Genomic DNA, 113,970 nt, shown 5'->3' with positions numbered 1-113,970 from the left:
TTCCGGCTCCGCCGGTCACGGCCAGTCCGTGGCCGCCGCTGCCGCCACCGCCTGCGTAGGTAAAGCCGCCGATCGCAGCACCACCAGCGCCGCCGGCTCCACCGGTCGCCGTCACGCCGGTCGAGCCGAGCGCTCCCGCGCCGGTGATCACGGCGCCCCAGCCGCCGGCACCGCCGCCCCCGCCGCCGCCCATGCCCAGGCCCTCGCCGCCGGCGCCACCAGCACCGCCGGTCCTGATTCCGCTCGGCACCGTCGCGCTAACGCTGCCATGCGCACCACCGCCACCGCCGGCGCCGGCCGCGCCGGTGGAGCCAGGGTTGCCGGAATCTCCCGGGTTCAACCCGCCCGAACCGCCGGCACCGGCGCTGGAACCGCCAGCGCCGCCGCTCAGGCCGGCACCGCCGCCGGCGCCGCCGATGAGGCTGCTGCCGTTACCGCCCGCATTGCCGGCGGTATCGGGATTGTCGAGACCACCGACGGAGCCGCCGCCACCGCCGCCAGCGCCGCCATTGGCCAACGCCGGACTCGCGAGCACCGCGCACAAGAGCACGAGCGCCGTCCCCGCGCACAGGCGCGGACGGAGCCGCACGACAGACGGCTTCCCAGCCTCGGCGACGAGCACGGATGTCACGAAGTCCCCCAACCAATCGCAATTATACCGTGCAACACTCTCGCGAGCTATGAACGGCCATTCACATCCATCGTCAGTAGCGCTCTGTTGCAGAGTTGTCGCAACGTTCGCGTCCGTCGCCTCGGCCATGGCGATTGCAGGCCAGGGGACGTTTCTCTTTGTCCGCGAGGACGGCACCGAATCGACGGTGATTCCAGTAGGATTTCCTGACCATTCCCCCATCCGACAACACAGATATATTGCCGCAACGTCAAGCGAACCTGCCAGCCGGCGCCAGCGTGACGGGGATAACGCGGCCATCAATCCCCGCCTCGGAAACCTGGCGTATTCTCCCCCGTCCCGTCCGACCAAGGGGGCTGTCGCGAGGCATCGTGCGGCCGGGCGGGGAGAGCGGTGTCCGCCTTGAACAGCCGTCGCGGGCTGGAATGGCGGAGGGGCCTCGTCCGGACGAAGCCGGGTCTTGCCCGACCTGAAGGCGCGGCGAGGCACCTTAAAGAGAACCGCGCGCGGGGTTCGGGAGCGGCGAGCATCAGCCGCTTCGACATCTCGACATCGACATTCGACACAGCGGCGGAAAGCGGCCGCAACCGGACCCCGCGCACCCCTTGGGCTTGCGCTTGCGATCAAACCCTCGCGGTGAACGTCGGCGGGGATTTCGGCGCGGGCATCAGGCTCTCGCCGTAACCAGACGGCCTTCACAACTGCCTGGTATTTAGAGCGAATTCAATCGCCCCTGAAAGATGCGCGACAATAGCCGCCACGTTCCGAGGCTTGTCGATCGATCGGACACGGCCTCGCCCAGCCAAATCCACTCCCAAAATGCCCATTGCCGCGCACAATCGGTTGGAAGGCCGGCGCGAATCATCTGTATTGGTGGCAAGGTACTCGGCCGATGCGCTCCCCAGACGGCCTGCGCACGGGAGTAACGACTCGTTAACCAATGTTAATCGATGGTCAATGCATGACGGCGCGCAACAATCGCTTCCGGCGACAATGACGATTCATCGGCGAGTGACGATCGCGGGTCTCGCGATCCCGTCAGCGCACAAGGCAGCACTCCTGTGGGTCGCCGCCACGGCACTGTTCGTGGCGGGCTGCGGCGAGCAGCGGCTGTCTGACGCCGAACTGACCTTCTCGACCCGCGCCATCGCAGTCGATCCCAGCCGGGCGCTGATCGCCTTGCCGCCCGGCAGCCCGCCCGCGATCAGTGTCACGCAGCGCAGCTACGACAACGCGATTTCGCAGACGATCTCGCTGGCGACGCGCGGCCGGACCCCCGGCGAGAACACGATCCAGGTCGCCTTCTTCACCGCGGCCGACCTGCCGGACAGCGCCGGTGTCGAGGGCAACCTGCTCAAGCTGCCGGGGATCGACGATTTTTCCGTCGCGCAGGACATGGAGGAGCGCCTGCCGGGCGTCGCCATGGCGCCCTCGGCCGTCTTCGTCCAGAACAGATACGGCCCGTTCGGCTATGCCTTCGGCCGCGGCGCCGGTGGCGAGGCCTGTCTCTACGCCTGGCAGCGCATTGCCGATGGAGACAGCGTCTTCCGGCCCAAATCAGGCGCAGTCTCTGTCCGTCTGCGAATCTGCGATCCCAAGGCGACCGAGGCCGCGCTGCTACGCCTCGCCTATGACTACTCGCTCAACGCCTCGCTGCGACGCAGCGGTTGGGGACCGATCGGGGACGCTCCGGCGCCAGCGCCGGAACTCGGCAAGGCCGGGGCGCCGATCTATCCGCTGCCGCAGGTTTCAGATCCGGAGCCAGCGGCGCCCCGACGCGTTGTGCGACCGCGGCCGGCGCGAGCTTCGCAAACCGAAGCCGACCGAGCCCATGATTCTCAGCCGATCCCGGACAGGCCGCTGGAGGGATACCCAACCGTTCCGCCACCACCTGCGCCCTGAGGCAACGAAGCGTCAGACGAATCGATGCGAACTGCGAGCTACGTCATCTTCTGGGCCATCGCGACCGCCGTGGTCGTGGCGCTCATCACGCTGCCGATCAGCCTGCAGGCGCATCTGATCGCCGGGACGATCGTCGTCGGGGCGATGATCCTGCTCAAATTCCTGCGCCCTTACGGGGTCTGGCGCCTGATCGCGCTTGGCCTCGGGACGGCGATGGTGCTGCGCTACGTCTACTGGCGCACGACCAGCACGCTGCCGCCGGTCAACCAGCTCGAGGACTTCATTCCCGGCCTGATCCTCTATCTGGCCGAGCTCTACAATATCGGCATGCTGTTCCTCAGCCTGTTCGTCGTGGCGATGCCGCTGCCGCGGCGCAAGACGCCGCCGCCGCTTCCTGCAGACGCCCCCCGCCGTCGACGTCTTCGTACCCACCTATAACGAGGAGCCGGAGCTGCTGGCGACGACGCTTTCGGCGGCGCTCGCCATGGACTATCCGGCCGGCCGCCTGACGGTCTATCTGCTCGACGACGGCGGCACCGATGAGAAATGCAACGCCGACAACTTCGTCGCCGCCAGCGCGGCCCGGGAGCGTCGCACGGCGCTGCAGGCGCTTTGCGAGGGGCTCGGCGTCACCTATCTGACGCGCGAGCGCAATGTCAGCGCCAAGGCCGGCAACCTCAACAACGGCCTCGCCAACTCCTCCGGCGAGCTCATCGTCGTCTTCGACGCCGACCACGCGCCGGCACGCAGCTTCCTGACCGAGACGATCGGCTATTTCGCCGAGGATCCGAAGCTTTTCCTGGTCCAGACGCCGCACTTCTTCATCAATCCCGACCCGCTGGAGCGCAACCTCAAGACCTTCAAGGCGATGCCGTCCGAGAACGAGATGTTCTACGGCATCATCCAGCGCGGCCTCGACAAGTGGAACGCCTCGTTCTTCTGCGGCTCGGCCGCGGTGCTGCGCCGCACGGCGCTGCAGACGACGAACGGCTTCTCCGGCCGCAGCATCACGGAAGACGCCGAGACCGCGATCACGCTGCACGCCACCGGCTGGAACAGCGTCTATGTCGACAAGCCGCTGATCGCCGGCCTCCAGCCGGCGACCTTCACCAGCTTCATCGGCCAGCGCTCGCGCTGGGCGCAGGGCATGATGCAGATCCTGATCTACCACCGCCCGATGCTCAAGAGCGGCCTCTCCCTGCCGCAGCGCCTGTGCTACTCGTCCTCGGCCCTGTTCTGGCTGTTCCCGTTCGTGCGCCTGACCTTCTTGGTCGCGCCGCTCTGCTATCTCTTCTTCGGACTGGAGATCTTCACAGCCTCCGGCGCCGAGTTCATCGCCTATGTGTTCAGCTACATGGCGGTGAACCTGATGATGCAGAACTACCTCTATGGCCGCTATCGCTGGCCCTGGATCTCCGAGCTCTACGAATTCATCCAGTCGGTCTATCTGCTGCCGGCGGTGATCTCGGTCCTGATCAATCCCGGCAAGCCGACCTTCAAGGTCACCGCCAAGAGCGAAGAGCTCGGGACGCGGCGTGTATCCGAGCTCGGCCTGCCCTTCTTCATCATCTTCGCCGTGCTGGCGCTCGGTGTCGTCGCCACCTATTGGCGCACCATCGCCCAGCCGTACAATGCCGACACCACACTCGTGGTCGGACTGTGGAACATCCTCAACCTGCTGATGGCGGGCTGCGCCCTCGGCGTGGTTTCGGAGCGGCCGGAAGGTCGTGGTGCCCGGCGTTTTCCGGTGAAGCGCCGCGGAGAGATCAGCATCGACGGCCGGACGGCACCGATCGTCACCGAGAACGTCTCCGTCGACGGCGTCGCCATCCGGGTCCTGTCCAAAGGCTTCGACAGACTGGCGGTGGGAAGCAAGGGCGAGATCTCCTTCGAGACCTCGATCGCGATGCCATCAGGCGGGCTGCCCGTCCGCATCGCCCGCCTCGCATCGGATCAGAAGGGGCTGGTATTGGGCTGCCAATATGAGCCCAGCGAGCCGCTGCACAGCCGCATCATCGCCGACCTCGCCTTTTCCGATGCCGCGATCTGGAGCGACTTCCAGAAGGCGCGTCGCCAGAACATGGGCGTCGTCTACGGGACCTTGCGCTTCCTGCGCCTCGCCGTGTTCCAGACCAGCCGCGGCCTCTCCTACCTCTTCGGCCTGTACCGCTTTTCCCGTTCGACCAAGCCGCGGAGCGCGGCGGAATGAGAATGCGTCTCCTGCCCATCCTCGCCGCGGCAGCGATCCTCCCGATCGGAGGGGCGGCACTGCGGGCACAGGAAGCCCAGACGCCGCCGAAGGAGCCGGCGCCGTTCATGATCGTGCCGCCGGCCCAGCAGCCGGCCGCGCCACGCCCACCGGAGCCGCCGCGAGTTGCCGTGCCCGCGCCGGCCATTCCGGCCAGCTTCGCCTTCAAGCCCTTGCTGCCGGCGGCCCGCGTTACGCTCGAAGGCGAAAGCGACACGCGCAGCTGGGCCTTCTACCTGACCCAGGACGAAGCGAGCGCCGATCTCAATCTCGACATCGCCTTCCAGAACGCGCTGGTCGTGATGCCCGAGGCCTCGCGGCTGACGGTCCGCATCAATGGCGAGCGCATCATGGAGGCGCCGATCGCCTCCTCCGATCGCCTGAAGCGAACCTCCACCGCGATCCGCAAGGGGCTGCTCAGGCCCGGTCAGAACACGATCCGTTTCGAGGCTGTGCAGCGCCACCGCACCGACTGCACGATCACCTCCACCTATGAATTGTGGACGCGCATCGATGGTGCGGGCACCAGGCTGTCCTTCAGGAATCCGGCGACTCAGCAATCACGGCTGCGCAGCATCGACGACCTTCCGGCCGTCGGCGCCGACGAAAGCGGGCAGACGACGATTCACATCGTTGCGCCAGGTGCCACGCGCGCCATTGCTGCGGGCAGCATCCTCGCCGTCGCGCAGGGAGTCGCCTTGCGTGGCCGCTACAGCCAGGCCGCGGTGCGGGTCTCCGAGCGGCTGCCGGAGCGTATCCGCCCCGGCGTGCTGACCGTTCTGCTCGGCACCAGCAAGGAATTGCGCGACCTCATCGGCGCGCTTCCGCCCGAGGCGGGGGCCGGCAGCTTCCTCGGCTTCGTCGCCAATCCGAAGCTCGGCCCTGCCGCCCTGCTCGTTACCGGCGAGACCTGGCCGGATCTCGAGGCGATCATCGCCAGGCTCCTGACCGGTCCAGTGTCCAGGCCGACCAACATCAACCGCAAGACGATGGACACGGCGAGCTGGCATGTGCCGGATGCGCCGTTCATCTCGGGCAAGCAGGCGCTGCGCTTCTCCGAGCTCGGCGTTCCCACCCAGGAATCCTCGGGCCGGCGCATGCGCGTACGCGCCGTCGTCGCCATGCCCGGAGATTTCTACGCCAACGCCTATGGCGAGGCGACGCTCTATCTCGACGGCGCCTATTCGGAGGAAGTCCTTCCCGGCTCCGGTCACATCGAGATCTTCGTCAACGGCAACGTCGCGGCGACGGTGCCGCTCAATGCGTCGAATGGCGGGCTCTTCCAGCAAACCCCGATCACCGTGCCGCTCCGGCACTTCCGGCCCGGGATCAACGAGATCTGGTTCGAGGCGGTCATGCCAACGCGGTCCGACCTCGCCTGCGGGCCCGGCGCGACCCTGCCCGGAAAGAACCGCTTCGCGCTGTTCGACACCACGGCGCTGGCGTTCCCGGATTTCGCCAAGATCGGGGTCAGCCCTAATCTCGCCGCCGTGGCGGGCACCGGTTTCCCCTATTCGATCGCCTCGCAGGTGGCGCTGGTCGTCGGCCGGCAGGACCTGCCCAATCTCGGCGCCGCCGCCACGCTGCTCGCCCGGCTGGCCCAACGCGCCGACCGGCCACTGCCGATCGACATCCTCGGCAGCGCCGCGACCGTCGGCAACCGCCCCGCTTTGATCGTCGGCGCCGCCGGCCAGTTGCCGGCCGGACTGCTGCCGCGCGTCGGCATCGCCGACAATGTCCGCAACACCTGGCCGCAGCGCGCGGACGCCGTCGTCGTCGTGCCGGAATCCGAAGGCGCTGCCGTGTTCGAGGCGGTGATCAACCGCTTCCAGGGTCGGCAGACGACACCGGAGGATTCGGGCGGCATCGCGCCGACGACGGAAGGGGTCCGCGACCGCTGGCGCGGCTCGCTCGGCGGCCCCCTCGCCCGCTACTTCATCAGCTTCGACCAGTGGCTGCAGCGGACCTTCGACCTCTCCTTCGCGCAGCTGCGCACGCCTTCGCGCGCGCCTTCGCTCTACGAGCCGGCGGAAGGGGCCGAATTGATCGCCGCGCAGGCGACCGATCCCGACACAAGGCAGGTCTGGACCGCCTTCGTGGTGCGCCAAGAGGACGCGCTGGAGCGGGCGGCTGACAGGCTCGTCACCCCAGGCAACTGGGCCGGCATGGCCGGAAAGGTCACGGCCTTCCGGAACGGCCAGGACAATCACGTCATTTCGGCGGACAGCACCTCCTTCGTCATGACGCGACCGTTCAGCCTGGCCAATATGCGCCTGGTCTTCGCCAACTGGATGTCGAGCAATATCGGCATCTACGCGCTGGCATTGCTCGCAGCCTGCATCGGCCTCGGCATCGGAACCTTCCTGATGCTCGGCCGGTTGGGGAGGCGTTCATGAGACGGCTTCGCGCAGCCTTGACCGCGACCCTGCTCTGTCTCACCTCCGGCGCACAGGCCGCCCTGCCGGCCGGCGCCTGGGAGCTCTATCGCCAGAAGTTCGTCACCGCCGAGGGCCGTGTCGTCGACGACGCCAATGGCGGCATCAGCCATAGCGAGAGCCAGGGTTACGGCCTGCTTCTGGCCTGCCTCGCCGGCGATCGCGGCAGCTTCGCCAGCATCCTCTCCTTCACCCGGACCGAACTCCTGATCCGCGATGACGGCCTCGCCGCCTGGCGCTGGGACCCGAAGGCTACGCCCCGCGTCACCGACATCAACAATGCCAGCGACGGCGACCTCCTGATCGTCGAGGCCCTCGCCTGCGCCGGCACACGCTGGTCGATGCCGGCCTACACCACCGCGGCCCGCCAGATCGCCCGTTCGCTGGCCAAGGTCGCGCTCCTGAAGCGCGGCGGCGAAACCTGGCTGATGCCGGCGGCGAAGGGTTTTTCGGAACAGGAACGGGCGGACGGCCCAGTGATCAACCCGTCCTATTGGGTGTTCGAGACCTTTCCCATGCTTACCAAGCTCACCGGCGACCAGAGCTGGATGCAGGTACAGGCCAGCGGGCTGAAGCTGCTCGACGAGCTTGCCAAGCGGAAGGTACCGGCTGCCGACTGGCTCTCGCTCAAGGGCGAGCCGAAGCCGGCGGACGGCTTCCCGCCGCAATTCGGCTACAACGCGCTGCGCATCCCGCTCTATTTGCTGCGGGCGGGCCTTGCCGACAAGCAGCGCCTCGAACCGTTCCGCCAGGCCTGGGCCAATGGCACCGCCGTGATCGACGTGCCGACCGGCAAACCCGCCGAACCGTTGCCGGATGTCGGTTATCGCATCCTGGCCGCGGCGATCGCCTGCGCGCTCGACCGCACCCCTGTTCCAGCCGAGCTGAAGACCTTCCTGCCGACGGCCTACTATCCGTCGACGCTGCATCTGCTCGCCCTCTCGATGCTGAGCGAGAGGTATCCGCAATGCATGTGAAATCCGTGCTGATCACGGTCGCGGCCTCGAGCGCCGTCTTCTACGGGCTGGGCCGCTATGGCCATGAGCTGACATGGCGGGACGCACCGTCGCCGGCCGTCCAGCAGGCACTGGCCCAGACAGAGACGCAGCCCGATTCCACCCAAGCCACCGGACCTGCAGCCGGGCAGACCGAGACCGAATTGGCCCAGGCCCCGGCTGGACGGCCAGGCTCGCCGGCCGCGCCGCAGGCGCAGAAGGTCGACGAGACAGCCCTGCGCTATTTCGCGACGCAGGGCGACACCCGCCGCTACGAGGCGGAGCTCGCCCGGCTGCGCGCCCTCTATCCCGAGTGGAAGCCGCCAACCGACCTGACCTCGCCCCAGCCGACCGGCGATCCCGAGCTCGAACGGATCTGGCGGCTGTTCGCCGAAGGCAAATATGGCGAGGCGCGCGCCGCGATCGGACAGCGCAACAGCGCCGATCCGAGCTGGCAGGCGCCGGCCGATCTGATCGCCCAACTCGACCGGGCTGAAGCCGGCCAGCGCCTGGCCAATGCCTCCAATGCCAAGCAGTGGGAACAGGTCATCCGCATCGGCACCGAGACGCCGGCGCTCCTGACCTGCGCCAATGTCGACGCGCTCTGGCGCGTGGCCGAGGCCTTCGCCCAGACCGGCGCGCCGGAGCGGGCCCGCGACGCCTATGCCTATGTGCTGACCAACTGCACCAACCCGGCCGAGCGGGTCGGCACCCTGCAGAAGGCGCTCGCCAGCCTGCCCGAGGCGCTGGTCAGCCCGTTGCTGGCGCAGGAGCGGCAGACCGAATTCTCCGGCATCCGCGACGAGATCGCGCGACGGCATGTCGGCAAGGCCGCCGAAGACCCGACCCTGACCGCAACGCCCGAGGAGATCCGCCGCATCGAGGCGCTCGCCAATGCGGCGACGACGCCGGATGACCCGATCCTGCTCGGCTTCTACAGCTTCCGCCATAACGAGCCGGCCAAGGCCGTAAGCTGGTTCCAGATGGCGCTGGCGCGCAATGGCGGTGCCAAGGCGGCGGAAGGGGCCGTGCTCGCTCTGGGCGCGCTGCAGAAATACCAGGAGGCAGAGACGCTCGGCGCACAATGGCTCGAAGCCGGCCCGGCCAACCGAAAAGCCTATCTCGACGTCGCGACCGCGCTGATAGCGCAGGAGCCGGCGCCGCGGCTCGAACGCGCCGTGATCGAGCGCATCGCCAAGACGGTCGGCGTCGACCGCTATGCGCCCGGCGGCGCCGCGCTCGGCTGGTACGCCTATAATTCCGGGCAGGTCGCGCCGGCCGAGACCTGGTTCGAAACCGCCCTGTCCTGGGATCGCAACTACGAGCCGGCCGCTTACGGCCTGGCGCTCGTGCATCAGCGCCTGCGCGACCAGGGCGCCTTACGCGCCATCATCGCCGAATGGCGTAGCCGTTCAGCGCGCATCGCGGACCTGCTGAACCCGGCGCGCGGGCGCGCCCCAACCGCAGTGCGGGAAGTCCGGCCTCTGCCCGAGACGAGCCCGACGGCCCGGATGGTTCCGGCGCCAGAGCCCGTCGAGCGGGCTCCACGTCGCGTCACCCGAATAGAGGCTGCACCGCCATCCCGCTACGAAGACGATAGTCCCGCCGTGGTTGTGGCGCGCCGCCCAGCGCCCGAGCGCCCGCGCAGCGGTTCCTGCGGCGCCGGCACAAGCGGAGCAGCTGCGCTCCAGCGCGGCTGGTGCCTGCTCAACCTCAAGCGGCCGGCCGCAGCGGCGGAGGCGTTCGACGCGGCCCAGCGCGGCGGCAACGCCCAGATCGCAGCCGATGCCGCTGCGGGCAAGGCCTATGCGAAAATCCAGCAGGGGTTGACGGGGGAAGCGAGCGCCGCGGCTGCCAGTGCCACCCTGCCCCCGGCGCGCCGCAAGGAGTTGCAGACCCTGCTCCTGTCCGAGCGCTTCTACGCGCAATACGAGGCCAAGGACTTCAATGGCGCGCTGATCACGCTGGGCGAGCGGGCGCGCTACGCCTCCGAAAGCACCGACCTGATGCAGATGCGCGGCTGGTCCTATTTCAATCTCGGCCGCTTCGACGACGCCGCGCAGGTCTTCCAGGCGCTTTACCGGGCCAATGGCTCGCCGCAGGCGATGTCCGGCTTGACGGCGATCCGGGACATCACCCAACGCAACCGATATTAGCGCCTAATCGGCGAAGACGGCGGAAACCGGCACAAGCCGGCTTTATCGATCCTGTCCGAGAGTGACGTGAATGCGCCTTGCCATCCTTGCCGCCATCATCGCCGCCATGACCACGGTCGCAACCGCGGCGGAGCACTGCCCTCCTTCCCGAAGGGCACGAGCTATCACGACGCGCGGCAGAGCCTGATCGGCCTCGGCTACGAGCCGGTGACGCTGCCTCGCGCCGACAAGTGCTACGAAGGGGATGAACGCTGTCAGGGCCGCCCCGAAATGTCGTCCTGCTCCGGGACCGGCCTCGCCTATTGCAACTTCACCTGGCGCTCCAAGCGCGACATGCTGATCGAGATCACCACGATCGGCGAAGGGATCAACAAGGTTCACGCCATCCGCTGCCGCGCGAACTGCAACTAGAGCCAGCCGAATAATCACTCCCTGTGGGAGCGCGGGCCGACACGGCGATGTCCGGAAAGGTCAGTGGTGCCGCAAGAGGGATTCGAACCCCCGACCCCCTCATTACGAATGAGGTGCTCTACCAGCTGAGCTATTGCGGCGACGGGTGGGGCTGTATCAGCCCGACCCCATTTTGACAAGGCAGGCGGGCGTCAGAAGGCGCACGGAATTCACACCCGGCCGAGGAATCCTGCGGGGCTGTGAAAGCCCTCCCCCCTCACCCCTTCTTCAGCTTCTCCGTCTCGGCCTTCTCCTGGCCGAGCGCGACGATGCCGCGGCGGATGGTGCGGGTGCGGGTGAAATGCTTGTGCAGGGTCTCGCCGTCGCCATAGCGGATGGCGCGGGTGAGCAGAGCCAAATCCTCGTTGAAGCGGCCGAGCATCTCCAGCACCGCCTCCTTGTTGGCGAGGAAGACGTCGCGCCACATGGTCGGGTCGCTTGCGGCGATGCGGGTGAAGTCGCGGAAGCCGCCGGCGGAGAACTGGATCACCTCCGACTGCGTCACCGCCGCCAGATCCTCGGCCGTGCCGACGATGTTGTAGGCGATCAAATGCGGCAGATGGCTGGTGATGGCGAGGACGAGGTCGTGATGCTGCGAGCCCATCACCTCGACGATCGCCGCCATGCCCTCCCAGAACTGGCGGGTGCGGGCGATCGCGGCGTCGTTCGTGCCCGGCGGCGGCGTCAGGATGCACCAGCGATTGAGGAAGAGGCTGGGGAAGCCGGCATCGGGGCCGGAATTCTCGGTGCCGGCGACCGGATGAGCCGGGACGAAATGCACGCCCTCGGGCAGATGCGGCATCACCGCCTCGACCACCGCATGCTTGACCGAGCCGACATCGGAGAGAATCGCACCCGGCTTCAGCGCCGCGGCGATCTCGGCGGCGACCGCGCCACAGGCGCCGACCGGCACGCAGAGCACGACATGGTCGGCGTCGCGCGCGGCCTCGACGGCGGTCTCGGCGATCTCATGGCCGAGATCGAGCTCGCGGGCCCGGCGGCGGACATCGCCGTCAGCGTCGCTCAGCACGATATGGCCGGCGAGATTGAGCTCCCTGGCCGCATGCGCGATCGAGGAGCCGATCAGGCCGATGCCGATGATGGCGAGCCGCCCGAACAGCGGCTCGTCGCGGCGCGGCGCGAAGCTTTCCGGAGCGCTCACGCGGCCTTGCCCAGGAACTCGGCCAGCGCGGCGACCACAAGGCGGTTGGCCTCCTCGCTGCCGATGGTCATGCGCAGCGCGTCCGGCAGGCCATAGGACGCGACCGAACGCAGGATCAGCCCACGCTGGCTCAGGAAGTCGTCGGCCTCCTTTGCCGTCTTCCCGGCATTCGTCGGGAAATGGATCAGGATGAAGTTGCCGACCGAGGGCGTCACGGTGAGACCGAGCTTCTCCAGCTCGGCCGTGGTCCAGGCCAGCCATGTGTCGTTGTGCTCGATCGCGGCGGCGATGTGCGCCTCGTCGGCGATCGCGGCGACACCGGCCTCGATCGCGGCGCCGTTGACGTTGAAGGGACCGCGGGTGCGGTTCAATGCGTCGATGATGTGGGCGGGACCATAGGCCCAGCCGAGGCGCAGATTGGCGAGGCCATAGATCTTCGAGAAGGTGCGCGTCATCACGACGTTCTCGCTGGTCGCGACCAGTTCGAGACCGGAGGCGTAATCGTTGCGGCGGACATATTCGGCATAGGCCGCGTCGAGCACCAGCAGGACATGCGGCGGCAGTCCGGCCTGCAGGCGCTTGACCTCGTCGAAGGGCAGATAGGTGCCGGTCGGGTTGTTGGGGTTGGCGAGGAAGACGATCTTGGTGCGCGGCGTCACCGCCGCGAGGATCGCGTCGATATCGGCGGTGAGATTCTTCTCGGGCACGACCACCGGCTTGCCGCCGGCGGCGAGGATGGCGATCTTGTAGACGAGGAAGCCGTGCTGCGTGAACACGCCCTCGTCACCGTCGCCGAGATAGACCTTGGTGATCAGTTGCAGCAATTCGTCCGAGCCGGTGCCGCAGACAAGGCGGTTGGCGTCGAGCCCGTAACGGCCGGCGATCGCCTCGCGCAGCTTCGTCGCCGAGCCATCCGGATAAAGTTCGAGCTTGCCGGAAAGGCCGCCATAGGCCGCGACCGCCTTCGGGCTCGGGCCGAGCGGGGTCTCGTTCGAGGAGAGCTTGTGCAGCTTGACGCCGGCCGGAGCCGAGGACTTGCCGGGGACATAGGCCTCGATGTCGAGGACACCAGGACGCGGGACGGGGCGGGGAGCGGGCAGAGCCATGGGGCTGGACCTTGAGAGCAGCGTGAATTGATCAGCGAGCGGATTTGAAGGCGAAGCGGGCGGCGTGGCTGCCGATCTCGGTCAGCTCCTTGAGGCCGGCCGGTTCGAGCGCGCCGCGAATGGCCTCGACCGGTGTCTCGCCGGAGGCCGCGACCAGCAGCGCCAGATGCGAGCCGTCGGCGGCGCTGGCCGAGACCTCGGCGAGATGATGGGCGAGGCCGTGGCGAAGCTGCTCCGACCAGCGCTCGACGCGGGCGGCATAAAGCACGATCTCGCGCACGGCCGCGTCGGTCAGCGGCTTGGCGATGCAATAGACCGGCGTGCCGGCCGGATGGTCGGGCCGCTCGATGAAGGGCAGGCGCGCGATGATCTTGGGCTGGGCGGGGCCGATCAGGTCGCGCCACCAGACGCCGGCGCTGGCCCCGAGATCCATGCGGAAGATGCCGAGATCGCCGGCCGATTCCGCCACGGCGGCGATCACGGCGCGGGCGTCCTCATGCGGGACGTAAGGCACGGTGAAGCCGAAATGGAAGCGGGCGCTGTCGCGCATCGGCGCGTCGCCGCCGGAGACGTCGGCATGGACAGAGTAGTTCGCCTGCACATAGGTGAAGGTCGCGATGATGATGCGCCAGATGCTCTCGACCGTGTCGAGCGGCAGCAGGCCCTGATGGCGCAGGGCCAGGCGCTTCATCATGTCGGCCTCGCGGCCGGGGCGGAAGGCCGAGCCGGAAACTTGCGTCTTCTTGATCGCGATCAGCGTCTCGATGATCTGCGAGCGCTCCATCAGGAGGCCGTGCATCGCTGAATCGATGCGGTCGATCTCGCTGCGCAGATCGGCAAGCGTGGTCGGAGCGGCTTCGGTCATGGGGCTTGACCAACCTCTAGAAAGAACAGCCTCCAGCCCTCATCCTGAGGAGCCGCAGAGCGGCGTCTCGAAGGATGCTCCAGAGTGCGCTGGAACATCCTTCGAGACGCGATCCTTGCGGATCGCTCCTCAGGATGAGGGCTGAGGTTCGAAAGCCTCTTACGCGCGCCAGGCCGCCTTGGCAAAGCGCTCGCCACGCATCGCTGCGTTGACAGGCGGGAAGAGCCGCGCCATCGGTAATGTCCGCTATTACGAACGGACCGGGCGACAAGACAAATCCGAATGCCGAACCGGACGCAAGTTCCCGAACTCCTCGCTGACCCGCTGGCCGAAGCCAACCAGCCGTCGAGCCTGCTCGCCCGGTTCGGGCCGGACAAGGCGCTGCAGCTCGATTCCGGCGCGACGCTGGAGCACTGGCAGATCGCCTATCAGACTTATGGCTCTTTGAACGCGTCTCGGTCCAACGCCGTGCTGGTCTGCCACGCCCTGACCGGCGACCAGTATGTCGCGAGCCGCAATCCCGTCACCGGCAAGGGCGGCTGGTGGACCGCGATGATCGGGCCGGGCAAGCCTGTGGACACCGACCGCTTCTTCGTGATCTGCGCCAATGTGCTCGGCGGCTGCATGGGCACGACGGGTCCGGCCTCGACCGATCCTGCGACTGGCAAGCCCTGGGGCCTGTCCTTCCCGATGGTGACGATCCGCGACATGGTGCGGGCGCAGGCGCATCTGATCGACTCGCTAGGGATCGACAGCCTGTTCTGCGTCGCCGGCGGCTCGATGGGCGGCATGCAGGTGCTGCAATGGGCGGCGACCTATCCGACGCGGGTGTTCTCGGCGCTTCCGCTCGCCACCGCCGCCAAGCACTCGGCCCAGAACATCGCCTTCCACGAGGTCGGCCGGCAGGCGGTGATGGCCGATCCGGACTGGCGCCAGGGCCGCTATCTCGACGAGGGCACGCGGCCTTCGAAAGGGCTTTCGGTGGCGCGCATGGGCGCGCACATCACCTATCTCTCGGAGCCGGCGCTGCACCGCAAGTTCGGCCGCAAGCTGCAGGAGCGCAGCGCGCCGACCTTCACCTTCGACGCGGATTTCCAGGTCGAGAGTTACCTGCGCTACCAGGGCATCAGCTTCGTCGAGCGCTTCGACGCCAATTCCTATCTCTATGTGACGCGGGCGATGGACTATTTCGACCTCGCCGCCGACCATGACGGCGTGCTGGCCAAGGCCTTCGCCGGGACGCGGACGCGTTTCTGCGTCGCCTCCTTCACCTCGGACTGGCTGTTCCCGACCACCGACTCGCGCGCCATCGTGCATGCGCTGAATGCTGCCGGCGCGTCGGTCTCCTTCGTCGAGCTCGAAAGCGACAAGGGTCACGACGCCTTCCTGCTGGAGGAGCCCAACCTGTTCGCGACGACACGCGGTTTCATCGGCGCCGCGGCGCGGGCCAGGGGGATCTGAGCATGGCGCTGGCCGATACCCAGACCAACCGGATCGACCTGCGCCTCGTCGCTGAGATGGTGACGCCGGGTTCGCGCGTGCTCGATGTCGGCTGCGGCGACGGCGAGTTGCTGTCGCTGCTCGCCGAGACGCGCGGCGTCGACGGACGCGGCATCGAGCTCTCACGCGAGGGCGTCGCCGGCTGCGTGGCGCGCGGGCTCTCGGTGATCCAGGGCGATGCCGACACCGATCTCGCCGACTACCCGGATGACTCGTTCGACTACGTCATCCTCTCGCAGACCATCCAGGCGACGCGCAATCCGCGCCTTGTGCTGGAGCACATGCTGCGCATCGGCCGGCGCGCCATCGTCTCCTTCCCGAATTTCGGGCATTGGCGCATGCGCACCCAGGTCTTCTTCCTCGGCCGCATGCCGGTGACCGATTCCCTGCCCTATGCCTGGTGGGACACGCCCAACATCCACTTCTGCACGATCCGCGACTTCGTCGCGCTCTGCGATACGGTGGGCGCGGAAAAGGAGCGTGCTGTCGCGCTCGACGTCGCCGGCGGCAGGGTCGGCGTCAGCGCGCCCTGGTGGTTCTGGAACCTCTTCGGCGCACAGGCGGTGTTTTTGCTGAAGCGGGGGTAGAGCACGTCATGCTCGGGCTTGACCCGAGCATCTCAGGCCGGAAGAGGCTCCGATGGCGTCTTCGCGTCATGAGATTCTCGGGTCTGCGCTTCGCTCCGCCCGAGAATGACGTCCTTTTGCTTCAGAACGCCTCTTCCCAATTCCTGCTCAGCCGCATCGCCGAGTTGATCAGCCCGACCATCGAATAGGTCTGCGGGAAATTGCCCCAGAGTTCGCCGGTCTCGAAATCGGCGTCTTCCGAGAGCAGGCCGAAGCTGTTGCGCCGCGTCAGGATGCGGCCGAACAGCTCCTTGGCCTCGTCCTTGCGGCCGATCGCATGCAACGCATCGACATACCAGAAGGCGCAGATCAGGAAGCCGGTGTGCATGAAGCCGAAATCGTCTTCGGTGCCGTAGCGCAGGATGAAATCGCCGCGGCCGAGATCGCGGCCGATCGCCTCCACCGTCGCGATGTAGCGGGGATCCTCGGGCTTGACGAAGCCGAGCTCGGCGATGAGCAACAGGGTCGCGTCGAGATCCGCCCCGTCGAAGGTCGAGACGAAATGGCCTTTCTCCTGGTTCCAGATCCGGTCGGAGATGATGCCCTTCAGGCGCTTGGCCTCGCCGCGCCAAAACTCCTTGCGATCGGCGCGACCGAGCGTTCCGGCGATGCGGGCGAGCCGGTCGCAGGCCGCCCAGCACATCACGCTGGAGAAGGAATGCACGACCTGCTTTTCGCGCAACTCCCAAGGGCCGGCATCGGGCTTGTCGAACAGTTCGACGGCGCGCTCGCCCATGCGCTCGAGCTGGGCGAAGAGCGCCTCCTTGCCGGGCTGGATCAGGCGGCGATCGAAGAAGGACTGGGTTGCGGCGAGCACGACCGCACCATAGCCGTCGTTCTGGATCTGCGTCGCCGCGCCATTGCCGACGCGTACCGGCGTGTGGCCGCGATAGCCGGCAAGGTTCGGCACCTCGAACTCGCGCAACTCGCCGCCACGGGTAATCGGATAGAGCGGCGGCAGATGCTCGGCGCCACTCTCCGAATAGGTGTCGACGATATTGGTGATGAAGCCGAGATAGTCCTCCATCGTCCGCGTCGTGCCGAGGCGGTTGAGGGCGTGGACGACGAAATAGGCGTCGCGGAGCCAGCAGAAGCGATAATCCCAGTTGCGCTGCGTGCCCGGCGCCTCCGGGATCGAGGTGGTCAGCGCCGCGACGATGGCGCCGCTCTCCTCGAAAGAGCAGAGCTTCAGCGTGATCGCGGCGCGGATGACCTCGCGCTGCCACTCGAACGGGATCGAGAGCGAACGGACCCAGTCGCGCCAATAGTCGGTGGTCTTGTCGAGGAATTCGCGCGAGGTCGTCTCGATCTCGGCGCGCAGCGCCTCGTCCGAGCCGATGAAGAACGAGAACGGCTTCTCGACCGCGAAGGGAATGCTCTCGAGCACATAGGAGATCGGCGCGTCGGTGGTCAGGCGGATCGTCTGATCGGCGCCGACGAAGCGGACGTGATTGGAACCGCGCGTGATCTCGTCCGGCTCCTCGCCGAGGCCGAGGCAGGGCTTGACCACGACGCGGATGCGCGGCCGGCCGGAGATGCGGCGGACGCGGCGCACCAGCTGCGGCGGCCGGAAGAAGCGCTCGAAGCGGACGAAGCGCGGCGCGAAGTCGAGGATCTCGAGCGCATTGCCCTGGTCGTCGGAGAGTACCGAGGAGAGGATCGCCGTGTTGTCGAGATAGCTCTGCTCGCAGCGGGTCATGCCGACCATCTCGATGGCGAAGACACCCTTCTTCGGCATTGCATCGCCGTCTTCGATCTGGTTGTCGATCAAGGAGCAAAAGACCGGGTCGCGGTCGAAGCGCGGAAAGCAGCCCCAGACGATGCGGGCGCGCCGGTCGATCAGCGCCGCGATCGAGCAATTGCCGATGACGCCGAGATCGAGCGAAGCGACGCGCGGCGAGGCGGTGGTCGTCACAGTCATGCCTGTTCCTGAAGTCAGTTCTGGAGAAATGTTTCGAGTGTCAGGTCGCCGCCGTCTGCGGCCGCCAGAAGTACATGGTGCAGCGCCGTCGGCGAAGCTAGACGATGGCGGGCACAGGTCTCTCCCCCGCCGATCCGGATGGACAGTCCTTCCACCGCATTCACCGTGGCGAAGCCGTCCTCGTCAGTGATGTCGTCGCCGATAAAGACCGGCGTGCGGCCGGTATAGGCTTCCTGCTGCATCAGCCAGGTGATGGCGCCGCCCTTGCTCGCCCCCCGCCGGAACCAGCTCGGCAACCGCCTTGCCGCGCTGCAGGCGCATGGACGGACCGATTTCGGCGGCGATGCCTTCCATCAGCGCCAGCGCCTCGTCGGCAAGCGCCGGCGCAAGCCGCCAATGCAGCGCGATCGATTGGCGTTTGTCCTCGATGATGACGCCGACATGGGCGTTGGCAAAGCGGACCATGGCGCGGAGCGCGGCATGAAGCGATCCGGCAGGGGCCGCGACCGGCGCATCCACGCTGCCCAGGCGAACCTGGGCGCCGTGCAGGCCGGCGGCGTCGAAGCGATAGGGCGCCATCATCTCGTCGAGCAGCGCCACGGGGCGCCCAGAGACCAGCGCCAGCGCACCGCCGAGCCGCTGGCGCAAGACATCCAGCGCGCCCGGCAGGCGCCGGTCGATCCGGACATCCTCCGGCGAGGGCGCGATCTCGACCAGGGTTCCGTCGAAATCCAGAAAGAGCGCGATCTGCCCGGTCTGGGCAGCGGCTTTCGCGGGGGGCTCGGCGATCTCGGGACTCAGCATCTGGGACATGACGGCCTGATTAGAAGGCGAAACGGGCGAAAGGACGACAATCGGGAGATGGTCCCCTCATCGCCACATTCGCGGTTCAGTTTGGCACCTGCCCGCCATGATCCGGTCACGGCGGCGACGCGAATCCGGCCGGGAGGCCGGGTGTGCACACGAAACATTACGCCTGCCCGCGCGTTCTGTTCCCGCGCCCCGGTGGCAAGCGTCAGCAAAAGTGAGGCAATATGCGTCTTGTCGTCGTGTCCAACCGCGTCACCATGCCAGAACGTGGCGAAAAGGTGGCGGCAGGTGGCTTGGCGGTCGCCTTGCGTTCGGCGCTCGAACAACATGGCGGCCTCTGGTTCGGCTGGAGCGGAGCGACCAGCGCCGAGCCTCCAACCAGCGTCGAGCCCGTCACGCACGGCAAGGTCAGCTATGCCGTGACCGATCTGACCGAGGCCGAGCGCCAGGGCTACTATCTCGGCTTCGCCAACCGGGCGCTGTGGCCGCTGATGCATTATCGGCTCGGCCTGACCGAGTTCACCCGCAACGACTATGCCGGCTATCTCGGCGTCAACCGTCGCTTCGCACGGCTGCTGCTCCCGCTGCTCAAGCCTGACGACATCATCTGGATCCACGACTACCACCTGATTCCACTAGCGGCCGAGCTACGCCGGCGCGGCGTCACCAATCGGATCGGTTATTTCCATCATATTCCCTGGCCGCCGGCCGAAGTGTTCGGCGCCCTGCCCTTCTCCTCGACGCTGATCAGCACGATGGCGGCCTATGACCTGATCGGCATGCAGACCCAGAACGACGTGGCGAACCTGATCGGCGGGATGGTGGCGCTCTGCGGCGCGCAGCGCGACGGCAACCGGGTCAAGGCCGGCCAGCGCGAGGCGGTGGTGCAGGCCTTCCCGATCGGCATCGATGTCGAGGCCTTCCGCAAGCTCGCCGTCGCGTCGATGCGAGCGGTGACACAGCCGGTACGGGCGACGACCGCACCGCTCGGCGACCGCAAGCTGGTGATCGGCGTCGACCGGCTCGACTATTCCAAGGGCATCGTCCAGCGGTTAGAGGCCTTCGGCACCTTTCTGCGCAACCACCCGGAACATCGCAGCAAGGTCGGCCTGCTGCAGATCGCGCCGCCCTCGCGCAGCGACGTGCCCGAATATGCCGAGCTCGACCGCATGTCGGACGAGGTCGCGGGCCGGCTCAACGCCGCGCTCGGCGAATTCGACTGGACGCCGATCCGCGTGGTCAAGAAGGCCTATTCGCGCAGCGCCCTCGCCGGCCTCTACCGGCGTGCCCAGGTCGGGCTGGTGACGCCGATGCGCGACGGCATGAACCTCGTCGCCAAGGAATATGTCGCCGCGCAAAACCCCGAGGATCCAGGGGTGCTGATCCTCTCGCGCTTCGCCGGTGCGGCGCACCAGCTCGGCGAAGCGCTGATCGTCAACCCGTTCGACACGCATGAGGTGGCCGAAGCGATCCGGACCGCGCTCGCCATGCCGAAGTCGGAGCGCTTGCGTCGCTTCGAGCGACTCTATGCGACGATCTCCTCGACCGACATCGAATGGTGGACGTCGCGCTATCTCGCCGCCCTCTCCGGCCTCGATATCCCGAGCGGCGACATCGTGCCACCGGGACGGCCGAAACCGCTGCGCAGCACACGCAAATCGGGCAGCCCCACCAAGCCCGCCCGTGGCAGTATGCACTCCCACGCCCACCGGCCACCACATGGCAAGTTCGACCCTGTGCGTGCGCGGGCCTTGCCCAACGCTCCCTCGGCTGGCTAGAAGCTCCTCGCCGGAGCCCGTTACGAACAGCGTGCGCCACAAGCCGATCGGAAACCGGGTCTCGATCTCAAAGTGAGAGACGGAACCCGGCTTGTGCTTGCGACTCAGCGGTTGCGGTGTCAGGTCTGCTGGGGGTATTCGGCTGACATGGCCGAGGAGGCGGGCGGAGGGCTTTCTTGATGCGAGGCGCACTCGGGGGATCGGGCGTGCTGCTGCGCCGTCTCCGCGAGGTGATGGCGGCGCCGGTCAGTCCGCAAGAGCGGCTCGACCGACTCGTCGTCGTGATCGCCGGAAACCTCGTGGCCGAGGTCTGCTCGGTTTATGTCCTGCGCGAAGACAGCTCGCTCGAGCTCTACGCCACCGAAGGCCTCAATCGCGAAGCGGTCCACCTCACCACCATGCGCGCCGGCGAGGGCCTGGTCGGCCTGATCGCCAGCGACGCCGAACCGCTCGCGCTCTCGGACGCGCAGGCGCACCCGGCCTTCTCCTACCGGCCGGAGACAGGCGAAGAAATCTATCGCTCCTTCCTCGGCGTGCCGATCCTGCGCGGCGGCGCGGTGATGGGCGTGCTCGTGGTGCAGAACCGCGCTTCGCGCCTCTACAGCGAGGACGAAGTCGAGTCGCTGCAGACCACGGCCATGATCATGGCCGAGATGATCGCGGCCGGCGGCCTGAAGGCGCTGTCGAAGCCCGGCGCGACCATCGGTCTCGACCGGCCGATCCACAGCATCGGCACCACGCTCGCAGACGGCGTCGGCCTCGGCCATGCCGTGCTGCACGAGCCACGCGTCGCGATCACCAATCTGATCGCCGAGGATCCGGGTCGCGAGGTGCAGCGGCTGGAAGCCGCGATCGCGACGATGCGGCTCGCCATCGACGAACTGATCGAGCGCGGCGACGTCGCCCATACCGGCGAGCACCGCGACGTACTCGAGACCTTCCGCATGTTCGCGCACGACCAGGGCTGGCTCCGGCGCATGCGCGAGGTGGTGATGACCGGCCTCACCGCCGAGGCTGCGGTCGAGCGCGTGCAGTCGGACACCCGCGCCAAGATGCTGCGCCAGACCGATCCTTATCTGCGCGAGCGCCTGCACGACCTCGACGACCTCGCCAATCGGCTGCTGCGTACCTTGGTCGGCAAGTCCAATGGCGTCACCCGCGAGGACCTGCCCGAGAACGCGATCCTGATCGCGCGCTCGATGGGGCCGGCAGCCCTGCTCGACTATGATCGCAGGCATCTGCGCGGCGTCGTACTCGAGGAAGGTGGCCCGACAAGCCACATCGCGATCGTGGCACGGGCGCTCGGCATTCCGGCCGTCGGCGAGATCGCCAATGCGACCGCGCTGATCCAGGCCGGCGACGCCGTCATCGTCGACGGCCAGGCTGGCGAGGTCCAGATCCGGCCGCAGCCGGATGTCGAGAACGCCTACAAGGACAAGGCGCGCCTGCGCGCCCGCAAACAGGAGCAGTACCGCAAGCTCAAGACGCAGGCTGCGGTGACCAAGGACGGCGTCGAGATCCAGCTGCAGATCAATGCCGGCCTCCTCGTCGACATGGCCAATCTCGACGAGACCAACGCCTCGGGCGTCGGTCTCTTCCGCACCGAGCTGCAGTTCATGGTGGCGCAGCACATGCCGACCACGGCCGAGCAGCAGGCGCTCTACGGCGCCGTGCTCAAGGTGGCGAACGGCCGCCCGATCACTTTCCGGACGCTCGACATCGGCGGCGACAAGGTGCTGCCCTATATGGAGCGGATCGACGAGGAGAACCCGGCGCTGGGCTGGCGCGCCATCCGCATCGGCCTCGACCGGCCAAGGCTGCTGCGCGGCCAGGTCCGGGCGCTGCTGCGCGCCGGGGCCGGCTCCGACATGAAGATCATGCTGCCGATGATCGCGACGGTGAACGAGTTCCTGCGGGCGCGCCTTCTGGTTCGGCGCGAAGTCGCCATGCTGGAGCGCGACGGCCGCCAGGGCCCGACCAGCCTCAAGCTCGGCGTCATGGTCGAGGTGCCGTCGCTGCTGTTCGAGCTGCCGGAGATCGCGCGCGAGGCGGATTTCCTGTCGATCGGCACCAACGACCTGATGCAGTTCCTGTTCGCGGCCGATCGCGAGAACAAACGCGTCTCCGACCGCTTCGACCCCTTGAGCGCGGCGGGCCTGCGGGCGCTGCGCAGCATCGTCGATGAGGCCGGGAAGGCGGATTGCCCCGTCACCGTCTGCGGCGAGATGGGCGGAAAGCCGATCGAGACGCTGGCGCTGATCGCGCTCGGCTACCGCTCGTTCTCAATGTCGGCCGCCTCGGTCGGCCCGGTGAAAGCGATGCTGCGCGCGCTCGATGCCAGCAAGGCCCGCCAGCGCCTCGACGCCTGGCTCGGCTCCTCCGACGGCGCCGCCAGCCTGCGCCCCTTGCTCTCAGCCCTCGCCACCGAGATGAAGGTGCCGGTCTAGCGAGGCATCCCTGGCCTGCACCCGCCCCAGTTCCGTTCAGATTGTTCCCGCATCATGTCGCTCCAGCTTCCGCAAGACCGCCTCGACTCGATCGTCGCCCGCCATGCTGCGGCCAGCGACGCCATCAACCATGCGACCGAGGCGGTACGCGTCGTCGAACTGTCGAAGGAGATCGCCGAGCTCGATCCCGTGGTCGCGGCGATCGCAGCCTGGCGCAAGGCTCAAGGCGGGCTCGAAGAGGCGCTCGCGCTGATCGACGATCCGGCGACCGACGCCGAGATGCGTGATCTCGCCTATGAGGAGCGCGATGCCTCCAGAACCGAGATCGAGACGCGCGCGAGAGAGATCCTGATCGCGCTCCTGCCGAAGGACGCCGCCGACGAGCGCGGCGTCATCCTCGAAATCCGGGCCGGCACCGGCGGCGACGAGGCCTCGCTCTTCGCCGGCGACCTGCTGCGCATGTATCAGCGCTATGCTGCCGGCAAGGGCTGGAGCGTCGATATCCTCACGGAGAGCGAGGGTACGATGGGCGGTTTCAAGGAAGTCGTCGCCGAGATCGCCGGCAAAGGTGTCTATGCCAGGCTCAAATACGAATCCGGCGTGCACCGGGTGCAGCGTGTTCCGGACACCGAGGCGAGCGGGCGCATCCACACTTCGGCTGCGACCGTCGCCATGCTGCCGCTCGCCGGCGAGGTCGACGTCACGCTCGACGAGAAGGACCTGCGCATCGACACGATGCGAGCCCAGGGCGCCGGTGGCCAGCACGTCAACAAGACCGAGTCGGCCGTGCGCCTCACTCATATTCCGACCGGCATCGTCGTCCTTGTTCAGGACGAGCGCTCGCAGCACAAGAACAAGGCACGCGCCTACGACCTGATGCGGGCCAAGCTCTACGACATGGAGCGCAGCCGCGCCGACGCCGAACGCTCGGCCGACCGGCGCTCGCAGGTCGGCTCCGGCGACCGCTCGGAGCGCATCCGCACCTACAACTTCCCGCAGGGGCGGATCACTGACCATCGCATCAACCTGACCCTCTACAAGCTCGACGAGATGATGCAGGGGCTCGTCCTCGACGAGGTCATCGACGCGCTGACGGCGCAGCGCCAGGCCGAGCTGCTCGCCGAGCAGGGCCGCGTGTGAAACCTTCGCCACTCTCGCGCGTTCTGGATGCACCGAATGTTTTCATGGGGAGGATAGAGAGATGAAAGTTCTGTTCAGCGCGATCGCCCTTGCCGCCGCCGTCGCCCTTGCGCCGGTTTCCGTAGGCGCTCAGGAACGGACCGCGAAGAAGGTCCTCAGCGGTCAGCCGGCAACGCTTCACAATGCCAAGACGGAATCGCAGGCGCGGCGCGATTGTCAGCGCCAGTTCCGCGGGGCTAAGGAAAGCAAGTCCGCGCTGCGGATCAAGATGAACGCCTGCGTCCAGGAAGGCATGCAGGGCAACTGACCGGCCGCGTGCCGGCCAAGGATAGACTTGACCGGCACGGACGGACCATCCAGCGAGACCGCGCCCGTTGCCTTCCCAGCAGCGGGCGAAACTGTGTCCGCTGCCAGGGCAGCGCTTGCGCTCGTGCTGAAGCGCGCCGGCATCGTCGACTTCACCTTCGAGGCCCGGATTCTGATCGAGGATCTGGCCGGCAGTGGAGACCGGCTCGACGAGATGACAGCTGCGCGGCTGAATGATGCGCTCAGACGACGACTTGCCGGCGAGTCACTGTGGCGCATCCTCGGCGCGCGCGAATTCTGGGGTCTGGACTTCGCGATCTCCGCCGGAACGCTGGAACCGCGGCCGGACAGTGAGACCCTGATCGAGGCAGCGCTTATCCATTTCGCCGCTCGCCGGCACGAGCCGCTGCGGATGCTCGATCTTGGAACCGGCACAGGCTGCCTGCTGATTGCGACGCTGCGCGAGTTTCCGCAGGCGACCGGGCTCGGCATCGACCTCTCGGCCGACGCGGTCGCGACCGCATCGGCGAATGCCGCCCGCAACGGCGTCGCCGAGCGCGCCACTTTCCGTCAGGGCGACTGGACCGACGGGGTGGAGGAGCGCTTCGATCTCATCCTGTCGAATCCGCCCTACATCGCCAGCGACGAGATCGCCGAGCTCGACAGGAACGTGCGCGAGCACGATCCGCATCTTGCCCTCGACGGCGGGCTCGACGGGCTCACCGCCTATCGCGCGCTCGCCGCAGCGCTGCCGGACCATCTCAAGCCCGGCGGCCATGCCATCCTGGAGATCGGCGCCGGACAGGAGTCCGCAGTCGCCGCACTGATGGAGCAGGCCGGCTTGCGTCACCTTCACTCCCACCGCGATCTCGGCGGCCATATTCGTGCCCTCGTCTTCAGGCATAGCCCTTGAACCGTGCACAGCAAGTTGCGCGAATTTGCTTGGAAGCAGCCGCAAAACCAGCTATGCACGCATGGTCTTGAAGACAGTGTCGACAGCACATGACCTTTGGCTGGGCCCTGCAAAGCAGACCAAGCCTTCGGATCACTGCCAGAATCGACGTTACTGACATAGCGAGACCGAAGACTCCGAATGCGCGGGACAGCCGTTCGGAGGGGGAGCCGGTAAGGCTCCATTGGAAAGAGCGCGTGAAGACCCATATCGGCGCAGAGCCCTTTCAGGTCGGATTTCTTACGCACGGCGTTGCAACCCGCCGCGTGTTACGACGCGCATGACGACCTCAGGTTGTTTTGAATGAACGGAACGCGAGACAGACGCGAATGAGACCAGGTCAGAACCGGCGCATGCGCGGCCGTAGCAACAACAGCAATAGCAACAACAACAATAATAATAGCGGAAACCGTAAGTCTCCCAACCCGCTGCAGCGCAGCTACGAGTCGAACGGTCCGGACGTCAAGGTCCGGGGCACGGCACAGAACGTGGCGGAGAAGTATCTCCAGCTCGCTCGCGATGCGCAGTCTTCCAGCGATCCGGTCGCGGCGGAGAATTATTTCCAGCACGCCGAGCACTATTATCGCATCCTGCTCGCTGCCCAGGAGCAGATGACCCAGCAATTCGGCCACAGCTTCCAGCCGAACCGCGCCTTCGTCGAAGACGCTGATGACGGCGAGGAAGAAGGCGACGAAGAGGCCATCTTCCAGGGCGGCCAGCAGCAGGGCGAGCGCCAGTACAACGGCAACGGCGTGAACGGCCAGGGCGGCCAGCGCCAAGAGGGCCAGGGCGGCCAGGGCCAAGGCGGCCAGGGCCAGGGCGGCCAACGCCAAGAGGGCGAGGACGGCGAAAACGGCCAGAACAACGGCCAACGCTTCGACCGGCCCAACCGCCCTGAGCGCAATTTCGACCGCAACGGCCAGCGCCGCTTCGACCGGAACGACCGCCCGGATCGTAGTGACCGTCCGGACCGCGGCGAGCGGCAGGACCGGGGCGAGCGTCGCTTTGATCGGCCCGAAGGCCAGAGCGGTTCTTATGCTCCGCGCCCCGAGGCTCAGCCCGGTGCCGAGCAACCGGACATCGCGCCGGTCCAGAATCAGGGCGAGCACCGCGTCGAGCGTCAGGAGCGCCAAGAGCGCCAGGATCGTCCGCCGCGCGGCGAGCGTCCTTCGCGCCGTGACCGTGACGAGGCCCGGGTCAGCAAGGCCAACGAGGAGCAGGATGTCGCGGCAGCGCTCCCGGCCTTCCTGACCACGCCGACCCGCGTGCCGATCGCGATCGCAGAGGAGCCCAAGGCTCCGGTGGCCGCAGCAGCCGCTCCGGCGGAAGCAGCAGAGGGCGCGCCCGAAGCCGGCGAGAAGCCCAAGCGCCGGGCGCCCCGGCGGCGTTCGCCGCGCGAGGTGATGGATGCGCTCGGCGGCGATGGTGGCGAGCCCCCGGCCGAGTGATCCCGCCCAGAGCCCGTTCCGATCAGGTTGATTCAACCTGATCGGATCCGGCTCTTGGGACATCAGGATCGTGTAGAGGGGGCCCGAAAGGGCCCTCTCTCTTTTCAGGCGACGCCGAGCGCCGCCGGCTCGCTGGCCTCGACCAGGGTCAGGCGCTCGCCCTCGGCCAGCGCGCCGCCGGCGATGATCCGGCAATAGATGCCGCAATCGACGTGGCCATAGCCCTTCATCAGCGCCTTCGGGATCTGCAGGTCGCGAATCCCCGTGGCCGGATCGACATTGGTCGCGGCGCAGCGCTCGATGCGCTTGATTACCGAGAGGCGCAGGCCCGACGGCGCAGTGAGCTCGCGCCCCACCAGATCGAGCTCGGCCCAGGCCGGCAGATCCTCGACCATGATGTTGCCGCGGAAGCGCAGCGGATCGACCGGCAGGCCGAGCCGAGTCTCGAGATCGGCGACGCTGGCGAGGTTGATGATCGAGACGAAGCCAGAGCGTGAATCGGTGAAGCGATACCCCTCCGGCGCCGCGAGCAGGCGCGGCTCGCCGCGCAACTCATCCGGCATAAAGGCTTTGAAGAAGGCGCCGAGTTTTTCCTGGCCCGTCGCCGCGCCGATCGCGATCCGCGTCTCCGCGCCGTCATGGCCGATGACGAGGTCGCCGCTGCCATCGTCATAGCGGGTGTGCAGGCGCGCCAGCGATTCATTGCGCATCAGCATCAGGTATTTGATCTTCGGCTGATGCACCGGCTCGGCCGGATCGAAGCCGGAGGGACCATTCTCGATGGCGAAGAGGCGGTCGCCGGGGAAATAGCCATCGGTCGGCAACTCGGCCAGACTCAGCCGCTCGGGCGACAGACCCTTGACCGGATAGCGATACAGCGAAGCGACACGCATAGACTCGGCCCTTCCGATTGCGAAGGGGCGGAAAGTGCCATGCCGGACACCACGACGCCACCGCCGCAGCCATCACGGTCGATGAAAGGATTGCATCGATCCGATCAATGCGGCTGCTCTGCGCCCTCTTCCACGTCCTCCTCGGCAATCGAGCGCTGGCAGCCCCAGCTCGAGAGCACGTCATCGATCGCGTCGACGACGAAGAAGCGGGCGGCATCGCGCTCATAGCCTTCGGCGAGCAGACTGTCGTAGTCGGTATGGCTGTGCCGGACATGGCTGCCGAGCGCGAGCCAGAGCGCGGTCGACGGCGGCAGTGCCTTCATCTGCACGCGGCCGGCGAGCGCCAGAACCGCCTCGGCATCGAGCAGCGGAATGCCCGGTGCGAGCGCCCGCAGCGCTTTGCGAATCGCCTGTTGCCGCTTGGTGCCGATCATGCAGCAGGCTGGCCGCGCCCCCTGACGAAGGTCAATGCGAAAGCTGCGTGATCCCCCTTCCGTTGCGCGAAAGCAACACTATCTCTTCAGGCGAAGGGCTGCCCGCGGGAGCCGGATCCGATCAGGCTGACTCAGCCTGATCGGTGAATCCGTCTCCCATCTAAAGATCGAGACCGTTTTCCCGATCGACTTGCGAAGCAAGCCGATCGGGACGGGCTCGAGGGGGCCCTATCCCATGAAAGGCAGCCGGCTCCCGTCGCTTCGGGGCGTGACCGGCGGGCGGAGGCAACTGAATGAACATCGAGAAATATACGGATCGGGCGAAGGGTTTCCTGCAGGCCGCGCAGACGATTGCGATGCGCGAGGGCCATCAGCAGTTCACGCCCGAGCATCTGCTGAAAGCACTGCTCGACGATAGCGAAGGCATGGCTTCCGGCCTGATCGACCGGGCCGGCGGACAGTCGCGGCAGGCTAAACAGCTGGTCGACGCAGGCCTTGCCAAGCTCCCCAAGGTGAGCGGCGCGGGCGCCAACAGCTTACACCTGACGCCCGCGCTGGCGCGCGTCTTCGACACGGCTGAGAAGGCTGCCGACAAGGCCGGCGACTCGTTCGTCACGGTCGAGCGGCTATTGCTCGCGCTGGCGATCGAGAAGGACAACGAGGCCGGCAAGATCCTGGCCAAGGCCGGTGTCACGCCGCAGGGTCTCAACGCCGCGATCGAGGCGATCCGCAAGGGCCGCACCGCCGACTCGGCCTCTGCCGAGCAGGGCTATGATGCGCTGAAGAAGTACGCACGCGATCTCACCGCTGCGGCACGCGACGGCAAGCTCGATCCGGTGATCGGCCGCGACGAGGAAATCCGCCGCACCATCCAGGTGCTGAGCCGGCGTACCAAGAACAATCCCGTGCTGATCGGCGAGCCTGGTGTCGGCAAGACCGCCATTGCCGAAGGCCTCGCACTGCGCATCGTCAATGGCGACGTGCCGGAAAGCCTGAAGGACAAGGAATTGCTGGCCCTCGACATGGGCTCGCTGATCGCCGGCGCGAAATATCGCGGCGAGTTCGAGGAGCGGCTGAAGGCCGTGCTCTCCGAGGTCTCTGCCGCGGCCGGCGGCGTCATCCTGTTCATCGACGAGATGCACACCCTGGTCGGCGCCGGCAAGACCGACGGCGCGATGGATGCATCCAACCTGCTGAAGCCCGCTTTGTCCCGCGGCGAGCTGCACTGCGTCGGCGCGACCACGCTCGACGAGTACCGGAAATATGTCGAGAAGGACGCGGCGCTGGCGCGGCGCTTCCAGCCCGTCTTCGTCGACGAGCCCTCGGTCGAGGATACGATCTCGATCCTGCGCGGCCTGAAGGAGAAGTACGAGCAGCACCACCGCGTGCGCATCACCGACTCGGCTTTGGTCTCAGCCGCGACGCTGTCGAACCGCTACATCACCGACCGCTTCCTGCCCGACAAGGCGATCGACCTCGTCGACGAGGCCTCGGCGCGCCTGCGCATGCAGGTCGACTCCAAGCCCGAGGAACTCGACTCGATCGACCGCGAGATCGTCAGGCTGAAGATCGAGCAGGAGGCGCTGAAGAAGGAGAGCGATGCCGGCTCGAAGGAGCGGCTGAGGCGGCTCGAATCCGAGCTCGCCGAGCTCGAGGCCCGCTCGGCCGTGATCACCGCGACCTGGAAGGCCGAGAAGGACAAGCTCGGTCAGGCGGCGGAGATCAAGACCAGGCTCGACAACGCCCGCAACGAGCTCGCACAGGCCCAGCGCAAGGGCGAGTACCAGCGGGCCGGCGAGCTCGCCTATGGCGAAATCCCGCAGCTCGAGAAGCAACTCTCCGAGATCGAGGCCAAGGGCGATGCGCCCGGCATGGTCGAGGAGGCGGTGACGCCGGACCATGTTGCGCAGGTCGTCAGCCGCTGGACCGGCGTGCCGGTCGACAGGATGCTGGAAGGCGAGAAGGAGAAGCTCCTGCACATGGAGCAAAGTCTCGCCAACCGCGTCGTCGGCCAGGCGGAGGCGGTCGAGGCCGTCTCCAAGGCGGTCAGGCGCGCCCGCGCCGGCCTGCAGGATCCGGAACCGGCCGATCGGCTCGTTCATGTTCCTGGGCCCCACTGGCGTTGGCAAGACCGAGCTGACCAAGGCGCTGGCGTCGTTCCTGTTCGACGACGACACCGCGATGGTCCGGCTCGACATGTCGGAATACATGGAGAAGCACTCGGTCAGCCGGCTGATCGGCGCGCCTCCCGGCTATGTCGGCTACGAGGAAGGCGGCGCGCTGACGGAAGCCGTCCGGCGCCGGCCCTATCAGGTCGTGCTGTTCGACGAGGTCGAGAAGGCGCATCCGGACGTGTTCAACGTCCTGCTGCAGGTGCTCGACGACGGGCGCCTGACCGACGGCCAGGGCCGCACGGTCGACTTCCGCAACGTCTTGATCATCATGACCTCGAACCTCGGTTCGGAGTACCTGGTGAACCAGCCGGAAGGCCAGGACAGCGACGCCGTGCGCGACGAGGTGATGGGCGTGGTGCGCCATGCCTTCCGGCCGGAGTTCCTGAACCGGATCGACGACATCATCCTGTTCCATCGCCTGCGGCGCTCGGACATGGGCGCGATCGTCGACATCCAGATGGCGCGGCTCGCCAAGCTCCTGGTCGACCGCAAGATCACGCTCGATCTCTCGGAGGAGGCCCGCGACTGGCTGGCGGAGAAGGGCTACGACCCCGCCTATGGCGCGCGCCCGCTGAAGCGCGTGATCCAGAAGTCGGTGCAGGACCCGCTGGCGGAGCTGCTGCTCTCGGGCGCGATCCGCGACGGCGAGAGCGTGCCGGTCACGGTCGGCCCTGCGGGATTAATGCTGGGCGAGTTCCCGGCGGGACGCGAAAGCCGGCCTGCCGGGGTGGCGCTGAACTGAGCGTCTGCTAGTTCAAAAAACAAGGGCGCCACGCAAGCGGTGCCCTTTTCTTTTACCGCGTCATTCTCGGGCGAAGCGAAGCGCAGACCCGAGAATCTCGTGACGAGATCGCACCGGTCTGCGCCCTCTCCGGCCTGAGATGCTCGGGTCAAGCCCGAGCATGACGTGGTTCCAGCCTCACTCCATCCTGGCCGCGGTCCGCATCACCGCGAGCGCCAGCGTCTGCGCCGCCGGGACGATGCTCTCGACCTCGAGGAACTCGTCGGGCGTATGCGCCATGCCACCGACCGGGCCGACGCTGCACAGGGTCGGGCAGCCCTGCGCCGCGGTGAAACCGGAATCGGCGCAGCCGCCGGTGTATTCCGCCGTCACGGCGATGCCCAAGCCCGCCGCCGCTTCGCGATAGGTATCGTAAAGCAGCAGTGAATCCGGCGTCTGCTCCAGTGGATAGAACTCGCCCTTGATGATCAGCTTAGCCGACGTGCCCTCGACCACCGGCGTCTCGATGATCTCGCGGATCGCCTCGACCAGCTCTTCGCGCTGCGTCGGCGTCTTGTAGCGCAGGTCGATCTCGCACCAGGCCGACGGCGCGACCGTGTTCACGGTCTGACCGCCGCCGATCAGCCCGACATTGACGGTGACGCCGGCTGTAAGGTCTGTCAGCCCCTGCAGACGCGGGAATCTTGTGGCCGAGATCGACGATGGCGGAGACGCCCTTCTCGTAGTTCGCGCCGGAATGGGCCGCCTTGCCGAGGAATTCGGCCCGCATGAAGACGCCGCCCTTGCGGCCTGATGTGATCGACTGCTTGTGGTCGCGGCCGTACTCCGTACCCGTCGGCAGGCGGCTCGGCTCGGCATTGAAGACGCAGCGGGACTCGCGCGCCGCAGCCTCGATCACCGGGCGAGAGGACGGCGAGGCGATCTCCTCGTCGCTGGTCGTCAGCATCAGCAGCGGCGCCTTCAGGCCGCCATTGGCAGCGAAGGCGGCGGCGACGAAGGCCTCGATGACGAGCCCGGCCTTCATGTCGGCGACCCCCGGCCCATAGGCGCGCCCATCCCGGATAGTGAACGGGCGGCGCGTCGGCTCGCCCTCCGGGAAGACGGTGTCGCGATGGCCGAGCAGCAGGACCGGCCGCTGATCGTTGGCGGTCGGGTTGGGCAGGCGCGCCTTGACCGCGTCGCCATAGCGGGCGTCCGGCACGATCTCGACGGAAAGCCCGTTCGCTTCGTGGAAGCGGGCCAGCACCTGCCCGGCCCGATCGACGCCCGCCTTGTCGTAGGAGCCTGAATCGGTGTCGACCATCTCGCGCAGCAGATCGACCATCGCCTGCTTGCGCTCGCCGAGCCAGGCGAGGACGCGGGCTTCTTCCTGTGTCGTATCGGTCATGATCGGGCTTCCGGCTGGGAGGACTGCCGCGAGCTTAGCCAAGCCCTTCCGGCGCCGATAGGACAAGCGCGCAAGCCCGGCAGACCGCCGGCGCGGTCGTGCGTGCGAGGCCGGTTAAGCGAAAATTCAGCGTGAGAAGACAAACTGCCCGAGGGGGATAGGCTTGCCAGCAGCCATCCCCGGATCGCGCGCTCACAGGCTACCGCCCGCATGCACACGGATTCCGCCGAAATCTATCTGACGCAGCTGCGGCTGCGCGTCGGCGGAGCTTTGATTCTGCTGCTCTGGCTTTTCGCACCGGCGACGATGCTGGCCTCGTTCGCAACCGGCGGCGTCGAGCCGCTGCCACCTTTGCTGCTCACGGTCGGGCTGGCCGCGCTCGCGACCCTGGCCTGGCGGCGCGACCCGACCGGCGTGGCGACGCAGATCATCCTGTCACTGAGCGCCGCCGGCAGCGCCCTCGCCTTCACCTTTGCGCTCAAGGGCCCTGGCTGGCATGAGGCCAGCGATGCGGTGCTGCTGATCATGCTGACGCTCTCTGCCGGCTGGTGTGCCTGGCAGCCGCTCGTCGCTACCACGATCCTGGCACTCGGCCATGCCCCTCTGCTCCGAATGCTCCTGTCCGGGACCAATCTTTCGCTGCGCGACGAGGCATTGTTCCTCGCCTGCATGGTCGCCCAATTGGGTTTGCTGCTCTGGATCACGCGGCAGCAGGCCAGGACGCTCGCGGCAGCGGGCGACATGGCTGCACAGGCGCGCGACGACGCCACCGCCCAGGCCGAGGAACTGCATCAGGCACAATTGCGCGACATGGAGCGCGAAGCCGCCCGCCGCAAGGCGACGAAGGACATCGTCGCCGGCTTCAACACACAGTTCCTCGCCACGCTCGACACGGTGCTGGGAAACATCCGCGATCTGAAGGAACGCGCCGCCTCGCTGAACGAGATCGCCAACATCGCCAATGGCGAAGTCACCGCCGTGGCCTCGACCTCGGAGGAATCCTCGCGCAACGTCTCGGAGGTCGCCACCGCGACGGAGCAGCTCTCGACCGCGATCACGGCGATCGACCGCCAGCTCGCCACCACCCAGGCGCTGGTCGCCGACATGAACGGCAGCGCGCGAACGACTGCCGGTTCGGTCGATCTGCTCGATCAGGCGGTCCAGCGCATCGACGGCATCGTCGCCCTGATCCGGGGCATCGCCGAGCAGACCAATCTCCTGGCGCTCAACGCGACGATCGAGGCGGCCCGCGCCGGGGACGCCGGCAAGGGCTTCGCCGTCGTCGCCAACGAGGTGAAGAGCCTGTCGCACCAGACGGCGATCGCGACGCAGGACATTGCCGGGCAGATCAGCGAGATCAAGCAGGCGACGGCAGGCGTGGTCGAGACCATCGCCAAGCTGACCGCCGGCATGGCCGACATGGATGAGCGGACGCTCTCGATCGCAGGAGCGCTGGAAGAGCAGGGGCAGATGACCCATGTCATCAGCCGCAGCATCGCCGAGGTGGCGACCGGCACCGAATATCTGGCGCAGACCACCAACAACATCCGCGGCTCGGCCAACCAGACCCATGAGGTCGCGACCGCTGTACTCGCCTCGACCACGGCGCTGGAAGGCAAGGCCGAGGAACTCGAGACGGCCATGCATCAGTTCCTGCAGCGTGTCTCGGCGGCTTGAGGCGGTACCCGGCGATCTGCCGCGCTATCCCTAGGCGGCCACTTCGCGCGCATGAGCGCCGAGATAGGCGATCGCAGCCGCGACACCGCCGCTGCCATGTGGGATGCCCTTCGCCTGCAGAGCCATCTCGACGGCGCTCAGGCTGCCCAGCACCATCGGCGCGTTGACATGGCCCATATGGGCGATGCGGAAAGCCTTGCCGGAGAGATCACCAATGGCGATGCCGAGCGTCACACCGCAGACTTGTTGCGCGTAGTCGGTGATCGCAGCCGGGTCGCTGTCGACAAGGATCGTGGTGACCGAGGGCGCACGCTGCGACGGCTCGACGATATTGTAGCTCAGTACCTGGCCCTCGGCCCATTTCGACATGGCGGCGTGGGTCGCCGAAGCCAGCAGAGCGTGGCGTAGCCATACAGCCTCGAGGCCTTCGGCGAAGATCATGTCGAGGGCGGCGCGCAGAGCGAACATCAGATGCTCGGGCGGCGTGCCGCAATGCTTCATGTAGAGCAGCGGGTTCAGGCGCGCGGTCCAGTCCCAATAGGGCGTGCGCATCGTCGCGCGCTGATGTGCGTGCAGGGCCTTTCCGTTCGCGGCGACGAAAGCGAGGCCGGGCGGCGTCATCAGGCCCTTCTGCGAGGCCGACATCGCCACGTCGACACCCCAGGCGTCCATCTCGAACGGCATGCAGCCAATCGAGGCGACGCCATCGACCATGTACAGCGCCGGATGGCCGGCCGCATCGATCGCGCGGCGGATCGCCGGGATATCGTTGAGCACGCCCGAAGCAGTGTCGATCTGGACGGTCAGGACCGCCTTGATCTCATGGCCGGTGTCCCGGCGCAGACGCTCCTCGACCGCAGCCGGATCGACCGCAGCCCGCCAGGAGCCGGCGAGCACCTCGACCTCGGCGCCCATGAACCTTGCGGTCTCGCCCCAGCCGACTGCGAAGCGGCCGCTGGCGAGCACCAGGATCTTGTCGCCGCGCGCGAGGACATTGGTGAGCGCCGCCTCCCAGCCGCCATGGCCGTTGGCGGCGTAGAGGAAGGTCTCGCCGGTGGTGCGGAAGATCGCCTTGAGATCGCCCAGCAGGGTTTCGGTCAGGTCGACGATCGTCTTCGAGGAAAGTTCCTCGGCGGGCCGGATCATCGCCTGCAGCACACGATCGGGAACATTGGTCGGGCCCGGCATCGCGAGCAGGGCCCGGCCATTGGCGACACTCATGGAAAGCTCCTGCCTTATGCGCTGCGGCGAGCGCGACGAGCCACCAGCGGCCCGATAGCGTGCACAAACCCTGCTAACGGTGCAGAAATCGTTGCGGGCGGCCTTGTCAACGACGGGCTTCGGCTGCCATGCGCACGGCAAAGCCCGCGAGCATCGTCGCCATCAGCCAGCGCTGCACCAGCGCCCAGAACGGGCGCGTGCGCAGGAAGACGGCGATGCCGCCCGCGGCGAAGGTGATCAGCGTGTTGACGCTGACGGACACGATGATCTGGATGAAGCCGAGGATGATCGACTGCGCCAGCACGCTGCCGGCCGCGGGGTCGATGAACTGCGGCAGCAGCGCCAGGTAGAACATCGCGATCTTCGGATTGAGCAGGCTGGTGAGGAAGCCCATCGCGAAGAGCTTGCGCGGGCCGTCATGCCTGAGCTCGCGGACATGGAAGGGCGAGCTGGCGCCCGGCCGAACCGCCTGCCAGGCGAGCCAGAGCAGATAGGCGGCGCCGGCGAGCCGCAGCACGTCATAGGCGTAAGGCACCGCAAAGAGCAGCGCGGTGATGCCGAAGGCGGCACAGACAACATAGAAGACGAAGCCGAGCGCGATGCCGCCAAGCGAGATCAGTCCGGAGGCCGGCCCCTGCGAGATCGAACGCGAGATCAGGTAGATCATGTTCGGCCCGGGCGTCAGCACCATGCCGAACGCGAGCAGGATGAAGGCGATCAGATTGGTCGTGTCGATCATGGCGCTCTCCGGCGGCTAGAGCAGGATGCGAAAAAGTGGGAACCGGTTTTTCGCAAGAATCCTGCTCTAACTTTTTGATGAGAGACGGATTCAGATTTCAGATGGAAGCGCAAAGCGATTCCATCTGAAATCTTCCGGCTCTAGGTGCAGGACCATGGCATTGCCGGCGAAACGACCGCAAGACACAGCTCATGACGCCGCTGCATCGCTGCCATCTCCGAGTTGGAACGCCCTGACAGGAGCTGGCGGGAACGAGTAGGCGTCTGCCGGGTTTCATGGCTCACGGTCTCCGGGGGAGTTGCACCATGACCTTGTTCAGTCGCCTGCTCTATTCCGCCATCGCCGGCGTCCTGCTGCTCGCCGCGGTCCTGCTGATGGCGGTCGCGGTCGCGCGCGCCTTCACCGGCTTCTGGACCGGGGACGGCGCGCTCGACACCATGCTCGATGGCATCGGCCTGGTGATCATCGCGGTCGCCGTCGCCGATGTCGGCAAGTTCCTGTTCGAGGAGGAGGTCATCGCCGACCGCGAATTGCGCCGCCCGGCCGAGGCGCGGGGGTCGCTGACCAAGTTCATGACGATCATCATCGTCGCACTCAGCCTGGAATCGCTGGTGCTGATCACCAAGGCGGCGCGCGACAAGCCGGCCGACATCCTGTTCCCCGCCTTGCTGATGCTGGTCGCGGTCGCTGCGTTGGTCGGGCTCGGCCTGTTCCAGAAGCTGAGCCAGCATGCGACGGCGGCGATCCCCGACGATGTCGGGGACGACGAGGATGAAGACGAGAAACCCAAGCGCCACAGAGCGAAAGCTGTGGGTGAGTGAAATCCGTCATGCTCGGGCTTGATCCGAGCATCTCAGGCCGCTCCAATCAGTGCCTTGGCGTCATGAGATTCTCAGGTCTGCGCTGCGCTCCGCCCGAGAAGACGTCACCTTTTCTCACCCCGCAACTCCACCAGCACCAGATCAGTATCGTCGGGCTTCATCCCGGCAGCCGTCAGCATGGCATGGACCTGGCCGCGATGATGGGTCTGGTGGTTGAAGAAGTGCATGACGGCCAGGGCCTTGGGCTTGGAGAACTCGCGATGGGAGACGCCCGAAACCCAGGTCAGATCGCCGGCGAGCCAGCCCGGCGGGAGCTTGCCGGCCCAATCCTCGATGAGTGCATCGGTCGTCTGTCGCTCAGCCAGGAGGTCCGGCCACTCCGCGATCATTCGAGAGGATTCACTGCCGGGGACGGGCGGCTTCGGGGTGCCCGCGAAGCGGGAGAGCCAGATCTGGTCGGCCCATAGAATATGGCAGAACGTGCCGTGGATCGAGCCGAAGAAGGCGCCGCGATCCTGCCGCCGCACCTCATCGCTCAAGGCCGCGGCCGCATCGTAAAGGCTGCGGTTCTGCCAGCGATTATAGTGCGCCATGGTCGTGACATAGGCCGTATCGATCATGACGCGCACTCCCTTCAGATGATGTTCGCCTCGCGCAGGGGCTGCCCGGCGACGATGCGCTCATGGCCGAGATCGGACAGGTCGAGCGTCAGATAGCGTCCGGAGACGATGTGCTCGGCGAGGCCGCGGCCGACCGCCGGCGATTGCTGCAAGCCGTGGCCGGAGAAGCCGTTGGCCAGATAGAGGTTCGGCACGCCGACCGCCGGGCCGAGGATGGCATTGCCGTCGAGGCTGTTCATGTCATAGGGGCCGGCCCAGGCGCGGCCGGGCTTGATCGCCTCGAAGACGGGAACCCGATGGGCGAGCGGCGCCCAGACATATTCCTCGAAGAAGGACCAGTCGACGTCCTCGACATCGGCATCGGTCTCGACCCATTCGCGATCGAGCTCGGCCGGCGGCGACGAGCCGCAGATGAACATCTGCCCGTCATTGCCGCGCTTGCCCTCGGGGCGGACATAGGCGCCGGAGGTGTCGATCAGCAGCGGGCAGTTGTCGACCTCGCCCTTGCAGGTGAAGCTGTAGACATAGCGCTTCATCGACCTGACCGGGATGTCGACGCCGGCGGTCGCGGCAAGCCTCGCGCCATGCGTGCCGGAGGCGTTGACCGCGGCGGCGCAGGCGATGCGGCTGCCATCGGCCAATTCCACCCCGGTGACGCGGCTGCCCTCGACCACGTAACCGACAACCTCGCCTTGGCGATATTCGACACCGAGCGAGCGCGCCTTCTTGCGGAAGGCCTGCAGCAGGGCCCAGCCATCGAACCAGCCCTCGCCGCTGACGCCATAGGTGCCGCAGGCGAGATCCGACGTATTTAGCCAGCTGAATTTGCTGCGCAGCATTTCTGCAGCATAAAGCGCGACGTCGGCGCCTTCCTGCTGTTGAAGGCTTTGATTCTGCTCGAGGATCTTATGCCCCTCGTCGCTGGCGACGTAGAGGTAGCCACCCTCGTGCAGATCGATCGACGGCGCCTCACCATCGACTGAAAGGTGCCGGCCGATGTTGCGCAAAAAATCGATGCCGAAGAGCGAGACGCGGATGTTCACCGCGCTGGAGAATTGCTGGCGGATCGAGGCGGCCGACAGCGCCGAGGCCGAGAGTCGGTAGGTCGGATCCTTCTCGACGACGATGACCTTGCCCTTGAAGCCGGGATCGCTGGCGAGGTGGTAAGCGACAGAGGAGCCGATCGCGGCGCCCCCTACGATGACGATGTCGGCCGAGCCTGAAACGGAAGACATGAGTGACCTGCGCAAACGATGGTTCGTGATCTCAGCGCATGAATGCCGACTCGACCAGCGCTTGTCGAGAGCCTAGTTCATCCCTCGCATTCGCCGAGCAGCCAGTCGCGGAAAGCGACCACCGCCGGCAAGCTCGCCTTGGCCTCGGGATAGACGAGGTAATAGCCCTCGGGACCGCGCACCGGCCGATCCACCGGAATGATCAGCGCGCCGGAGCGCAATTCCTCCTCGATCAGGAAGCGCGGCACGATGGCGACGCCGAGTCCCGCCACCGCCGCCTGCGCCACCATGGCGAACTGCTCGAAGCGCGGGCCCATCAGCGCCCGCTCCGGCGGCAGGCCCTGCTGCTCCAGCCAGTTGGCCCAGGCGCGCGGGCGGGTCGATTGCTGCAGCAAGGGCTGGCGCAACAGATCGGCTGCCTCTCGGATGCCAGCGCGGGCGATCAGAGCCGGCGCCGCGACCGGCACGACCTCCTCGCCCATCAAACGATGCAGCCGTGCGCCCGGCCAGACCGGATGGCCGAAATGGATGGCGGCATCGGCCTCGTCATGGGCGAAATCGAAAGGCACCAGCTTGGTCGAGAAATTGATGGTGACGCCGGGATGCGCCTCGGTGAAGCGCGGCAGGCGCGGGATCAGCCAGCGCGTGCCGAAGGTCGGCAGGATGGCGAGATGGAGCAGGCCGGCGCCGCCGCGGAAAGCCATGGCGGAGAGCGTGGCGGCGGCCAGTCGCGAGAGCCCGTCGCGGACCTCGGCCGCATAGGCACCGCCGGCCGGCGTCAAGCTGACGCGCTTCTTCACGCGCTCGAACAGCTTCAGGCCGAGATTCTGCTCGAGCAGCGCAATCTGGCGGCTGACCGCCCCTTGCGTCAGGTTGAGCTCCTCGGCGGCGCGGGTGAAGCTGCCATGGCGCGCCGCCGCCTCGAAGGCGGCGAGCGCCGAGAGCGAGGGCACCGAAAGCCGGCCGGGAACGATCTCCAAGTTCATGATCTGCCCTCATCAAGTCGTGAGAACATATCGATTGCGGAGAGCGGCCGGAAGAGGGCATTGTGCAGCCGAATGCCGGGCTGCAGCTCGCAGTCCAATAAGAGCCCTCATCCTGAGGAGCCGCGCAGCGGCGTCTCGAAGGATGCTCCAGATTGCACCGTTCCGGCGGACTGGAGCATCCTTCGAGACGCGCTTCCGTTGGAAGCGCTCCTCAGGATGAGGGCTGTGGTTCGCTGGCGATCAGGATCAAACGCACCATGACGACCTCCCTTCCGAAAGACGCTCTTGCCCTGCTGAAGCGCCTCGGCGTCTCCGAGAGCGCCTATGCCGGCGCCGGCCTGAGCGCCCGCTCGCCAATCACCGGCGAGACTGTCGCGACGCTGCGCGAGACATCGCCAGCGGAAGCCGAGGCCGCGATCGGCCGGGCCCAGTCGGCGTTTCTGGCCTGGCGCAAGGTGCCGGCGCCGCGGCGCGGCGAGTTCGTCCGCCTGCTCGGCGAGGAACTGCGTACGCACAAGGCCGACCTCGGCCTGCTGGTGACGCTGGAAGCCGGCAAGGTGACCTCCGAGGGCCTCGGCGAGGTCCAGGAGATGATCGACATCTGCGATTTCGCCGTCGGCCTGTCGCGCCAGCTTTACGGGCTCACCATCGCCACCGAGCGGCCGAACCACCGCATGATGGAGACCTGGCACCCGCTCGGCGTCTGCGGCGTGATCTCGGCCTTCAACTTCCCGGTCGCGGTCTGGTCGTGGAACGCGGCGCTCGCCTTCGTCTGCGGCGACAGCGTCGTCTGGAAGCCGTCCGAGAAGACCCCGCTGACGGCGCTCGCCGTGCAGGCGATCACCCTGAAGACGATGAAGCGCTTCGGCCCCGAGGCCCCCGCCGGCCTGTCGGAAATCCTGATCGGCGGTCGCGAGATCGGCGATATCCTGGTGCAGGACCATCGCGTTCCCATTCTCTCCGCCACCGGCTCGACCCGGATGGGCAAGGAGGTCGGCCAGAAGCTCGCCGCCCGCTTCGCCCGCGCCATCCTCGAGCTCGGCGGCAACAATGCCGCGATCGTCGCGCCCTCGGCCGATCTCGACCTCGCGCTGCGCGGCATCGCGTTTGCGGCAATGGGCACGGCCGGCCAGCGCTGCACCACGCTGCGCCGCCTGATCGTGCATGAGAGCGTCTACGACACGCTCGTGCCGAAGCTCGCCAAGGTCTACGGCTCGGTCAAGATCGGCGATCCGCGCGAAGCCGGCGTGCTGGTCGGCCCGCTGGTCGACGAAGCCGCCTATCACGGCATGCAGAAGGCGCTGTCCGAGGCCAAGGCTGAAGGCGGCAAGGTGCATGGCGGCGGACGAGTCGATGTCGGCGCAGGCGGCTTCTATGTCCGCCCGGCCCTGGTCGAGATGCCCCGGCAGTGCGGCCCGGTCGAGCGCGAGACCTTCGCGCCGATCCTCTATGTCATGAAGTACAAGACGCTGGCCGAGGCGATCTCGCTGCAGAACGCGGTCGGCGCCGGCCTGTCCTCCTCGATCTTCACCCTCGACATGCGCGAGGCCGAGACCTTCGTCTCCGGCGAAGGTTCGGATTGCGGCATCGCCAACGTCAATATCGGCCCGTCCGGCGCCGAGATTGGCGGCGCCTTCGGTGGCGAGAAGGAAACCGGCGGCGGCCGCGAGGCCGGCTCGGACGCCTGGAAGGCCTATATGCGCCGCGCCACCAATACGCTGAATTACGGCACCACCCTGCCGCTGGCGCAGGGCGTCAGCTTCGACGTGGATGCGTGATCGATAAGCCGTCATTCTCGGGCGAAGCGAAGCGCAGACCCGAGAATCTCGTGACCAGCTAGCTGGTTTCCGAGATGGTCGGGTCAAGCCCGACCATGACGATCAGACCAAACGGGGAGTTGAGATCATGGCCGAAGCCGCGCGCAAGACCGCCCATAGCCACAAGCTGGCCGAGTTCAACTGGCAGGACCCCTTCCTGCTCGACGAGCAGCTCAACGAGGACGAGCGGCTGATCCGCGACACCGCGCGCGACTACGCGCAGGAGAAGCTGATGCCGCGCGTGGCCGACGCCTATCTCGAGGAGAAGACCGAGCGCGGCATCTTCAACGAGATGGGCGAACTCGGCCTGCTCGGCGTCACCGTGCCCGAAGAATATGGCTGCGCCGGCGCGAACTATGTCTCCTATGGCCTCGTCGCCCGCGAGGTCGAGCGCATCGACTCCGGCTATCGCTCGATGATGTCCGTACAGTCCTCGCTGGTGATGTACCCGATCTACGCCTATGGCGACGAGAACCAGCGCAAGAAGTACCTGCCCAAGCTCGCCTCGGGCGAATGGGTCGGCTGCTTCGGCCTGACCGAGCCGGATGCCGGCTCCGATCCCGGCGGCATGAAGACCCGGGCCGAGAAGGTCGCCGACGGCTACAAGCTGACGGGATCGAAGATGTGGATCTCGAACTCGCCGATCGCCGATGTCTTCGTCATCTGGGCGAAGTCGGCCGCGCATGACAACCAGATCCGCGGCTTCATCCTCGAAAAGGGCATGAAGGGCCTGTCCGCGCCGAAGATCGGCGGCAAGCTCAGCTTGCGCGCCTCGATCACCGGCGAAGTGGTGATGGACGGCGTGATCGTGCCGGAAGAGAACCTGCTGCCGAATGTCTCCGGCCTGAAGGGCCCGTTCGGCTGCCTCAACCGCGCCCGTTACGGCATCTCCTGGGGCGCGATGGGCGCCGCCGAGGATTGCTTCCACCGCGCCCGCCAATACGGGCTCGACCGCAAGCAGTTCAACAAGCCCCTCGCCCAGACGCAGCTCTACCAGAAGAAGCTCGCCGACATGGTGACCGAGATCACGCTCGGCCTGCAGGGCTCGCTGCGCGTCGGCCGCCTGCTCGACGAAGGCAAGATGGCGCCGGAGATGATCTCCCTGGTCAAGCGCAATAATTGCGGCAAGGCGCTCGACATCGCCCGCCAGGCCCGCGACATGCACGGCGGCAACGGCATCTCGATCGAGTACCATGTCATGCGCCACGCCGCGAACCTCGAGACGGTCAACACCTATGAGGGAACGCACGACGTCCACGCGCTGATTTTGGGCAGGGCGGTAACCGGGCTGCAGGCGTTCTTCTGATCCACGCGCTCCACCGTCATCCTGGCCGCAGCGAAGCGAAGCGCCGGGATCCATCGTAGGGCTCCGGAGCTTTACGAGGGATTCCGGGCCGCCCTTCGGGCGCCCAGGATGACGGCATTCAGGATGTTGTCGATGTCGCCTCTCCCTCCCCTCGCCGGCCTGCGCGTCCTCGAACTGGCGCGCATCCTTGCCGGGCCCTGGATCGGCCAGCTCCTCGCCGATCTCGGCGCCGATGTCGTCAAGGTCGAGGCGCCCGAGGGTGACGACACCCGCAAATGGGGGCCGCCCTTCGTCGAGGGCGCGGGCGAGGAGCATCTCTCGGCCGCGTATTTCCATTCGGCCAATCGCGGCAAGCGCTCGATCACGGCCGATTTCCGTACAGCGGAGGGCCAGGCGCTGGTGCATCGCCTCGCCGCTCATGCCGATGTGGTGATCGAGAACTTCAAGGTCGGCGGCCTCGTCAAATACGGGCTCGACGCGGCCTCGATGCGCAAGGCCTATCCGCGGCTGGTCTACTGCTCGGTCACCGGCTTCGGCCAGGACGGCCCCTATGCGCCGCGCGCCGGCTACGACTTCCTGGTGCAGGGCATGGGCGGGCCGATGTCGGTCACCGGCGAGCCCGGTGGTGCGCCGATGAAGGCGGGTTATGCCGTCGCCGACATCTATACCGGCCTCTACGCCACGACCGGCATCCTCGCCGCGTTGCGCCAGCGCGATCAGACCGGCCAAGGCGCGATGCTCGACATGGCGCTGCTCGACGCACAGGTCGCCGTGCTCGGCAACCAGGCGATGAACTATCTCACCTCCGGCAAGGCGCCACAGCGGCTCGGGAATGCCCATCCCAACATCGTGCCTTACGACGTCTTCCCGGTGGCGGACGGGCACATCATCATCGCCACCGGCAATGACGGGCAGTGGCGCAAGCTCTGCGAGGCCGTCGGCGATGCCGGCTTTGCGGCTGAGCCCGATTACATCGACAACCGCTCGCGCGTCGCCAACCGTGTCGCCCTGACGGCGCGGCTCAACGCCCTGACCAGCCGCTTTGCCAAGCTCGATTTGCTGGCGAAGCTGGAGGCGGTCGGCGTGCCGGCCGGCCCGATCAACACGATCGAAGAGGTCTTCGCCGACCCGCAGGTCAAGGCGCGGGGCGTGCGCGTCGACCTCAAGAGCCCGGCGGCCAGGGCCGGCACCATCCCGACCATCGCCTCGCCGATCGTGCTCGACGGTATCAGACAGGTCGCGAGCCGGCCGAGCCCACGCCTCGGCGAGCACGAAGACGAGATCCTGAGCGACCCGGCCTGGGGCGGAGGCGGCTGAATGGCCGGCTTACCAGAGGCGGCGGGCGCCGAGCGCGTCGAAGGCGGTGTCGGGAGTGACGATCGTCAAATCCTCGACGACGGCTTGCCCGGCGAGCATGCGATCGAAGGGATCGCGGTGCTCGCCAGGGATCATACCTCCGACGAGCGCATGCTCGTGGCTGAGCGGCAACAGATCGAAGCCCTCTGCCGTACAATGAGCAGCGAAGCCTTCGACGAGCGGGCGAACCTGCGGCAGCTTGCCGATGCGCAGCTTGGTGGCCAGTTCCATCGCGGTCACCGAGCTGACGACGATGCGCGGCGCGGACCGGATCGCGAGGCCAGACGCAAGGCTCAAGCGCCTGTTGTCCAGCACCCACCAAATCAGCGTCGCGGAGTCGAGGAGAAGTCCCAATCGTCCCTCCCTTCCCAGAGACGCAATTCGTCCTCGGGAAGCGGATCGAAGATTTCCTCCCCGATATCGAACATGCCCTTCATCCGCCCCGGCTTGCGCTCCGGCCGCGCCGTCTCGATCGGCACCAGTCGCGCCACCGGCTTGTCGCGGCGCGAGATCACGACCTCGCCGCCCTTCTCGACTTGCTCGATCAGGCGCGAGAGATTTGTCTTGGCTTCATGGATGGTGACGCGCGTCATCGCCGTCTCCTCATTCAATTTAACCAACTTAGCTAACTAGGGCGGATGTTTCAATGACCGGACCTCGCACCGGCGGGCAGATCCTCGTCGACCAACTCCTCATCCACGGCGCGACCGACGCCTTCTGCGTACCGGGCGAAAGCTATCTCGCCGTGCTCGACGCGCTGCACGACGCCGACATGAAGGTCACCATCTGCCGGGCCGAGGGCGGCGCGGCGATGATGGCGGAGGCCGCCGGCAAGCTGACCGGCAAGCCCGGCATCTGCTTCGTGACCCGCGGCCCCGGCGCGACCAATGCCTCACCGGGCATCCATATCGCCGACCAGGATTCGACGCCGATGATCCTGTTCGTCGGCCAGATCGAGCGCGGCATGCGCGAGCGCGAGGCCTTCCAGGAACTCGACTACCGCGCCGTCTTCGGCACGATGACCAAATGGGCGACCGAGATCGACGATGCCGCCCGCATCCCCGAGATCATCAGCCGCGCCTTCCATGTCGCGACCGCCGGCCGCCCCGGCCCGGTGGTGATCGCGCTGCCGGAGGACGTGCTGACCGACCTCGCCGATGTGCCGGACGCACTGCCCTATCAGGTCACCGAGACGCACCCCTCGCTGCTGCAGACCATCGACCTGCAGAAGCGGCTCTGGGCGGCGAAGGCGCCGATCGCAATCCTCGGCGGCTCGCGCTGGGACCCGCAGGCGATCGCGCGCTTCCAGCGCTTCGCCGAGCGCTTCGACCTTCCCGTTGCGGTCTCGTTCCGCCGGCAGATGGTATTTCCCGCCGATCATCCGAACTTTGCTGGCGATCTCGGCATCGGCCCCAACCCCAAGCTCCTGAAGCGCATCCAGGACAGCGATCTCGTTCTCCTGGTCGGCGGGCGCCTTTCGGAGATGCCGAGCCAGTCCTACACCCTGTTCGGCATTCCCAATCCCGGCCGGCCGCTGGTGCATGTCCATCCCGATCCGGAAGAGCTCGGCCGCGTCTACCGGCCGGAGCTGGCGATCAACGCCTCGCCGACCGCCTTCTGCGCCGCGCTCGAGACGGTGCATCCGCCGCAGGTGATCCCCTGGGCCGGTGCGGCGGCCGAAGCACATGAATCCTATCTCGGCTGGAGCGAGCAGCCGGCGCCGGTGCCAGGCAAGTTCCATCCCGGCGAGATGGTGACCTGGCTGCGCCGCAACCTTCCCGCCGATTCGATCATGTGCAATGGCGCAGGAAACTACGCCACGTGGGTGCATCGCTTCCACCGCTTCACCAAATTCGCGACGCAGCTCGCGCCGACCTCAGGCTCGATGGGCTATGGCGTGCCGGCGGCGATCGGCGCCAAGCGGCTCTATCCGGACAGAACCGTGATCGCCTTTGCCGGCGATGGCTGCTTCCTGATGAACGGCCAGGATTTCGCGACGGCGGTGCAGTACGAACTGCCGGTGATCGTCATCGTCGTCGACAACGGCATGTACGGCACCATCCGCATGCACCAGGAGAAGCACTATCCCGGCCGCGTCTCGGCGACGACGCTGAAGAACCCCGACTTCGCCGCCTATGCCAAGGCCTTCGGCGGCCATGGCGAGCGGGTCGAGACGACCGAGGAGTTTGCGCCGGCCTTCGAGCGGGCGCTGAGCAGCGGCAAGCCGGCGATCATCCACTGCCTGCTCGATCCCGAGGCGATCACCCCGGCAAAGTCGCTTTCGACCATCCGGGCCGAGGCTCTGGCCTCTCAGGGCAAGGCCTGAGGGCCACGACCGAGCCACATCCGGCGCATCAGCCCGTCCCTCATCACGAACTGGTGCAGCAAGGCTGCACCAGCATGGACGGCCGCTAGCACGGCCAGCGTAGCGAACAACACTTCGTGGAAGGCCAGCATCGCCTCGTAGACCGCCTTGCTCGGGCCGATCGGGTGCGGCACGGCAATCCAACCGAACAGCAATGTCGGGAGCTGGATCGGCGCGGCCGAGACCATGAGCAGCCCGGACAGCGGTAGCGCCAGCAGGCAGAGATAGAGTCCGGCCTGGACGGCTCCCGCAGCGAGCCTCTGCCAGCCGGGCATGGCGACGGCCTGCGGCGATGGCAGCACGAGCCGCAGCGCAAGGCGCAGCAGAGTGAGTGCCGCGATGCTCAACCCCAGGGACTTGTGCCATTGGTAGAGCGTGAAACGGCCGATGAGATCGCGCGTCTCGTCGAGCATCAGCCTCGCCAGCCAGAACTGCCCGGTGATCAGCACCAGCGCCAGCCAGTGCAGCGCGATGATCAGGGGATGCCAGCGTCTGGAGCACATCGTGAAAGTCATCGCGTTCAGCGCAGAATCTCGCCCCGGATCGCGAGATCGACCTGGTCGTCCACGACATTGACGTCGCGGCCGATGCCGAAGGCAGTCCGTGAGAATCCCGTTGTCGCGCGGAAGGGCAGTGGTTCGCCGGGCCGGATCGCCGCCGGATCGCGCTCGGCCATCGCGCTGACGCTGACCGGCTGCGTGGTGCCCCGGATCGTCAGCCGGCCGCGGATGACCAGGCTGCGCTCGTCGACGCGGGCGATGTGCTCTGACACGAAGGTCGCCGTGGGATGGTGACCGACATCGAGCATGCTCTCGCCCTTGACGAAGCCATCGACCAGGGCGGCACCGGTGTGGAGCGAGGCCGTTTCGATCGTCACCCTGATCCGGCTGCGCTCGGGATGGTCGAAATCGAGGGCAATGACGCCGTCGACATGGTCGAAGACGCCTGAGCTCGTCGGCACGCCGAAGCGCTTCGCGACGAAGGAGACCTCGCTGGAACCCTGGCGAAGCGAGCCTGTCGGTTCTGCGGAAGCCGCCGTCGCGAAAACGGCGGAGAGGAGCAGCGCGAGGAGGGAACGGGTCGCCATGACAATCCCGGCCTGCTTGGACGAGAGCCCATGTCTAGGCCCATGCCACAGCGGCCGCCAGAGCACACGCGCAATCGTGTACGTCCGGCCGCAAGCACCGGAACGAGACCCGGGCAATGGGCGTGCAACGAGTCGATCGAACTTTCACGCCCGATCGTCGTTTAGACGATGCGGACACCTTGCTTGCTCGATTGCTGCGCTGAACCCCCCAAGCGCCGGCAGAGCGGCAAGCAGGCGAACAGGAGGTTCGGCAATGACGCGACGGATGATCCTGGCGATCGGCATGGCTGGCAGCATCGGCCTCGCCATGGCCCCGCAAGCGCAGGCTGCGGGCTTCTTCGACGATCTGGCGCGGGCTGTGTTCGGCAATCCGACGCCGCCGGCCGCGATCGGCGGTCCGGAGGCGCCGGCGGTCAGGCCAAAGGCCAACCGACCGCGGCAGACCAGCACCAAGCCAGCCGAGCCGGCAGTCAAGCTCGATCCTGCCAGCGATGCCTATTGGTATCTGCGCGATCCGACGCTGCGGAAGGGCGACATCGTCGTCACCCGCAACGGCATCGTCGTCTTCGACGGGCAGAAATCTTCCGAGCACGCGAGCAGCGCGTTCACCGCCCTCGAAGACACCAAGCGGTTGCCGAAGGTGCAGCAGCAGACACTCGAAGCCGCCGCCGCGCGTGGGCGGGCCTATTTCACGCCGTCCACCACCGCACCCGTAGTCCCGGCGCTGGAGACGAAGGCGGAGATCAGCGCCGCGGCGCAGGCTCAGTAGGTCGCCCGGCCGCCAGAGAGATCGGAGACCACGCTGGTCGACAAGCTCAGGCCGCCTTGGCCTCGTCGAGCTTGGCGGCGACGAGCTTGCGCAGGCTGCGCAAATCCTTGACGAAGCCGCGAATGCCCTCGGCGAGCTTCTCGGTCGCCATCGCGTCCTCGTTCATGGCGAAGCGGAAGGCCTTTTCGTCGAGCGTGATCTTCTTTGCGCCCTCGGGCGACGCGATCTGCGGCGTGGAGGCCGGAGACAATTTGCGGGGCAAATCGCCAGTGGCCGCCGCCAGCTCGTCGAGCAGGCCGGGGCCGATCGTCAGCCGGTCGCAGCCGGCCAGCGCCTCGATCTCGCCGGTGTTGCGGAAGGAGGCTCCCATCACCACGGTCTTGATCCCGAACGCCTTGTAATAGGCGTAGATGCTCTTCACCGAGACGACGCCGGGATCGGTTTCCGCCGTGTAGGGGCCGCCACCGGCCTTGACGTGCCAGTCGAGGATGCGGCCGACGAAGGGCGAGATCAGGAAGGCGCCGGCATCGGCCGCCGCAATGGCCTGCGGCATGGCGAAGAGCAGCGTCAGATTGCAGTCGATGCCTTCGCCCTGCAACACGCGGGCGGCCTGCAGACCCTCCCAGGTCGAGGCGAGCTTGATCAGGATGCGCTCACGTCCAACGCCGCGTTCCTTATACGCGGCGATGATGGCACGCGCCTTGTCGATGCTGGCCTGGGTGTCGAACGACAGGTCGGCATCGACCTCGGTCGAGACGCGGCCGGGGACGATCTTGGTCAGCTCCGTGCCGAAGGTGACGGCGAGCCGGTCGCAGACCGCTTCGACCGCGCCGGAGCCGCCCTGGCGCTTGCCCCAGGCGATCGCCTCCTCGACGAGACTGGCATAGGCCGGCGTTTCCACCGCCTTGAGCAGCAGCGTCGGGTTGGTGGTGCAATCGACGGGCTTCAGCCGGCGCACGGCCTCGATGTCGCCGGTGTCGGCGACGACGGTGGTCATGGCGCGGAGCTGGTCGAGCTTGGAGGCGGTCATCACGTCATCCGTAAGGGTTGTTGCGGCATTCGCCACCAATATGCGGCCTGCCGCCGGTCATTGCGAGCTTTTGTGAACCGAACCGCCTCCGTCATTCCGGGGCTTCGCGCAGCGAAGAGCCCGGAACCCATGACCACCGAGCCTTGTCGAAAGAGCGCACTGCTTGCCGCGCCCTTCCTGCCCGACCCGCGGATATGGTTCCAGGCTCGGCCCTTCGGCCGCCCCGGAATGACGGCGTGAGGTACGAGCAATCGCGTCAGCTCTTCACCGCCCCCGAGGTCAGGCCGGCGACCATGTTCTTGCGGAAGCCGTAATAGATCACCGCCGGCGGGATGGCGTAGATCAGGCCGGCCGTCATCAAGAGGTTCCAGGGCGCGTCGTCGGCCGAGAGGAAGAGGCCGAGGCCGACCGCGAGCGGCACCGCCTTCTCGTTGGAGAGGAGCAGGAAGGCGTAGAGGTACTCGTTCCAGGCGAGCAGCAGCGCGTAGATGCCGATCACCACCATGGAAGGCTTCATCAGCGGCAGGTAGACCAGCCGGAAGAGCTGCAGCGAGTTGGCGCCGTCCATGATCGCGGCTTCGTCGAGCTCCTTGGGCAGCTTGTCGGAGGCCTGCTTCAGCACCCAGATCGCATAGGGGGAAGCCAGCGCAACCATGGCGAGGATCAGCGCGATGCGGGTGTTGAGCAGCCCAAAAGTGCCCATCGCCTTGTACATGGGGATGGCGAGGAAGGCGGCCGGAATCAGATAGGTCGCCAGCGCGAAGTTCATGATCGAGCGGCCGCCCGGCGCTTTCAGCCGCGAGATGGCGAAGGCGGCGCAGGTCGCGATGAACAGGGTGAGCAGCCCGGTCGTGATCGCGATCAGGAAGCTGTTGAACAGCTGCAGCCAGAAATTGGTCAGGTAATAGTGCTGCTGGTTGAAGACGATCTGGAAGTTCTGCAGCGTCGGCTTCTCCGGCCAGAGCTTGCCGGCGAGCATCGATTCCTGCGTCGAGATCGACAGCACGAAGAGGTGGTAGATCGGCAGCAGCGTCCAGATCAGGACCGGGATGGCGATCAGGATCAGCTTACCTTCGTCGAGAACCTTTTTCATCATTCGGCTCCCTTCGACAGACGCTTCACCATGAACCAGACCATGGGCAGGATCAGCGGCATCGCGCAGATGATCGAGGCGATGCCAAGGTCGAGATTGTTGTTGCGCATATAGCGGATGCCGAGCGTCGCCAGCACGTGGTTGAGGTCGCCCGGACCGCCACCCGTCAGCAGGTAGACACTGTTGAAGTCGCCCAGCGTCCAGATCATCGAAAGCAGGGTCGAGGTGACATAGAGCGTCGCCAGCGACGGCCAGGTGATGAAGCGGAACTGCTGCCATTTGTTGGCGCCGTCGACGCTGGCGGCCTCATAGAGGTCCTGCGCGATGGCGAGGCGGCCGGTAACGAGGATCAGCGTCCAGAACGGCAGCGACTTCCAGATATGGACGAGGATCGAAGAGGCGAAAGCGAGTGTCGGATCGGTCAGCCAGCCCGGTCCCTCGACGATTCCGGAACCAGTGGAAGAGCTGCTGGTTGATCATGCCGTTCTCGGGGTTGAGCATGACCCGGAACGACAGGATGGTCGGGATCGACGGCACTGCCCAGGGCAGGATGAACAGCACCAGGATGAAGCGCACCCAGGCACGCTGCTGGACGAAGAAGCCCGAGAGGAACAAGGCCATCAGGAACTTCAGGTTCACCGCGATGAAGAGGAAGACGACAGTGTTGACCACAGTGCGGACGAAGATCGGATCGGCGAAGAGCGCCTTGTAGGACTGCCAGTTGAGGCCGAGCCAGAGGCCGTATGCGACGGGGTAAACCACCATCACGGCAAAGACGAGGAGATAGGGGGCGAGCATGAGCACGCCCCAGAACACGCGGTCGCGCGCCTGCCCGGAGGTTGCATCGCCTCGAGCGATTACTGGGGGAGCCATCGCTGCCGTGGTCATTTTGTTGTTCTCCCTCGATACGCGCCCCGTCGCCGAAGACGGGTCGGCATCCCGCAGCGAGGTCGCGCTGCGGGATGCCGTGTTTGTCGGCTCGCCTTATGCCGGTGTCAGCCGGCGATCTGCTTGATGCGGGCGATCATCTCGTCGACAGCCTGCTCCGGCGTGACCTTGTCGACCAGGACGCGGTTGACCGCCTTGGCCCAGACGTTCTCGGCATTCACAGCCGTGAACTTGTAGTTGTAGACGAACTGGAACGGTACCGTGCCGTCTGTGTACTGCTTGTAGACGATGGCGCGGTGCGGATCCTTGCCGTCGTTCCAGAACGGGCTCTTGGCCGCCTCGATCGTGGTCGGGAACCAGCGGCCGACCGAGCCTTCGACGAAGGGACGCAGGTTCTCGTCCTTCATCATGAAGGCCATGAACTCCTTGCCGCGCTTCTTGTTCTTGCCGTCGGCGAAGACGACCGCGGTCTTGACGGCCGCGAGGTTCGGCATGGTGCTGCCATCGGGCTTCTTCGGGAACTCGGCCGTGCGGATGTTGTCGTAATAGTTCTTCTTGGCCTGGTCGCGCTGTTCCTGGGTGAGCGCCGCGTTGTTCATGTCGTCGAGATGCTTGGCCGCGATCGAGATCGTGGCGTTGTGGGTCAGGATCGTCGTGCGGTTATGGAAGGCGACATTGTTGTCCGGGTCGAGCCAGTTGACCGAGGAGGGCGGCGTGCAGCCACGCGAAGAGATGCTGGCATAATCCTTCACCGTCGCGACCATCGCCGCCTTGTTCTTCGGCTCGTCGAGCACGATCTTGCCGTTCTCGTCGACGATCTGCGTATTGTGCGCGTTGGCGAAGGTCAGGAAGCTGTAGAAGGTGTCGGAGGCGGCGACGCCGAGCGGATGGCCGACGGCGTAGATGCGCTTGCCCTTGGCGCGGGCGGCGCTTTGGACCTTGTCGCACCAGAAATCCCAATACCCGTTCCAGGTCTTCGGGATGTCGCTTTCCTTGAAGCCGGCCTCTTCCAGCATGTCCTTCCAGTAGGTGATGTGCATCATCTGCTGCTGGACGGGGAAGGCGTAGTAGGCCTTCTTCTTGGTCTTGTCGTTCATCAGGAAGGTTGTCGCCAGCGCCTGCGGCTGGATTTGCGCCTTGATCGGCTCCAGCACGTCGGTGACGTCCTCGAGCTTGCCCTCGAAGGCCCACTGACCGGTAGTGCGGAAGTCATAGGTGGTGCAGAAGCCGACATCAGGCGGCGTGCCCGCCTGGACGGCGCCGACCGACTTGGTGACGCAGTCTTCGGTCGCATAGAGGGAGAGGTCGACCTTGACGCCCGTCGCCTTCTGGAACTTGTCTACGACGGCAAGCAGCGCATCGTCTTCGCCCTTGTAGAAGCCCTTGGTGAACCAAACCGTCACCGTCTCCTGGGCGAGTGCCGCTCCGGACCAGCCGGCGGTGATGGCGGCCAAGGCTGCGCCGGCAGCCAGAGAGCGCACAAATTTCATGGTAACCTCCCATTTAAAACGTTTAGATCGAGCTTTTTTGCCCGTCTCCTCCTAAACACTAGTCGAAGAGCCCTGCAATAAACAAGCGGCTGGGTTGCACGATTTTCATGCGAAGCTCGACAAGAGGCTTCCCCATCCTCCCCCGCCAGAGCCTTGCGAATCGGCTTTGACGGCGCGCGGCAGCCGCGTCAAAGAAGAGTTGTCACGGATGTGTCATCGAGACGGCTTACCCCCGCCTCACGATCCATATCCAGACCTTCGCGGCCTCATCGGCGTCGCGGCAAATTGACCGGAGTTTCCCATGCGCGCGCTCGCAACCACCGCCGTTCTCGCGCTCGGCCTGGCCCTGCCGGCGATCGACACCGCCGGCGCGGTCGAAGGCAAGCTCGTGCTCTACACCAGCCAGCCCAACACCGACGCCCAGCAGACGATCGATGCCTTCAAGGCGAAGTATCCCAAGGTCGAGGTCAGCTTCGTCCGCGACGGCACGCCGCGCGTGATGGCCAAGCTCCGGGCCGAGATCGAGGCCGGCGCGCCGCAGGCCGACGTGCTGCTCATCGCCGACGCCGTGACCATGGAAGGCCTGAAAAAGGAAGACCGCCTGCTCGCCCACGATAAGGCCGACGTCTCCGCCTTCCCAACCGGCGTGCACGACCCGGCCAAGATGTGGTTCGCGACCAAGCTGATCACCACCGGCATCGTCTACAACACCAAGGCGGCGCTGAAGCCGGAGAGCTGGCTCGACCTCGCCAGGCCCGAGGCCAAGAATCAGCTCGCCATGCCGAGCCCGCTGAACTCCGGCGCCGCGATGATCCATACGATCACGCTGACCGGCAACCTGCCGGGCGGCTGGAGCTTCTATGAGGAACTCAAGAAGAACGGCACGCTCGCGGCCGGCGCCAATGGCGATATCCTGCGCCAGGTCGCGACCGGCGAGAAGCTCTACGGCATGATCGTCGACTTTATGCCGATCCGCGAGAAGGCTAAGGGCGCGCCGGTCGAGTTCGTGTTCCCGAAGGAAGGCGTCTCGGCGGTGAGCGAGCCGGTCGCGATCCTGAAGAGCAGCAAGAATCCGGAGGCCGCCAAGGCCCTGGTCGACTTCCTGATCTCGAAGGACGGGCAGGAACTCGCGCTGAAGCAGGGCTATGTCTCGGCCCATCCGAACGTTGCCCTGCCGGCTGGCTATCCGACGCGCGGCGCGATCAAGCTGATGCCGTTCGACGCTGCCAAGGCGCTGGCCGACGAGCCGGCCGCCCGCAAGCGCTTCAGCGCCATCTTCGAAGGCTGATCCCGGGCAGTTCCGGTCTGGCACCAACGCAATGACGCTCGCTGCTCCCGCGGAATTTCGGCAGACCGGCATCCGCCCGGCGCTGCCGAAGCTCGCGCTGCCATCGGGCCTTGGCCTGCCGGCGCTGGTGCTGCTCTGCGCGACGCTGTTGGGCGCCCTGCCCTTCCTGCGGCTGCTCGCCGCCGCTTTCGCGCCCGGCTGGCAGTTCGCGCCCGAGGGCGCGCTGGCGGAGATCACCAGCCGCGCCGCTGTCAATGCGACCCTGCACACCTTCGAGACGGCCGGGCTGTCGGCCTTCGGCGCCCTCGCGATCGGCGGCACCGCGGCGATCCTGCTCGCAGTCACCGATGTCCGCGGCAAGCGGCCCCTCGCCTTCGCACTGGTCTTCTCGATGATGATCGCGCCGCAGGTGGCGGCGCTCGCCTTCCTCAGCCTGTTCGCACCCAGTTCGGCCTTGCTGGGCGCCATCGGACTTTCGCCGGCGCCGGGCACGCCCAACCCGCTGCTCGGGCGCGGCGGCATCATCCTGGTCATGGCGCTGCATCATGCACCGCTGGTGGCGATCACGCTCTGGACCGGCCTGCGCAGCGTGCCACATGCGCTGGTCGAGGCGGCGCAGATGGAAGGCGCAGCGCCTGCGACCATCGTCGGCCGCATCCTGCTGCCGGTGCTACGGCCGCAGATCATCGCCGCGGCCTTGCTCGCCTTCGTCGCCGGCATCGGCAATTTCGGCATCCCGGCCCTGCTCGGCCTACCGGTGAACTATCTCACCTTGCCGACGCTGATCTATCGCCGGCTCTCAAGCTTCGGCCCAGCGGGCCTGCCCGATGCAGCGGCGCTCTCGCTCCTGGTCGCGCTCGTTGCCGGCCTCGGCATCACCGCCAGCCTGCTCGCGACGCGGCGTGCCGGCGGCAAGGTCGAGATCGAGCGACCGCTGCAGCCGTTCTGGCACCTCGGCGGCGCCCGCCCTGTCGTTGCGGCCGGGCTCTGGCTCCTGATCGCGCTCAAGCTCGGCCTGCCGCTGCTGGCGCTGATCGGCGAGGCGCTGACGCCGGCGCTCGGCGTCGCATTGACCTGGCAGAATCTGACCTTCGACAAGTTCGCCGAGGTCTTGCTGCGGCAGGACGTGACGGTGCGCGCCTTCCGTAACTCCCTTCTCTTCGCCGGCTCGGCCGCAGTCATACTGGCGCTGCTTTCGATCGCCTTCGCCTATGGGCTGGAGCGGCGGATGGGCAAGCTGCGGCGCGTGGTCGAGGTGGTGATCGAGCTACCCTATGCCCTGCCCGGCGTCGTCCTCGCCATCGCCTGCATCCTGATGTTCCTGAAGCCATTGCCGCTCATCGGGGTCAGCATCTACGCGACGCCATTCATCATCCTGTTCGCCTATATCGCCCGCTTCCTGCCACTGGCGCTGAAGGCGCCGGTGGCAGCGATGGCGCAGATCGAGGCGCATCACGAGGAGGCCGCCAAGCTCGACGGCGTGACGCTCTGGCAGATGCTCCGCTTCATCGTCGCGCCGATCCTGGCGCCGGCAGCCGCCGTCAGCGGGCTGATGGTCTTCCTCGTCGCCTTCAACGAACTCACGGTCTCGGCCCTGCTCTGGTCTTCGGGCACCGAGACGCTCGGCGTCGTGCTGTTCAGCCTGAAGGAAGCGGGCCTCGCCGGCGAAGCTGCGGCGGTGGCGATCAGCGCCTGCGCGGTGATCCTCGCCGTGATGCTCGGGCTCGACGCGCTGGGCCGCAAGCTGCCGGCTAACATCCTGCCCTGGCGGATCTGAGCGGCCCCCTCCCGCCGTGCCGATAAGCCCTCCTTATCGGCCGTGGACGGCAGGGGCTTAGTTAAACCCAAATTAACGTTGCGGCAGGATGGTCTGCCGCATGGAGTTCGCCTTTCCATCGCAAAGCAGAGCTCGAAACCTGCCGCATACCCTGCCGGCACCGACCTGGGACTCGTGAGCTCAATGGCCTATCGCGCCACCGGACGCCGTCAGAGCGAACCCATCGCCGAAGAGCTCAAGGTCCTTCTCGTCGAGGATTCGCGGACCTATGCGCTGGCGCTGTCGCGCCGCCTCGAGGCCGAGCTTCAGCTGCCCATCGTCGTCTGCCAGTCGCTTAACGAGCTGCACGAAGTCGTCACCGAGGACCGCGCGGCCTTCACCTTGGCCGTGGTCGATCTCAATCTGCCCGACGCCCCGCGCGGCGAAGCCATCGACTTCACCGTCCAGCGCCGCATCCCCACGATCGTTCACACCGCCAGCTTCGACCTCGAGACGCGCAACCGGATCATGGAGCGCGACGTCCTCGACTATGTCCCGAAGGACAGCGCCTTCACGCTCGAGACCGTGGTCGCGACCGCCAAGCGTGCGCTCTGCAACCGGCAGACCCGCATTCTCGTCGTCGACGACACCGCGGCGACCCGTAAACTTCTCACCCATATGCTGAAGGTGCAGCAATACCAGGTGATCGAGGCGGAGTCCGGGGACGAAGCGCTGTCGCTGATCCAGGACAATCCCGACATCCGGCTGGTCGTGAGCGACTACTACATGCCGGAGATGGACGGCTACGAGCTGACCCGCCGCATCCGCCGCCAATTCGCCTCGGACCGGCTGCGACTAATCGGCGTCTCGTCCTCCAGCGACCGCATGGTATCCGTTGGCTTCCTCAAGGCGGGCGCCAATGACTTCATCTCGATGCCCTTTATTCCCGAAGAGCTGCAATGCCGGATCGCGAGCAATGTCGAGACGCTGGAGCAGATCGAGCAGCTGCATAATCTCGCCTCGCGCGATGCCCTGACCGGCCTGTTCAATCGCCGTTATTTCTTCGAGAGCGCCGAGAAGCTGATTGCGGAAGCGCGCGCGAAGAATCTTCCGAGCGCCATCGCCATCCTCGACATCGACGACTTCAAGCATCTGAATGACAGCCACGGCCATGATTTCGGCGACCAGGCGCTGGCCAAGGTGGCGCGCTACCTCGCCCAATCGGTCGAGGGCGGCGGCCATCTGCTCGCCCGGATCGGCGGCGAGGAGTTCGCCATCCTGTTCCCGGGCCTGAACACCAAGGCGGCGCTACGCCTCAGCGATCACATCCGACTCGACCTCTCGCACGAGACGCTGCTGGTCGACGATCAGCAGATCACGCTGACAGTCTCGATCGGCGTCGCCGAGATCAGTGGGCAGGGCAGCCTGGACCAATTCCTCATCGCGGCCGACCGCGCGCTCTATGCGGCCAAGAACGAGGGGCGCAACTGCGTCCGCGTCGCGGCCTAATCGCAGACCTTCAACCCGCTGCGGCCAGGCGCGGGCCTCCTGCAGCCGCCAGCTCACCCATCAGCAGCGCGCGGTTGGCCTTCGACTCGCGCACGATGAAATCGACGACCGCCCGAACCCGGGCGACGTCCTTGAGATCGGCGTGGACGAGCAGCCAGAAGGAGCGCGTGATCGAGACGCTCTCAGGCAGAACGGGGACGAGCCGGGGCTCGTCGACCGCCATGAAGTGGTGGATCACGCCGATACCGGCGCCGGCCGCCACGGCATTCATCTGCGCCAGCACGCTGGAGCTTTGGATTTGCGCGCGCAGCCCCTTGGCGACCTCGTCGAGATAGTCGAGTTCGGGCGTGAAGATCAGGTCGTCGATATAGCCGACGATGCGGTGGTTGAAGAGGTCTTCAGGCGCCGTGATCGCGGGCGTGGCGTCGAGATAGCCTTGCGAGGCGTAGAGGCCGAGCCGGTAGTCGCAGAGCTTGCGGGCGACGACCTTGCCCTCCTTGGGCGGAGCGAGCGTGATCGCGACATCGGCCTCGCGCTTCGACAGCGAAAGCAGGCGCGGCATGGCAATGAGCTGGAGTTCCAGGCCCGGATAAGCCTTGCCTAAACCGGCGAAGCGCGGTGCCAGGAAGGTCGAGCCGAAACCGTCGGGCGCGCCGATCCGGACTGTGCCGGAGAGCGCCATGTCCGCGCCGCCGATCTCGCTCTGGATCGCCAGCGCCTCGGTTTCCATGCTCTCGGCCTTGGCCAGCAGCTGCTCGCCATGGCCGGTCAGCGCGTAACCTTGCGGCCTCCGCTCGAACAGCTTGGCCTTGAGCGATTCCTCCAGCGAGGTGATGCGGCGCGAGACGGTGGCATGATCCGCGCCGAGACGGCGCGCGGCGGCGGTAAGCCTGCCGGAGCGGGCGACGGCGAGGAAGAAACGCAGGTCGTCCCAGTCGAACCGTTCCATGGCGCTGCTCCCGTATCTGTGTTTTTGCACGACGTTAGCCGATATCTGCCTATAGCCGTGCGTAAACGATAATGATAGGGGTAGCTCAAATCAGCGTCACACGACTTTAGGGGAGGATGCCATGCGTCAGATCGGTCACTTCATCGGCGGCAAGCACGTCGCTGGCACCTCGGGCCGCACGGCCGATGTCTACCAGCCGATGGACGGCTCGGTGATCGGCAAGGTCGCCCTCGCCTCACAGCAGGAATTGCGCGCAGCGGTCGAGAACGCGCTCGAAGCCCAGCCGAAATGGGCGGCGGTCAATCCGCAGCGCCGCGCCCGCGTGCTGATGAAGTTCCTCGACCTGATCGCGCAGAACAATGACGAGCTCGCCGAGCTGCTCGCCCGCGAGCACGGCAAGACCATTCCCGATGCCAAGGGCGACATCCAGCGCGGCGTCGAGGTCGTCGAGTTCTCGCTCGGCGTGCCGAACCTGATGAAGGGCGAGTTCACCGACGGCGCTGGCCCCGGCATCGACATCTATTCGCTGCGCCAGCCGCTCGGCGTCGTCGCCGGCATCACCCCGTTCAACTTCCCGGCGATGATCCCGCTCTGGAAGCTCGGCCCCGCCATCGCCTGCGGCAACGCCTTCATCCTGAAGCCGTCCGAGCGCGATCCCGGCGTACCGATGCGTCTCGCCGAGCTGTTCATCGAAGCGGGCGGGCCTCCCGGCATCCTCAATGTCGTCAACGGCGACAAGGAGGCGGTCGACGCCATCCTCGACGACCATGACATCAAGGCGATCGGCTTCGTCGGCTCGACACCGATCGCCGAATACATCTATGCCCGCGGCTGCGCGAACGGAAAGCGCGTGCAGTGCTTCGGCGGCGCCAAGAACCACATGATCATCATGCCCGACGCCGACATGGACCAGGCGGTCGATGCGCTGATCGGCGCCGGTTACGGCTCGGCCGGCGAGCGCTGCATGGCGATCTCGGTCGCCGTCCCGGTCGGCAAGGCGACCGCCGACGAGTTGGTCAAGCGGCTGATCCCGCGGGTCGAGAGCCTGAAGATCGGCCCCTCGACCGACACCTCAGCCGATTACGGCCCGGTCGTCACCAAGGCGGCGATGGAGAAGATCAAGTCCTATGTCGACATCGGCATCGGCGAAGGCGCCAAGCTCGTCGTCGACGGCCGCGACTTCAAGATGCAGGGCTATGAGAACGGCTTCTATGTCGGTGGCTGCCTGTTCGACAACGTCACCAAGGACATGCGCATCTACAAGGAGGAGATCTTCGGGCCCGTCCTCTCTGTGCTGCGGACCGAGAGCTATGACGAAGCGCTGAAGCTGACCAACGACCACGAATACGGCAACGGCACCGCGATCTACACCCGCGACGGCGATGCGGCCCGCGACTTTGCCTCGAAGGTCCAGGTCGGCATGGTCGGCATCAACGTGCCGATCCCGGTTCCGCTCGCTTACTACACCTTCGGCGGCTGGAAGCGCTCGGTCTTCGGCGATCTCAACCAGCACGGCCCGGACTCGATCCGCTTCTACACCAAGACCAAGACGGTGACGGCGCGCTGGCCGTCCGGCATCAAGGACGGCGCGAGCTTCGTCATCCCGACGATGGGCTGAGGCCGGCGGCGAAGGAGACCAGGGCATGTTCTCCCTCACCGAAGACCAGATCGCCATCCGCGACATGGCCCAGGGTTTCGCAACCGAAACCCTGGCGCCGCATGCCGTGCGCTGGGACGAGGAAAAGCATTTCCCGGTCGAGGAGATGCGCCAGGCGGCCGCGCTCGGCATGGGCGGCATCTACATCCGTGACGATGTCGGCGGCTCCGGCCTGACGCGCCTCGATGCGGCAGTGATCTTCGAGGCGCTGTCGACGGCCTGCCCGACGGTCGCCGCCTATATCTCGATCCACAACATGTGCGCCTGGATGATCGACCGCTACGGCGCGGACGAGCAGCGCCGGAGGTTCCTGCCGAAGCTCTGCAGCATGGAGCATCTGGCGAGCTATTGCCTGACCGAGCCTGGCGCCGGCTCCGATGCCGCCGCGCTGAAGACCAAGGCCGTGCTCGACGGCAACCATTACGTGCTCGACGGCCAGAAGCAGTTCATCTCCGGCGCGGGTGTCGCCGACATCTATGTCGTGATGGTGCGCACCGGCGAGGCCGGCCCGTCCGGCATCTCGACCATCATCGTCGAGAAAGGCACGCCCGGCCTCTCCTTCGGCGCCAACGAGAAGAAGATGGGTTGGAACGCCCAGCCGACGCGGGCAGTGATCTTCGAGAACTGCCGCGTTCCGGTCGCCAACCGGATCGGCCCTGAGGGCATCGGCTTCAAGATCGCCATGGCCGGGCTCGATGGCGGCCGGCTCAATATCGGTGCCTGCTCGATCGGCGGGGCGCAGGGCGCGCTCGACAAGGCGCTCGGCTATGCCCAGGAGCGCAAGGCCTTTGGCGCCCGCATCGCCGATTTCCAGGCGCTGCAGTTCAAGCTCGCCGACATGGCGACCGAGCTCGAGGCGGCCCGCACCTTCCTCTGGCGCGCCGCCGCGGCGCTCGACGAGAAGACGCCGGATGCGACCAAGCTCTGCGCCATGGCCAAAAGGGTCGCGACCGACACCGGCTTCGAGGTCGCCAACCAGGCACTGCAGATCCATGGCGGTTATGGCTATCTCGCCGACTACGGCATCGAGAAGATCGTCCGCGACCTCAGGGTCCACCAGATCCTCGAGGGCACCAACGAGGTGATGCGGATGATCGTGGCGCGCTCGCTGGTCGGGCGGGCGAAGGGAAACTAACAAACACAGGTCATCCCGGGCGGACGCAGTCCGATCCGGGATCCATTCCGGAACGGCTCAGGCATGGATCCCGGCTCTCCGCTTCGCTGCGGCCGGGATGACCACCCGAGAATACAGGCAGGGAGAAAACGACCATGAGCACCATCGCCTTCATCGGGCTCGGCAATATGGGCGGGCCGATGGCCGGCAACCTGGTCAAGGCCGGGCACAAGGTCTCCGCCTTCGACCTCTCGCAGCCTTCCAAGGATGCCGCCGCCGCGCTCGGCGTCGGCATCGCCGCCTCGGCGAAGGAGGCCGTCACCGAGGCCGACATCGTCGTCACCATGCTGCCGGCCGGCAAGCATGTGCTGGGGGTCTGGGCCGACATCCTTCCCGCGGTGAAGCCCGGCACGCTGCTGATCGATTCCTCGACCATCGATGTCGAAAGCGCCCGCAAGGCGCATGCGCTTGCCGCCGATCGCGGTTGCCTCTCGCTCGATGCCCCGGTCTCCGGCGGTGTCGGCGGCGCCCAGGGCGCGACGCTGACCTTCATGGTCGGCGGTAGTGCCGATGCCTTCAAGCGCGGCGAACCGATCCTGTCGGCGATGGGCAAGAAGGTTGTGCATTGCGGCGACGCCGGCAACGGCCAGGCGGCCAAGATCTGCAACAACATGATCCTCGGCATCTCGATGATCGGCGTCTCGGAAGCCTTCGTGCTGGCCGAGAAGCTCGGCCTGTCGCATCAGGCCCTGTTCGACGTCGCCTCGACCTCTTCGGGCCAGTGCTGGTCGCTGACGACCTATTGCCCGGTGCCGGGCCCGGTGCCGACCTCGCCGGCCAACAACGACTACAAGCCCGGCTTCGCCTCGGCGCTGATGCTGAAGGATCTGAAGCTCGCCCAGGAGGCGGCTCAGGCGGCCGGCGCCTCGACCCCGCTCGGAGCCGCCGCAGCGCAGGTCTACGGCCTGCACAATGCCTGGGGCGAAGGCGGCACGGACTTCTCCGGCATCATCCATCTGCTGCGCGGGCGCGGAAACACCTGAGCGGCGGCGAAGCAGCCGGCGAACGTTCGCATACGTATAATTCTGCTTTCGACCCCGTTCCGGTCGGAACGAAAGCGGAGTAGGACGGGAGGCATGAACGACGCCTCCCGCCGCAAAGAACGCTCAGCCCAGACCGGCTTCGCCACCAGCCCGCTCGACCGACGTGCCGACCTGCGCGACCGGCCGGACGAGGTCGCCGAATTGCGGGCGCGCAGCAATGCGCGCTTCACCGTCGTCGCCGGCGAGACACCGATCCTGCTGCGCAGCGGCGCCGAGACCCAGACCGTCTGGTTCGACGAGAGCGGCGCCGACGGGCTCGGCCCGGCGCTGGACGAGGTCTTCCTCGGGCTCGATCCGGACGGAGCGCCGCGTTTTGGCCGGCTGATCGACCGCGAGCTGCTCGAAGGCCTGCGCGAGCAGGCGGTGCTCGTCACCACCGATCTGCGTAGCGTCGCGCTGAAGCGGCTGGTGCCGAAGGAGGAGCTCGGCCCGCTCGGCGAGGCGAAGGCCCTGCTCGACTGGCACGCCCGCCACCGCTGCTGCGCCCAGTGCGGCGCGCCGACGAAGCTCGGCTCGGCCGGCTGGAAGCGGCAATGCGAGGCCTGCGGCGCGCAGCATTTCCCGCGCACCGACCCGGTCGTGATCATGCTGGCGGTGCGCGGTGACAACTGCCTGCTAGCGCGCCAGTCGCGCTTCGCGCCCGGCATGTATTCCTGCATCGCCGGCTTCGTCGAGCCGGGCGAAACCTTCGAGGACGCGGTCCGCCGCGAGACCTGGGAGGAGGCCGGCTTGCGTACCGGCACGGTGCGCTATGTCGCCTCGCAGCCCTGGCCCTTCCCGGGATCGCTGATGATCGGCTGCATCGCCGAGGCGCTGAACGACGACATCGTGCTCGACGGTACCGAGCTCGAGGCCGGCCGCTGGTTCAGCCGCGCCGAGGCGCTGCAGATGCTGGAGGGCAAACATCCCGACGAGCTGTTCTGCCCGCCGCATATGGCGATCGCCAACACGATCCTGAAAGCGTGGGCGGTGGATGGCGAGGAGCCCTGACGCACCCCGCGTCACCCTGACGAACGAACAGTCTTTGCGGAGCCCTGGATGACGGACCCGGTCAACGCCTTCGTGCCCGGGCCGCGCGCCCGTATCGCCGGCCATCCGGGCGGACCGCTCTCGGGGCTGCGCTTCGCGGTCAAGGACCTGTTCGATGTCGCCGGCCTGCCGACCGGCGGCGGCAATCATGACTGGGCCAAGGCGAACCCGATCCCGACGCGCCATGCCTGGACCGTGCAGACCCTGCTGGATGCCGGAGCGGATTGCGTCGGCAAGACCATCACCGACGAGGTTTCGCTCGGTATCCTCGGCGAAAACGCCTTCGACGGCACGCCGATCAACAGCGCCGCGCCCGAGCGCGTGCCCGGCGGCTCCTCCTCGGGTTCGGCGGCAGCCGTCGCTGCCGGCCTCTGCGACATCGCGCTCGGCACCGACACTGGCGGCTCCATGCGCGTGCCAGCGAGCTTCTGCGGGATCTACGGCATCCGGCCGACGCATGGACGGCTCGACCTGACCGGGCTGCTGCCGCAGGCGCCGAGTTCGGACACAGCGGGCTGGTTCGCGCGCGATGCCGCGACCTTCGCGAAGGTCGGCAGCGTGCTGCTCGGCGAAGCATCCGGGCCGCTTCCGACCAAGCTCCTGATCGCGGTCGACGCCTTCGGCTTCGCCGATCCCGAAGTCGCGGACGCCCTGCAGCCGATGGTTCGGAAGCTGGAGCGGATCGCCGGCGCGGCGCGCGAGGAGATCATGGCGCCGCAAGGGCTTTCGGTCTGGGCCCGCGCGCAGCGCAGCCTGCAGCCGGTCGAAGCCTGGCAAACCTTCAGGCCCTGGATCGAGCAGCACAATCCGCGCATGGCCTTCAGCGTCGCCGCCGGGCTGATCGCCGGCTCGCAGGTTCCGGCTGGTGAGCGCAACTGGGCGGCGTTGATGCGCGAGGAGGCACGGGCGCGGCTGCGCTACCTGCTGCCAGCGGGCACGATCCTCTGCCTGCCGACGACGCCCTTCCCGGCGCCGCTGCGCGGCCTGCCGACACCTGAGCTGCAACCCTTGCGCGACCGGATCACCTGCCTCTGCGCCCAGGGCGGCCTCACCCGGATCGCCCCAGCTCAACCTGCCCGGCGCCACGGTGAACGGCGCGCCGGTCGGCCTCTCGATCATCGGTGGGCGGGGCACCGACGCCAGCCTGATCGCCGTCGCCCAAGCCATGGAGGCCCTCTCGTGAGCGACCTGACCCCGAACCTGCCCGATGTCGTCGCCGAGATCAGCGCCCTGTTCGAGCGCTACGAGCAGGCGCTGATCGACAAAGAGGTCGACATCCTCGACGCCTCCTTCTGGAACAGCCCTCACACCATCCGCTACGCGCTGGGCGAGAACGGCTACGGCTTCGACGAGATCCACGCCCACCGCGTCGCGCGTCCGCCGGGGCCGGGCATCAAGGAAAAGCGGATCCGCCTGGAAATCCTGACGCTCGGCCGCGACTTCGCCACGGTGAACCTCGAATTCAAGGTGCGCGGGCGCGAGATCATCGGGCGCCAGAGCCAGACCTGGGTCCGCTTCCCCGACCTCGGCTGGAAGGTGGTCTCGGCCCATGTCTCGACGATGGAGGGCCCGCGCCCCTGGTGAGGGCGCATCGCTGGACATGGCGGGCGCTAACACAATGCTGAAGGTGAGAGCGGTGGACAGAGAGATGCCAATAGCGAACCCTTCAATCTCGCCCAAGCGTCCCTCTACAACCGGCAATTCAGAAAAGCTGAAATCTACTCAAGCTCGATTATTTCTGACTCAACATCGCGAATGTTTAGTTTTATTTTTATCCTTTCGTAGAAAAAAATAACAATATCATCTTCGTTTTCAAACGAGGTTTTGCTATCTGTCAAAATTAAAAATTCATCGTTTCCGTATTCAATGAGTGAAAAATCGCAAAATAAACCATAAGCTCTATAGTATATACCTCCCTTATTCGAAGATTCTCTCTCCTCGTATTTTGCTCGGAAAATATCTCCATAAACCTGATCCGCCAGCTCCTTAAGCGACAGCTTGGACCGGATTAGCAGAGCGCGCATTGGCGAGATTGCCTACTCGCCCGGCTCGGGGAAGCTGTCGCGGAATCCGTGCGCCGGGTAGACGCCGAGGATCTTCATCTCCTTGGAGAAATAGGAGAGCTCGTCGAGCGCGCGACGCAGCGCCGGGTCGTCGGGATGGCCCTCGACATCGCTGTAAAACATCGTCGCCGAGAAATGGCCGTCGACCATGTAGCTTTCCAGCTTGGTCATGTTGACGCCATTGGTGGCGAAGCCGCCGAGCGCCTTGTAGAGCGCCGCCGGCAGGTTGCGGACCTGGAAGATCAGGGTCGTCACCGTCTTGCCGGCGCCCTGGCGGGCGAATTCGGGATATTTCGAGAGCACGACGAAGCGCGTGGTGTTGTGCTTCTCGTCCTCGATGTCTTCCATCAGGATCTTGAGGCCGTAGACCTCGGCGGCGATGTGCGGGGCGATCGCGGCACGCGTCGGATCACCCGCCTCGGCGACCTGACGGGCGGAGCCGGCGGTGTCGGCCGCGACCTCGGCCTTGAGGCCGAGCTTGCGGATGATCTTGCGGCACTGGCCGAGCGCGTGGATGTGACTCTGCACCGTCTGCAGCGTCGCCAGCGTCGCGCCCTCGACTGCCATCAGATGAAAGCGGATCGGCAGGAAATGCTCGCCGATGATGTGCAACCCCGAGCGCGGCAGCAAATGATGGATGTCGGCGACGCGGCCGGCGATCGAGTTGTCGATCGGGATCATGCCATAGCGGGCGGCGCCATCAGAGACCGCGGCGAGCGCGTCCTCGAAGGTGCGGCAAGGCAACAGCTCGCAATCCGGGAAGACCTGAAGGGCGGCCTGCGAGGAGAAGGCTCCGGGCTCGCCCTGGTAGGAAACGACGACTGACATTGGGGTCTTCAGGCTCCGGCGCTGGACTTCAGGAACGTGCGGGCACGCTCCAGATCAGGAGGGGTATCGACGCCTCGCGGGACGTGATCGATGATCATCGCGTCGATGCGCATGCCATCCTCGAGCGCGCGGAGCTGCTCGAGCTTCTCGCGCAATTCGAGCGGCGACTGCGGCAGCGCAACGAAGCGATCGAGCGCGCGGCGGCGATAGGCGTAGAGGCCGACATGGTGATAGAGCGGGCCATCGCCGTAAGGCGCCGTCGCCCTGGTGAAATAGAGCGCCCGCATCCGGCCGGGGGAAACCTCGCTGCCGATCAGCTTGACCACGCTCGGCGCGGTCTTCTCCTCTTCGTCGGTGATCTCGCCGGCAAGGGTCGCGATGTCGACGGCCGGATCGGCGAGCGGCTCCACTGCGGCCGCGATCGCGGCTGGTGCCAAAGTGGGGAAGTCGCCCTGGACGTTGACGATGATGTCGTGCTCGCGTTTCGGATCGATGATGTCGGCGGCCTCCTTGATCCGGTCGGAGCCGGTCTGGTGCGCAGGACTGGTCATCACCGCCCGGCCGCCGGCCTGCTCGATCGCCCCGAGGATGCGCTCGTCATCGGTTGCGACCACCACATCGCCGACACGCGCTTCGATGGCACGGCGCCAGACGCGAACGATCATCGGCTCGCCCAGGATGTCAGCCAGCGGCTTGCCCGGCAGGCGCGTCGCCTGCATGCGGGCCGGGATCAGGATCAACGGATTGGGCATTGGCTGGGGAAAGCTCGCGGGGCGGCAAAAGGTCTCAAAGCGGAGCGTGCTTATACGAGTTGCAATGCAGCGCGCAAAGCGGTTAAGCAGCGCAGACGTGCCGGGTCCCGCAAGGGTCCGGCCGCAGCGCTGTCTTGCTTCGCCGACGGGCGGGCCGGGGGTTGTGAGAGACGATGAATATCGAACTGAACAAGATCGCTGGCGCGGGCCTTTCGACACTGCTCGTCGTGATGGCCTTGAACATGACTGCCGGCATCGTCTTCGCCCCGAAGAAGCCGGCCGTGCCGGGCTTCGACCTGCCGAGCCTGGAGCCGGCTGCCGCTGGCGGCGCCGGCGCTGCCGCAGCTGTTGCCGAGGAGCCGATCGCGGTGCGCCTCGCCAAGGCCGATCCGGCCAAGGGTGAAAAGGCTGTCGGCGCCTGCAAAGCCTGCCACACCTTCGAAAAGGGCGGCGCCAACAAGGTCGGCCCGCATCTCTACGACGTCTATGGCCGCAACGAGGGTTCGGTCGCAGGGTTCGGCTATTCGGCCGCGATGAAGGGCCGTGGCGACAAGAACTGGGACGCCGATGCGCTCGACCACTTCCTGAAGAACCCGAAGGCTTACGTTCCCGGCACCATCATGGCCTTCGCCGGCCTGAGCAAGCCCGAGCAGCGCGCCGACGTCATCGCCTATCTGAATACGCTGGCCGAGGCGCCGAAGCCGTTGCCGAAGCCCTGATCTGGCCGCGCCTTTCGCGCCAGTGTGACGACATGAGCCGGGCTCTGCGCCCGGCTTTTGCTTGTCCGCGCCATGCAATTGCCGTCACCATGACGGGGAATGCGCGCAGCACTGGCTTCGGCCGGGTATGACGACATAATCGGACAACGAATCGCAAGGGGTTTTGCATGGCGATCCGGATCACCCGCCGCAGGCTGCTCGAAGCTGGCGGCACGCTCGCAGGCGCGGCCGCGCTGCCGGCCTCGCTCACGGCAGCTCTGGCGCAGGAGAACGAGGTCCACGGCCTCTCGACTTTCGGCGAGCTGGCGCTGCCACCGGACTTCCCGCATTTCGCTTATGTCAATCCAAAGGCCCCGAAAGGCGGCTCGATCACCATCCAGATCAAGCGTGCCGGCGGCAATCAGAGCTTCGATACCTTCAACACGCTCAACATCTATGTGCTGCAGGGCGACGGCGCCGCCGGCATGGACGCCTGCTTCGACAGCCTGATGGCGGGCTCGGCCAATGAGCCCAACACGGTCTACGGACTGCTGGCGAAGAGCGTCGCGGTCTCGGCCGACAAATTGACCTATCGCTTCCGCATGCGGCCGGAGGCGAAGTTCCATGACGGCTCGCGCGTCACTGCCGGCGATGCCGCCTTCTCGTTCAACCTGCTCAAGAGCAAGGCCCACCCTACTTACCGGCTGATCCTCGCCGAGATGGCATCGGCGGTCGCCGAGAGCGACGACGTCCTCGTGGTCAAGCTCTCGCCCAAGCGCGGCCGCGACATGCATCTCGTCGTCGCCGGCCTGCCGGTGTTTTCCGAGAAATTCTGGTCGACCCGCAATTTCGAGGCCTCGACGCTGGAGCCGCCGCTCGGCTCGGGCGCCTACAAGGTCGGACGTTTCGAGCAGGGCCGCTTCATCGAATTCGACCGGGTGCCGGATTATTGGGCCAAGGATTTGCCGGTGAATATCGGCCAGAACAATTTCGACCGCGTCCGCTGGGAGTATTTCCGCGACCGGCAAGTGGCGTTCGAAGCCTTCAAGAGCGGCATTATCACCTTCCAGGAGGAATACACCTCGCGGATCTGGGTGACTGGTTATGATTTTCCAGCGGTTGCCGAAGGCAAGGTCAAGAAGGAATCTTTGCCGAAGACCGAGCCGATCGGCGGCCAAGGCTGGATCTACAATCTGCGCCGCGAGAAGTTCGCCGATCCACGCATCCGCGAGGCTCTCGGCCTCGCTTACGATTTCGAATGGACCAACAAGAACATCAGCTTCTCGTCCTTCAAGCGATTGACTTCATATTTCGAGAATTCGGATTCGAAGGCGGTCGGCCTGCCCTCCCCGGAAGAGTTGAAACTGCTGGAGCCCTTCCGCGGCAAGGTGCCCGACGAGGTCTTCGGCGAGCCCTATTTGCCACCGGTCAGCGACGGCTCCGGCAGCGATCGCGCCCTGCTGCGCCGGGCCGACGAGATGCTGCGCGCCGCCGGCTGCAAGCGCGACGGCAACATACTCAAGCTGCCGAACGGCCAGCCCTTCGAGATCGAGTTCCTCGATTCGACGCCGGCGCTACAGCCGCATATCCAGCCTTTCCAGGCCAATCTCAAGCGGCTCGGCATCAACGCGACCTCGCGCATCGTCGACGGCGCGCAATATCAGCGCCGGCTCGACGAGTTCGATTTCGACATAATCATCCGCAATATGAGCGGCAGCGCCATACCAAGCGACACGATGCGCGTCCTGTACGGCTCGGAAGCGGCCAAGACGCGCGGCTCGCGGAATGTCGGCGGCATCGCCGATCCGGCGATCGACGCTATGATCGAGGCGATCGGCCAGGCCGACAGCTATGCCAAGGTGGTGGTAGCGGCCAAAAGCCTCGACCGGCTGCTGCGGGCCGGGCGCTACTGGATCCCGATGCTGTGGCAGCCCAATGAGTGGCTGGCCTATTGGGACATGTATGAGCGCCCGCAGACCAAGCCGAAATACGGCTCCGGCGCGCCGGGCACATGGTGGTACGATCCGGAAAAGGCCAAGCGAATCGGGAAGGCATAAGCCGGCATGACGCTTATAGGCCGAAGCGAGTAAGAAGCTGCCATGAAGCCGTCGACCGCACTTGCTCTGAACCGTGAAGCGATACGCCAGGCGATGGGCCGGTTCCGGGCCAGCAATCCCCGTGTCTTCGGCTCCGTCCTGCATGGCACGGATCAACAGGACAGCGATCTGGATATCCTGATCGATCCCCTGCCCGGTGCGACCTTGCTGGATATCGGCGGCCTGCAGATCGCTCTTGAAGAATTGCTCGGCGTCAACGTGGATGTTCTGACAGCGGAGGATCTGCCTCCTAGTTTCCGGGACCGCGTGCTGGCCGAGGCGCGGCCTGTATGAACCATCACCAAAGGCTGGTCGACTATTTGCGGCATATGGTCGACGCGGCGCGCAAGACAGGAATCTATATCGAAGGGATGGAAAAAGCCGATTTCCTGGCCGATGAGCGCACCCAGCAGGCCGTCATCCTCAATCTCGTGATCATTGGTGAAGCCGCAACCAGGCTACTGCAATCCCATGCCGATTTTCTCGGCCGCTACCCGGATGTGCCATGGAAAAGCATGAAAGGGATGCGCAACCGGGTCGCGCACGGCTATTTCGACATCAATCTCAGCATCGTCTGGGAAACCGCGCGGACGGCGCTGCCCGAGTTGCTCGCTCGCCTGCCGGCGATCATTCTGACGGCAGAGGCCGAGTCATGACAGCCATTTACTGCACACTGCGTGTTCCGTCATTTGGACCGCGCTTCTCTGTCCTTCGAGCTGAGCTTTCCCGCTCATGCTGAGTTACATCGCCCGGCGTCTGGCGCTGATGGTGCCGACCCTGTTCGGCATCCTGCTGATCTCCTTCGTCATCGTGCAGTTCGCGCCGGGCGGGCCGGTCGAGCGGGTGATCTCACAACTGCAAAATCCGAACAGCGGCGCGGCCGAACGGGTCGGCGGCGGCGCGGGCGGCGATGCCGGCGCGCAGGCGGTGGATTCAAACTCGGCCTATCGCGGCGCGCAGGGGCTCGACCCCGCCTTCATCAAGGAGCTCGAGAAGCAGTTCGGCTTCGACAAGCCGGCGCATGAGCGCTTCTTCAAGATGCTGAAGGACTACGCGACCTTCGACTTCGGCCGCAGCTATTTCCGCGATGCGCCCGTGCTGCAACTGATCAAGGAGAAGCTGCCGGTCTCGATCACGCTCGGCCTGTGGATGACCCTGCTCTCCTACGCGATCTCGATCCCGCTCGGCATCCGCAAGGCGGTCAAGGACGGCTCGCGCTTCGACACCTGGACCAGCGCGGTCGTCATCGTCGGCTACGCCATCCCCGGCTTCCTGTTCGCGATCCTCTTGATCGTGCTCTTCGCCGGCGGCTCGTTCTGGCAGATCTTCCCGCTAAGAGGGCTGACCTCGGAGAACTGGGCGCAGCTCAGCCTCATCGGCAAGATCGGCGATTATTTCTGGCACATCGCCCTGCCGGTGCTGGCGATGGCGCTGGGCGCCTTCGCGACCTCGACGCTGCTGACCAAGAACTCCTTCCTCGACGAGATCAGGAAGCAATACGTCCTGACCGCGCGGATGAAGGGGCTGTCGGAGCGCGGCGTGCTCTACGGCCACGTCTTCCGCAACGCGATGCTGATCGTCATCGCCGGCTTTCCCGGCGCCTTCGTGCATGCGCTTTTCGCCGGCTCGCTGCTGATCGAGACGATCTTCTCGCTCGACGGGCTCGGCCTCCTGTCCTTCGAGGCGATCGTCAACCGCGACTATCCGGTCGTCTTCGCCAACCTCTTCATCTTCTCGCTGATTGGCCTCGTCGTGCACCTGATCACCGACCTGACCTATGCCTGGGTCGACCCGCGCATCGACTTCGAATCGCGGGAGGCCTGACGGTGAGCGACACATTGCTCGACGCCCCGCCGCCGGCCCTGCGCTCGGCCGAGCCTGCTCGTGCTCCGGCCGAAGCGAAACAGGGCTGGCTCAAGCTCTCACCGATTAACCGGCGCCGGCTCAACAGCTTCAAGGCGAACAAACGCGGCTGGTGGTCGTTCTGGATCTTCCTGACGCTGTTCGTGCTCTCGCTTTTCGCGGAATTCATCGCCAACGACCGCCCGCTGATCGTCCGCTACAAGGGCGAGACGCTGTTCCCGGTCGCGGTGAACTATCCCGAGGAGAAGTTCGGCGGCTTCCTCGCCACCACCGACTACCGCGACCCGACCATCGCCAGGGAGATCGCGGCGAATGGCTGGGCGCTGTGGCCGCTGATCCGCTACTCCTACCGCACCCATAATCTCGACCTGCCGGTGCCCGCCCCGGCCCCGCCGACCTGGCTGCTCAAGGATGAGCAGTGCCGACCGATCGCCGAGCGCACCGGCGGCATGACTTGCCGCGAGCTCGAATGGAACTGGCTCGGCACCGACGACCAGGGCCGCGACGTGGTGGCGCGCCTGATCTACGGCTTCCGTATCTCGATCCTGTTCGGGCTGATCCTGGCCTCGATCTCCTCGGTGATCGGCATCGCGGCGGGCGCGGTCCAGGGCTATTTCGGCGGCTGGACCGACCTGATCTTCCAGCGCGTCATCGAAATCTGGACCTCGATCCCGGCGCTCTATCTGCTGATCATCGTCGCGGCGATCATCACGCCGAGCTTTTTCGTCCTGCTCGGCATCCTCCTTCTGTTCTCCTGGGTCGCACTTGTCGGCGTGGTCCGCGCCGAATTCCTGCGGGCGCGCAATTTCGAGTATGTCCGCGCCGCCCGCGCCCTCGGCCTTTCCAACCGGGCGATCATGGTCAAGCACCTGCTCCCCAACGCCATGGTGGCGACGCTGACCTTCCTGCCCTTCATCCTCAACGGCTCGATCACGACGCTGACCTCGCTCGACTTCCTCGGCTTCGGCCTGCCGCCCGGCTCGCCCTCGCTCGGCGAGTTGCTGGCGCAGGGCAAAGCCAACCTGCAGGCGCCCTGGCTCGGGCTTTCCGGCTTCGTGGTGATCGCGCTTATGCTGTCGCTCCTGATCTTCATCGGCGAAGGGGTCAGGGACGCGTTCGACCCGAGGAAGACGTTCGCATGAGCGCCCCCCTCCTCTCCGTCCAGGACCTTTCCGTCGCCTTCCGCCAGGGCGGGCAGGAGACGCTCGCCGTCGACAAGATCTCCTTCCAGATCGCCAAGGGCGAGACCCTGGCGATCGTCGGCGAATCCGGCTCGGGCAAATCGGTCTCGGCGCTGTCGGTCCTGAAGCTGCTGAACTACCCGGCGGCGTATCATCCGTCCGGCAAGGTGTTGTTCAATGGCCAGGACCTGATCGCCGCCGACGAGGACGCGATGCGCAAGGTTCGCGGCAACGACATCACCATGGTGTTCCAGGAGCCGATGACCTCGCTCAACCCGCTGCACCCAATTGCGCGGCAAATCGGCGAGATCCTCGAACTGCACAAGGGCCTGCGCGGCGAGAAGGCACGGGCCCGCACGCTCGAACTGCTGTCGCTGGTTGGCATCCGCGATGCGGCAAGCCGGCTCGACGCCTATCCGCACCAGCTCTCCGGCGGGCAACGTCAGCGCGTGATGATCGCCATGGCGCTCGCCAACGAGCCCGACCTGCTGATCGCCGACGAGCCGACCACGGCGCTCGACGTCACCGTGCAGGCGCAGATCCTGACGCTGCTGAAGGAGTTGCAGGGCCGGCTCGGCATGGCGATCCTGTTCATCACCCATGATCTCGGCATCGTCCGGCGCATCGCCGACCGGGTCTGCGTGATGCTGAAGGGCAAAATCGTCGAGCAGGGGCCGGTCGCCGAGATCTTCGGCAATCCCCAGCACGCCTATACGCAGCGCCTGCTCGCCGCCGAGCCGAAAGGCAGGCCGGAGCCTGTACCGGACGACGCCCCGATCCTGCTGGAGGCCGGGCCGATGAAGATCTGGTTCCCGATCAAGACCGGCCTGCTGCGGCGAACCACGAGCCATGTGAAGGCCGTCGACGGCATCACGATCAAGGTGCGCGAGGGCGAGACGCTCGGCGTCGTCGGGGAATCCGGCTCGGGCAAGACGACGCTCGGCCTCGCGATCCTGCGGCTGATCTCCTCGGAGGGACCGATCGTCTTCCTCGGCGACCGCATCGACGGATTGAGCAGCGCCGCAGTACGGCCGAAGCGCAAGGATCTGCAAGTCGTCTTCCAGGACCCCTATGGCTCGCTCTCGCCGCGCATGTCGGTCGCCGACATCGTCGCGGAAGGGCTGACCGTCCAGCAGAAGGGGCTGAGCTATCAGCGCCAGCGCGAGATCGTGGCCCAGGCGCTCGCCGATGTCGGGCTCGATCCTTCGACGATGGATCGCTATCCGCACGAATTCTCCGGCGGCCAGCGCCAGCGCATCGCGATCGCCCGCGCCATGGCGCTCGACCCGAAATTCGTCGTGCTCGACGAGCCGACCTCGGCGCTCGACATGTCGGTCCAGGCGCAGATCGTCGAATTGCTGCGCGGACTGCAGGCCAGGCGCAAGCTCGGTTATCTCTTCATCAGCCACGACCTCAAGGTGGTCAGGGCGCTGTCGCACCGGGTGGTGGTGATGCAGAACGGCAAGGTGGTCGAGGAAGGGCCGGCAGAGGAGATCTTCCAGCGCCCGCGAGAGGCCTATACGCAGGCGCTGCTCGCCGCCGCCCTCAACCTCGAGCCGGCGAACAGCGCCGCGGTGCGCGACTGATGACGCGCGCCATCCTGATCGTGCTTGATTCCGTCGGCTGCGGCGGTGCGCAGGACGCGGCCGCCTATGGCGATACCGGCTCCGACACGCTCGGCCATATCGCTGAGGCCTGCGCCGAAGGGCGCGGTGACCGCGAGGGCCTGCGCAGCGGGCCGCTCGATATCCCGAACCTCGCCCGACTGGGCCTGAGCCATGCCTGCGAGGCCTCGACCGGCAAACCGCTCGCCGGCGTGACGCGGCCGGACGTGCCGCAAGGGCAATACGGCTACGGCGTCGAAATCAGCCAAGGCAAGGACACGCCCTCCGGTCATTGGGAGATCGCCGGCTGTCCGGTCCCGTTCAAATGGGGCTATTTCACCGCGCTGGAGAACACGTTTCCGCCAGACCTCGTCGCCGCCATCATTCGCGACGGCGCCCTGCCCGGCATCCTCGGCAACAAGCATGCCTCCGGCACGGCGGTGATCGACGAGCTCGCTGAGGAGCACATCCGGACCGGCAAGCCGATCTGTTACACCTCGGTCGACTCGGTGCTGCAGATCGCGGCGCATGAGGAGCATTTCGGCCTGGAGCGGCTCTACGCGCTCTGCAAGAAGGCCCGCGTCCTAGTCGACCCGCTCAGGATCGGCCGCGTCATCGCCCGGCCTTTCGTCGGAACGACGGAGACCGGCTTCACCCGCACCGGCAACCGCAAGGACTTCGCGATCCCGCCGCCGAACGAGACCATCCTCGACCGGCTTGCGGCCAGGGAACGACCGATCGTGACGGTCGGCAAGATCGGCGACATCTTCGCCCACCGGAACACGGGCGAGGAGATCAAGCCGTTCGGCAACGCCGCCATGTGGGCGGCAGCGCTGGAGGCGTTCGCGCGGCTGCCGGATGGCGGATTCTGTTTCGTCAATCTCGTCGATTTCGATACCGAATACGGCCATCGCCGTGACATCCCGGGCTATGCGGCGGCGCTCGAAGCATTCGATCGCGATTTGCCGAAGTTGGAAGCGCTGCTCCGGCCCGGCGACCTCACCATCGTCACGGCCGACCATGGCAATGATCCGAGCTGGCCCGGCTCCGACCATACGCGCGAGCATGTACCGATCCTGGCCTTCGGCCCGGCAACACCAGGGCGGTCGATCGGCCGCCGCGAAAGCTTCGCCGACATTGCCGCGACGCTCGGCGAATGGCTGGGTGTCGGGACGGTCGGCCCCGGTCGCGCCTGGTAATCAGGCGGCAGCGACGCGCTCGCAGAACTCCGCCACCTCGCGACGGATGCGCTGCGCCTGCGTCGCAAGATCGGCCGACGAGCTCTGCAGGCTGCCAGCGGCGGCGTAGGTTCGCTCGGTCACCGCCTCGAAGCTCTGCAGGGTCTGGGCGCTGCGGTTGGCACCATCCGAGGAGACCTGGACCTCGCGCGCGATCTCGGCGGTGGCGCGGTCCTGCTCGCCGACCGCATAGGCGATCGCGACCGAGACGGTCTCGACCTCGCCGATCGCCGTGACCATCTCGCGGATCGACTTGAGCGAGCGCTGTGAGGCGGTCTGGATCGCTTCGATCGAGCGGGCCACCTCCTCGGTCGCTGTCGCCGTCTGAGCCGAGAGCGTCTTGACCTCGCTGGCGACGACGGCGAAGCCCTTGCCCATCGCTCCGGCACGCGCCGCCTCGATGGTCGCGTTCAGCGCCAGCATGCTGGTCTGGGCCGCGATACCGCGAATGATCTCCGCCACGGCGCCGACACTCTCGCCGGTGCGCGCCAACGCCTCGATCTCGGTGCTGGCAGCCCGCGCGAGCCTGGCCGCCGATTGCGAGCTGCCGGCCGATTGCGTGACGTTGCGGCCGATCTCGGCGATCGAGCTGGCAAGCTCCTGACTGGCTGCTGCTGTCTGCTCGATGCTGGTCGTCACCTCGGTCGAGCTGCGCGAGACGAGCGTGATCTGCTGCCGGGCGCGGTCGGAGGCGCCGGTGAGGCCACGGGCATCGACCTGCATCGCCTCGGACGCCTTGTCGAGCACCGCCATGGCCCCGTCCATCTCGTCGCGAAAATGGTCGACCATGGCATGCAAGCGTTCAGCGCGGGCCCCGGCCTCGTCGGCGAGCTCCCGCTCCCGTTCGCTCGCCAGGCGCTCGCGCTCGGCGATGTCCTCGGCTCGGCGCAGATTGGCCTCGGTCTGCGCGAAGATGCGCGCGGTCACCACCGCGATCACTGCGAGAAAGGCAGTCTCGACAATCACGATGACGGCATGCAGCAGCACCCGCAGCAGACTGCCGCCCTGGTAGAAAACTGCGGCAGGCAGGACGAACTGCAGCACCAGATGGTGCACCGCAGTGAGCGCGGCGCCCAGGACGATCGGCCGCCAGTCGCAGAAACCGGCGAGCAGCGCGAGCACGGCGAAGTAGTACATGTGCATGTCGGGCTGCCAGGGATGCCCGGAGAAGACAGCAACCAGAATCGAGACCTGGCCGATCAAGGCGACAGCGATTGCGCACTGCGCCAGCAACGTCGCACCGACAGCGCGATAGGCCAGCAGCGCCGCGAGCGCGAGCAACAGGGCGCTCAGCCCCGGCACCAGCCCGTCACCGGACTGCAGCAGGGACACCATCGCGAGCAGCGGGACGTGGAGGAAGGCGAGGCCGACGAGGCAGCGCGCGACGAGGTCGCGAAGACCAGGCAAAGTCAACGTCATAGGCGGTTCGCTTCGGCCTCCGATGAGATGATGCAGCCGGCAAGCCCGTCGAGGCGCAGCACCAGCATGGCTCCGGCCGGCCGCGCCACCGGCATTGTCGCCGCTTCTGGTGCAAGGACGACGACGAAGGGCACCGCACCTTGCCGCAAGAGCCTGGCACCAGTCGCGAGGCTGCGCGCCACGGCCTCCTCGCCAGAGACCCAGGGCGGAAAGATCACGGCCAGCGGCACGGCTGGGCCGGCGACAGGACCGGGCAAGCTGGCGAGGGTTACAAGGCCGGAGCAAAGCGCCAAGCCTGCGATCAGACCGACGTCGCGCCACTGTCGGAGCTTCCGAGAGCGGACATTGGTCAGGATCGCGACGGTGCTCATTCCTCGGGTCGATTCTCGGCTTAGCTAACGCAACGTTGCCCTCACTGAAGCTCCTGAGCCGGGCTGCTTAAATTTCGATTAATCAGCCAACTTGGTTTCAATGGCTTCGCCCGCTTCTGAAGGTACCTTTTACTGTTTATAAAGGCGCCATCTATACACTCTATGGTTGTTAATCCCGTGGAGTGGACACGCCATGCGTTCGCTCATTCATCACCTCCGGATTGATCGCTCCGCCGCTACGGCCGTGGAATTCGCCTTCATCGCGCCACTCCTGCTGTTGCTCCTCTTCGGCATCATCGGCTATGGCCACGCCTTTGGCGTGTATCACGGCGTGCAGCAACTGGCGGCGGAGGCGGCCCGTGCTTCCGTCGGCGGGCTCGACGACACCGAGCGCGAGAGGCTGGCGCGCGGCTTCGTCACCCGCAGTATCGGCTCTTACGCCTTCCTCGACCCAAGCAAGCTGACGGTGCGGACGACCGCGACCGGTGCGCCCTCGCCAAGCTTCGAGGTGGCGGTCGTCTACGACTACTCGGACAGCATCTTCAATCGCCTCAATTCCATAGTCGCGCTGCCAACCCCGGTGGTCGAGCGCCGGGCCGTCGTGCAGCGCGGCGGCTACTGAATCCGTCCATCGACGGAAACGGCAAGGGAGGCCGTCATGATCAATCTCTTGCGGAGGCTGTTTGCGGACCGCCGCGGTCTCTCATCGATCGTTTTCGCCGGTAGCTCCATGGTTCTGTTCGGCTTCGGCGCAATTGCGGTCGATGGTGGCAGCTTCTACTACCAGAAGCGCCGCCAGCAGACCGCGACGGATCTCGCCGCGCTCGCCGCTGCGGCTGACCTCGGAAGGGCGGACGCTGCGGCTCGATCAAGCGCCGGGCGCAACGGCTATACCGCAGCCGCAGTCGAAAGAGTGCAGCTGGGCACCTATTCGGCGAACGCGACGCTCGCGCCCGAGATGCGCTTCCAGCCGGGCTCGGCGGCCGGCGCGAACGCTGCCCGGATCGAGATGCGCGCGACCACCCCGATGATCCTTGGCCGAGTGATTGGAGCGGGCGGCTTAGGAAATGACGCCGGAGAGGTTGCGATCCTGACGCGTGCAACCGCCGCGCAGGACATGCAGGCCGCCTTCGCCGTCGGCTCTCGGCTAGCTCGGGTGGAAGGCGGCGCCCTCAATGGCCTGCTCGGCGGCCTGCTCGGGACGAGCCTGTCACTGTCGGTGATGGATTATGAGGGGTTGGCGCGGGCGCGGATCGACCTGTTCGGTTTCGCACGGCAATTGGCGACGCGCGCCTCGATTTCCGCATTGACCTTCGATGAGGTCGTCCGCGCCCAGGTCCGCATCGGGGACGTCATCCTGGCGGCCCAGGATGCAGCGCGCGCCCAAGGCGCGGGCAGCGACGCGATCGCGGCGCTGGGGCGTCTGGCATCGGTGCTCGCCGGCTCGGGCCAGCGCATCAACCTGCAGAGCCTGGTCTCGTTCGGCACCTATGGTAGCCGTCAGCTGAGCGAGGAGTTGCCGATCAAAGCATCGCTGGCGGCACTTGACCTCGTCTCGGCCACGGCGCAGATCGCCAATGGCGCACGCCAGCTCGATCTCGGCCTGGCGGTCAACGTGCCTGGCCTCGCCTCGGTTTCGCTGAAGCTCGGCATCGGCGAGCGACCGGTCGGCACCAGCCTGGTGCGCGTAGGCCGCAACGGCGCTACGGTCCACACTGCCCAGACGCGCCTGTTGCTTACCCTCACCCTCGTCGGCAGCGGCCAGGCCTCGCTGGTCAAGCTGCCGCTCTACCTCGAACTCGCCTCCGCCACGGCCCGCCTGACCTCGATCTCCTGCGGCGCCGGCGACATCACAAGCGCGCGGGTGACGCTGGGCGTGACGCCGGCCGTGGTCGATGCCTGGATCGGGCAGGTCTCCAATGCCGAGTTCAGCAATTTCAGCACGCGGCCGAACCCTCCGGCCGCAACGCTGCTCGATCTGCTCCTCGTCAAAGTGACGGGTCGGGCGCATGTGACGATCAGCAATACCAGCGAGACCCCGGTCAGCTTCAGCTATGCCGAGATCCAGCGGGCCGAGAAGAAGACGACCTCGACGCAGAACTTCGTCGCGAGCCTGCTGTCGCGACTGGTTTCCGATCTCGAGGTACGTGTCGAGCCGCTCGGACTCGGGCTCGGCATCGGCGGCGCCGTGTCCGGCGTCATCGCCGGCGCGGCGGCGCCGCTCGACCAAGTGCTGACGAGCCTGCTCAACACGCTCGGGATCGGGCTTGGTCAGGCGGACAGTTGGGTCACCGGCGTGCGCTGCGGCGGGGCGGTGCTGATCCAATAGCGCTTCAGGGTCGCAGCCGGGCCTTGATCCGCTGCATCAGGCCGTCGCGGACGGCGCGATAGGCTTCGAGGACCTGCTCGCGCGAGCCTTGCACGACAGTGGGATCCGGCGTCGGCCAGTATTCGACATCGGAAGCGACCGTGCGGGTCAGGTCGAGCGCCTTGTGATGCGCCTCGGGGGAGAGCGTGACGATCAGATCGAAGTTGAGCCCCTCCCATTCCTCCAGCTCCTCGAGCGATTTCGGCTTGTGCTTGCGGGCGTCGATGCCGATCTCGTCGAGGACCTGCAGCGCGAAGGGATCGACCTCGCCTTTGCGTGCTCCGGCCGACTGGACATAGACCGACTTGCCGAAGAAGTGCTTGGCGATCGCCTCCGCCATGGGCGAGCGCACTGCGTTATAGGCGCACATGAACAGCACGCTCTGCAGCTTGCGGGAGGCGGAGGGCTCCAAGCGCTCAGCCCTTCCAGTGCAGCGCGTAGATCAGGGTGAAGAGGCGGCGGGCCGTCTCACGGTCGATCTCGACCTTGTTCGCCAGTCGCTCGACCAAGAGAACGGCCGCCTCGTCATGGAGGCCGCGGCGCCCCATGTCGATCGCCTCGATCTGCGACGGCGTCGCCGTGCGGATGGCGGCATAGTAGCTGTCGCAGACCAGCTCGTAGTCCTTGATGATGCGCCTCAACGGCGTCAGCGAGAGGTGGTGCGTGACGACCGGGGCGCCATCGGCATTCCTGACCTCGAAGGCAAGGCGGCGCTCGACCAAGGCAAGATGGACGGCATAGGGCCCGCCGTCGAAATCCGGCACGGCGAAGTGGTTGCGCTCGATCAGGTCGTAGATCGCGACGGCGCGCTCATGCTCCTGGTCGGCAGCGCCGCGCCCGAGCGAGGCTTCGTCGAGCGTAACGGCGACCAGATGGTTGCGTTCCGACATGTATCCTCCGCGCAGCCGGTCGCGAACGCAGAATCGCCGCGCTCGACGTCAGCCGTTGAGTCGGATCGTCACGGAACGCGCATGGGCCTGCAAGCCCTCGGACTCGGCGAGCGCGACCGCGGCGCCGGAGAGTGCACGCAACCCGTCCACCCCGCACCTCAGAAGCGAGGTCCGCTTCATGAAATCGGGTACGCCGAGCCCCGAGGAGAAGCGCGCCGAGCGCGCTGTCGGCAGGACATGGTTCGAGCCGCCGACATAGTCGCCGATCGCCTCGGGCGTATGCCCGCCGAGGAAGATCGCGCCGGCATTGCGGATGCGTCCCGCCAGGCGCTCCGGTTCGGCGGCGATGATCTCCAGATGCTCCGGCGCCAGCCGGTTGACCAGCGGGACCGCCGCGTCGAGCGTCCCGACCAGGATGACTGCGCCGAAATCGCGCCAGCTCGCCCCGGCGATCTCGGCGCGCGGCAAGGTCCTGAGCTGGCCTTCGACCGCGCGCTCGACCGCATCGGCAAGCGCGGCATCGTCGGTGATCAGGATCGACTGGGCGGCGGTGTCATGCTCTGCCTGGGCGAGGAGATCGGCGGCGATCCAGTCGGGATTGGCGCTCGCATCGGCCAGGACCAGCACCTCGGACGGGCCGGCGATCATGTCGATGCCGACCGTGCCGAAGACACGGCGCTTGGCGGCGGCGACATAGGCGTTGCCGGGGCCGACGATCTTGGCGACGGGCGCGATCGTCCCGGTCCCGTAGGCAAGCGCGGCGACCGCCTGAGCCCCGCCGATACGATAGATCTCGTCGATGCCGGCGAGCTTCGCCGCAGCGAGCACCAGCGGATTACCTTCGCCGCGCGGCGTCGGCGCGACCATGACGAGGCGCTCGACGCCAGCGACCTTGGCGGGAATCGCGTTCATCAAAACGGACGAGGGATAGCTCGCCGTGCCGCCCGGGACGTAGAGGCCGACGGCCTCGATCGCGCTCCAGCGCCAGCCGCTCTCGACGCCGAGCGCATCGCGCGACCAGGAATCGGCCGGCTTCTGGCGCAGGTGATAGGTCTCGATCCGGGAGCGGGCCGTTTCGAGCGCATCGAGCTGCTCGTGCGTACAGGCCGCCACCGCCGCCTCGACCTCGCTGTCGGTGACGCGCAGGGTCTGCGGCGTCAGCGAGAGCTTGTCGAAACGCTCGGTGTACTCGATCAAGGCCGCATCGCCGCGGGCGCGGACATCGGCGATGATCGCGGCTGCGACCTGATCGACATCCTCGGAGACCTCGCGCTTCATCGCGAGCAGAGTGGTGAACTCCCGCTCAAAGCCAGCGTCGCGTGCGTCAAGCCTGATCGGCATCGGAAATCCTGTCCGAAGGAGGGTCAGCCGGCGTCCGGATGGGCAGGCGTCGCGACGGCTTCCCAGATCGGGCCCAGATCCTTCATCTGCGCCTCAATGCATTCGACATCGAGACGAATGGCGGCGCCATCGGAGAAATGCAGGGTGACTTGGCCGGCCGGCCCATCGCTCTCGGCGAAGGTGACGGCGAGCAGACTAAGCACCGCGCCCTCGCCCGCCGCGATCTTCGTGCTGCGCGCGGCCGTCACGCGCTCGAAATGCAGGGCAGAGAGCCGGCGGCGCTTCTGGCCCTGCGTCGCGCCCTCCCAGTCGAAGCGGCGCAACGCCAGGGCAAAACGCTTCTCGGCCGGCAGATAGGCGATATCTCCGCGCTTCAACACCGCATCCTGCAGATGTGCCGAGATCACCGACAGATCTTCGGCATCCAGCGCAATCAGTCTCAGCGGCTCGGCGACGGGATCGGACATGCGCTTTATCTGGCGGGGGCGTAGCCTTGCGTCAACCGCTGATGCGCTCGATCTGGGCGCCGCAGCGACCAAGTTTGGTTTCCAGCGCCTCGAAACCACGATCGAGATGATAGACGCGGTTGATCATCGTCTCGCCTTCGGCGACGAGACCGCCAATCACGAGCGAGACCGAGGCGCGCAGATCGGTCGCCATCACCGGTGCGCCGGTGAGCTTCTCGACACCGTCGACATAGGCGGCATCGCCATCGAGCCGAATCTTCGCGCCGAGCCGGGCGAGCTCCTGCACATGCATGAAGCGGTTCTCGAAGATCGTCTCGCGGATGCGCGACGTCCCCTTGGCCATGGTCATCAGCGCCATCAGCTGGGCCTGGAGATCGGTCGGGAAGCCTGGGAAAGGATCGGTGGTGACATCGACCGGCTCAAGCGCCGCGCCATTGCGGCGGACGCGAATGCCCTCATTGGTCTCGGAAACGTCGACGCCGGCCTGGCTGAGAACATCGAGCCCCGCCTGCAGCAGATCAGCGCGCGCGCCCTCGAGCAGGACGTCGCCACCCGTCATCGCCACCGCCATCGCATAGGTGCCGGTCTCGATCCGGTCCGGCAAAACGGCATGGTGCGCCCCACCGAGACGCGAGACGCCCTGGATGGTGATCCGCGAGGTCCCCGCTCCCTCGATCTTCGCGCCCATCTTGTCGAGGCAGAGGGCGAGATCGACCACTTCGGGCTCACGCGCGGCGTTCTCGATCACGGTGGTGCCGTCGGCCAGTACCGCAGCCATCAGCGCGGTATGGGTGCCGCCGACGGTGACTTTCGGGAAGACGATCTCGGCACCCTTGAGCCCCTTGGGCGCGCGGGCCAACGCATAGCCACCCTCGATGGTGATGGTCGCCCCGAGACGCTCCAGCGCCATCAGCAGGAGATCGACCGGGCGGGTGCCGATGGCGCAGCCGCCGGGCAGCGACACCTTGGCCTCGCCCATGCGGGCGAGAATCGGCGCGATCACCCAGAAACTGGCACGCATGGTCGAGACCAGATCGTAGGGAGCGCAGGTGTCGACGATCTGGCGTGCCGTCAAAGCGACGGTCTGACCAGTCTCGGCGCTCTGGCCGATGCGCTTGCCGGCAACCGAGCGATCGACGCCGTGATTGGAGAGAATGCGCGAGAGCGCGCTGACGTCGGAGAGCCGCGGCACATTGGTCAGCGTCAGCGTCTCGTCGGTGAGGAGGCTCGCGATCATCAGCGGCAGCGCCGCGTTCTTCGCGCCGGAAATCGGGATCACGCCATTGAGGCGCTGGCCGCCGGTGATGCGGATACGGTCCATTGGGCTCGTCCTGCAGGACGGCCGGCGGCGGGCGCCGGCCAGAAAGGGGGATCAGGACCGGGGAGGTTCGGCCTGGGCGGGCGGTAGCTGATCCTCGGCCGGCGTGTCCGAGGTGCGCCGAGCCCGGGCCTGCGCCTTGCGGCGCTTCAGATTCTCGCGAAGGGCGGCAGCGAGGCGCGCCCTTCTCTCATCATCGGCTTCGGTCTGGCGGCTCAAGGCGTCAGCTCGTCGGAATACCCGCAGCCGTTCGGCGGTGGGCGTTGCTTCATGGTTAGCGGCTCGGCCGGGTCCGGACAAGGCCGGTCCGCCGGGACGCCTCTTCTTAGCACGGTCGATTGCGGCACAACTGCGGCGCCGTGGGTCTCGGGATGGAACATCCCTGTTCCGCACCGTCATCGGGCCAACCTCCCGCGGTTGTGGGCGCGCCGCTGAAGATGCCAACGCCCGACGCGCTGGGAAGCGACGCAAGGCCCTGTCTCGATTGGTAAAATTTTCCTTATCTCGGCAACCCTGACCGAATGGTGGTACGGTGGCACGCCCATTGCGTGCATCGAGGGTAACGAGACGGCGCTGGCGAAACAGTCGAAGGGCGCGGTTCTCGCTGGTGAGCCGACTTGAGACGTAACCGATAAAACTTAAGTAAATTAACCATTTCCGGCGGTTTGCGTTTACAGATCATTAACTTTGTCTACCCTCGGCGGCGTCGAGGGGTGCGATGCGAGGCGGAGACAGGACGATGTTTCAGAGCTATGCACCCACGGCTGGCGGCCAGGCCGCTGCCGAGCTCACCAACGGCGACGTGATCGAGGCGATCCGCCACCACGCCGGCTTCCTGCCGGAGGTTCAGCTCGCCTATGAGCCGGAGCTGCGCCTGCTCTGGGTCACCATCAAGCCGGAGCTGAAGCCGGTCTTCACGCTGCAGTTGCTCGAGAGCCTCGGCAAAATTCAGCAGGCGATCATCGATCTCTGGGGTGCGCCGGAGCAATATCACAACGCCCCGGTGCGCTTCCTCGCCTTCCGCGGCACGGGGCCGTTCTTCACCCTCGGCGGCGATCTCGACTTCTATCTCGACTGCCTCGCCAAGAACGACCGCCCGGCGCTGGCGGAATACGCCCGGCTCTCGGTCGAGGACGCGCTGCGCAACGCCAGCGGCCTCAACGGCATGGTCGTCACGCTGTCGACGATCCACGCCAAGGCGATCGGCGGCGGCATCGATGCGCCGCGCTCATGCAACGTCATGATCGCCGAGGAGCAGGCTTCGTTCGTCTACCCGGAGATCAAGTTCAACCACTTCCCGATCACGGCCGTCGGGCTGCTGTCGCGCCGGATGGGGCAACGTGCAGCCGAGCACATGCTGCAATCGGGCGAGGAGATGAGCGCGGCCGAGTTCATGGCTGCGGGCGGGCTGGAGGCAGTGGTGCCGGCCGGCACGGGCGAGGACTGGCTCCGCAAATACGCCGCCGACTCGCTGCCAATCCACGCCGCCAGGACAGCATTGTTCTCGGCCTTCAACCGCCGCGCCGGCAATCTGCGCGAGGAACTCGAATATCTCGGCCAACTCTGGACCGACTGCATGCTGCGCCTGCACCCGAGCGCGATCTCGAAGCTGCAGCGTATCGCCCAGACGCAGGATCGCATGCTCTCGCGCGTCTATCAGCGGGCCCCGGAAGACCGGTTCGCCGGCGTCGGCGTAGCCTGAGCAGGCCGCAGCGAACGCCGGCCATGCCGGCGTTCGCAAGGATTGTGCGACTCCGCCGTGTAACTCTCATGAAACTTTTACCTTTCCCTCTTAAAGCCGTTAGGTGACGCGGCATAGGATAGGTCGTTCAACCGCCTCTCCGGAGACCGTCAAAAGGCAGGAGCGGATGGCGGGAGTGCCGAACCGGTTGCGCGACGCCAGCGCAGACAGGACGATCGCGGGACAGCCGGCCGGGCATGACGGCCGGAACGCGGTCGACCTTGTCGATTATCGCCTGCTCGTCTCTTCGCTGTTCTCCTCGCCGGGCTCGATCATCCCCGGCGGTATCGCCGGTATCCTCACGCCGTTCCTGTGCTGGATTGCCACCAGGGCCGAGTTGTTCATGGCGCTGACGCTTGGCGTCGCGCTGGTCGTCGTCATGCGGATCATTACGGTGGTCCGTTATCGCCGGCTCGACCATTCCGAGGATACTCTGGCGCAGACCAGGCGCTGGGACCGGGAGTATTTCTTGGGGGCGACCGTATTCAGCGCGGTCCTCGGCTTTAGCTGCTATGCCGCGCTGGCCTGGACCGACGACCCCGCCGCTCACATCACCTCAGTGTCCTCGACGATCGCGCTCGCATCCGGCTATGTCGCGCGCAATGCTGGACGGCCGAAATTCGTCGCCGTCCAGCTCCTGACCTTCTGTGTACCGATGGCGATCGGCCTGATTCAGGCGCAAAATCCGTACTACCAGTACATCGGCTACTTCGCTTTCCTCTATGTCGGCGCCAATATCGCGATCACCAACTCGCTGCACCGCAACCTGCTGGCGCTCAGCGACGCGACCAAGCAATCCAAGGCCCTGGCGACCGCCCTGCGCTCGCAGAACCTGACGCTCGACGCGGCGCTCAACACGATGATCCATGGGCTGGCGATGTTCGACCGCAAGCTCGATCTTGCGGTCTCGAACGCGCCTCATGCCGCTCTCTACGGGGTTCCTGAGACGCTGGCGCTGCCGGGCACGCCGATCACGGCGATCGCCCGTTTCCTGGTCGAGCGGCAGGTGATGACGCCGGAACAGGTGCGCGACATCAAGGCTGCGCTCGACGGCGTCCGGACGGCGCAGCAGGCGGCCGTCTATGAATTGCAGTCGCGCAACGGCCGGATGCTCGTCGTCACCATTGCCCCCGCGGCCGAAGGCGGCGTGCTGATGCTGACCGAGGATGCGACCGAGCGGAAGGCGACCGAGGCGCGGATCGAGCAGATGGCGCGCTTCGACGAGCTGACCGGACTCGCCAACCGTTTCGAGTTCAACACGCAACTGGCCGACGCCTTCCGTCGCCACGAGCGGACCGGCGAGACCTTCGCGCTGCTTTATATCGACCTCGACGGCTTCAAGCAGGTCAACGACAATCTCGGCCACGATATCGGCGACCGGGTCCTGATTCAGACCGCCGCGCGCCTGAAAAGCGCGATCCGCCACAACGACCTGCTGGCACGCTTCGGCGGGGACGAGTTCGTGCTGATCCTGCCGGCGACCGATATCGCGACGGTCAGGATGATCGCGCAACGCATGATCGAGTCGATGGATCGGGCCTTCGAGCTCGAGACCAAGACCGTCTATGTCACCGCCAGCATCGGCATCGCGCTGGCGCCGGTGGACGGCGCCACGCCGGCCGACCTGCTGCGCCATGCCGACACGGCGCTGTACAAGGCGAAGGGAGCCGGCCGCAACACCGCTACCTTCTTCGACCCCGCCATGGCGGAAGAGATGCTCGAACGCCACGAGATCGAGCTCGATCTGCGCCAGGCCAGTGCCGACGGCGTGCTCGAGCTGTACTACCAGCCGATCATCGAGCTGCGCACGCAGGAGATCGTGACGCGCGAGGCGCTGATGCGCTGGCGGCACCCGACGCGCGGCATGGTCCCGCCCGGCGTTTTCATCCCGATCGCCGAACAATCGGGCCTGATTGCCGGAATGGGCGACTGGGCGATTCGCCAGGCCTGCCGCGATGCGGCAAAATGGCCCGATGGCGTCGGCGTCTCCGTCAACATCTCGCCGCTGCAGTTCCGCGAGCCCCGCCGCATCGTCGAAACCGTGAAGAATGCGCTGCTGCTTTCCCATCTCGCGCCTGGTCGGCTGACGCTCGAGGTGACGGAATCGCTGCTGATCGAGGACAACAAGACGACGCTCGAGGTCATCAACGAGCTGCGCGCGATCGGCGTGAAGTTCGCGCTCGACGATTTTGGGACGGGCTATTCCTCACTCGCCTATCTCTCGACCTATCCGTTCTCGCAGGTGAAGATCGACCAGAGCTTCAGCCGTGACGTCAATAGCGACGAGGCCTCGAAGGCCGTGATCGAGGCGGTGTGCCAGCTCGCCCGGCGCCTGTCGATGAACGTGGTCGTCGAGGGGATCGAGACGGAAGCGCAGCGCATGGCGGTGCAGTTGCTCGGCGCCCAGCGGGCGCAAGGCTACCTGTTCGGCCGGCCGCAGCCGGTGTCGGAGTTCGGCAAGGACGAGCCCCGCAAGATCGCCTGAGCGCCGGCGCCAGGCCATCGTCCTGCTGGAATCGGCCGTTTCCGCCCTGGTATCGTAACGGCGTGCTTGATTCCGCCGGTGCGGCAACGCATCTGCACCTGCAGGACAGCGACCGGGAGACGCGGCTTGAGCGATACCGCCAGCCCAGCAGCCAGCAGTGAGCCGCTGACGCCGGACATCTGCGTCATCGGCCATGGGCCGGGCGGGCTTGCAGTCGCGACGGCCGCTGCATTGTTCGGAGTCCGAACCGTCCTGGTTCGGCATGGCGGGAGCGAGCTTCCCCCGAACGAAGGCGCACGCGGCCAGGCTTTACGCGCCGCGGCCGGCCTGGCGCGGGCTGTCGCCAGCGCTATGTCCTTCGGCCTCGCGGTGGATGCAGGCCAGACAGATTATGGCCGCGTCCGGGCTCGTCTCGACCAGGTTGCAGCCAGAGCTGCCGCGAACGACTCGGATGAGCGCCTCACCGCCCTGGGCGTCCTCATGCTCAAGGGCGAAGCGCGCTTCCAGAACCGCCATCAAATCAATGTCGGCGGGACCGTGATCAGGGCTCGGCGTTTCGTCATCGCCACCGGCTCGCTGCCGACGCGACTTTCGATCCCCGGTCTCGCCGACCTCCCCCATCTGACCGAAGACAGCATTTTCGATCTGGCCAAGCGGCCGGACCGGTTGATCATGCTCGGCGGTACCGCGGCGGCTATCGAGCTGGCGCAAGCGATGCGGGCGCTCGGCAGCGATGTTACTCTGATCGCACCGGATGGCCTGCTGCCGGAGGAGGATCCTGAAGCGGTGGGCGTGCTCAGGCGCGCTCTGCTGGGCGACGGGATCGCCTTGCATGAAAGCCGGCCGATCCTGCGTGCCGAGAGCCACCGGCAGCGGCCACGCCTCGTCCTCGACGGCGACCTCACCATCGACGGCACGCATCTCCTGGTCGCAAGCGGTCGCAAGCCGAACATTGCCGGGCTAGAACTCGACCTTGCGGGAGTTCGCAGCGACGATACAGGCGTCATCGTCGACGCCTCGCTGCGCGCCGCCAATCGCCGCATCTACGCCATCGGCGCCTGCGCCGGCGGCGCGGCTGCCGGGATGGTGTCCAGCCATGCTGCCCAGCATCAGGCCGGGCTCGTGCTCCGCAATGCCCTGTTTCGTCTGCCCATCCGCTTCAGGCCGGAACAGGTACCGCGCACCGTTCACGGCCAACCGGGATTGGCGAGCGTCGGCCTGAGCGAGGCGCAGGCGCGCGCGCAAGGCGCGATCCAGGTGCTGCGCTGGCCCTATGCCGAGAGCGGGCTCGCTCACGCCGAAAGACAGGCCGAGGGGCTGATCAAGCTGATGACCGACGGCAAGGGCATCATCCTCGGCGTCGTCATCGCCGGAGCACAGGCCGCCGAGCTGATCGCACCCTGGGTCCTGGCCGTGCGAAAGCGGATGAATGTCAGGGAGATGGCCGGGCTCATCGCTCCGTCCCAGAGCCTGTCCGAGATTTCGCAGCGCGCGGCGCTCTCCTTCCAGACGCCGCTCGCAGCGAAACCGGGTATTCGCCGATTGATCGGCTTTCTGCGCCGTTTCGGATAGACTGGCTCTTGATGTCGCCGAGACGGTTCGATCCCAACGCCCTGTCGATCAGCGTTCCGCGCGGGCCGACGCAGCTCGGCCTGTCGGCCAAGCTGCTCGTGCTGACCATCCTGTTCGTGATGCTGGCCGAGGTGCTGATCTATCTGCCTTCGGTCGCGAACTTCAGGCGCAACTGGCTGAACGACCGGCTGGCGGCAGCGCAGATCGCCGTGCTCGTGCTCGAGGGCGCACCGGCGGAGGGCATGCCCGAGGGCAGCGAGGAGCGGCTGCTCGCCGGCGTCGGCGCCTCCGCCATCGCCGCGCGCGTGGGCGGCGCGCGGCGCCTGCTCAGCCTCGACTCGATGCCGCACGAGGTCGCCAAGACCGTCGACCTGCGCGACCAGAGCTGGATGCAATCGATCGTGGAATCGGTGGCGACGCTGGTCAGCCCGTCGCACGAGATGCCGATCCGGGTGGTTGGCCAGGCGGTCGGCGCCGCCGATTTCGTCGAGATGGTGATCGACGAGCGGCCGCTGCGCCACGCCATGCTGAAATTTTCGATCAACCTGACGCTGGTCACGCTGATCATCTCGATCCTGACGGCGGGGCTGGTCTATCTCTCGCTGAACTGGCTGATCGTCCAGCCGATCCGCCATCTCGCCGCCAATGTGATGGAGTTCGAGCACGACCCGGAAAACCCGCGCCGGATCATCGAGCCGACCCAGCGCGCCGACGAGATCGGCGAAGCACAGCGGGCGCTGGCGCGCATGCAGGCGACGCTCGCCGATGATCTTCGCGCCAAGAAACACCTCGCCGAGCTCGGGCTCGCCGTCAGCAAGATCAACCATGACCTGCGCAACATGCTGGCCGCGGCGCAGTTGATGTCGGACCGGCTGACCGAGACGCGCGATCCGAAGATAAGGCGTTTCGCGCCGCGGTTGATCGCGACGCTCGGACGCGCCATCGACTTCTGCCAGGCGACGCTCGCCTATGGCCGGGCCACCGAGGCCAACCCGGCGCTGCGCGACGTGGCACTGCGCCAGCTCGTCGCCGAACAGGCCGAGCTGCTCGGCCTCGGCGAGAACGGCACGATCGTCTTCGCCAACGAGGTACCGGCCGAGGTGATCGCCCCTTGCGACCCCGACCAGATGGCGCGTGTCCTGTCCAATCTGATGCGCAATGCGATCCAGGCGCTCGACGGCGTCGCCGAAGCCGGCGAGCGGACGCCCGCGCTCAGGATCAGCGCCGGTCGGCGTCATGAGGAGATCATCCTCCGCATAGCCGATAACGGGCCAGGCGTGCCGGCGCGGGCGCGCGACAACCTGTTTCAGGCCTTCCGCGGCTCAGTCAATCCCGGTGGCACCGGCCTCGGCCTCGCCATCGCCGCCGAACTGGTGCGGCTGCATGGCGGCATGATCGCGCTCGAACCATCAGAAACCGGCGCAGTGTTCACGGTGTCGCTGCCGGCGCAGCGCGTATTGGCCTGATTTCAGCCCTCATCCTGAGGAGTGGCCTTCAGGCTGCGTCTCGAAGGATGCTCCAGATAGCTCCGGAGCCTCCTGAAGCATCCTTCGAGACGCCGCTGCGCGGCTCCTCAGGATGAGGGCTGTGGTAAAAGAGCGGCTTCGGCGTTGCCTACTGGCTCGCCCAGATCACCCGCGCCATGAAGGCGATTTCGGCGAGCGCCAGCACGCGGTCGGAATGCTCTGGATTGAGCGAGGCGAGCTCGACCGTCTTCGCCGTCTGACGCCTGAGCTGCTTGGCCAGAACCTCGCCCTCGACGGTCTTGACCACGACCCGGTCGCCGCGGCGGATCGCGGCACCGGGCGAGACGATGATGGTGTCGCCGTCGCGATAGAGCGGCAGCATCGAATCGCCGGCGATTTCGAGCGCATAGGCCTTCTCGTCCTGCAGACCCGGGAAGGCGACCTCGTCCCAACCGGAGCCGAGCGGGAAGCCGCCATCGTCGAAGAAGCCGCCGGATCCCGCCTGGGCGAAGCCAATCAGCGGAATCGTGTGCGCCGGCGGCGCGCCACGCCGAATCACGTTCATGAACTCGTCGAAGGAGGCGCCGGTGGCGGCGAGGATCTTGGCGATCGATTCGGTCGAGGGCCAGCGCTCGCGTCCGTCAGTGCCGACGCGCTTCGAGCGGTTGAAGGTCGTGGCGTCGAGCCCGGCCTTGCGCGCCAGACCGGACGGGGAGAGGCCATAGCGCTGGGCGAGCGTGTCGATCGCGCTCCATATCTGGTCATGGGACAGCATCGCGGAGAGGCCTCGTTCCTGATGGTGCCGGCGCGGCGCAAAGCGGGGATACGAATAGGAAATATCCCCTATCAGATAAGAATTCAATCTGATTCGTTGCGTTGAGCAGCTCCGGATGCCGATTTTTGTCCCGGAGCATCCCGCCAGAGGCGAGCCTGCGCCTTAGGCGAAGAAATCCGAGAGCGGTCTCTGTGCGACACGGTTTCCGCTTTTGTCGGCGGCCCGCAGGCGATATGTCCGGCACCATGCCGCTCATCTACAAGATCTGTCCCGAGGCGCTCTGGCGCGAGGCTGAGGCCGCAAGCCTCTTCAAGGGAGCGCCGGTCGACCTCGCCGACGGTTTCATCCATTTCTCCACCGGCTCCCAGGCCCGCGAGACCGCAGCCAGACATTTCGCCGGCCAGGACGGTTTGCTGCTGATCGCCATCGACGACGCCACGCTTGGCGCGGCCCTGCGCTACGAACCATCGCGCGGCGGCGCGCTGTTCCCGCATCTTTATGCTCCGCTCGATCCGAAGCAGGCGCGCTGGATCGCGCCGCTGCCATCAGGCGAAGGCGGCCATGTCTTTCCGGAGGATGTCGCGTGATCGGAGCGTTGTTCGGCCTGGCGCGGCCGCTGATCCACAAGCTCGACGCCGAACAGGCTCACCGGCTGACGATCGCGGCACTGGCGGCTGCGCCACCGCTGCGACCAGCGGCCGATCCGCCGTCGCTCGCGGTCGAGGCGTTCGGGCTGCGCTTTGCCAATCCGGTCGGCCTTGCTGCCGGCTTCGACAAGCATGCCGAAGCGGTCGATGGGACGCTCGGCCTCGGCTTCGGCTTTGTCGAAGTCGGCGGAGTGACACCGCTGCCGCAGCCGGGCAATCCGCGCCCGCGCGTCTTCCGCCTGCCGGAGGACGAGGCGGTGATCAACCGCTATGGCCTCAACAGCGAAGGCATGGAGGCGGTTGCGGCGCGGCTTCAGGTGCGCCGGAAGAAGGGCGGCATCGTCGGCGTCAACCTCGGCGCCAACAAGGATTCAGCCGACCGCAGCGCCGACTATGCGACGCTGGCGCGCAGGCTCGCGCCCCTCGCTGATTTCCTCACCGTCAACGTCTCCTCGCCGAACACGCCTGGCCTGCGCGATCTGCAGGCCGAGAGCGCGCTCGACGACCTGATCGCACGCACGCTTGCCGCCCGCGACGAGGCTGCAATCGGGGGCAAGCCGACGCCGGTGCTGATCAAGATCGCGCCCGACCTGACCATGGCCGAACTCGACGGCATGGTCGCGGTCGCCCGCCGCCGCAAGATCGACGGCATGATCGTCTCGAACACGACGATCGCGCGGCCGGACAGCCTGCGCAGCACGAACAAGGCCGAGACCGGCGGCCTCTCGGGCAAGCCGCTGTTTGCGGCCTCGACGCGGATTCTCGCCGAGACCTTCCTGCGAGTCGAGCGCCAGTTCCCGCTGATCGGCGTCGGCGGCATCGATTCCGCCGAGACCGCCTTCGCCAAGATCCGCGCCGGGGCGAGCCTGGTGCAGTTCTATTCGGCGATGGTGTTCAAGGGCCCGGGGCTGGTCGGCGAGGTCAAGCGCGGGCTCGACATGCAAATGCGCAAGGCCGGACTACCGCGGCTTGACGCTCTGGTCGGGCGCGATGCCGAGGCGGTCGCGCGGGGGAAGATGCTCTGATCGCGGCAACGATTCCGACCTCTGCAATCTAGACCGCGCCGGTGGAAGGATTGGCAGACACCGATGGATAAACTGATCAGCCCTGTCGGCGAGGATTGGAGCGCGGATCGGGAGGCAGTTTCCGCGATCTCCACATGGGAACGCGACACTGGCCTGAGGCTCCCAGACGACTACCGCGGCTTCATGCTTCGCTACGATGGCGGCCGGCCTTATCCCTTGATGTTCAGGCACACTGCGCTCGAGGCCGAGGGCTTCGAGAATCCGACAGAGCATTACCTCGATCCGCTCTATAGCTGGCGCCGGGTCGCCTCCTGGAATCGGGAGCTCGGTAATCGCTTGCCACCCGGATGCATGTCGATCGGAGCCGATCCCGGGCTGCTCGAAATCGCCCTGTCGTTACGGGACGAGGATCATGGCGCGATCTACAGCTGGGTTCGAAACTGGGGTGCCTGGGGAAGCGAGGACAACAGCTATCTTTGCCTTCAAGCACCGTCATTTCGCGCCTTCACCACGTCGTTGTTCGATCACGACGACAGGAGCGGCTACGATTACTGGCACACGCCGCGCCGCGAGCAGTTGAAGCGAACACTCGACATCTAGCCTGCGCACGCCTTTATCAGCGAGCCTCCGCCTTCATGGCACGCTCACAACGGACCTCTTCTACCGCTTCGACGCAAACAGGCGGCTGAGCAGCCAGAGCGGCACGACGATCAGGGCGCCGGCGATTGCCCAGCCGCCGACCTCGCGGACCGCGTCGAAGCCGAGATCGGTGATCGAGCGGACGAAGCGCAGCGCCGAGTCGAAGAGACCGCGCGGCGACAGGCCAAGGAACGCCATGGCCGCGCCGACCAGCAGCGAGATGAAGAACAGGCGTACGAGGACGCTGAGGACGGAACCGCCCAGGAAGCGCTCGGCGCCACCGCCATTAGCCATGGAAACCCCCTCCGGATCGTCAGCAGGACAAAACCCGCTCGCGGTTGAACCTGCGCTGAACGCCGCCGTCAACCAATCAGGGTAATTTTACAGCCCTCATCCTGAGGAGCGCCCGCAGGGCGCGTCTCGAAGGATGCTCCAGTTGGTTCCGGAGCCTCCTGGAGCATTCTTCGAGACGCCGCTACGCGGCTCCTCAGGATGAGGGCTGTTTGGTTTAATCCCACTCAGCTCGTCGCCGAAGCGCCCTGCGCAGCCCAGCCGGCGCCGGCGATCTTGGCGGCGGCGATCACGGCCTGGGTGCGGCTGTCGACGTTGAGCTTGGTCAGGATCGCCGAGACATGCGCCTTGACCGTCGCCTCGGAGACCCCGAGCTCATAGGCGATCTGCTTGTTGAGCAGCCCCTCCGACAGCATCATCAGCACGCGCACCTGTTGCGGCGTCAGCGTGGCGAGGCGGCGGACCATGTCGGCGGTCTCGTGATCGACCGGAGCCGAGAGATCGACGCCCGGCGGGGTCCAGACGCCGCCGTCGAGCACGGCCTGGATCGCCTCGCCCATCTGCCCGACCTCCGCGGTCTTGGGCAGGAAGCCGAGCGCGCCGAACTCGATGCAGCGGCGGATCACGGCGGGGTCGTCATTGGCCGAGACGACGATCACCGGGATCTCGGGATGGGCGGCGCGCAGGAAGAGCAGGCCGGAAAAGCCCTGCACGCCGGGCATGCTGAGATCGAGCAGGATGAGGTCGGTATCGGAGGCCTCGGCAAGCGCCTGGCCGAGCGCCTCGAGCGAGCCGACCTCGCTCACCTCGGAGCCGGCCAGCGCGTGCGAGACCGCCTGGCGCAGCGCGCCGCGAAAGAGCGGATGATCGTCCGCGATCACGATCCGTGTCATCATGCCCTCCGCGCGCCAATGCCCGGCAAGATGCCGCGCGATTCCCCCTTAAAGTTCAAGCGCCGGGCATCCCGCGCTGTCAATCTCCAATCGCCGGGAGACACAGGCGATCGCTGGAGTATCTCCGCGCATCGTCGAAGCGCGGAGATACTCCAGGCTTTTTGTTTGACGCATTTTCTTCACGCGAACCGGTACCCACTTCGCTCGAAAATGCTTCAGTTCGCCGGCAGCAGCGCCTCCAGCGTCTCGATCCGGTCGGCCTCCGCCGGCGGCTTGTCCCAGCGGATGCGGCTGATGCGGGGAAAGCGCATGGCGATGCCGGATTTGTGCCGGGTCGAGCGCTGCAAGCCCTCGAAAGCCACTTCGAAGACCAGGCCGCTGGAGGACGTATGCGTCACCTCGCGCACCGGGCCGAAGCGGTTCAGCGTGTTCTTGCGAACATAACGGTCGATCTCGATCAGTTCCTCGTCGGTAAAGCCGAAATAGGCCTTGCCGACCGGCACCAGTTCGTCGGCGCCCGCCTCGCCGACCCGCCAGACGCCGAAGGTGTAGTCGGAATAGAAGGAGGAGCGCTTGCCGTGGCCGCGCTGGGCATACATCAGCACGCAGTCGACCAGCCGCGCATCGCGCTTCCACTTGTACCAGTAGCCCTTCGGCCGGCCGGGCAGATAGGGCGAGTCGAGCCGCTTCAGCATGCAGCCCTCGACCGCTTCCGCATCGGGGCCGGCGCCGGCGGCAGCCGGATCGGCGCGGGCAGTGGTCAGCTCATCCCAGCTCGAAAACGCTATGGTCGGCGAGAGGTCGAAGCGGGCGCTGTCGAGTTTGCCGAGGAACGCTTCGAGCCTGGCGCGCCGCTCCGTGTACGGGTGGGCACGCAGATCGTCATCGGCTTCGGCCAGCAGGTCGTAGGCACGGATATGGGCCGGGAACTCGGCCAGCATCTTCGGCGTCACCTGCTTTCGGTTGAGCCGCTGCTGCAGCGTGTTGAAGCTCTGGACGACGCCGTCGCGCATCACCAGCAATTCGCCGTCGATCGCACCATCCTCAGTCAGCGCCTCGGTCAGGTCGGGAAAAGCGCCGCCGATCTCCTCGCCGGTGCGCGAATAGAGCCTGACGGTCCGGCCGCCATCGGCGCGTGTGCCGGCGACGGCCTGGACGCGGATGCCGTCCCATTTCCATTCGGCGGCGAACTCGCCGGCATCGAGCTTGTCGAAATCACCGTCCTCGATCGCATGCGAGAGCATCACCGGACGGAAGGGAGCCGGATCGGTCGCTTCGGGCCGCGCGCCTGAGCCCTCCAGCCAGGCGAAGAGCGCGGTGTAGGGCGGCTCCAGCCCATGCCAGACCTGCTCGACCTCGTCGGCAGGAATGCCGCCGAGGCTCGCCGCCGCGGTCTTGGCGAGACGGGCGGATACGCCGATGCGCAAGGCACCGGTGATCAGCTTGAGCAGGGCCCAGCGCCCGGTCTCGTCGAGCGCGTCGAGCCAGGAGGCGATCAGGCGCGGCATCTCGGTCTTGCCGGAATTGCGCAGGCCGGCGACCACGTCGGGAAGGGTCAGCGGGGCGCGGTTGTGGCCGGGCTCGACGCCGGCCGACAAGGACGCTTCTCCTCCCCCTTGTGGGGAGGAGAGAGAGGTGGGGGCGTTCCGCCTGGCGAGCGCTCATCCAGTCGGCCGCCCCCCACCCCTGCCCCTCCCCACGAGGGGAGGGGGTTCGCGTTGGCGGCAGGCCACATCAGGGCGACCGTCTCGGAGAGATCGCCGACATAGTCGTAGGAGAGCGCGAACAGCACCGGATCGGTGCGCTCGGCGATCAAGGCGCGGATCAGGCCGGGCTTGGCGTTCTGGAACACCAGCCCGCCGGTCATCGCCGCGAGCGCATAGCCGCGATCGGGGTCGGGTGTGGTGCGCAGGTAATCGGCGATCAGCGCGAGCTTGCCGTTGCGGCGCGGCTCATAGGCGAGACGGTCGAGCAGCCAGGCGAAGCGGTTCATGGCGACGCCTCCACTGACCTGGCCTCCGCCGGCTTGGCGTCCGGCTCGGCTTCGCCCTCGTCGCCATAGCCGACGAGGTGGAGCGGCGTGCCCTTGAGGCCGACCGTGCCGCACCAATGCGCCAGTGCCTCGGCTTCGCCATGGGTGATCCAGATCTCACCGGCCCCGACCTCGCGGATCGTCGCCTGCAGGTCGTCCCAATCGGCATGGTCGGAGATGATCAGCGGCAGCTCGACGCCCTTCTGGCGAGCCCGCGCCCTGACGCGCATCCAGCCGGAAGCGAAGGCGGTGACCGGATCGGGAAAGCGGCGCGACCAGAGGTCCTGGATCGCACTCGGCGGGCAGATGACGACCTCGCCGGCGAATGCCTTGCGCCCCTCGCCCTTGCGCTCGCCTGGCTCGACCTTGCGGACGTCGCCGAGCGGGATGCCTTCGGCCCGGTAGAACTCGGTGATCTTCTCGACCGCGCCATGGATATAGATCGGCCGCTCGTAACCGGCCTCGCGGATCAGCGCCATCAGGCGCTGCGCCTTCCCCAGCGAATAAGCGCCGACGATGTGGGTGCGATCGGGGAAGAGCCGGACGGAATCGATGAGCTTGGCCGTCTCGGCAGCGGCCGGCGGATGGCGGAACACCGGCAGGCCGAAGGTCGCCTCGGTGATGAAGACGTCGCAGGTAACCGGCTCGAAGGGCGCGCAGGTCGGATCGCGCTCGCGCTTGTAGTCTCCGGAGACGACGATGCGCAGGCCCTTGTGCTCGACCACGATCTGGGCGGAGCCGAGGACATGGCCGGCCGGGACGAAGCGGAAGTCGACCGCGCCGATGCGAACGGTCTCGCCCGGCGCCGCCACCTGCTGCGAGCCAGTGAACGCCTCGCCATAGCGCAGCGCCATGATCGCCAGCGTCTCGCGTGTTGCCAGCACGGCGCCATGTCCGGCTCTCGCATGGTCGGAATGGCCATGGGTGATCAGCGCCCGCGCCACCGGGCGGACCGGATCGATATAAACGTCGGCCGGCGGGCAATAGAGCCCGGCCGGAGTGGGCGTCAGCAGATCGGAAGGCTTCATCGTCTGGCCAGTGTCATTTGGCTCGGTTAAACCCGCAGCATGATCGAAAAGGGCAGCAGCGTGTACTCCGCCAGTTCCGGCGACGAACGTCTCGACCGTCGCTACGCCTGGGCCGAGGCGGCGCTAAAGGATGGCGACGCGCAGGCGGCGATCGAGATCCTCGATCAAACGCTCGCGGAGAATTATGGTTTCACCGCTGCCTGGCACCTCTACGGACTGGCCCAGGAGACGCTCGGGCACAATGAGGAGGCCGCGACCGCCTGGCGGCAATGCCTCGACCTCGACCCGAACGACCATGTCGGGGCCAAGCTCGACCTCGCCCGCATCGGCGCGCTGGCGGCCGAGCAGGCCACCTCGGAGAACTTCTCCGGCGTGCTCTTCGACGGCTACGCCGACCGTTTCGACAGCCACCTCGTCGGCACGTTGCAGTACCAGGCGCCGGCGCTGCTGAAGGAGGCGCTGGCGCGCTACTGTGAGCAGGCTGGCCGGCCCTTCCATTTCGGAACGGCCTATGATCTCGGCTGCGGCACCGGCCTGATGGGCGAGGCGATCCGCGCCGAGGTCGACTTCCTCGCCGGCTGCGATCTCTCGCCGCGCATGGTCGCCAAGGCGCGCGACAAGCTCAGCGCCGACGGCCAACCGCTTTACGACAAGCTAGCCACGGCGGGCTTGACCGCGTTCCTGGCGAGCCGCCCCGACGCCTCGGCCGATCTCGTCATCGCCGCCGACGTCTTTGTCTACCTCGGCGACCTCGCGCCGAGCTTCCATCAGAGCGCGCGCGTGCTCAAGGCGGGTGGGCTCCTTGCCTTCACCGTGCAGAGTCATGACGGCGAGGGTGTCGCCGTCGGCCAGGACCGGCGCTTCGCCCATGCCGAGGACTGGCTCAGGGAAAAGCTCAGCGAGGCAAGGCTGGAGCCGGTGCTGGCCGAGCCGCAGAGCACGAGGATCGATCGCGGTCAGCCGGTGCCGGGGTTGCTCGTGATCGCGGAACGATAAAGCCAGCGTCATGCTCGGGCCTGTCCCGAGTATCTCACGCCGAGTAAGGCTACCAACCAGCGCCTTCCTACCCTGAGATTCTCGGGTCTGCGCTACGCTCCGCCCGAGAATGACGCGAGCACGCCGTTCCCTTTTCGTTCGGCAGAGCCTATCTCTGTCGCTCGATGGATGCGCCCTCGCCTCTCCCGCCTGCCTTCTCCGCCTGGTTCGCCAGCCGCGGCTGGAGCGTGCGGGCGCATCAGCTCGCTCTGCTGGAGGAGGCCCGGGCCGGGCGCTCGACCCTACTGGTTGCGCCGACCGGCGCCGGCAAGACGCTCGCCGGCTTCCTGCCTTCGCTGGTCGAACTGACACAGCGCAGCGGAGCACGCGAGGGGCTGCATACGCTCTATGTCTCGCCGCTGAAGGCGCTCGCGGTAGACATCGCCCGCAATCTCGAGACGCCGATCCGCGAGATGGGGCTCAGCGTGAAGGTCGAGACCCGCACCGGCGACACCTCGCCGGCCAAGCGCGCCCGCCAGATGGAGCGGCCGCCGGACATCCTGCTGACCACGCCAGAGCAGCTCGCGCTGCTGGTCTCGCATCGCGATGCGAAACCGTTCTTTGCAAACCTGCGCCGTGTCGTGCTCGACGAATTGCACGCGCTCGTCACCTCGAAGCGCGGCGACCTGCTCTCGCTCGATCTCGCCCGGCTGCGCACGCTCGCCCCCGAGATGAGCGCGGTCGGCCTGTCGGCGACCGTGCGCGAACCGGCCGACCTGCAAGCCTATCTCGGCGGCGCCGACACCCCGTCCGGCCTCGTCACCGTCAAGGGCGGCGCGAAAGCCGAGATCGGCATCATGGCGACGAGCCGCCGGCTGCCGCTCGCCGGGCATGTCACCGCCCATGCCGTCGGCGACATCTATGCCGCGATCCAAGCGCACAAGCTGACGCTCGTCTTCGTCAATACCCGCATGCAGGCCGAGTTCATGTTCCAGGCCCTGTGGAGCGTGAACGACGACACCCTGCCGATTGCGCTGCACCACGGCTCGCTCGATGTCGGCCAGCGCCGCAAGGTCGAGGCGGCGATGGCGGCGGGCAAACTCAAGGCCGTCGTCTGCACCGCGACGCTCGATCTCGGCATCGACTGGGGTGATGTCGACCTCGTCGTCAATGTCGGCGCGCCCAAGGGCGCGAGCCGGTTGATGCAGCGCATCGGCCGCTCCAACCACCGCATGGACGAGCCCTCGCAGGCGCTGCTTGTACCGTCGAACCGCTTCGAACTGCTGGAATGCCGGGCCGCGCTCGATGCGGTGGCGGAAGCCGCGCAGGATACGCCGCCGCCCCGCATCGGGGCGCTCGACGTGCTCGCCCAGCATGTGCTGGGGATCGCCTGCTCCGACGGCTTCGAGTCCGATGCGCTCTATGAGGAGGTCCTGACAGCCTCGCCCTATGCCGATCTTACCCGCGCCGATTTCGATGCGGTCGTCGATTTCGTCGCGACCGGTGGCTATGCGCTGAAGAGCTATGAGCGCTTCGCCAAGCTCCGGCAGAGCAAGGACGGGCTCTACCGCGCCAGCAACGCCCGCGTGATCCAGCAATACCGGATGAATGTCGGGACCATCGTCGAGTCGACCATGCTGAAAGTCCGGCTCGGCCGGTCGCGACCGGCCCGCCCGGGCGGCCAGAAGATGCTCAGCCGCGGCGGGCGCGTGCTCGGCGAGCTGGAGGAGTACTTCGCCGAGACGATGACGCCCGGCGACACCTTCGTCTTCGCCGGCGAGGTGCTGCGCTTCGAGGGGATCACCGAGAACGAGGTGGTCTGCTCGCGCACCAGCGCCGGCACCGATCCGAAAATCCCGTCCTATGCCGGCGGCAAGTTTCCGCTCTCGACCTTCCTCGCCGCGCGCGTGCGCGCCATCCCTGGCGGCGCCGAAGGAATGGGCGAAGCTGCCGGACGAGGTCTCGTCCTGGCTGCATGCGCAGCGCTTGAAATCGCGCCTGCCCAAGCCGGGCGAGCTGCTGGTCGAGACATTTCCGCGGGCGGGGCGCTATTTCCTCGTCGCCTACCCGTTCGAGGGCCGGCTCGCCCACCAGACGCTCGGCATGCTGCTGACCCGCCGGCTGGAACGGGCGCGGCTGAAACCGCTCGGCTTCGTCTGCAATGACTATGGTATCGCGGTCTGGACGCTCGGCGACATGGCAGCAGCGATCGCGCGCGGGGCGCTGTCGCTCGACGATCTCTTCGCGCAGGACATGCTCGGCGACGATCTCGAGGAATGGCTGGCGGAATCGGCGCTGATGAAGCGCACCTTCCGCGCCTGCGCCGTGATCGGCGGTCTGATCGAGCGCCGTTTCCCCGGCCAGGAGAAAAGCGGGCGGCAGGTGACGATCTCGACCGACCTCGTCTACGACGTGCTGCGCCGGCACCAGCCCGACCATGTGCTCTTACGTGCCGCACGCGCCGATGCCGCGACAGGCTTGCTCGATATCGGGCGCCTGGGTCAGATGCTGACACGGATCAGCGGGCGAATCGTGCATCAGCCGCTCGATCACGTCTCGCCGCTCTCGGTCTCGGTCATGCTCGAGATCGGGCGCGAGGCGGTCCATGGCGAAGCGGCCGACGAAATCCTGGCGGAAGCCGAAGCACAGATGCTCGAAGAGGCGATGGCGTGAACCTGGCGGCGAAGGAAGCAGCGGGCGTGGCGGTCGAGACGTTCATGCTCGGCCGGCTTGCGCTCGTACCCGATCTTTCCGGCGCGCTCTATCTGCAGGACGAGCGCACGCTCGTCGTCGCCGACCTGCATCTGGAGAAGGGCTCGGCCTATGCGGCACGCGGCGTCCTGCTGCCGCCCTATGATTCCGCCGCGACGCTCCGGCTGCTCGGCGCCGCGATCCTGCGCTACCAGCCGGCACGCGTGATCGCGCTCGGCGATTCCTTCCATGACCGCGGCGCCGAAGCGCGGATCGACGAGAACTGCCTTGCGACGTTGCGCGCCTTCCAGGCCGGCCGCGACTGGCTCTGGATCAGCGGCAACCACGACCCGGCGATTTCGGCCGCAATGGGCGGCACGGTGCTTGACGAGCTCGACCTTCGCGGCGTCAAGCTGCGGCACGAGCCCTGCCCTTCTGGTGCGCTACCAGAGATCGCCGGCCATCTGCACCCCGCCGCCAAGGTCCGCATGCGCGGCCGGGCGCTGCGCCGGCGCTGCTTCGCTTTGTCTCCTACGCGCTGCGTCATGCCGGCGATGGGTGCCTATGCCGGCGGCCTCAACGTTCGCGATGCCGCCTTCCGGCCCCTGTTCGGCCTGGGCTTTTCCGCCCATCTCCTCGGCGACGGCCGCCTCTTCCGCATCGATCAGCGCCTGCTGCTGCCGGACTGAGGACGAGCGATTGCGGCAACGTCGAATACTCCGTTGGTAAGGGAGCGGTCGAGCGCCCTTCATTTTCAGATGCGGAGATATGTGCGTAACAGGTTGCGTCGACGCAGGGCTTATGGCATCAGGACGCCGCTTCGGAACGGCGCGGCGCCTTTGTGGGTCCTCGATCGACCCGAAACGCCAGCATAAGCACGGTCCTGCTGCGGTAGCTCAGTGGTAGAGCACTCCATTGGTAATGGAGAGGTCGAGAGTTCAATCCTCTCTCGCAGCACCAGCCTTCTCAAGCAAATTCAACGACTTATCCGATGACCAGGTACCGGCCATTCGGCACAGTTCGGCGAACAATCGCGGATCATGGCACGCTCGTCCGTGGAAAATCTGCGGCGTGGGTTCGCACCGTGTTCCTTCCCCTCCTCTCCCGAGGGGGCGAAGTCATGCCGGTCGAGCTGAAAGATCATCGGCCTCGCCATGCTGGACGCGATCGATTTCGATACGACACAGCTGCCGCCTACGAAGGCGCTGATGATCTGGAGGACTGCAACGTTTGCCGGTTCTGGCTGAACGGCACCGTCTATGTCGTCATTGAAGATCCGAGCGACGGCTACTGCAGCAGCATGTGCGCCATCAAAGTCGTGCTGAGCGCTGCGATGATGAACGTCTTCCGCGATCCAGGCGCTGTGTCGGCATAAGGATCGCCACGGCTACCACCAGAGCGATCTGCTCGAACTGCTGGACGTCGTCACCGCCGAGCCCGTTCTGGAGGTCGCACCTACAATCTCATAAAGGTCGTACTCGCCTGGCCACGTTGACGAGCGCTCAATTGTCGATGTTCGACCTGCCGACCTGGTCGGATACACAGTGCCACTTCTTCGCCGGCATAGGCGGGTGGAGCTACCCTGCTCGTCTTGCAGGGCGGCCTGACGAGCCTGCCAGCTCCTCTTGGCCACACAAAGCTGGAGAGCACGTGCGCTACCTCGGCACCGAGGTCGATGATGCGCTTCTCCTTTCGGAGCAAACGGACCTGTGACCTCAGAACCGCGGTCTCGTCGGCCCAAGCGGGCAGCCTGCTACGATGCAGGCTGCGCCTCCGGCAGCTTCCACGTGCCGTTGAGGAACACGGCGCGAGGACGGTAGAGCCGGAATGTGTAATTCCATCCTTGCGTGATCGGCAGGCAGTTCGCGATCTTGCCGTCGCAGCCGCCGAACTGGATGTCGATCGCGCCATCGGCGCTTGTCTTGCCGGTGATGCTGTTGACCGAATAGGCGTCGTAATCGTTCTTCTGGAAGAAGCCCTTGTCGTTATAGACGCTGATCGACCAGAACGCGTCGACGGGGACGTCCTTGACCCTGAGCTTGTAGACCGTCTTGCCGTCGTTCCTGGCCGGGGTGAACGAGGGATAGGATGCGTCCTTGTCAGGGTTGCCGCCCCAGCCGGCCGCCGTGCCGAGCAGGTGCATGACCGGATCGACCTTTCCCTTCGGGCCGAACGCATTGGTGAAGCTGCCGGATGATGCGGCGGACAGCGCTTCGAGCGCGTCACGGATCTTCTTCTGCTGAGCCAGGTCCCAGTTCGGAGCCTCGAACGTGCCGGCCGCCTTCTGCTCCACCTTCAGCGCATCCTGCAGGGCGTGAACCTGCGCGAGGTCCTTAGCGTCGTTGGGATCGACAAGGATGCGGACCGCAACGAACACATAGCGGGTGCCGACCTTGTCCCTGGTGAGCGTCGTACGGCCCGGCTTGTAGACCACCATCGGGGTGTAGTGGTCTTCGCTGATGACCTGCATGGAGACGAAGCGCTTGCCGGCATCGGGAAGGGTGATGGTCACTGGGCCGGCGTCGAGGTCGAACAGCGCCTGGGAATAAAGCGTATCCCGATTCATCCGGACTACGGGCTGGTTGTCGATCGGCGTCGGTGTCCTGCTATGGGCGAATTTGCCAAGGGCGCCGGCGTCGGCCGTCTTGCGCATGTAGAAATCGCTCTCGGCTCGCTTGAAGTTGTCGAGATTGACCGGAACGGGCTGGGCGAACGCCACGCATGGCGCGAGAACCAGGAAACCCAGGCTGTAGACCGACATCATTCGCATTGAACGGTACCTCATTGGTGTCTTTGATCCATATGCTCGTCGTTATCGCGCGGACAGCGCAGCGGCCTCTGCGGCGCATTCGGATGCCGGGAGCGCCCGCTTCGCCTTCGCGGCCTTCACTTCCGCTTTCGCGGCCTTGAGATCGGCGAGGAAGGTCGGGTCGGTCTGCAGCCGCGCCACCGTCGCCGCGCCCATGATCCGGCCGGCATCGACATCGCTCTGCCAATGCGCGTTGCAGATCACGCGGCTCTGCCCGAACTCGATACCGCGCTTGAGCAGTGCATCGGCGCGCTCGGGATTGATCTGCGCGAAGACGAGAGCCCAGCCCCAGCCTGCCGCCGTGTGGCCGGACGGGTAGGAGCCATCGCTCCGCAAAATGGCCTCCTGATCCGCCCGGCAGGTCGCTTCGTTGTGCACCACGAAGGGGCGGACCCGGTTGTACTTGTTCTTCACGCCATAGGTGGAAAGGCCGAAATCCGAGAGCATCTTCTGCGTCATCGCATAGAGGCGCGGCGTCTGCTTGCCGTCGATCCTGACACCCATCGCGCAGGAGAAGTTGTCGGCGGCCTGCGGAAAGGCGAGGTCGGCGTCGGTATAGGCGAGCTTCGAGCGCGCGGTGTCTCGCAAGGGGATCGTCGCCTTGCGCGCTTCCTCGTCCCGGGCCAGCGCAGCAGAACCCGGCTCCGGCGGCGGGCCGAGCAGGACCAGGCTGTCCGGCAGGTCCGACCGCTTCAGATAGCCCGGCGCGATCTTGAAATGTGGGTCGGTGACCTTGGGCTGCGCTTCGGCCGCTTGCGCCAGGGCCTGCCCACAAAGCGCGAGCAGCGCCAGCGCGGAAACGCCTGCGGTCCGAAACGCATTCGCAGTCATCGCCATTCCCATTCCTTTCGACATTGCCGAGCTCATGAAAGCCCCGGTCAGAACCGGTATGTCGCCGCAACGGCGGGCCCGTGCTGGGTCACCTCGTACGAAAAGCCGCCATCGCGATAATCGACATGGAGGGCCCGGTAGCCGGCTTTCAGCGTCAGGTTTTCGCTCCAGGCGTAGTTGACGCTGCCCAGGCCCTGCCAGGTCAGGCGCGAGCCGGCGCCGAAGCCGCCGATGTCGCCCGCCACCGTCAAGCTCCACGGACCGCCGAGCTTCACGCCGAGCCGGGCGCCGACGATCGGATCGGCCCACATCTCGGATTGACGGTGATCGATCCGAAGATTGGCGAGGCCGGGCAGGATCTCGAGCTTGGTGTTCAGGTTCCAGAACCGGACGCCGCCGCCGACATCGAGCGCAAGCACGCTGTCCTCATAGACCCGGTAAAACACGGAGCCCTGAACGGTGGTGGTCTGCGAGCGCAGCTTCAGCCCCGAAAAGAACGGCCCGGGCAGATTGCCGCCGGTCGTCACCTGCGAGAACTGCCCGTCGACCAGGACGCTCCAGCGGTCGATGCGCATCTCGGCGGATGCCATCAGCGCACCGTTGAGCTCCTTGAGCACGTCGCGGAAGCGCAGCTTGATATCCGCCGCGGGCAGCGGCGGCAGCGTCGCGCTCTTGCCGTCGATTGCTGTCGCCCAGAGATAGCTGGTGACGGAGAAGCTCGGTCCCGGGGCGAGGATGGGTGCCGGTGGCGCGCCGGGCTGCCGCAGATCAGACGCCGAGGCCGGGCCGCACAGGAAGGTCGCCATCAGCCCGATGGCGAGGTCGCGCGCCGTTGCGCCTGACATTGCTGCTTGTCCCCTGCCTTGCCCGTCCTACCGGCACCTGCGCGAGCGCTTCGGCAGCACGCGATCGCGGCCCGAGCGGCCGGCGAATTCCGTTGCGAGCATTTCGTGCATGGGCCGCCTGCCCGTCTTGCCATTTCGCGCCAATCGCGACCGGCTATTCGCCATCCCCGCGGGTCGGAAATCCCCCGAGTGTCGGGCTTGTGACGCTGGATTCACCGCGACGCGGCCGAACCTGCGCTGCATCGCCGACTGCACCTATGTCGGAAACAGGAACGTCAGCCCCACGCGGGGACCCCAGCCGCGCGGTCCATTCTTCGGCGCGGCCGCCCAATAGCGCACGCCTGCAGAGAGACTCACCGGCTGCTCGCCCAATTTCACAAGCTTCGAAACCTGGACGTTGATGGGCACCGACCATTGTTCGGCCGTCCAGTCGTAGGTGCTCTCGGTATTGAGCGTGAACGTCCAGGCGTCCGATGTCCTGTAGGAGATGAAGGGCTGCAGGTAGGTCGCGCTGATGTCGGACCTGTCTCCCCTCCCCGCAACGGACCAGATGTGGTTTGCAAGTGCGCCGACCGTCCATGGCCCTTCCTGCTTCAGAACGACGGCAGTCAGGCCCATCCCGAACTTGCCACCTCCGAGCAGATCGTCGGTCGCCGTCGGAAGCAGGAAGACAGGACCTGCTCCCCAGATGATCCCGCCAGCGCTCGGCTGTTTCGGGGACATGAAGAAGCTTTGCGTGACGTCTCCCAGACCGGACTGGTTGCCGGAGGGGCCTGCGATGTCGTGCTGCCAGATGACCGGGACGACGGTCCGGGAGATGACATTCCAGTCCTCGTTCAATGAAAACGGGATGACCGGTTGGATATCGAGCGTTTTTCGGTCGCCACGGTTGTTCGGTCCGAAGCCTCGGTCGTAGTTGAACTGGAAGGGCACGCTGATCAGCGCTGACACGGGATTGCTGAGCTTTTTCGCCAGATCGGCAGTCGCGTCCTGTGCCAGTACGACACCGGTGCCAGTCAAGCCAAGGCCTTGACCAACCAATGCGAGGGCCGAGAACACAGCCAGTTGGGAGAGTCTCGACAGCATTCAGGTCTCCTCAATATGCAATCTCTGAGGGCCATCTGCGGATGGCCGAGCAATTCAATGGCAATCAAAATGGCCCGCGAGGTGGGACTTCGAGCAGCTTGCGGTGACCCTCACTGGCCGAATGATGACTGGAAGGCATGCAAGCCCCGGCTTTGCGAACAGGAAGGCCCCATGACCGACTTTCCGTGAGATGGACGTTCCCAGTAGTGGGCGCTCCGTGCGACGGGTCACTCTCGGATCAGCCGACACGCTCTGTTTGGTGCATAGGCGGGTTGTCGGTCTTGCCATTTTGCGCCACCCGCGACCGGCTATTCTTCACGCTCGCCGGCCGCGAATCCTCGGAAGATTCGGCCTTGTGAAAATCGTCAACGCGGTGATCGCGGCGAGGTCCGATGGCTGATATCCCCTTGACGCGCGGCCAGTTCCTGCTGCCCTTCGTCAGCATCCTCGACGATATCGGCGCGCCGACGGAGACGCTGCTGGAGCGGTCCCGGCTGCCATCGTCCCTGGCCGAAAAGAGCGAGCTCTATTTGCCGCTCCTGCCGGCGCTGCGTTTCGTCGAGACCGCCCAGAGAACCCAGGGTATCGAGGATTTCGGCTTTCTCGCTGCCCAGCGCCTGCATTTCTCCCATATGCGGGAAAAGACACGGGCCCTGATCGCACATTCACCAACACTGCTCGTCGCGCTCCGGCACGCCTGCCATGAAGCGTCACGCGAAGACACCATTTTGAGCATGTGGATCGAACATGACGCGGATCATGTACGGGTCTGCAGCAGGCTTGCCGGGACAGGGCTCCTGCATCTGAAACACGCGCAATGGATCCAGAATATCTTCTCGGTCTACATCGTCAGGCAATTCGCAGGGCCCGGCTGGATGCCGACGGCGATCGCCTTCGAATCGTCCTACGCGCCGAGCCCGGCGACGCGATCCTGCTGGCCGAATGTGCGGTTTCTATCGGGCCAGCATGCCGCCTGGATCAGCCTCCCGACTTCGCTTCTCAGCCTCCCCAACCGTTCGACCGTCTCGTTTTTGCCGACGCGGAACCAGGAGGACGGCCCTTCCGCCTACGATATCGTCGAACTGCTCAAGCTGATGCTGCCGGCCTATCTCGACGAGGGGACAACCGCGCTTGCCGACGTCGCCGAGATCGCGGGCGTCAGCACGCGGACGCTTCAGCGCAAGCTCGCTTTGATCGGCCTGTCCTACTCGGACATACTCGACACCGTCAGGTACGAGCATGCGAGCCGGCTGCTGCGGGACACCGATTGCAGGATCATCGATGTCGCCTTTTCGTCCGGCTACACCGATCCGGCGCATTTCAGCCGCGCCTTCCGCCGGATGACGGGCGTCACTCCGCGCCAGTTTTGTGAGCAGTCGCGGCTCGGCTGAAGGCGTGTCGCTTACGAACATCCGCTCATGGGCAATGCGCCAACTTCCGCAAGTGGCGCACAACAGCGCTAACCGAACTAGGGTAGGATCATCGCGGATGCGGCGCCCCATGAAGGCGGAAATCGTTAGCGAAAGCTGACGACGAGCGCAGGTCACCTCGATCAGCAGGATTGGCGCGACGTGCTCTTCCTCGCGCCGCGCCTCATCGTCTTCGGGGGAATGGCACTGCTGCTCGTCCGCCCGTTGACGGTGCTCGCACTGGACGATGCGAATGCACGCAGTCTCGGATTGTCGCTCGTCGCCTGGCGGCTGGGCGCATTGGCATGTCCCAACCGGCCCCGGCGAACGGCTGAAGCCCCCGGGCCAAACGGCCGCCCGCTTGCCTATCTCGACATGACGGCGGTGGCGACGCGCTACTACACCATCCGCCGGATCGACGCGGCGGCGGGCTGGGTCGAGATCGACTTCGTGCTGCACGAGGCTCCAGGGCCAGCCGGCGATTTCGCCCGCTTCGCGAGGCCTGGCGATATCTGAGGCATGTCGGGCCCCTGCGGCCTCGGGATCAAACCGGCCGGGCACTATCTGCTCGCTGGCGACGAGACCGCCCTGCCCGCGATCGCGCGCATCGCCGAGCGCCTGCCGGCGAGCGCATTGGGCGCGATCTTCATCGAGATCGATACGCCCGAGGACAGGCTGCTGCTGACGGTGCCGCCCGGAATATCTTGCCAGTGGATCTATCGCCGGGAGGGGTACGTCTCGGCCGATGCGGATTTCACCGCACAGGTCGAACGGTCGATCGCGGCAGGCCCGATGGATCATTTCGTCTGGATCGCCACGGAGTTCGCCGCCTATCAGGCACTGCGCCGCTCCCTGAAAGCGATCGCCAAGCCTCGCAGCATCAGCGTGCCGTATTGGCGGGCGGGGGGCCGGCATGACGTCAACACGGCTGCGCGCTTCTGCGACGAGATCATCGTGCTCCATTCCGGCCAGCTCGTCGCGCGCGGAACACCTGACGAGGTGATTCGGCCCGATATCCTGCGCGCGATCTACGGCATCGATGTCGGCGTGATGCCCCATCCCAAGGATGGCGCGCCGCTCCCCTTTATATGACCCGCCACGCCATCGCCCAGTGTGGCCGGTACGCGATCCCGCAATGCGGCTTTCGCAATTGGCTTTTGCAGTAACCTCCCGGCGCTGTAAAATCTAAATATCTGATAATCAACGAATTTTTTTCGAACCCCAAAAGTTGGGCGGGACATTTTCCCCGATAATCATCCACGCGATTTACCACTCGTTAACCATTCGTTTCGTACACCGGAGCAACCGAAAATTTACCAAGATGACCGCCGTGTTAACCCAACCCAGGCCGATCCGCCTCAAGGGGCGATCCTATCTTGCGCTGACGCTGACGCCCGAGCTGCCCTTCGAGGATTGGCTGGTGCGGCTCGACGATCTCGCTGGCCGCTCCGCCGGTTTCTTCCTGCGGCGGCCGGTCGTGCTCGACGTCGAGGGCCTCGAGATCGACCGCGCGCAGTTGCGCGATCTCGTCGGCAAGCTCGGCGCGCGCAATGTCCGGATCATGGGGATCGAGGGCGCACGCCCCTCCATGCTCGGCAACGATCTACCGCCCGCCATGTCGGGCGGAAAGACGACCGGGGATATCGAGGAACCGACGGCCGAGCCGGCCAAGGAAGCCCCTGTCGCCGAAAGCGTGGCGGTGACACCTGCCGCCCCGCTGCCCGCGAAAGCCGTGGCTTCGATCATCGTCACCCAGCCGGTACGCTCGGGGCAGTCGATCTTCGCCGAGGGCGACGTGACCATCGTCGGCTCGGTCGCCTCCGGCGCCGAGGTCATCGCCGGCGGTTCGATCCATATCTACGGCACCCTGCGGGGGCGGGCGATGGCCGGCACATTGGGCAACGCGGAGGCCCGCATCTTCTGTCGCAAGCTCGAGGCCGAGCTGGTCGGCATCGACGGCTACTACAAGACGGCCGAGGACCTGGAGCCGAGCCTGCGCGGCAAGCCCGTCCAGTTCTGGCTTGAAGGCGAGACCTTCACAGGCGGGTCACTCGCCTGAAACGACAGCGCGTCCACCGGAACTAGGAGAGGTCAATGGGCAAGGTCATCGTGGTCACATCGGGCAAGGGCGGCGTCGGCAAGACGACGTCCTCCGCCGCCCTGGGCGCAGCTTTGGCGCAGAGCGGCGACAAGGTCGTGGTCGTCGACTTCGATGTCGGCCTGCGCAATCTCGACCTGATCATGGGTGCCGAACGGCGGGTGGTCTACGACCTCGTCAACGTGATCCAGGGCGAGGCCAAGCTGACGCAGGCGCTGATCCGCGACAAACGGGTCGAGACGCTCTATCTGCTGCCCGCCTCGCAGACCCGCGACAAGGACAACCTCACCTCCGAGGGCGTCGAGAAGGTCATCGGCGCGCTGAAGAGCCATTTCGACTGGGTGATCTGCGACAGCCCGGCCGGCATCGAGCGCGGCGCCACCCTCGCCATGCGCCATGCCGATATCGCGATCGTCGTGACCAATCCGGAAGTCTCTTCGGTGCGTGATTCCGACCGCATTATCGGCCTGCTCGATTCGAAGACCCTGAAGGCCGAGAACGGCGAGCGCATGGAGAAGCACCTGCTCCTCACCCGCTACGACCCCGCCCGCGCCGAGCGCGGCGACATGCTGAAAGTGGACGACGTCCTCGAGATCCTGTCGATCCCGCTGCTCGGCATCATCCCCGAAAGCATGGACGTGCTGCGTGCCTCCAATATCGGCTCGCCCGTCACCCTGGCCGATGAACGCAGCGCGCCGGCGCTCGCCTATTTCGACGCGGTCCGCCGCCTCAAGGGCGAGAACCTGCCGATGACCATCCCCGGCGAGAAGCGCGGCTTCTTCGGCAAGATCTTCGGAAGGAAAGCGGCATGAACCTGCGTCGTCTCTTCTTCCGGCCCCAGTCGGCTCCCGCCGCGCGCGAGCGCCTGCAGGTCCTGCTCGCCCATGAGCGCCTGTCGGCCGATGGCTCCGACCTCGTGACCAAGCTGCGCGACGAGATCCTGCGCGTGATCGCCAAGCATGTGCAGGTCGACGACGACAAGGTCACCGTCCGGATGGAGCGCGGGCCCCAGGTCTCGACGCTCGCCGTCGACATCGAGATCCCGTTCGATGCGGGCAAGAAGGCGGCCTGAGGGCCGCCTTTCCCATTCCAGAACGCGGCGACCTACATCACCGCCGGCCCGCGGCCGTCGTATTCGGCGTCCGAGACCTTATCGAGCCAGTCGACGACCTTGCCGTCCAGGGCCTCCTGCACAGCGATATGGGTCATCGCCGTCTCCGGCCCGGCGCCATGCCAGTGCTTCTCGCCAGGCGGAAACCAGACCACGTCGCCCGGCCTGATCTCCTCGACCGGGCCACCCCAGCGCTGCACACGGCCGAAGCCTGCGGTGACGACTAGCGTCTGGCCGAGCGGATGGGTGTGCCAGGCCGTGCGCGCGCCGGGCTCGAAGGTGACGCTGGCGCCCTGAACGCGCTCGGGTGCATGCGGATTGAACAACGGATCGATGCGGACGGTGCCGCTGAACCAATCGCTCGGGCCCTTCGCCGATGGCCGGGTTCCGGCGCGGATGATGTTCATGGTGTCTCCTCAGGCCTGGGTTCGAAAGTGAATTCGATCCCGGCATTCTACGGCGCTTTTCGCTCAAGCCGCACCGTCATTGCGAGCGCAGCGAAGCAACCCAGGGGCGGCAGCGCTCCACGTCCCCTGGATTGCTTCGTCGCGGACGCTCCTCGCAATGACGAAAACACCCCTCGCCTCAATGGAAATCGCGTGACTTCGGCAAGATCCGGACATTACGGGGGTGGCGCGCCCGCGGGATCTGCGGATGCTGGAACTCGTCAGCGCGGGTCAGCACGATCTCGGCGCGATGCGTATCTGACAGGCTGAGAAGTTCGGCCGAGCGATCGACGACGCGCTTCGCCATCAGGTGGATCACGTTCTCCGGACTCTTCTGCACCCTGCCCTCGACGAGGAGCAGCCGCGCCGCCATGACCTCGCGGCGGAAGCGCTCGAAATCGCGGGCCCAGAGCACGACATTGGTGATGCCGGTCTCATCCTCCAGCGTGATGAAGATGGCATTGCCCTTGCCGGGGCGCTGGCGCACCAGCACGACGCCGGCGACGCTGGCCCAGGTCCCGTCGCGCATCGCTGAAATCTGTTCGCAGCTGGCGATGCGCTCGCGGGCGAAGCGGGGTCGCAGCAGGCCCATCGGATGGCCCTTCAGCGAGAGCCGCGCCGTCTGGTAGTCAGCGACGACGTGCTCGGCGAGGGGCATGACTGGCAACGCCATGGTGCGTTCCGCCCCGAGCTCGCGTGCCTGCGCCGCCTCGAACAATGGCAGCGCCGCGTCATCCGGCAGGCGGCGCACCGCCCAGAGCGCCTCGCGCCGGTCCAGCCCCATCGAGCGGAAGGCGTCGGCATCGGCGAGCAGGCGCATGGCGCGGGCCGGCAAGCGGGCGCAGCGAGCGAGTTCCTCGACATCGCGATAGGGCTCGGTACGGGCTTCGACGAGACGCTCCGCCCAGTCCTGCTTGAAGCCGTCGAGCTGGCGCAGGCCGAGCCGCAGCGCCCAGGGACTTTTCCAGCCCGGCTCCCCTGGCTCGAGCAGATTATCCCAGGCGCTGAAGTTCACATCGATCGACCGCGGCTCGACGCCGCCATTCTCCTGCGCTTCCCGGACGATCTGGGCCGGGGCGTAGAAGCCCATGGGCTGCGAGTTCAGCAGCGCCGCGGCGAAGATCGCCGGGTGATGGCATTTCAGCCAGGAGGAGACATAGACCAA

At 66.5% G+C, this 113,970-nt stretch carries 97 protein-coding genes, 2 tRNA genes and 6 pseudogenes (2 of these 105 only partly in view); 58 read left to right on the top strand and 47 right to left on the bottom strand.

Annotation, left to right across the window (positions count from 1 at the left end; translation table 11 throughout):
- A protein-coding gene (locus QO058_RS22100; protein ID WP_284168378.1) for an autotransporter domain-containing protein crosses the window boundary here: on the bottom strand, positions 1-631 show its 5' portion. Its footprint begins 4,472 nt before the window's first position; 631 of the gene's 5,103 nt are visible here — the first part of the coding sequence; it begins with the start codon at positions 629-631; the stop codon falls past the left edge of the window.
- Between the two features lie 1,011 nt (positions 632-1,642).
- On the opposite strand from QO058_RS22100, the gene bcsN reads away from it, so the two are divergent.
- The 6 genes and pseudogenes from bcsN to QO058_RS22070 all read left to right on the top strand — a co-directional run bounded on the left by bcsN (position 1,643) and on the right by QO058_RS22070 (position 10,778).
- Entirely contained in the window at positions 1,643-2,533 is an 891-nt protein-coding gene (gene bcsN, locus QO058_RS22095; protein ID WP_284168377.1) for a cellulose biosynthesis protein BcsN, read from the top strand.
- A gap of 24 nt (positions 2,534-2,557) precedes the next feature.
- Positions 2,558-4,742 (top strand): annotated as a pseudogene (gene bcsA, locus QO058_RS22090) (UDP-forming cellulose synthase catalytic subunit).
- Positions 4,739-7,177, top strand: a complete 2,439-nt coding sequence (locus QO058_RS22085) for a cellulose biosynthesis cyclic di-GMP-binding regulatory protein BcsB (protein ID WP_284168376.1) — start codon at positions 4,739-4,741, stop codon at positions 7,175-7,177. Before bcsA ends, QO058_RS22085 begins: the two are co-directional and overlap by 4 nt.
- On the top strand, positions 7,174-8,193 hold the full coding sequence (locus tag QO058_RS22080) for a family 8 glycosyl hydrolase (RefSeq protein WP_284168375.1): 1,020 nt from the start codon (positions 7,174-7,176) through the stop codon (positions 8,191-8,193). Before QO058_RS22085 ends, QO058_RS22080 begins: the two co-directional genes overlap by 4 nt.
- Positions 8,184-10,367: a tetratricopeptide repeat protein gene (locus QO058_RS22075; protein ID WP_284168374.1), complete on the top strand. Its 2,184-nt coding sequence runs from the start codon at positions 8,184-8,186 to the stop codon at positions 10,365-10,367. The genes QO058_RS22080 and QO058_RS22075 overlap by 10 nt, the downstream gene beginning before the upstream one ends.
- Before the next feature lie 66 nt (positions 10,368-10,433).
- A complete protein-coding gene (locus QO058_RS22070; protein ID WP_284168373.1) occupies positions 10,434-10,778 on the top strand; it encodes a hypothetical protein in 345 nt (114 codons plus the stop codon).
- 64 nt (positions 10,779-10,842) lie between these two features.
- On the opposite strand, the gene QO058_RS22065 is transcribed toward QO058_RS22070, so the two are convergent.
- From QO058_RS22065 to QO058_RS22050, 4 genes are all read right to left on the bottom strand, one after another.
- Positions 10,843-10,918, bottom strand: a tRNA-Thr gene (locus QO058_RS22065).
- Positions 10,919-11,034: 116 nt separating this feature from the next.
- Positions 11,035-11,979, bottom strand: coding sequence for a prephenate/arogenate dehydrogenase family protein (locus tag QO058_RS22060; RefSeq protein ID WP_284168372.1), 945 nt, complete (start codon positions 11,977-11,979; stop codon positions 11,035-11,037).
- Complete coding sequence (locus QO058_RS22055; RefSeq protein ID WP_284168371.1) at positions 11,976-13,085, bottom strand: pyridoxal phosphate-dependent aminotransferase; 1,110 nt, start codon at positions 13,083-13,085, stop codon at positions 11,976-11,978. Before QO058_RS22055 ends, QO058_RS22060 begins: the two co-directional genes overlap by 4 nt.
- A 31-nt stretch (positions 13,086-13,116) precedes the next feature.
- The gene (locus tag QO058_RS22050; RefSeq protein ID WP_284168370.1) at positions 13,117-13,950 is read right to left on the bottom strand and encodes a chorismate mutase; all 834 of its coding nucleotides are present in this window, start codon (positions 13,948-13,950) and stop codon (positions 13,117-13,119) included.
- A gap of 282 nt (positions 13,951-14,232) precedes the next feature.
- Between QO058_RS22050 and metX the strand changes: the two genes are divergently transcribed.
- The gene (gene metX, locus QO058_RS22045; protein WP_284168369.1) at positions 14,233-15,411 is read left to right on the top strand and encodes a homoserine O-acetyltransferase MetX; all 1,179 of its coding nucleotides are present in this window, start codon (positions 14,233-14,235) and stop codon (positions 15,409-15,411) included.
- A 2-nt stretch (positions 15,412-15,413) separates the two neighbouring features.
- A complete protein-coding gene (metW, locus tag QO058_RS22040; protein ID WP_284168368.1) occupies positions 15,414-16,037 on the top strand; it encodes a methionine biosynthesis protein MetW in 624 nt (207 codons plus the stop codon).
- A gap of 121 nt (positions 16,038-16,158) precedes the next feature.
- On the opposite strand, the gene QO058_RS22035 is transcribed toward metW, so the two are convergent.
- From QO058_RS22035 to otsB, 3 genes are read right to left on the bottom strand one after another with little or no spacing between them, the layout of a single operon-like run.
- Entirely contained in the window at positions 16,159-17,997 is a 1,839-nt protein-coding gene (locus tag QO058_RS22035) for a glycoside hydrolase family 15 protein (protein ID WP_284168367.1), read from the bottom strand.
- A gap of 14 nt (positions 17,998-18,011) precedes the next feature.
- Positions 18,012-18,239, bottom strand: a complete 228-nt coding sequence (locus QO058_RS31200; protein WP_347975483.1) for a trehalose-phosphatase — start codon at positions 18,237-18,239, stop codon at positions 18,012-18,014.
- A complete protein-coding gene (gene otsB / locus QO058_RS22030; protein WP_347975481.1) occupies positions 18,181-18,810 on the bottom strand; it encodes a trehalose-phosphatase in 630 nt (209 codons plus the stop codon). The genes QO058_RS31200 and otsB overlap by 59 nt, the downstream gene beginning before the upstream one ends.
- 221 nt (positions 18,811-19,031) lie before the next feature.
- On the opposite strand from otsB, the gene QO058_RS22025 reads away from it, so the two are divergent.
- The 6 genes from QO058_RS22025 to QO058_RS22000 all read left to right on the top strand — a co-directional run bounded on the left by QO058_RS22025 (position 19,032) and on the right by QO058_RS22000 (position 26,878).
- Complete coding sequence (locus QO058_RS22025; RefSeq protein WP_284168366.1) at positions 19,032-20,585, top strand: alpha,alpha-trehalose-phosphate synthase (UDP-forming); 1,554 nt, start codon at positions 19,032-19,034, stop codon at positions 20,583-20,585.
- A gap of 179 nt (positions 20,586-20,764) precedes the next feature.
- The gene (gene ptsP / locus QO058_RS22020; protein WP_284168365.1) at positions 20,765-23,032 is read left to right on the top strand and encodes a phosphoenolpyruvate--protein phosphotransferase; all 2,268 of its coding nucleotides are present in this window, start codon (positions 20,765-20,767) and stop codon (positions 23,030-23,032) included.
- A gap of 54 nt (positions 23,033-23,086) precedes the next feature.
- Positions 23,087-24,172 (top strand): peptide chain release factor 1, encoded by a 1,086-nt coding sequence (prfA, locus tag QO058_RS22015; protein WP_284168364.1) that lies wholly within the window; start codon positions 23,087-23,089, stop codon positions 24,170-24,172.
- Between the two features lie 61 nt (positions 24,173-24,233).
- Positions 24,234-24,479, top strand: coding sequence for a hypothetical protein (locus tag QO058_RS22010; protein ID WP_284168363.1), 246 nt, complete (start codon positions 24,234-24,236; stop codon positions 24,477-24,479).
- A gap of 93 nt (positions 24,480-24,572) precedes the next feature.
- Entirely contained in the window at positions 24,573-25,391 is an 819-nt protein-coding gene (gene prmC / locus QO058_RS22005; RefSeq protein WP_284168362.1) for a peptide chain release factor N(5)-glutamine methyltransferase, read from the top strand.
- A gap of 392 nt (positions 25,392-25,783) precedes the next feature.
- Entirely contained in the window at positions 25,784-26,878 is a 1,095-nt protein-coding gene (locus tag QO058_RS22000; RefSeq protein WP_284168361.1) for a DUF4167 domain-containing protein, read from the top strand.
- Positions 26,879-26,982: 104 nt separating this feature from the next.
- Here the strand turns inward: QO058_RS22000 and QO058_RS21995 are convergent, their stop codons facing one another.
- Together QO058_RS21995 and QO058_RS21990 are read right to left on the bottom strand one after the other, a co-directional pair.
- The gene (locus tag QO058_RS21995; RefSeq protein WP_284168360.1) at positions 26,983-27,771 is read right to left on the bottom strand and encodes an MOSC domain-containing protein; all 789 of its coding nucleotides are present in this window, start codon (positions 27,769-27,771) and stop codon (positions 26,983-26,985) included.
- A 104-nt stretch (positions 27,772-27,875) separates the two neighbouring features.
- Positions 27,876-28,205 carry a DUF2293 domain-containing protein gene (locus QO058_RS21990; protein WP_284168359.1) on the bottom strand — a complete coding sequence of 110 codons (330 nt, stop codon included), beginning with the start codon at positions 28,203-28,205 and terminating at the stop codon, positions 27,876-27,878.
- A 293-nt stretch (positions 28,206-28,498) separates the two neighbouring features.
- Here QO058_RS21990 and clpB point away from each other — a divergent pair.
- A pseudogene (gene clpB / locus QO058_RS21985) lies at positions 28,499-31,121 on the top strand (ATP-dependent chaperone ClpB).
- Between the two features lie 177 nt (positions 31,122-31,298).
- Here clpB and QO058_RS31195 read toward each other — a convergent pair.
- Together QO058_RS31195 and QO058_RS31190 are read right to left on the bottom strand one after the other, a co-directional pair.
- Positions 31,299-31,724, bottom strand: coding sequence for a M20/M25/M40 family metallo-hydrolase (locus QO058_RS31195; RefSeq protein ID WP_347975479.1), 426 nt, complete (start codon positions 31,722-31,724; stop codon positions 31,299-31,301).
- A gap of 286 nt (positions 31,725-32,010) precedes the next feature.
- Positions 32,011-32,424 (bottom strand): annotated as a pseudogene (locus QO058_RS31190) (M20/M25/M40 family metallo-hydrolase); the annotation flags it as partial.
- A 294-nt stretch (positions 32,425-32,718) separates the two neighbouring features.
- Between QO058_RS31190 and QO058_RS21975 the strand changes: the two are divergent.
- Positions 32,719-34,185, top strand: a complete 1,467-nt coding sequence (locus QO058_RS21975) for a methyl-accepting chemotaxis protein (RefSeq protein WP_284168358.1) — start codon at positions 32,719-32,721, stop codon at positions 34,183-34,185.
- A 30-nt stretch (positions 34,186-34,215) separates the two neighbouring features.
- Here the strand turns inward: QO058_RS21975 and QO058_RS21970 are convergent, their stop codons facing one another.
- Positions 34,216-35,406 carry a pyridoxal-phosphate-dependent aminotransferase family protein gene (locus QO058_RS21970; protein WP_284168357.1) on the bottom strand — a complete coding sequence of 397 codons (1,191 nt, stop codon included), beginning with the start codon at positions 35,404-35,406 and terminating at the stop codon, positions 34,216-34,218.
- Positions 35,407-35,512: 106 nt separating this feature from the next.
- Entirely contained in the window at positions 35,513-36,145 is a 633-nt protein-coding gene (locus tag QO058_RS21965) for a LysE family translocator (RefSeq protein WP_284168356.1), read from the bottom strand.
- A gap of 305 nt (positions 36,146-36,450) precedes the next feature.
- Here QO058_RS21965 and QO058_RS21960 point away from each other — a divergent pair, with 305 nt between their 5' ends.
- Positions 36,451-36,966, top strand: coding sequence for a GNAT family acetyltransferase (locus tag QO058_RS21960; protein ID WP_284168355.1), 516 nt, complete (start codon positions 36,451-36,453; stop codon positions 36,964-36,966).
- Between the two features lie 104 nt (positions 36,967-37,070).
- Here the strand turns inward: QO058_RS21960 and QO058_RS21955 are convergent, their stop codons facing one another.
- From QO058_RS21955 to QO058_RS21945, 3 genes are all read right to left on the bottom strand, one after another.
- On the bottom strand, positions 37,071-37,586 hold the full coding sequence (locus tag QO058_RS21955; RefSeq protein ID WP_284168354.1) for a DinB family protein: 516 nt from the start codon (positions 37,584-37,586) through the stop codon (positions 37,071-37,073).
- A 14-nt stretch (positions 37,587-37,600) separates the two neighbouring features.
- Positions 37,601-38,821 carry an NAD(P)/FAD-dependent oxidoreductase gene (locus QO058_RS21950; RefSeq protein WP_284168352.1) on the bottom strand — a complete coding sequence of 407 codons (1,221 nt, stop codon included), beginning with the start codon at positions 38,819-38,821 and terminating at the stop codon, positions 37,601-37,603.
- 77 nt (positions 38,822-38,898) lie between these two features.
- Positions 38,899-39,807: a LysR family transcriptional regulator gene (locus QO058_RS21945; protein WP_284168351.1), complete on the bottom strand. Its 909-nt coding sequence runs from the start codon at positions 39,805-39,807 to the stop codon at positions 38,899-38,901.
- Positions 39,808-40,064: 257 nt separating this feature from the next.
- On the opposite strand from QO058_RS21945, the gene amaB reads away from it, so the two are divergent.
- The 3 genes from amaB (at position 40,065) to QO058_RS21930 (ending at position 44,247) form a co-directional block, all read left to right on the top strand.
- Entirely contained in the window at positions 40,065-41,585 is a 1,521-nt protein-coding gene (amaB, locus tag QO058_RS21940) for an L-piperidine-6-carboxylate dehydrogenase (protein ID WP_284168350.1), read from the top strand.
- A gap of 127 nt (positions 41,586-41,712) precedes the next feature.
- On the top strand, positions 41,713-42,930 hold the full coding sequence (locus QO058_RS21935) for an acyl-CoA dehydrogenase (RefSeq protein WP_284168349.1): 1,218 nt from the start codon (positions 41,713-41,715) through the stop codon (positions 42,928-42,930).
- 123 nt (positions 42,931-43,053) lie between these two features.
- Entirely contained in the window at positions 43,054-44,247 is a 1,194-nt protein-coding gene (locus QO058_RS21930; RefSeq protein ID WP_432212078.1) for a CaiB/BaiF CoA transferase family protein, read from the top strand.
- 9 nt (positions 44,248-44,256) lie between these two features.
- Here QO058_RS21930 and QO058_RS21925 read toward each other — a convergent pair whose 3' ends face one another.
- Together QO058_RS21925 and QO058_RS21920 are read right to left on the bottom strand one after the other, a co-directional pair.
- On the bottom strand, positions 44,257-44,640 hold the full coding sequence (locus QO058_RS21925) for a type II toxin-antitoxin system VapC family toxin (protein ID WP_284168347.1): 384 nt from the start codon (positions 44,638-44,640) through the stop codon (positions 44,257-44,259).
- Entirely contained in the window at positions 44,610-44,879 is a 270-nt protein-coding gene (locus QO058_RS21920) for a type II toxin-antitoxin system Phd/YefM family antitoxin (protein ID WP_284168346.1), read from the bottom strand. The genes QO058_RS21925 and QO058_RS21920 overlap by 31 nt, the downstream gene beginning before the upstream one ends.
- Positions 44,880-44,932: 53 nt before the next feature.
- Between QO058_RS21920 and QO058_RS21915 the strand changes: the two genes are divergently transcribed.
- A complete protein-coding gene (locus tag QO058_RS21915) occupies positions 44,933-46,612 on the top strand; it encodes a thiamine pyrophosphate-binding protein (protein WP_284168345.1) in 1,680 nt (559 codons plus the stop codon).
- Here QO058_RS21915 and QO058_RS21910 read toward each other — a convergent pair.
- Both QO058_RS21910 and QO058_RS21905 read right to left on the bottom strand, forming a co-directional pair.
- The gene (locus QO058_RS21910) at positions 46,597-47,154 is read right to left on the bottom strand and encodes a cytochrome b (protein WP_284168344.1); all 558 of its coding nucleotides are present in this window, start codon (positions 47,152-47,154) and stop codon (positions 46,597-46,599) included. The two genes, QO058_RS21915 and QO058_RS21910, sit on opposite strands and share 16 nt — an antisense overlap.
- Before the next feature lie 17 nt (positions 47,155-47,171).
- Positions 47,172-47,738, bottom strand: coding sequence for a YceI family protein (locus QO058_RS21905; RefSeq protein WP_284168343.1), 567 nt, complete (start codon positions 47,736-47,738; stop codon positions 47,172-47,174).
- 253 nt (positions 47,739-47,991) lie between these two features.
- On the opposite strand from QO058_RS21905, the gene QO058_RS21900 reads away from it, so the two are divergent.
- Positions 47,992-48,507, top strand: coding sequence for a hypothetical protein (locus tag QO058_RS21900; RefSeq protein WP_284168342.1), 516 nt, complete (start codon positions 47,992-47,994; stop codon positions 48,505-48,507).
- Between the two features lie 46 nt (positions 48,508-48,553).
- Here the strand turns inward: QO058_RS21900 and tal are convergent, their stop codons facing one another.
- From tal to QO058_RS21875, 4 genes and pseudogenes are all read right to left on the bottom strand, one after another.
- On the bottom strand, positions 48,554-49,537 hold the full coding sequence (gene tal / locus QO058_RS21895) for a transaldolase (protein WP_284168341.1): 984 nt from the start codon (positions 49,535-49,537) through the stop codon (positions 48,554-48,556).
- 256 nt (positions 49,538-49,793) lie between these two features.
- Positions 49,794-50,630, bottom strand: a complete 837-nt coding sequence (locus QO058_RS21890) for a carbohydrate ABC transporter permease (RefSeq protein ID WP_284168340.1) — start codon at positions 50,628-50,630, stop codon at positions 49,794-49,796.
- Positions 50,630-51,518, bottom strand: a pseudogene (locus tag QO058_RS31185) (carbohydrate ABC transporter permease). Before QO058_RS31185 ends, QO058_RS21890 begins: the two are co-directional and overlap by 1 nt.
- Positions 51,519-51,625: 107 nt before the next feature.
- Positions 51,626-53,008, bottom strand: a complete 1,383-nt coding sequence (locus tag QO058_RS21875) for an ABC transporter substrate-binding protein (protein ID WP_284168338.1) — start codon at positions 53,006-53,008, stop codon at positions 51,626-51,628.
- A 301-nt stretch (positions 53,009-53,309) separates the two neighbouring features.
- Here QO058_RS21875 and QO058_RS21870 point away from each other — a divergent pair, with 301 nt between their 5' ends.
- The 3 genes from QO058_RS21870 to QO058_RS21860 all read left to right on the top strand — a co-directional run bounded on the left by QO058_RS21870 (position 53,310) and on the right by QO058_RS21860 (position 57,561).
- Positions 53,310-54,296: an ABC transporter substrate-binding protein gene (locus tag QO058_RS21870; RefSeq protein ID WP_284168337.1), complete on the top strand. Its 987-nt coding sequence runs from the start codon at positions 53,310-53,312 to the stop codon at positions 54,294-54,296.
- Positions 54,297-54,327: 31 nt separating this feature from the next.
- Entirely contained in the window at positions 54,328-56,073 is a 1,746-nt protein-coding gene (locus tag QO058_RS21865; RefSeq protein ID WP_284168336.1) for an ABC transporter permease, read from the top strand.
- 183 nt (positions 56,074-56,256) lie between these two features.
- The gene (locus tag QO058_RS21860; RefSeq protein ID WP_284168335.1) at positions 56,257-57,561 is read left to right on the top strand and encodes a diguanylate cyclase; all 1,305 of its coding nucleotides are present in this window, start codon (positions 56,257-56,259) and stop codon (positions 57,559-57,561) included.
- A 10-nt stretch (positions 57,562-57,571) separates the two neighbouring features.
- Here QO058_RS21860 and QO058_RS21855 read toward each other — a convergent pair whose 3' ends face one another.
- Entirely contained in the window at positions 57,572-58,510 is a 939-nt protein-coding gene (locus QO058_RS21855) for a LysR family transcriptional regulator (RefSeq protein WP_284168334.1), read from the bottom strand.
- Positions 58,511-58,631: 121 nt separating this feature from the next.
- Between QO058_RS21855 and QO058_RS21850 the strand changes: the two genes are divergently transcribed.
- The 5 genes from QO058_RS21850 to QO058_RS21830 all read left to right on the top strand — a co-directional run bounded on the left by QO058_RS21850 (position 58,632) and on the right by QO058_RS21830 (position 64,997).
- Positions 58,632-60,128 (top strand): CoA-acylating methylmalonate-semialdehyde dehydrogenase, encoded by a 1,497-nt coding sequence (locus QO058_RS21850; protein ID WP_284168333.1) that lies wholly within the window; start codon positions 58,632-58,634, stop codon positions 60,126-60,128.
- Positions 60,129-60,153: 25 nt separating this feature from the next.
- On the top strand, positions 60,154-61,302 hold the full coding sequence (locus tag QO058_RS21845) for an isobutyryl-CoA dehydrogenase (protein WP_284168332.1): 1,149 nt from the start codon (positions 60,154-60,156) through the stop codon (positions 61,300-61,302).
- Positions 61,303-61,436: 134 nt separating this feature from the next.
- A complete protein-coding gene (gene mmsB, locus QO058_RS21840) occupies positions 61,437-62,324 on the top strand; it encodes a 3-hydroxyisobutyrate dehydrogenase (RefSeq protein WP_284168331.1) in 888 nt (295 codons plus the stop codon).
- A gap of 93 nt (positions 62,325-62,417) precedes the next feature.
- Positions 62,418-63,374: an NAD(+) diphosphatase gene (gene nudC, locus QO058_RS21835; protein ID WP_284168330.1), complete on the top strand. Its 957-nt coding sequence runs from the start codon at positions 62,418-62,420 to the stop codon at positions 63,372-63,374.
- A gap of 48 nt (positions 63,375-63,422) precedes the next feature.
- Positions 63,423-64,997 carry an amidase gene (locus QO058_RS21830; protein WP_284168329.1) on the top strand — a complete coding sequence of 525 codons (1,575 nt, stop codon included), beginning with the start codon at positions 63,423-63,425 and terminating at the stop codon, positions 64,995-64,997.
- Between the two features lie 134 nt (positions 64,998-65,131).
- On the opposite strand, the gene QO058_RS21825 is transcribed toward QO058_RS21830, so the two are convergent.
- Genes QO058_RS21825 through QO058_RS21815 form a run of 3 tightly spaced genes read right to left on the bottom strand, consistent with a single transcriptional unit; the run spans position 65,132 to position 67,056 of the window.
- On the bottom strand, positions 65,132-65,437 hold the full coding sequence (locus QO058_RS21825; protein ID WP_284168328.1) for a hypothetical protein: 306 nt from the start codon (positions 65,435-65,437) through the stop codon (positions 65,132-65,134).
- A 12-nt stretch (positions 65,438-65,449) separates the two neighbouring features.
- Positions 65,450-66,304, bottom strand: coding sequence for a prephenate dehydratase (locus QO058_RS21820; protein ID WP_284168327.1), 855 nt, complete (start codon positions 66,302-66,304; stop codon positions 65,450-65,452).
- An 8-nt stretch (positions 66,305-66,312) separates the two neighbouring features.
- The gene (locus QO058_RS21815) at positions 66,313-67,056 is read right to left on the bottom strand and encodes a 3-deoxy-manno-octulosonate cytidylyltransferase (protein ID WP_284168326.1); all 744 of its coding nucleotides are present in this window, start codon (positions 67,054-67,056) and stop codon (positions 66,313-66,315) included.
- A 173-nt stretch (positions 67,057-67,229) separates the two neighbouring features.
- Between QO058_RS21815 and QO058_RS21810 the strand changes: the two genes are divergently transcribed.
- The 8 genes from QO058_RS21810 (at position 67,230) to QO058_RS21775 (ending at position 75,697) form a co-directional block, all read left to right on the top strand.
- The gene (locus QO058_RS21810; RefSeq protein WP_284168325.1) at positions 67,230-67,775 is read left to right on the top strand and encodes a c-type cytochrome; all 546 of its coding nucleotides are present in this window, start codon (positions 67,230-67,232) and stop codon (positions 67,773-67,775) included.
- 167 nt (positions 67,776-67,942) lie between these two features.
- Positions 67,943-69,811 (top strand): extracellular solute-binding protein, encoded by a 1,869-nt coding sequence (locus tag QO058_RS21805; RefSeq protein ID WP_284168324.1) that lies wholly within the window; start codon positions 67,943-67,945, stop codon positions 69,809-69,811.
- 42 nt (positions 69,812-69,853) lie between these two features.
- Positions 69,854-70,144 carry a nucleotidyltransferase family protein gene (locus tag QO058_RS21800; protein ID WP_284168323.1) on the top strand — a complete coding sequence of 97 codons (291 nt, stop codon included), beginning with the start codon at positions 69,854-69,856 and terminating at the stop codon, positions 70,142-70,144.
- Positions 70,141-70,506, top strand: coding sequence for a HepT-like ribonuclease domain-containing protein (locus tag QO058_RS21795; RefSeq protein ID WP_284168322.1), 366 nt, complete (start codon positions 70,141-70,143; stop codon positions 70,504-70,506). Before QO058_RS21800 ends, QO058_RS21795 begins: the two co-directional genes overlap by 4 nt.
- A 76-nt stretch (positions 70,507-70,582) precedes the next feature.
- Positions 70,583-71,674, top strand: coding sequence for a microcin C ABC transporter permease YejB (locus QO058_RS21790; RefSeq protein ID WP_284168321.1), 1,092 nt, complete (start codon positions 70,583-70,585; stop codon positions 71,672-71,674).
- On the top strand, positions 71,671-72,855 hold the full coding sequence (locus QO058_RS21785; RefSeq protein WP_432212077.1) for an ABC transporter permease: 1,185 nt from the start codon (positions 71,671-71,673) through the stop codon (positions 72,853-72,855). The genes QO058_RS21790 and QO058_RS21785 overlap by 4 nt, the downstream gene beginning before the upstream one ends.
- On the top strand, positions 72,852-74,480 hold the full coding sequence (locus QO058_RS21780) for an ABC transporter ATP-binding protein (RefSeq protein ID WP_284168320.1): 1,629 nt from the start codon (positions 72,852-72,854) through the stop codon (positions 74,478-74,480). Before QO058_RS21785 ends, QO058_RS21780 begins: the two co-directional genes overlap by 4 nt.
- Positions 74,480-75,697, top strand: coding sequence for a phosphopentomutase (locus tag QO058_RS21775; protein ID WP_284168319.1), 1,218 nt, complete (start codon positions 74,480-74,482; stop codon positions 75,695-75,697). The genes QO058_RS21780 and QO058_RS21775 overlap by 1 nt, the downstream gene beginning before the upstream one ends.
- Here the strand turns inward: QO058_RS21775 and QO058_RS21770 are convergent, their stop codons facing one another.
- Together QO058_RS21770 and QO058_RS21765 are read right to left on the bottom strand one after the other, a co-directional pair.
- Positions 75,698-77,155 (bottom strand): methyl-accepting chemotaxis protein, encoded by a 1,458-nt coding sequence (locus QO058_RS21770; RefSeq protein ID WP_284168318.1) that lies wholly within the window; start codon positions 77,153-77,155, stop codon positions 75,698-75,700.
- On the bottom strand, positions 77,152-77,526 hold the full coding sequence (locus QO058_RS21765; RefSeq protein WP_284168317.1) for a hypothetical protein: 375 nt from the start codon (positions 77,524-77,526) through the stop codon (positions 77,152-77,154). Before QO058_RS21765 ends, QO058_RS21770 begins: the two co-directional genes overlap by 4 nt.
- Before the next feature lie 193 nt (positions 77,527-77,719).
- On the opposite strand from QO058_RS21765, the gene QO058_RS21760 reads away from it, so the two are divergent.
- Both QO058_RS21760 and QO058_RS21755 read left to right on the top strand, forming a co-directional pair.
- A complete protein-coding gene (locus QO058_RS21760; protein ID WP_284168316.1) occupies positions 77,720-78,148 on the top strand; it encodes a TadE/TadG family type IV pilus assembly protein in 429 nt (142 codons plus the stop codon).
- 36 nt (positions 78,149-78,184) lie between these two features.
- On the top strand, positions 78,185-79,855 hold the full coding sequence (locus QO058_RS21755) for a pilus assembly protein TadG-related protein (protein WP_284168315.1): 1,671 nt from the start codon (positions 78,185-78,187) through the stop codon (positions 79,853-79,855).
- Positions 79,856-79,859: 4 nt separating this feature from the next.
- Here the strand turns inward: QO058_RS21755 and QO058_RS21750 are convergent, their stop codons facing one another.
- From QO058_RS21750 to murA, 5 genes are read right to left on the bottom strand one after another with little or no spacing between them, the layout of a single operon-like run.
- On the bottom strand, positions 79,860-80,264 hold the full coding sequence (locus QO058_RS21750) for an arsenate reductase/protein-tyrosine-phosphatase family protein (RefSeq protein ID WP_284172987.1): 405 nt from the start codon (positions 80,262-80,264) through the stop codon (positions 79,860-79,862).
- A gap of 46 nt (positions 80,265-80,310) precedes the next feature.
- The gene (locus QO058_RS21745; protein ID WP_284168314.1) at positions 80,311-80,784 is read right to left on the bottom strand and encodes a UPF0262 family protein; all 474 of its coding nucleotides are present in this window, start codon (positions 80,782-80,784) and stop codon (positions 80,311-80,313) included.
- A 48-nt stretch (positions 80,785-80,832) separates the two neighbouring features.
- Positions 80,833-82,125, bottom strand: coding sequence for a histidinol dehydrogenase (gene hisD / locus QO058_RS21740; RefSeq protein ID WP_284168313.1), 1,293 nt, complete (start codon positions 82,123-82,125; stop codon positions 80,833-80,835).
- Positions 82,126-82,148: 23 nt separating this feature from the next.
- Positions 82,149-82,592, bottom strand: a complete 444-nt coding sequence (locus tag QO058_RS21735) for a DUF2948 family protein (RefSeq protein WP_284168312.1) — start codon at positions 82,590-82,592, stop codon at positions 82,149-82,151.
- A 31-nt stretch (positions 82,593-82,623) separates the two neighbouring features.
- Positions 82,624-83,913: a UDP-N-acetylglucosamine 1-carboxyvinyltransferase gene (gene murA / locus QO058_RS21730; RefSeq protein WP_284168311.1), complete on the bottom strand. Its 1,290-nt coding sequence runs from the start codon at positions 83,911-83,913 to the stop codon at positions 82,624-82,626.
- A gap of 736 nt (positions 83,914-84,649) precedes the next feature.
- Here murA and QO058_RS21725 point away from each other — a divergent pair.
- From QO058_RS21725 to QO058_RS21710, 4 genes are all read left to right on the top strand, one after another.
- A complete protein-coding gene (locus QO058_RS21725) occupies positions 84,650-85,612 on the top strand; it encodes an enoyl-CoA hydratase-related protein (RefSeq protein WP_284168310.1) in 963 nt (320 codons plus the stop codon).
- 175 nt (positions 85,613-85,787) lie between these two features.
- The gene (locus tag QO058_RS21720) at positions 85,788-88,136 is read left to right on the top strand and encodes a putative bifunctional diguanylate cyclase/phosphodiesterase (RefSeq protein ID WP_284168309.1); all 2,349 of its coding nucleotides are present in this window, start codon (positions 85,788-85,790) and stop codon (positions 88,134-88,136) included.
- Between the two features lie 126 nt (positions 88,137-88,262).
- A complete protein-coding gene (locus tag QO058_RS21715; protein ID WP_284168308.1) occupies positions 88,263-89,708 on the top strand; it encodes a dihydrolipoyl dehydrogenase family protein in 1,446 nt (481 codons plus the stop codon).
- 11 nt (positions 89,709-89,719) lie between these two features.
- Complete coding sequence (locus QO058_RS21710; protein ID WP_284168307.1) at positions 89,720-91,174, top strand: sensor histidine kinase; 1,455 nt, start codon at positions 89,720-89,722, stop codon at positions 91,172-91,174.
- A 148-nt stretch (positions 91,175-91,322) separates the two neighbouring features.
- On the opposite strand, the gene QO058_RS21705 is transcribed toward QO058_RS21710, so the two are convergent.
- Entirely contained in the window at positions 91,323-91,949 is a 627-nt protein-coding gene (locus tag QO058_RS21705; protein WP_284168306.1) for a S24 family peptidase, read from the bottom strand.
- Positions 91,950-92,194: 245 nt separating this feature from the next.
- Between QO058_RS21705 and QO058_RS21700 the strand changes: the two genes are divergently transcribed.
- From QO058_RS21700 to QO058_RS21690, 3 genes are all read left to right on the top strand, one after another.
- A complete protein-coding gene (locus QO058_RS21700) occupies positions 92,195-92,536 on the top strand; it encodes a DUF952 domain-containing protein (RefSeq protein ID WP_284168304.1) in 342 nt (113 codons plus the stop codon).
- Complete coding sequence (locus tag QO058_RS21695) at positions 92,533-93,621, top strand: quinone-dependent dihydroorotate dehydrogenase (RefSeq protein WP_284168303.1); 1,089 nt, start codon at positions 92,533-92,535, stop codon at positions 93,619-93,621. The genes QO058_RS21700 and QO058_RS21695 overlap by 4 nt, the downstream gene beginning before the upstream one ends.
- Before the next feature lie 63 nt (positions 93,622-93,684).
- Positions 93,685-94,221: an SMI1/KNR4 family protein gene (locus tag QO058_RS21690; protein WP_284168301.1), complete on the top strand. Its 537-nt coding sequence runs from the start codon at positions 93,685-93,687 to the stop codon at positions 94,219-94,221.
- Between the two features lie 60 nt (positions 94,222-94,281).
- Here the strand turns inward: QO058_RS21690 and QO058_RS21685 are convergent, their stop codons facing one another.
- The 4 genes and pseudogenes from QO058_RS21685 to QO058_RS21665 all read right to left on the bottom strand — a co-directional run bounded on the left by QO058_RS21685 (position 94,282) and on the right by QO058_RS21665 (position 98,504).
- Positions 94,282-94,554: a DUF6460 domain-containing protein gene (locus QO058_RS21685; RefSeq protein ID WP_284168300.1), complete on the bottom strand. Its 273-nt coding sequence runs from the start codon at positions 94,552-94,554 to the stop codon at positions 94,282-94,284.
- Positions 94,555-94,778: 224 nt separating this feature from the next.
- Positions 94,779-95,444: a response regulator gene (locus QO058_RS21680; protein WP_432211965.1), complete on the bottom strand. Its 666-nt coding sequence runs from the start codon at positions 95,442-95,444 to the stop codon at positions 94,779-94,781.
- Between the two features lie 215 nt (positions 95,445-95,659).
- A pseudogene (locus QO058_RS21675) lies at positions 95,660-97,437 on the bottom strand (cisplatin damage response ATP-dependent DNA ligase).
- Positions 97,434-98,504, bottom strand: a complete 1,071-nt coding sequence (locus QO058_RS21665) for a ligase-associated DNA damage response exonuclease (RefSeq protein ID WP_284168297.1) — start codon at positions 98,502-98,504, stop codon at positions 97,434-97,436. The pseudogene QO058_RS21675 and the gene QO058_RS21665 overlap by 4 nt, the downstream one beginning before the upstream one ends.
- 60 nt (positions 98,505-98,564) lie before the next feature.
- On the opposite strand from QO058_RS21665, the gene QO058_RS21660 reads away from it, so the two are divergent.
- From QO058_RS21660 to QO058_RS21640, 5 genes and pseudogenes are all read left to right on the top strand, one after another.
- Positions 98,565-99,500 (top strand): methyltransferase, encoded by a 936-nt coding sequence (locus tag QO058_RS21660; RefSeq protein WP_284168296.1) that lies wholly within the window; start codon positions 98,565-98,567, stop codon positions 99,498-99,500.
- 164 nt (positions 99,501-99,664) lie between these two features.
- A pseudogene (locus QO058_RS21655) lies at positions 99,665-102,152 on the top strand (ligase-associated DNA damage response DEXH box helicase).
- Positions 102,153-102,154: 2 nt separating this feature from the next.
- Entirely contained in the window at positions 102,155-102,859 is a 705-nt protein-coding gene (gene pdeM, locus QO058_RS21650) for a ligase-associated DNA damage response endonuclease PdeM (RefSeq protein WP_432212076.1), read from the top strand.
- 196 nt (positions 102,860-103,055) lie between these two features.
- A tRNA-Thr gene (locus QO058_RS21645) sits at positions 103,056-103,130 on the top strand.
- A 160-nt stretch (positions 103,131-103,290) separates the two neighbouring features.
- Positions 103,291-103,545, top strand: coding sequence for a hypothetical protein (locus tag QO058_RS21640; protein ID WP_284168295.1), 255 nt, complete (start codon positions 103,291-103,293; stop codon positions 103,543-103,545).
- A 378-nt stretch (positions 103,546-103,923) separates the two neighbouring features.
- Here QO058_RS21640 and QO058_RS21635 read toward each other — a convergent pair whose 3' ends face one another.
- The 4 genes from QO058_RS21635 to QO058_RS21620 form a co-directional block, all read right to left on the bottom strand.
- Entirely contained in the window at positions 103,924-104,931 is a 1,008-nt protein-coding gene (locus QO058_RS21635) for a DUF1254 domain-containing protein (protein ID WP_284172985.1), read from the bottom strand.
- A 51-nt stretch (positions 104,932-104,982) separates the two neighbouring features.
- Positions 104,983-105,810, bottom strand: a complete 828-nt coding sequence (locus QO058_RS21630) for an acid phosphatase (RefSeq protein WP_284168294.1) — start codon at positions 105,808-105,810, stop codon at positions 104,983-104,985.
- A 47-nt stretch (positions 105,811-105,857) separates the two neighbouring features.
- Positions 105,858-106,655, bottom strand: coding sequence for a hypothetical protein (locus tag QO058_RS21625; protein ID WP_284168293.1), 798 nt, complete (start codon positions 106,653-106,655; stop codon positions 105,858-105,860).
- Between the two features lie 255 nt (positions 106,656-106,910).
- Entirely contained in the window at positions 106,911-107,741 is an 831-nt protein-coding gene (locus QO058_RS21620) for a transporter (RefSeq protein WP_284168292.1), read from the bottom strand.
- 392 nt (positions 107,742-108,133) lie between these two features.
- On the opposite strand from QO058_RS21620, the gene QO058_RS21615 reads away from it, so the two are divergent.
- The 6 genes from QO058_RS21615 to minE all read left to right on the top strand — a co-directional run bounded on the left by QO058_RS21615 (position 108,134) and on the right by minE (position 112,320).
- Positions 108,134-109,132: a helix-turn-helix transcriptional regulator gene (locus QO058_RS21615; RefSeq protein ID WP_284168291.1), complete on the top strand. Its 999-nt coding sequence runs from the start codon at positions 108,134-108,136 to the stop codon at positions 109,130-109,132.
- A gap of 135 nt (positions 109,133-109,267) precedes the next feature.
- A complete protein-coding gene (locus QO058_RS21610; protein ID WP_284172984.1) occupies positions 109,268-109,666 on the top strand; it encodes an iron chelate uptake ABC transporter family permease subunit in 399 nt (132 codons plus the stop codon).
- A 3-nt stretch (positions 109,667-109,669) separates the two neighbouring features.
- On the top strand, positions 109,670-110,242 hold the full coding sequence (locus QO058_RS21605; RefSeq protein WP_284168290.1) for an SIP domain-containing protein: 573 nt from the start codon (positions 109,670-109,672) through the stop codon (positions 110,240-110,242).
- 229 nt (positions 110,243-110,471) lie between these two features.
- Positions 110,472-111,209 carry a septum site-determining protein MinC gene (gene minC / locus QO058_RS21600; protein ID WP_284168289.1) on the top strand — a complete coding sequence of 246 codons (738 nt, stop codon included), beginning with the start codon at positions 110,472-110,474 and terminating at the stop codon, positions 111,207-111,209.
- A 35-nt stretch (positions 111,210-111,244) separates the two neighbouring features.
- Positions 111,245-112,060, top strand: coding sequence for a septum site-determining protein MinD (minD, locus tag QO058_RS21595; protein WP_126113752.1), 816 nt, complete (start codon positions 111,245-111,247; stop codon positions 112,058-112,060).
- A complete protein-coding gene (gene minE, locus QO058_RS21590) occupies positions 112,057-112,320 on the top strand; it encodes a cell division topological specificity factor MinE (protein ID WP_057188104.1) in 264 nt (87 codons plus the stop codon). The genes minD and minE overlap by 4 nt, the downstream gene beginning before the upstream one ends.
- 32 nt (positions 112,321-112,352) lie before the next feature.
- Here minE and QO058_RS21585 read toward each other — a convergent pair whose 3' ends face one another.
- Together QO058_RS21585 and QO058_RS21580 are read right to left on the bottom strand one after the other, a co-directional pair.
- Positions 112,353-112,766, bottom strand: coding sequence for a (R)-mandelonitrile lyase (locus tag QO058_RS21585; protein ID WP_284168288.1), 414 nt, complete (start codon positions 112,764-112,766; stop codon positions 112,353-112,355).
- Positions 112,767-112,944: 178 nt separating this feature from the next.
- Positions 112,945-113,970 carry the final stretch of an error-prone DNA polymerase gene (locus tag QO058_RS21580; protein WP_284172983.1) on the bottom strand. It continues 2,334 nt past the right edge of the window, so 1,026 of the gene's 3,360 nt are visible here — the last part of the coding sequence; its start codon lies beyond the right edge, outside the window; its stop codon occupies positions 112,945-112,947.

The organism is Bosea vestrisii (assembly GCF_030144325.1).
GTDB lineage: Bacteria > Pseudomonadota > Alphaproteobacteria > Rhizobiales > Beijerinckiaceae > Allobosea > Allobosea vestrisii_A.
The sequence above is the reverse complement of the archived record's forward strand: the minus strand, read 5'-3'. Positions and strand labels throughout refer to the sequence as shown.

What these genes read in the sequence shown, in the direction of transcription:
- QO058_RS22085 (WP_284168376.1), top strand. Translation starts at nt 4,739, where the DNA reads ATGAGAATGCGTCTCCTGCCCATCCTCGCCGCGGCAGCGATCCTCCCG.
- QO058_RS22080 (WP_284168375.1), top strand. Translation starts at nt 7,174, where the DNA reads ATGAGACGGCTTCGCGCAGCCTTGACCGCGACCCTGCTCTGTCTCACC.
- QO058_RS22075 (WP_284168374.1), top strand. Translation starts at nt 8,184, where the DNA reads ATGCATGTGAAATCCGTGCTGATCACGGTCGCGGCCTCGAGCGCCGTC.
- QO058_RS22055 (WP_284168371.1), bottom strand. Translation starts at nt 13,085, where the DNA reads ATGGCTCTGCCCGCTCCCCGCCCCGTCCCGCGTCCTGGTGTCCTCGAC.
- QO058_RS22050 (WP_284168370.1), bottom strand. Translation starts at nt 13,950, where the DNA reads ATGACCGAAGCCGCTCCGACCACGCTTGCCGATCTGCGCAGCGAGATC.
- metX (WP_284168369.1), top strand. Translation starts at nt 14,233, where the DNA reads ATGCCGAACCGGACGCAAGTTCCCGAACTCCTCGCTGACCCGCTGGCC.
- metW (WP_284168368.1), top strand. Translation starts at nt 15,414, where the DNA reads ATGGCGCTGGCCGATACCCAGACCAACCGGATCGACCTGCGCCTCGTC.
- QO058_RS22035 (WP_284168367.1), bottom strand. Translation starts at nt 17,997, where the DNA reads ATGACTGTGACGACCACCGCCTCGCCGCGCGTCGCTTCGCTCGATCTC.
- QO058_RS31200 (WP_347975483.1), bottom strand. Translation starts at nt 18,239, where the DNA reads ATGCAGCAGGAAGCCTATACCGGCCGCACGCCGGTCTTTATCGGCGAC.
- otsB (WP_347975481.1), bottom strand. Translation starts at nt 18,810, where the DNA reads ATGTCCCAGATGCTGAGTCCCGAGATCGCCGAGCCCCCCGCGAAAGCC.
- QO058_RS22025 (WP_284168366.1), top strand. Translation starts at nt 19,032, where the DNA reads ATGCGTCTTGTCGTCGTGTCCAACCGCGTCACCATGCCAGAACGTGGC.
- ptsP (WP_284168365.1), top strand. Translation starts at nt 20,765, where the DNA reads ATGCGAGGCGCACTCGGGGGATCGGGCGTGCTGCTGCGCCGTCTCCGC.
- prfA (WP_284168364.1), top strand. Translation starts at nt 23,087, where the DNA reads ATGTCGCTCCAGCTTCCGCAAGACCGCCTCGACTCGATCGTCGCCCGC.
- QO058_RS22010 (WP_284168363.1), top strand. Translation starts at nt 24,234, where the DNA reads ATGAAAGTTCTGTTCAGCGCGATCGCCCTTGCCGCCGCCGTCGCCCTT.
- QO058_RS22000 (WP_284168361.1), top strand. Translation starts at nt 25,784, where the DNA reads ATGCGCGGCCGTAGCAACAACAGCAATAGCAACAACAACAATAATAAT.
- QO058_RS21995 (WP_284168360.1), bottom strand. Translation starts at nt 27,771, where the DNA reads ATGCGTGTCGCTTCGCTGTATCGCTATCCGGTCAAGGGTCTGTCGCCC.
- QO058_RS21990 (WP_284168359.1), bottom strand. Translation starts at nt 28,205, where the DNA reads ATGATCGGCACCAAGCGGCAACAGGCGATTCGCAAAGCGCTGCGGGCG.
- QO058_RS21975 (WP_284168358.1), top strand. Translation starts at nt 32,719, where the DNA reads ATGCACACGGATTCCGCCGAAATCTATCTGACGCAGCTGCGGCTGCGC.
- QO058_RS21970 (WP_284168357.1), bottom strand. Translation starts at nt 35,406, where the DNA reads ATGAGTGTCGCCAATGGCCGGGCCCTGCTCGCGATGCCGGGCCCGACC.
- QO058_RS21965 (WP_284168356.1), bottom strand. Translation starts at nt 36,145, where the DNA reads ATGATCGACACGACCAATCTGATCGCCTTCATCCTGCTCGCGTTCGGC.
- QO058_RS21960 (WP_284168355.1), top strand. Translation starts at nt 36,451, where the DNA reads ATGACCTTGTTCAGTCGCCTGCTCTATTCCGCCATCGCCGGCGTCCTG.
- QO058_RS21955 (WP_284168354.1), bottom strand. Translation starts at nt 37,586, where the DNA reads ATGATCGATACGGCCTATGTCACGACCATGGCGCACTATAATCGCTGG.
- QO058_RS21950 (WP_284168352.1), bottom strand. Translation starts at nt 38,821, where the DNA reads ATGTCTTCCGTTTCAGGCTCGGCCGACATCGTCATCGTAGGGGGCGCC.
- QO058_RS21945 (WP_284168351.1), bottom strand. Translation starts at nt 39,807, where the DNA reads ATGAACTTGGAGATCGTTCCCGGCCGGCTTTCGGTGCCCTCGCTCTCG.
- amaB (WP_284168350.1), top strand. Translation starts at nt 40,065, where the DNA reads ATGACGACCTCCCTTCCGAAAGACGCTCTTGCCCTGCTGAAGCGCCTC.
- QO058_RS21935 (WP_284168349.1), top strand. Translation starts at nt 41,713, where the DNA reads ATGGCCGAAGCCGCGCGCAAGACCGCCCATAGCCACAAGCTGGCCGAG.
- QO058_RS21930 (WP_432212078.1), top strand. Translation starts at nt 43,054, where the DNA reads ATGTTGTCGATGTCGCCTCTCCCTCCCCTCGCCGGCCTGCGCGTCCTC.
- QO058_RS21920 (WP_284168346.1), bottom strand. Translation starts at nt 44,879, where the DNA reads ATGACGCGCGTCACCATCCATGAAGCCAAGACAAATCTCTCGCGCCTG.
- QO058_RS21915 (WP_284168345.1), top strand. Translation starts at nt 44,933, where the DNA reads ATGACCGGACCTCGCACCGGCGGGCAGATCCTCGTCGACCAACTCCTC.
- QO058_RS21910 (WP_284168344.1), bottom strand. Translation starts at nt 47,154, where the DNA reads ATGTGCTCCAGACGCTGGCATCCCCTGATCATCGCGCTGCACTGGCTG.
- QO058_RS21905 (WP_284168343.1), bottom strand. Translation starts at nt 47,738, where the DNA reads ATGGCGACCCGTTCCCTCCTCGCGCTGCTCCTCTCCGCCGTTTTCGCG.
- QO058_RS21900 (WP_284168342.1), top strand. Translation starts at nt 47,992, where the DNA reads ATGACGCGACGGATGATCCTGGCGATCGGCATGGCTGGCAGCATCGGC.
- tal (WP_284168341.1), bottom strand. Translation starts at nt 49,537, where the DNA reads ATGACCGCCTCCAAGCTCGACCAGCTCCGCGCCATGACCACCGTCGTC.
- QO058_RS21890 (WP_284168340.1), bottom strand. Translation starts at nt 50,630, where the DNA reads ATGAAAAAGGTTCTCGACGAAGGTAAGCTGATCCTGATCGCCATCCCG.
- QO058_RS21875 (WP_284168338.1), bottom strand. Translation starts at nt 53,008, where the DNA reads ATGAAATTTGTGCGCTCTCTGGCTGCCGGCGCAGCCTTGGCCGCCATC.
- QO058_RS21870 (WP_284168337.1), top strand. Translation starts at nt 53,310, where the DNA reads ATGCGCGCGCTCGCAACCACCGCCGTTCTCGCGCTCGGCCTGGCCCTG.
- QO058_RS21865 (WP_284168336.1), top strand. Translation starts at nt 54,328, where the DNA reads ATGACGCTCGCTGCTCCCGCGGAATTTCGGCAGACCGGCATCCGCCCG.
- QO058_RS21860 (WP_284168335.1), top strand. Translation starts at nt 56,257, where the DNA reads ATGGCCTATCGCGCCACCGGACGCCGTCAGAGCGAACCCATCGCCGAA.
- QO058_RS21855 (WP_284168334.1), bottom strand. Translation starts at nt 58,510, where the DNA reads ATGGAACGGTTCGACTGGGACGACCTGCGTTTCTTCCTCGCCGTCGCC.
- QO058_RS21850 (WP_284168333.1), top strand. Translation starts at nt 58,632, where the DNA reads ATGCGTCAGATCGGTCACTTCATCGGCGGCAAGCACGTCGCTGGCACC.
- QO058_RS21845 (WP_284168332.1), top strand. Translation starts at nt 60,154, where the DNA reads ATGTTCTCCCTCACCGAAGACCAGATCGCCATCCGCGACATGGCCCAG.
- mmsB (WP_284168331.1), top strand. Translation starts at nt 61,437, where the DNA reads ATGAGCACCATCGCCTTCATCGGGCTCGGCAATATGGGCGGGCCGATG.
- nudC (WP_284168330.1), top strand. Translation starts at nt 62,418, where the DNA reads ATGAACGACGCCTCCCGCCGCAAAGAACGCTCAGCCCAGACCGGCTTC.
- QO058_RS21830 (WP_284168329.1), top strand. Translation starts at nt 63,423, where the DNA reads ATGACGGACCCGGTCAACGCCTTCGTGCCCGGGCCGCGCGCCCGTATC.
- QO058_RS21825 (WP_284168328.1), bottom strand. Translation starts at nt 65,437, where the DNA reads ATGCGCGCTCTGCTAATCCGGTCCAAGCTGTCGCTTAAGGAGCTGGCG.
- QO058_RS21820 (WP_284168327.1), bottom strand. Translation starts at nt 66,304, where the DNA reads ATGTCAGTCGTCGTTTCCTACCAGGGCGAGCCCGGAGCCTTCTCCTCG.
- QO058_RS21815 (WP_284168326.1), bottom strand. Translation starts at nt 67,056, where the DNA reads ATGCCCAATCCGTTGATCCTGATCCCGGCCCGCATGCAGGCGACGCGC.
- QO058_RS21810 (WP_284168325.1), top strand. Translation starts at nt 67,230, where the DNA reads ATGAATATCGAACTGAACAAGATCGCTGGCGCGGGCCTTTCGACACTG.
- QO058_RS21805 (WP_284168324.1), top strand. Translation starts at nt 67,943, where the DNA reads ATGGCGATCCGGATCACCCGCCGCAGGCTGCTCGAAGCTGGCGGCACG.
- QO058_RS21800 (WP_284168323.1), top strand. Translation starts at nt 69,854, where the DNA reads ATGAAGCCGTCGACCGCACTTGCTCTGAACCGTGAAGCGATACGCCAG.
- QO058_RS21795 (WP_284168322.1), top strand. Translation starts at nt 70,141, where the DNA reads ATGAACCATCACCAAAGGCTGGTCGACTATTTGCGGCATATGGTCGAC.
- QO058_RS21790 (WP_284168321.1), top strand. Translation starts at nt 70,583, where the DNA reads ATGCTGAGTTACATCGCCCGGCGTCTGGCGCTGATGGTGCCGACCCTG.
- QO058_RS21780 (WP_284168320.1), top strand. Translation starts at nt 72,852, where the DNA reads ATGAGCGCCCCCCTCCTCTCCGTCCAGGACCTTTCCGTCGCCTTCCGC.
- QO058_RS21775 (WP_284168319.1), top strand. Translation starts at nt 74,480, where the DNA reads ATGACGCGCGCCATCCTGATCGTGCTTGATTCCGTCGGCTGCGGCGGT.
- QO058_RS21770 (WP_284168318.1), bottom strand. Translation starts at nt 77,155, where the DNA reads ATGACGTTGACTTTGCCTGGTCTTCGCGACCTCGTCGCGCGCTGCCTC.
- QO058_RS21765 (WP_284168317.1), bottom strand. Translation starts at nt 77,526, where the DNA reads ATGAGCACCGTCGCGATCCTGACCAATGTCCGCTCTCGGAAGCTCCGA.
- QO058_RS21760 (WP_284168316.1), top strand. Translation starts at nt 77,720, where the DNA reads ATGCGTTCGCTCATTCATCACCTCCGGATTGATCGCTCCGCCGCTACG.
- QO058_RS21755 (WP_284168315.1), top strand. Translation starts at nt 78,185, where the DNA reads ATGATCAATCTCTTGCGGAGGCTGTTTGCGGACCGCCGCGGTCTCTCA.
- QO058_RS21750 (WP_284172987.1), bottom strand. Translation starts at nt 80,264, where the DNA reads ATGTGCGCCTATAACGCAGTGCGCTCGCCCATGGCGGAGGCGATCGCC.
- QO058_RS21745 (WP_284168314.1), bottom strand. Translation starts at nt 80,784, where the DNA reads ATGTCGGAACGCAACCATCTGGTCGCCGTTACGCTCGACGAAGCCTCG.
- hisD (WP_284168313.1), bottom strand. Translation starts at nt 82,125, where the DNA reads ATGCCGATCAGGCTTGACGCACGCGACGCTGGCTTTGAGCGGGAGTTC.
- QO058_RS21735 (WP_284168312.1), bottom strand. Translation starts at nt 82,592, where the DNA reads ATGTCCGATCCCGTCGCCGAGCCGCTGAGACTGATTGCGCTGGATGCC.
- murA (WP_284168311.1), bottom strand. Translation starts at nt 83,913, where the DNA reads ATGGACCGTATCCGCATCACCGGCGGCCAGCGCCTCAATGGCGTGATC.
- QO058_RS21725 (WP_284168310.1), top strand. Translation starts at nt 84,650, where the DNA reads ATGTTTCAGAGCTATGCACCCACGGCTGGCGGCCAGGCCGCTGCCGAG.
- QO058_RS21710 (WP_284168307.1), top strand. Translation starts at nt 89,720, where the DNA reads ATGTCGCCGAGACGGTTCGATCCCAACGCCCTGTCGATCAGCGTTCCG.
- QO058_RS21705 (WP_284168306.1), bottom strand. Translation starts at nt 91,949, where the DNA reads ATGCTGTCCCATGACCAGATATGGAGCGCGATCGACACGCTCGCCCAG.
- QO058_RS21700 (WP_284168304.1), top strand. Translation starts at nt 92,195, where the DNA reads ATGCCGCTCATCTACAAGATCTGTCCCGAGGCGCTCTGGCGCGAGGCT.
- QO058_RS21690 (WP_284168301.1), top strand. Translation starts at nt 93,685, where the DNA reads ATGGATAAACTGATCAGCCCTGTCGGCGAGGATTGGAGCGCGGATCGG.
- QO058_RS21685 (WP_284168300.1), bottom strand. Translation starts at nt 94,554, where the DNA reads ATGGCTAATGGCGGTGGCGCCGAGCGCTTCCTGGGCGGTTCCGTCCTC.
- QO058_RS21680 (WP_432211965.1), bottom strand. Translation starts at nt 95,444, where the DNA reads ATGACACGGATCGTGATCGCGGACGATCATCCGCTCTTTCGCGGCGCG.
- QO058_RS21665 (WP_284168297.1), bottom strand. Translation starts at nt 98,504, where the DNA reads ATGAAGCCTTCCGATCTGCTGACGCCCACTCCGGCCGGGCTCTATTGC.
- QO058_RS21640 (WP_284168295.1), top strand. Translation starts at nt 103,291, where the DNA reads ATGCCGGTCGAGCTGAAAGATCATCGGCCTCGCCATGCTGGACGCGAT.
- QO058_RS21635 (WP_284172985.1), bottom strand. Translation starts at nt 104,931, where the DNA reads ATGTCGGTCTACAGCCTGGGTTTCCTGGTTCTCGCGCCATGCGTGGCG.
- QO058_RS21630 (WP_284168294.1), bottom strand. Translation starts at nt 105,810, where the DNA reads ATGACTGCGAATGCGTTTCGGACCGCAGGCGTTTCCGCGCTGGCGCTG.
- QO058_RS21625 (WP_284168293.1), bottom strand. Translation starts at nt 106,655, where the DNA reads ATGTCAGGCGCAACGGCGCGCGACCTCGCCATCGGGCTGATGGCGACC.
- QO058_RS21620 (WP_284168292.1), bottom strand. Translation starts at nt 107,741, where the DNA reads ATGCTGTCGAGACTCTCCCAACTGGCTGTGTTCTCGGCCCTCGCATTG.
- QO058_RS21615 (WP_284168291.1), top strand. Translation starts at nt 108,134, where the DNA reads ATGGCTGATATCCCCTTGACGCGCGGCCAGTTCCTGCTGCCCTTCGTC.
- QO058_RS21605 (WP_284168290.1), top strand. Translation starts at nt 109,670, where the DNA reads ATGTCGGGCCCCTGCGGCCTCGGGATCAAACCGGCCGGGCACTATCTG.
- minC (WP_284168289.1), top strand. Translation starts at nt 110,472, where the DNA reads ATGACCGCCGTGTTAACCCAACCCAGGCCGATCCGCCTCAAGGGGCGA.
- minD (WP_126113752.1), top strand. Translation starts at nt 111,245, where the DNA reads ATGGGCAAGGTCATCGTGGTCACATCGGGCAAGGGCGGCGTCGGCAAG.
- minE (WP_057188104.1), top strand. Translation starts at nt 112,057, where the DNA reads ATGAACCTGCGTCGTCTCTTCTTCCGGCCCCAGTCGGCTCCCGCCGCG.
- QO058_RS21585 (WP_284168288.1), bottom strand. Translation starts at nt 112,766, where the DNA reads ATGAACATCATCCGCGCCGGAACCCGGCCATCGGCGAAGGGCCCGAGC.